Source organism: Pseudomonas antarctica, assembly GCF_900624995.1.
Taxonomy (GTDB): Bacteria; Pseudomonadota; Gammaproteobacteria; order Pseudomonadales; family Pseudomonadaceae; genus Aquipseudomonas; species Aquipseudomonas antarctica.
The window spans coordinates 1-115,343 of record NZ_UYXQ01000002.1; the positions used below are offsets into that span (position 1 = coordinate 1).

92 protein-coding genes, 2 tRNA genes, 3 pseudogenes and 1 riboswitch (1 of these 98 running past the window's edge) are annotated in these 115,343 nt (G+C 60.3%); of the genes and pseudogenes, 27 read left to right on the top strand and 70 right to left on the bottom strand.

What is annotated here, in order from left to right:
* Positions 1-179: 179 nt before the first annotated feature.
* Positions 180-626 carry an azurin gene (gene azu, locus E0F99_RS01745; protein WP_083355531.1) on the bottom strand — a complete coding sequence of 149 codons (447 nt, stop codon included), beginning with the start codon at positions 624-626 and terminating at the stop codon, positions 180-182.
* 333 nt (positions 627-959) lie between these two features.
* Between azu and E0F99_RS01755 the strand changes: the two genes are divergently transcribed.
* Positions 960-1,142, top strand: a complete 183-nt coding sequence (locus tag E0F99_RS01755; protein WP_064450422.1) for a hypothetical protein — start codon at positions 960-962, stop codon at positions 1,140-1,142.
* Positions 1,143-1,189: 47 nt separating this feature from the next.
* On the opposite strand, the gene E0F99_RS01760 is transcribed toward E0F99_RS01755, so the two are convergent.
* The 18 genes and pseudogenes from E0F99_RS01760 to rnr all read right to left on the bottom strand — a co-directional run bounded on the left by E0F99_RS01760 (position 1,190) and on the right by rnr (position 22,902).
* Complete coding sequence (locus E0F99_RS01760; RefSeq protein WP_083355532.1) at positions 1,190-2,080, bottom strand: transglutaminase family protein; 891 nt, start codon at positions 2,078-2,080, stop codon at positions 1,190-1,192.
* A complete protein-coding gene (locus E0F99_RS01765; RefSeq protein WP_083355533.1) occupies positions 2,080-4,566 on the bottom strand; it encodes a circularly permuted type 2 ATP-grasp protein in 2,487 nt (828 codons plus the stop codon). Before E0F99_RS01765 ends, E0F99_RS01760 begins: the two co-directional genes overlap by 1 nt.
* A 108-nt stretch (positions 4,567-4,674) precedes the next feature.
* On the bottom strand, positions 4,675-7,965 hold the full coding sequence (locus tag E0F99_RS01770; RefSeq protein WP_083355534.1) for a transglutaminase family protein: 3,291 nt from the start codon (positions 7,963-7,965) through the stop codon (positions 4,675-4,677).
* A 187-nt stretch (positions 7,966-8,152) separates the two neighbouring features.
* Positions 8,153-8,602 (bottom strand): hypothetical protein, encoded by a 450-nt coding sequence (locus tag E0F99_RS01775; protein ID WP_083355535.1) that lies wholly within the window; start codon positions 8,600-8,602, stop codon positions 8,153-8,155.
* A complete protein-coding gene (locus E0F99_RS01780; protein WP_083355536.1) occupies positions 8,595-9,518 on the bottom strand; it encodes an Ssp4 family T6SS effector in 924 nt (307 codons plus the stop codon). The genes E0F99_RS01775 and E0F99_RS01780 overlap by 8 nt, the downstream gene beginning before the upstream one ends.
* 220 nt (positions 9,519-9,738) lie before the next feature.
* Positions 9,739-9,936: pseudogene (locus E0F99_RS30995) on the bottom strand (hypothetical protein); the annotation flags it as partial.
* Positions 9,937-10,022: 86 nt separating this feature from the next.
* Entirely contained in the window at positions 10,023-10,466 is a 444-nt protein-coding gene (locus tag E0F99_RS01790; protein ID WP_083355537.1) for a hypothetical protein, read from the bottom strand.
* Positions 10,466-11,383: an Ssp4 family T6SS effector gene (locus tag E0F99_RS01795; RefSeq protein ID WP_083355538.1), complete on the bottom strand. Its 918-nt coding sequence runs from the start codon at positions 11,381-11,383 to the stop codon at positions 10,466-10,468. The genes E0F99_RS01790 and E0F99_RS01795 overlap by 1 nt, the downstream gene beginning before the upstream one ends.
* Positions 11,384-11,682: 299 nt before the next feature.
* A complete protein-coding gene (locus tag E0F99_RS01800) occupies positions 11,683-12,132 on the bottom strand; it encodes a hypothetical protein (RefSeq protein WP_083355539.1) in 450 nt (149 codons plus the stop codon).
* Positions 12,129-13,061 (bottom strand): Ssp4 family T6SS effector, encoded by a 933-nt coding sequence (locus E0F99_RS01805; protein ID WP_083355540.1) that lies wholly within the window; start codon positions 13,059-13,061, stop codon positions 12,129-12,131. Before E0F99_RS01805 ends, E0F99_RS01800 begins: the two co-directional genes overlap by 4 nt.
* Before the next feature lie 158 nt (positions 13,062-13,219).
* Complete coding sequence (locus E0F99_RS01810; protein WP_083355541.1) at positions 13,220-15,523, bottom strand: YgiQ family radical SAM protein; 2,304 nt, start codon at positions 15,521-15,523, stop codon at positions 13,220-13,222.
* 100 nt (positions 15,524-15,623) lie between these two features.
* The gene (gene dnaB, locus E0F99_RS01815) at positions 15,624-17,018 is read right to left on the bottom strand and encodes a replicative DNA helicase (RefSeq protein WP_064450415.1); all 1,395 of its coding nucleotides are present in this window, start codon (positions 17,016-17,018) and stop codon (positions 15,624-15,626) included.
* Between the two features lie 110 nt (positions 17,019-17,128).
* Complete coding sequence (gene rplI, locus E0F99_RS01820) at positions 17,129-17,575, bottom strand: 50S ribosomal protein L9 (RefSeq protein ID WP_003171376.1); 447 nt, start codon at positions 17,573-17,575, stop codon at positions 17,129-17,131.
* An 18-nt stretch (positions 17,576-17,593) separates the two neighbouring features.
* On the bottom strand, positions 17,594-18,487 hold the full coding sequence (locus tag E0F99_RS01825; RefSeq protein ID WP_083355542.1) for a hypothetical protein: 894 nt from the start codon (positions 18,485-18,487) through the stop codon (positions 17,594-17,596).
* Positions 18,488-18,523: 36 nt separating this feature from the next.
* The gene (rpsR, locus tag E0F99_RS01830; protein WP_002551829.1) at positions 18,524-18,754 is read right to left on the bottom strand and encodes a 30S ribosomal protein S18; all 231 of its coding nucleotides are present in this window, start codon (positions 18,752-18,754) and stop codon (positions 18,524-18,526) included.
* A gap of 28 nt (positions 18,755-18,782) precedes the next feature.
* Entirely contained in the window at positions 18,783-19,205 is a 423-nt protein-coding gene (gene rpsF, locus E0F99_RS01835; protein ID WP_003217491.1) for a 30S ribosomal protein S6, read from the bottom strand.
* A gap of 311 nt (positions 19,206-19,516) precedes the next feature.
* Positions 19,517-20,272: a 23S rRNA (guanosine(2251)-2'-O)-methyltransferase RlmB gene (gene rlmB / locus E0F99_RS01840; RefSeq protein WP_083355543.1), complete on the bottom strand. Its 756-nt coding sequence runs from the start codon at positions 20,270-20,272 to the stop codon at positions 19,517-19,519.
* Positions 20,269-22,902: a ribonuclease R gene (gene rnr, locus E0F99_RS01845; protein WP_083355544.1), complete on the bottom strand. Its 2,634-nt coding sequence runs from the start codon at positions 22,900-22,902 to the stop codon at positions 20,269-20,271. Before rnr ends, rlmB begins: the two co-directional genes overlap by 4 nt.
* Before the next feature lie 224 nt (positions 22,903-23,126).
* Between rnr and E0F99_RS01850 the strand changes: the two genes are divergently transcribed.
* The 4 genes from E0F99_RS01850 to E0F99_RS01865 all read left to right on the top strand — a co-directional run bounded on the left by E0F99_RS01850 (position 23,127) and on the right by E0F99_RS01865 (position 26,212).
* A tRNA-Leu gene (locus E0F99_RS01850) sits at positions 23,127-23,213 on the top strand.
* Positions 23,214-23,389: 176 nt separating this feature from the next.
* Positions 23,390-23,476, top strand: a tRNA-Leu gene (locus tag E0F99_RS01855).
* Between the two features lie 145 nt (positions 23,477-23,621).
* On the top strand, positions 23,622-24,647 hold the full coding sequence (locus E0F99_RS01860) for an iron ABC transporter substrate-binding protein (RefSeq protein WP_130908687.1): 1,026 nt from the start codon (positions 23,622-23,624) through the stop codon (positions 24,645-24,647).
* Complete coding sequence (locus E0F99_RS01865; RefSeq protein WP_083355546.1) at positions 24,647-26,212, top strand: ABC transporter permease; 1,566 nt, start codon at positions 24,647-24,649, stop codon at positions 26,210-26,212. The genes E0F99_RS01860 and E0F99_RS01865 overlap by 1 nt, the downstream gene beginning before the upstream one ends.
* 102 nt (positions 26,213-26,314) lie before the next feature.
* Here the strand turns inward: E0F99_RS01865 and E0F99_RS31000 are convergent.
* The 13 genes and pseudogenes from E0F99_RS31000 to E0F99_RS01925 form a co-directional block, all read right to left on the bottom strand.
* Positions 26,315-26,809: pseudogene (locus E0F99_RS31000) on the bottom strand (methyl-accepting chemotaxis protein); the annotation flags it as partial.
* Positions 26,810-27,220: 411 nt separating this feature from the next.
* A pseudogene (locus E0F99_RS31005) lies at positions 27,221-28,276 on the bottom strand (methyl-accepting chemotaxis protein); the annotation flags it as partial.
* Between the two features lie 112 nt (positions 28,277-28,388).
* Positions 28,389-29,678, bottom strand: a complete 1,290-nt coding sequence (locus E0F99_RS01875) for an adenylosuccinate synthase (RefSeq protein ID WP_083355548.1) — start codon at positions 29,676-29,678, stop codon at positions 28,389-28,391.
* A 54-nt stretch (positions 29,679-29,732) separates the two neighbouring features.
* Positions 29,733-30,920 carry an ATP phosphoribosyltransferase regulatory subunit gene (locus E0F99_RS01880; protein WP_083355549.1) on the bottom strand — a complete coding sequence of 396 codons (1,188 nt, stop codon included), beginning with the start codon at positions 30,918-30,920 and terminating at the stop codon, positions 29,733-29,735.
* A gap of 305 nt (positions 30,921-31,225) precedes the next feature.
* A complete protein-coding gene (hflC, locus tag E0F99_RS01885) occupies positions 31,226-32,092 on the bottom strand; it encodes a protease modulator HflC (RefSeq protein WP_083355550.1) in 867 nt (288 codons plus the stop codon).
* Positions 32,092-33,267, bottom strand: a complete 1,176-nt coding sequence (gene hflK, locus E0F99_RS01890) for an FtsH protease activity modulator HflK (protein ID WP_083355551.1) — start codon at positions 33,265-33,267, stop codon at positions 32,092-32,094. Before hflK ends, hflC begins: the two co-directional genes overlap by 1 nt.
* Before the next feature lie 96 nt (positions 33,268-33,363).
* A complete protein-coding gene (gene hflX / locus E0F99_RS01895) occupies positions 33,364-34,665 on the bottom strand; it encodes a ribosome rescue GTPase HflX (protein ID WP_083355552.1) in 1,302 nt (433 codons plus the stop codon).
* A 12-nt stretch (positions 34,666-34,677) separates the two neighbouring features.
* Positions 34,678-34,938 (bottom strand): RNA chaperone Hfq, encoded by a 261-nt coding sequence (gene hfq, locus E0F99_RS01900; protein WP_083355553.1) that lies wholly within the window; start codon positions 34,936-34,938, stop codon positions 34,678-34,680.
* Between the two features lie 93 nt (positions 34,939-35,031).
* Entirely contained in the window at positions 35,032-36,003 is a 972-nt protein-coding gene (gene miaA / locus E0F99_RS01905; RefSeq protein ID WP_083355554.1) for a tRNA (adenosine(37)-N6)-dimethylallyltransferase MiaA, read from the bottom strand.
* Positions 36,003-37,916, bottom strand: a complete 1,914-nt coding sequence (mutL, locus tag E0F99_RS01910) for a DNA mismatch repair endonuclease MutL (RefSeq protein ID WP_083355555.1) — start codon at positions 37,914-37,916, stop codon at positions 36,003-36,005. The genes miaA and mutL overlap by 1 nt, the downstream gene beginning before the upstream one ends.
* Positions 37,916-39,337: an N-acetylmuramoyl-L-alanine amidase gene (locus E0F99_RS01915; protein ID WP_083355556.1), complete on the bottom strand. Its 1,422-nt coding sequence runs from the start codon at positions 39,335-39,337 to the stop codon at positions 37,916-37,918. Before E0F99_RS01915 ends, mutL begins: the two co-directional genes overlap by 1 nt.
* 17 nt (positions 39,338-39,354) lie before the next feature.
* Positions 39,355-39,825 carry a tRNA (adenosine(37)-N6)-threonylcarbamoyltransferase complex ATPase subunit type 1 TsaE gene (gene tsaE / locus E0F99_RS01920; RefSeq protein WP_083355557.1) on the bottom strand — a complete coding sequence of 157 codons (471 nt, stop codon included), beginning with the start codon at positions 39,823-39,825 and terminating at the stop codon, positions 39,355-39,357.
* Positions 39,813-40,673 carry an NAD(P)H-hydrate dehydratase gene (locus E0F99_RS01925; RefSeq protein ID WP_083355558.1) on the bottom strand — a complete coding sequence of 287 codons (861 nt, stop codon included), beginning with the start codon at positions 40,671-40,673 and terminating at the stop codon, positions 39,813-39,815. Before E0F99_RS01925 ends, tsaE begins: the two co-directional genes overlap by 13 nt.
* Before the next feature lie 63 nt (positions 40,674-40,736).
* Between E0F99_RS01925 and queG the strand changes: the two genes are divergently transcribed.
* Complete coding sequence (gene queG, locus E0F99_RS01930) at positions 40,737-41,801, top strand: tRNA epoxyqueuosine(34) reductase QueG (protein ID WP_083355559.1); 1,065 nt, start codon at positions 40,737-40,739, stop codon at positions 41,799-41,801.
* Here the strand turns inward: queG and E0F99_RS01935 are convergent.
* A complete protein-coding gene (locus E0F99_RS01935; RefSeq protein WP_169875734.1) occupies positions 41,798-42,415 on the bottom strand; it encodes a trimeric intracellular cation channel family protein in 618 nt (205 codons plus the stop codon). The genes queG and E0F99_RS01935 overlap by 4 nt on opposite strands.
* Before the next feature lie 191 nt (positions 42,416-42,606).
* Positions 42,607-43,149 (bottom strand): oligoribonuclease, encoded by a 543-nt coding sequence (gene orn, locus E0F99_RS01945; RefSeq protein WP_003171343.1) that lies wholly within the window; start codon positions 43,147-43,149, stop codon positions 42,607-42,609.
* Positions 43,150-43,257: 108 nt separating this feature from the next.
* On the opposite strand from orn, the gene rsgA reads away from it, so the two are divergent.
* From rsgA to E0F99_RS01965, 4 genes are all read left to right on the top strand, one after another.
* Positions 43,258-44,289: a small ribosomal subunit biogenesis GTPase RsgA gene (rsgA, locus tag E0F99_RS01950; RefSeq protein WP_003171340.1), complete on the top strand. Its 1,032-nt coding sequence runs from the start codon at positions 43,258-43,260 to the stop codon at positions 44,287-44,289.
* Between the two features lie 239 nt (positions 44,290-44,528).
* The gene (locus E0F99_RS01955; RefSeq protein WP_083355560.1) at positions 44,529-44,936 is read left to right on the top strand and encodes a TIR domain-containing protein; all 408 of its coding nucleotides are present in this window, start codon (positions 44,529-44,531) and stop codon (positions 44,934-44,936) included.
* Positions 44,937-44,939: 3 nt separating this feature from the next.
* The gene (locus tag E0F99_RS01960; RefSeq protein WP_083355561.1) at positions 44,940-45,899 is read left to right on the top strand and encodes a caspase family protein; all 960 of its coding nucleotides are present in this window, start codon (positions 44,940-44,942) and stop codon (positions 45,897-45,899) included.
* Positions 45,899-46,384 carry a toll/interleukin-1 receptor domain-containing protein gene (locus tag E0F99_RS01965; RefSeq protein ID WP_083355562.1) on the top strand — a complete coding sequence of 162 codons (486 nt, stop codon included), beginning with the start codon at positions 45,899-45,901 and terminating at the stop codon, positions 46,382-46,384. Before E0F99_RS01960 ends, E0F99_RS01965 begins: the two co-directional genes overlap by 1 nt.
* 49 nt (positions 46,385-46,433) lie before the next feature.
* Here E0F99_RS01965 and motB read toward each other — a convergent pair whose 3' ends face one another.
* Positions 46,434-47,456, bottom strand: a complete 1,023-nt coding sequence (gene motB / locus E0F99_RS01970) for a flagellar motor protein MotB (protein ID WP_083355563.1) — start codon at positions 47,454-47,456, stop codon at positions 46,434-46,436.
* A 3-nt stretch (positions 47,457-47,459) separates the two neighbouring features.
* The gene (gene motA / locus E0F99_RS01975) at positions 47,460-48,311 is read right to left on the bottom strand and encodes a flagellar motor stator protein MotA (RefSeq protein WP_083355564.1); all 852 of its coding nucleotides are present in this window, start codon (positions 48,309-48,311) and stop codon (positions 47,460-47,462) included.
* A 166-nt stretch (positions 48,312-48,477) separates the two neighbouring features.
* Here motA and E0F99_RS01980 point away from each other — a divergent pair, with 166 nt between their 5' ends.
* The 3 genes from E0F99_RS01980 to asd are packed head-to-tail and all read left to right on the top strand — an operon-like array spanning position 48,478 to position 51,763.
* On the top strand, positions 48,478-50,013 hold the full coding sequence (locus E0F99_RS01980) for an HDOD domain-containing protein (protein WP_083360316.1): 1,536 nt from the start codon (positions 48,478-48,480) through the stop codon (positions 50,011-50,013).
* Positions 50,014-50,070: 57 nt separating this feature from the next.
* On the top strand, positions 50,071-50,886 hold the full coding sequence (gene rhdA, locus E0F99_RS01985) for a thiosulfate sulfurtransferase (protein ID WP_083355565.1): 816 nt from the start codon (positions 50,071-50,073) through the stop codon (positions 50,884-50,886).
* Between the two features lie 16 nt (positions 50,887-50,902).
* Positions 50,903-51,763 (top strand): archaetidylserine decarboxylase, encoded by an 861-nt coding sequence (gene asd / locus E0F99_RS01990; RefSeq protein WP_083355566.1) that lies wholly within the window; start codon positions 50,903-50,905, stop codon positions 51,761-51,763.
* 85 nt (positions 51,764-51,848) lie between these two features.
* Here asd and serB read toward each other — a convergent pair whose 3' ends face one another.
* Positions 51,849-53,063, bottom strand: a complete 1,215-nt coding sequence (gene serB, locus E0F99_RS01995) for a phosphoserine phosphatase SerB (RefSeq protein WP_083355567.1) — start codon at positions 53,061-53,063, stop codon at positions 51,849-51,851.
* A gap of 134 nt (positions 53,064-53,197) precedes the next feature.
* Between serB and E0F99_RS02000 the strand changes: the two genes are divergently transcribed.
* A complete protein-coding gene (locus E0F99_RS02000; protein ID WP_083355568.1) occupies positions 53,198-54,730 on the top strand; it encodes an AhpA/YtjB family protein in 1,533 nt (510 codons plus the stop codon).
* A 189-nt stretch (positions 54,731-54,919) separates the two neighbouring features.
* On the opposite strand, the gene E0F99_RS02005 is transcribed toward E0F99_RS02000, so the two are convergent.
* From E0F99_RS02005 to E0F99_RS02045, 9 genes are all read right to left on the bottom strand, one after another.
* The gene (locus tag E0F99_RS02005; RefSeq protein WP_083355569.1) at positions 54,920-55,630 is read right to left on the bottom strand and encodes a PqiC family protein; all 711 of its coding nucleotides are present in this window, start codon (positions 55,628-55,630) and stop codon (positions 54,920-54,922) included.
* Positions 55,631-55,797: 167 nt separating this feature from the next.
* Positions 55,798-58,068, bottom strand: coding sequence for a DNA topoisomerase IV subunit A (gene parC / locus E0F99_RS02010; protein WP_083355570.1), 2,271 nt, complete (start codon positions 58,066-58,068; stop codon positions 55,798-55,800).
* 10 nt (positions 58,069-58,078) lie between these two features.
* Positions 58,079-58,600: a retropepsin-like aspartic protease family protein gene (locus tag E0F99_RS02015; RefSeq protein WP_083355571.1), complete on the bottom strand. Its 522-nt coding sequence runs from the start codon at positions 58,598-58,600 to the stop codon at positions 58,079-58,081.
* Positions 58,597-59,592 (bottom strand): esterase-like activity of phytase family protein, encoded by a 996-nt coding sequence (locus tag E0F99_RS02020; protein WP_083355572.1) that lies wholly within the window; start codon positions 59,590-59,592, stop codon positions 58,597-58,599. Before E0F99_RS02020 ends, E0F99_RS02015 begins: the two co-directional genes overlap by 4 nt.
* The gene (gene parE / locus E0F99_RS02025; protein WP_083355573.1) at positions 59,592-61,496 is read right to left on the bottom strand and encodes a DNA topoisomerase IV subunit B; all 1,905 of its coding nucleotides are present in this window, start codon (positions 61,494-61,496) and stop codon (positions 59,592-59,594) included. Before parE ends, E0F99_RS02020 begins: the two co-directional genes overlap by 1 nt.
* Before the next feature lie 45 nt (positions 61,497-61,541).
* Entirely contained in the window at positions 61,542-62,150 is a 609-nt protein-coding gene (locus E0F99_RS02030; protein ID WP_083355574.1) for a YqiA/YcfP family alpha/beta fold hydrolase, read from the bottom strand.
* A 122-nt stretch (positions 62,151-62,272) separates the two neighbouring features.
* Positions 62,273-63,088, bottom strand: coding sequence for a 3',5'-cyclic-AMP phosphodiesterase (cpdA, locus tag E0F99_RS02035; protein ID WP_083355575.1), 816 nt, complete (start codon positions 63,086-63,088; stop codon positions 62,273-62,275).
* 98 nt (positions 63,089-63,186) lie between these two features.
* Entirely contained in the window at positions 63,187-63,636 is a 450-nt protein-coding gene (locus E0F99_RS02040) for a DUF1249 domain-containing protein (protein ID WP_083355576.1), read from the bottom strand.
* A complete protein-coding gene (locus tag E0F99_RS02045) occupies positions 63,627-64,244 on the bottom strand; it encodes an NUDIX domain-containing protein (RefSeq protein ID WP_083355577.1) in 618 nt (205 codons plus the stop codon). Before E0F99_RS02045 ends, E0F99_RS02040 begins: the two co-directional genes overlap by 10 nt.
* Before the next feature lie 194 nt (positions 64,245-64,438).
* Between E0F99_RS02045 and E0F99_RS02050 the strand changes: the two genes are divergently transcribed.
* Positions 64,439-65,185: an RsiV family protein gene (locus E0F99_RS02050; RefSeq protein ID WP_083355578.1), complete on the top strand. Its 747-nt coding sequence runs from the start codon at positions 64,439-64,441 to the stop codon at positions 65,183-65,185.
* On the opposite strand, the gene cytX is transcribed toward E0F99_RS02050, so the two are convergent.
* Positions 65,154-66,443 carry a putative hydroxymethylpyrimidine transporter CytX gene (gene cytX / locus E0F99_RS02055; RefSeq protein ID WP_083355579.1) on the bottom strand — a complete coding sequence of 430 codons (1,290 nt, stop codon included), beginning with the start codon at positions 66,441-66,443 and terminating at the stop codon, positions 65,154-65,156. The two genes, E0F99_RS02050 and cytX, sit on opposite strands and share 32 nt — an antisense overlap.
* Before the next feature lie 136 nt (positions 66,444-66,579).
* Positions 66,580-68,484: a phosphomethylpyrimidine synthase ThiC gene (gene thiC, locus E0F99_RS02060; RefSeq protein WP_130908689.1), complete on the bottom strand. Its 1,905-nt coding sequence runs from the start codon at positions 68,482-68,484 to the stop codon at positions 66,580-66,582.
* Positions 68,485-68,633: 149 nt separating this feature from the next.
* Positions 68,634-68,739, bottom strand: a riboswitch (TPP riboswitch).
* Positions 68,740-68,935: 196 nt separating this feature from the next.
* Here thiC and E0F99_RS02065 point away from each other — a divergent pair.
* Positions 68,936-70,375: a TolC family outer membrane protein gene (locus tag E0F99_RS02065; protein WP_083355582.1), complete on the top strand. Its 1,440-nt coding sequence runs from the start codon at positions 68,936-68,938 to the stop codon at positions 70,373-70,375.
* A 120-nt stretch (positions 70,376-70,495) separates the two neighbouring features.
* On the opposite strand, the gene waaA is transcribed toward E0F99_RS02065, so the two are convergent.
* Positions 70,496-71,773, bottom strand: a complete 1,278-nt coding sequence (gene waaA / locus E0F99_RS02075) for a lipid IV(A) 3-deoxy-D-manno-octulosonic acid transferase (protein ID WP_083355583.1) — start codon at positions 71,771-71,773, stop codon at positions 70,496-70,498.
* Between the two features lie 23 nt (positions 71,774-71,796).
* Positions 71,797-72,687: a LysR family transcriptional regulator gene (locus E0F99_RS02080; RefSeq protein ID WP_083355584.1), complete on the bottom strand. Its 891-nt coding sequence runs from the start codon at positions 72,685-72,687 to the stop codon at positions 71,797-71,799.
* A gap of 103 nt (positions 72,688-72,790) precedes the next feature.
* Here E0F99_RS02080 and E0F99_RS02085 point away from each other — a divergent pair, with 103 nt between their 5' ends.
* The 4 genes from E0F99_RS02085 to E0F99_RS02100 are packed head-to-tail and all read left to right on the top strand — an operon-like array spanning position 72,791 to position 76,173.
* A complete protein-coding gene (locus E0F99_RS02085) occupies positions 72,791-73,126 on the top strand; it encodes a DMT family transporter (RefSeq protein ID WP_083355585.1) in 336 nt (111 codons plus the stop codon).
* Between the two features lie 55 nt (positions 73,127-73,181).
* Complete coding sequence (locus E0F99_RS02090) at positions 73,182-74,357, top strand: NAD(P)/FAD-dependent oxidoreductase (protein WP_083355586.1); 1,176 nt, start codon at positions 73,182-73,184, stop codon at positions 74,355-74,357.
* Positions 74,354-75,166 (top strand): aldo/keto reductase, encoded by an 813-nt coding sequence (locus E0F99_RS02095; protein ID WP_083355587.1) that lies wholly within the window; start codon positions 74,354-74,356, stop codon positions 75,164-75,166. Before E0F99_RS02090 ends, E0F99_RS02095 begins: the two co-directional genes overlap by 4 nt.
* A 41-nt stretch (positions 75,167-75,207) precedes the next feature.
* Positions 75,208-76,173: a metal ABC transporter ATPase gene (locus E0F99_RS02100; protein WP_083355588.1), complete on the top strand. Its 966-nt coding sequence runs from the start codon at positions 75,208-75,210 to the stop codon at positions 76,171-76,173.
* A 46-nt stretch (positions 76,174-76,219) separates the two neighbouring features.
* On the opposite strand, the gene E0F99_RS02105 is transcribed toward E0F99_RS02100, so the two are convergent.
* The 3 genes from E0F99_RS02105 to msbA form a co-directional block, all read right to left on the bottom strand.
* A complete protein-coding gene (locus tag E0F99_RS02105; protein ID WP_083355589.1) occupies positions 76,220-77,155 on the bottom strand; it encodes an NAD-dependent epimerase/dehydratase family protein in 936 nt (311 codons plus the stop codon).
* Complete coding sequence (gene hldE / locus E0F99_RS02110) at positions 77,148-78,572, bottom strand: bifunctional D-glycero-beta-D-manno-heptose-7-phosphate kinase/D-glycero-beta-D-manno-heptose 1-phosphate adenylyltransferase HldE (protein WP_083355590.1); 1,425 nt, start codon at positions 78,570-78,572, stop codon at positions 77,148-77,150. Before hldE ends, E0F99_RS02105 begins: the two co-directional genes overlap by 8 nt.
* A 260-nt stretch (positions 78,573-78,832) precedes the next feature.
* Positions 78,833-80,638, bottom strand: coding sequence for a lipid A export permease/ATP-binding protein MsbA (msbA, locus tag E0F99_RS02120; protein WP_083360317.1), 1,806 nt, complete (start codon positions 80,636-80,638; stop codon positions 78,833-78,835).
* A 160-nt stretch (positions 80,639-80,798) separates the two neighbouring features.
* On the opposite strand from msbA, the gene E0F99_RS02125 reads away from it, so the two are divergent.
* The gene (locus E0F99_RS02125) at positions 80,799-82,655 is read left to right on the top strand and encodes a bifunctional O-antigen ligase/aminoglycoside phosphotransferase family protein (RefSeq protein WP_083355591.1); all 1,857 of its coding nucleotides are present in this window, start codon (positions 80,799-80,801) and stop codon (positions 82,653-82,655) included.
* A 43-nt stretch (positions 82,656-82,698) separates the two neighbouring features.
* Here the strand turns inward: E0F99_RS02125 and E0F99_RS02130 are convergent, their stop codons facing one another.
* The 8 genes from E0F99_RS02130 to E0F99_RS02165 all read right to left on the bottom strand — a co-directional run bounded on the left by E0F99_RS02130 (position 82,699) and on the right by E0F99_RS02165 (position 91,353).
* A complete protein-coding gene (locus E0F99_RS02130; protein WP_083355592.1) occupies positions 82,699-83,583 on the bottom strand; it encodes a glycosyltransferase in 885 nt (294 codons plus the stop codon).
* Positions 83,580-84,734 (bottom strand): glycosyltransferase family 4 protein, encoded by a 1,155-nt coding sequence (locus E0F99_RS02135; protein ID WP_083355593.1) that lies wholly within the window; start codon positions 84,732-84,734, stop codon positions 83,580-83,582. The genes E0F99_RS02130 and E0F99_RS02135 overlap by 4 nt, the downstream gene beginning before the upstream one ends.
* Positions 84,731-85,615: a DUF6625 family protein gene (locus E0F99_RS02140; RefSeq protein WP_083355594.1), complete on the bottom strand. Its 885-nt coding sequence runs from the start codon at positions 85,613-85,615 to the stop codon at positions 84,731-84,733. The genes E0F99_RS02135 and E0F99_RS02140 overlap by 4 nt, the downstream gene beginning before the upstream one ends.
* 57 nt (positions 85,616-85,672) lie before the next feature.
* On the bottom strand, positions 85,673-87,088 hold the full coding sequence (locus E0F99_RS02145; RefSeq protein WP_083355595.1) for a PIG-L deacetylase family protein: 1,416 nt from the start codon (positions 87,086-87,088) through the stop codon (positions 85,673-85,675).
* Entirely contained in the window at positions 87,085-87,981 is an 897-nt protein-coding gene (locus E0F99_RS02150) for an antimicrobial resistance protein Mig-14 (protein ID WP_083355596.1), read from the bottom strand. Before E0F99_RS02150 ends, E0F99_RS02145 begins: the two co-directional genes overlap by 4 nt.
* Positions 87,981-89,111, bottom strand: a complete 1,131-nt coding sequence (locus E0F99_RS02155; RefSeq protein ID WP_083355597.1) for a glycosyltransferase — start codon at positions 89,109-89,111, stop codon at positions 87,981-87,983. The genes E0F99_RS02150 and E0F99_RS02155 overlap by 1 nt, the downstream gene beginning before the upstream one ends.
* A complete protein-coding gene (locus E0F99_RS02160) occupies positions 89,095-90,852 on the bottom strand; it encodes a carbamoyltransferase family protein (RefSeq protein WP_017138507.1) in 1,758 nt (585 codons plus the stop codon). Before E0F99_RS02160 ends, E0F99_RS02155 begins: the two co-directional genes overlap by 17 nt.
* Positions 90,853-91,017: 165 nt before the next feature.
* Positions 91,018-91,353 carry a YceK/YidQ family lipoprotein gene (locus tag E0F99_RS02165; RefSeq protein ID WP_083355598.1) on the bottom strand — a complete coding sequence of 112 codons (336 nt, stop codon included), beginning with the start codon at positions 91,351-91,353 and terminating at the stop codon, positions 91,018-91,020.
* A gap of 194 nt (positions 91,354-91,547) precedes the next feature.
* On the opposite strand from E0F99_RS02165, the gene E0F99_RS02170 reads away from it, so the two are divergent.
* A complete protein-coding gene (locus tag E0F99_RS02170) occupies positions 91,548-93,629 on the top strand; it encodes a TonB-dependent receptor family protein (RefSeq protein ID WP_083355599.1) in 2,082 nt (693 codons plus the stop codon).
* Positions 93,630-94,529: 900 nt separating this feature from the next.
* Here E0F99_RS02170 and E0F99_RS02175 read toward each other — a convergent pair.
* The 8 genes from E0F99_RS02175 to glnE all read right to left on the bottom strand — a co-directional run bounded on the left by E0F99_RS02175 (position 94,530) and on the right by glnE (position 104,626).
* Complete coding sequence (locus E0F99_RS02175) at positions 94,530-95,981, bottom strand: lipopolysaccharide kinase InaA family protein (protein WP_083355600.1); 1,452 nt, start codon at positions 95,979-95,981, stop codon at positions 94,530-94,532.
* Positions 95,981-96,733 carry a lipopolysaccharide kinase InaA family protein gene (locus E0F99_RS02180; RefSeq protein ID WP_083355601.1) on the bottom strand — a complete coding sequence of 251 codons (753 nt, stop codon included), beginning with the start codon at positions 96,731-96,733 and terminating at the stop codon, positions 95,981-95,983. The genes E0F99_RS02175 and E0F99_RS02180 overlap by 1 nt, the downstream gene beginning before the upstream one ends.
* A complete protein-coding gene (locus E0F99_RS02185; RefSeq protein WP_083355602.1) occupies positions 96,730-97,464 on the bottom strand; it encodes a lipopolysaccharide kinase InaA family protein in 735 nt (244 codons plus the stop codon). Before E0F99_RS02185 ends, E0F99_RS02180 begins: the two co-directional genes overlap by 4 nt.
* On the bottom strand, positions 97,464-98,270 hold the full coding sequence (gene rfaP / locus E0F99_RS02190; protein ID WP_083355603.1) for a lipopolysaccharide core heptose(I) kinase RfaP: 807 nt from the start codon (positions 98,268-98,270) through the stop codon (positions 97,464-97,466). The genes E0F99_RS02185 and rfaP overlap by 1 nt, the downstream gene beginning before the upstream one ends.
* Entirely contained in the window at positions 98,267-99,391 is a 1,125-nt protein-coding gene (locus E0F99_RS02195) for a glycosyltransferase family 4 protein (protein WP_083355604.1), read from the bottom strand. Before E0F99_RS02195 ends, rfaP begins: the two co-directional genes overlap by 4 nt.
* The gene (gene waaC, locus E0F99_RS02200) at positions 99,391-100,452 is read right to left on the bottom strand and encodes a lipopolysaccharide heptosyltransferase I (protein WP_083355605.1); all 1,062 of its coding nucleotides are present in this window, start codon (positions 100,450-100,452) and stop codon (positions 99,391-99,393) included. The genes E0F99_RS02195 and waaC overlap by 1 nt, the downstream gene beginning before the upstream one ends.
* Position 100,453: 1 nt before the next feature.
* On the bottom strand, positions 100,454-101,488 hold the full coding sequence (waaF, locus tag E0F99_RS02205; protein WP_083355606.1) for a lipopolysaccharide heptosyltransferase II: 1,035 nt from the start codon (positions 101,486-101,488) through the stop codon (positions 100,454-100,456).
* Between the two features lie 198 nt (positions 101,489-101,686).
* Positions 101,687-104,626, bottom strand: a complete 2,940-nt coding sequence (gene glnE / locus E0F99_RS02210) for a bifunctional [glutamate--ammonia ligase]-adenylyl-L-tyrosine phosphorylase/[glutamate--ammonia-ligase] adenylyltransferase (protein WP_083355607.1) — start codon at positions 104,624-104,626, stop codon at positions 101,687-101,689.
* Between the two features lie 383 nt (positions 104,627-105,009).
* Here glnE and aceE point away from each other — a divergent pair, with 383 nt between their 5' ends.
* From aceE to msrA, 4 genes are all read left to right on the top strand, one after another.
* Positions 105,010-107,655 carry a pyruvate dehydrogenase (acetyl-transferring), homodimeric type gene (gene aceE / locus E0F99_RS02215; RefSeq protein WP_083355608.1) on the top strand — a complete coding sequence of 882 codons (2,646 nt, stop codon included), beginning with the start codon at positions 105,010-105,012 and terminating at the stop codon, positions 107,653-107,655.
* Positions 107,656-107,666: 11 nt separating this feature from the next.
* Positions 107,667-109,316, top strand: coding sequence for a dihydrolipoyllysine-residue acetyltransferase (gene aceF / locus E0F99_RS02220; RefSeq protein ID WP_083355609.1), 1,650 nt, complete (start codon positions 107,667-107,669; stop codon positions 109,314-109,316).
* 318 nt (positions 109,317-109,634) lie between these two features.
* Positions 109,635-112,328 carry a putative bifunctional diguanylate cyclase/phosphodiesterase gene (locus tag E0F99_RS02225; RefSeq protein WP_083355610.1) on the top strand — a complete coding sequence of 898 codons (2,694 nt, stop codon included), beginning with the start codon at positions 109,635-109,637 and terminating at the stop codon, positions 112,326-112,328.
* Between the two features lie 71 nt (positions 112,329-112,399).
* Positions 112,400-113,047, top strand: a complete 648-nt coding sequence (gene msrA, locus E0F99_RS02230) for a peptide-methionine (S)-S-oxide reductase MsrA (protein WP_083355611.1) — start codon at positions 112,400-112,402, stop codon at positions 113,045-113,047.
* A 61-nt stretch (positions 113,048-113,108) separates the two neighbouring features.
* Here the strand turns inward: msrA and E0F99_RS02235 are convergent, their stop codons facing one another.
* Positions 113,109-113,945: a 23S rRNA (adenine(2030)-N(6))-methyltransferase RlmJ gene (locus tag E0F99_RS02235; protein WP_083355612.1), complete on the bottom strand. Its 837-nt coding sequence runs from the start codon at positions 113,943-113,945 to the stop codon at positions 113,109-113,111.
* 250 nt (positions 113,946-114,195) lie between these two features.
* Between E0F99_RS02235 and E0F99_RS02240 the strand changes: the two genes are divergently transcribed.
* On the top strand, positions 114,196-115,343 hold the 5' portion of the coding sequence (locus tag E0F99_RS02240; protein WP_083355613.1) for an O-acetylhomoserine aminocarboxypropyltransferase/cysteine synthase family protein. 130 nt of this gene lie beyond the right edge of the window; only the first 1,148 of its 1,278 coding nucleotides appear in the window; it begins with the start codon at positions 114,196-114,198; its stop codon lies off the right edge, out of view.

Sequence of the window (115,343 nt, forward strand, 5' to 3'; positions counted from 1 at the left end):
TCTACTTGGTCGACAACCGACAATTTAAAAGTCAGCGTGTAATCGCGCTGACTACGTTTTGCGCCCGTATCCATTGCACCCTCCTGATAAGAAGCCAGAAGGTGTAAACCTTATTCAGGACGAGACACAGCCACAAAAAAAGCGCCTGAAAAGGCGCTTTTTTTTCGACCGCCGTCGGCTTACTTGACGGTCACAGTGCCTTTCATCATCGAGATGTGGCCTGGGAACGAGCAGAAGAACGCGTAGTCGGTACCGGCAGCCAGCTTCGATACATCGAAGGTCACCGAATCTTTCTCACCAGCACCGATGATCTTGGTGTGGGCGATGATGCGGGTGTCGCCGTCTTTCAGGTAGTTTTTGTCGATACCGGCGGCCATACCGTCGCTGGCGATGCCAGGCATGTCGGCGGCGGAGCTCAGCACCCAGTTATGGCCCATGACGTTTTTCGGCAAGCTGCCGGAGTGAGTCAGCTCAACGGTGAACGTCTTGCAGCTCTTGTCGATTTCAATGGCCTTGGTGTTGAAGGACATTTGGTCGGTGGAGTCGACGGTGACCTTGCACTCTGCAGCAAGCAACTGGCCGCTCGCCAGAGTCAGCAGGGAAACAGCAACGAGTTTGGCAAACATGTGAATCTCCAAGGCAGGGTTTAATAAACGCGTATTGCGACAAGGGTGCCTCAAGCAGGCTTGAATTCTTATGATCTGAATCAACAGATTGTATACAACTTTAGGCTATCAGACTGATCAACACAATCTACCAGCCAACGGTCGGCCACCTGTTTATGATCGGTTCATTCCCCTTGGAGCCTGCGCCATGCACCTCAACCAACTGTTCAACGGCCTGCTGGCCGCGTACGCCTGCGGTAAGTGAAGGCCAAGCGAGGTGCTAAGCTGCTACCATAGCGACCCAAGGCAGCTGCGCGCCGCCCCACCCTCACCTTCGACCCTAGAGGATCGCCCATGGCCAAACCTAATTACTCCTTCGCCAAACGTCAGAGAGACTTGGCCAAGGAGCAGAAGAAAGAGGAAAAGCTGCAACGCAAGAAAGCCACTGCAGATGAAGAAGCAGGCGCACTGAACCCGGATGCTGAAGGTGAAGTGGCGACGGATGAAACCGAGACACCGAAAGACCCGGCGGAATAAATTCTGTTGAGGTGAGCAGGTCCTCCCTGCTCACCCCAACCCACCACTTATTCCAGCGGCATCACCGTCACCCGCACCTCCGGGTCATGGCTCCCACCTCCCAGAATCACCCCCCGCAACGGCGACACATCCGAGAAATCGCGGCCCCAGGCCAGGGTGATGTGCTCCAGGGCCGGCTGCACATTGTTGGTCGGATCAAAATCTACCCAGCCCAACACCGGGCAATACACCGAGACCCACGCATGGGACGCATCGGCGCCGATCAGCCGTGGCTGGCCGGGCGGTGGCTGTGTGAGCAGGTAGCCGCTGATGTACCGCGCCGCCAGGCCTCGCGAGCGCAGGCAGGCGAGCATCAGGTGGGCGAAGTCCTGGCACACGCCACGACGGCGCTCCAGTACTTCCACCAGCGGCGTGGCGACCTGGGTAGCTTCGGCATCGAAGGTAAATTCGCTGAAAATTTTCTCCATCAATGCCTGAACGCCGAGCAGTAAAGGCTCGCCGGATGGAAAACAGCTTTCGGAAAACTCGACGAAGGCTTTTTTCAGGTGCACGTAGGGCGATTCGAAGCGATAGCGGCAGGCTTCGATCAACTGCGCCGAGAGGGGCTGGCTGCTGTAGGTCAGGCTGTCGCGGGTTTGGTCCCAGGCTGGCGACTGTTGGAAATCCAGCATAGGCCGCGCCAGCACTTCGACGGTCAGCCCGGCATTCACCAGCAGCTCATCGTGGGGTCGTTCGAACGCCAGGCGCGTGATCGGGTTGCCGAACACGTCCAGTTCATCACGCCGCGCAGTCGGCTCCGGGCTGATCTCCAGCTGTTGCGAAGTGCAACGCTGCCACTCGCACGGCCGTGGCCACAGGTGCGCCAGCTGTTGGGCCAGGGACACCGGGCTGTCGTAGTGGTAGTGGGTATCGTGAAAAATCTGGTAGCGCGCACTCATCACACCGACACCGTTTGCTGGCTGACATCATCCACATGGGCAAAATGGCGCAAGGCCAGGCGATCCGACACTTGCCCACTCTCATCGGCCACCGCTTGCAGCAGGTCAGCCAGGCCACCCAGCGCGGCACGCACGCTGGACTCGCCGAACAACGGGTTCTCCAGGCACCCCAGGTCGAAACGCGCCAGGCGTTCCACCAACGGCGCCAGCCCAGCTTCCCGTGGTACACCAAAGTCATCGTTGAGGCGACGCAAGGTGCGGCTGACCAGTTTCAACTGGAACAGCACGGCATGCGGGTTCTGTTCATCGAGCAGCAATAAATCGAGCACCGGGATCAACTGCGGCACCGCCAGATAGCGCGAGCGATAGGTGATGCTGCTGTTGCCCAATTCCAGCAACCACTCCAGCCCCGCCTGATCAAACACCGCCACGCCACGCAGGAACGCTGCAAGGCTGCTGCTGAGGAACTGCAACCGCTCGATGCGCCGCCCCATCATCAAGAACCGCCAGCCTTCGTCACGGGTCATGTCATCTAGGGCAAACCCGGACAGCGCCGCCAGCGACATCACCAGGCGGTTGAGGAAGTCCAGCAGCTCGCCGAAGTCCGGGGTTTCGCTTTCCAGTTCCATGGCTTCGCGTTGCAGCTCGACCAAGGCTTGCCAATTCTCCCGGGACAACTTGCCACGCACCTGGGACGCCGCCCACTGCAGGCGTTGCAGGTTGGCGCGCAGGCTCGACGGCCAATCATCGCCGAGCAAGGCGGCGAGCAGGCGCTCGGGCAATTCACCCTCTTCCGGCAGCAAGCGCAGGGTCTCACCTAGCTCGACCGCCGCCTGCAACGCCAGTGGGTCGTCGCCGTCGACATAACGCGCCAGCACGACGCGCAGCCAGCGCGCGTTGTCATCACATCGCTCGCAGTACCGACCAAACCAGAACAGGTTCTCCACCACACGTGACGGCAAATAAGGGTCGCGGCGCACCAGGTCATGGGCCCCCATCGCACGCTGCGCGCGCCAATGCTCGCCACCGGCAGCGCGCTCGCCGAGCACCCAAGTGTCTTTACTCGCGCCGCCGCGTTGCATCGACACCACTTCGGCATCGGCCTCGGCGGCCACGCGGGTCAGGCCGCCGGGCAGCACACGGTAGCCTTCATCGCTGGCCACCGCGTACACACGCATGCCGATGGCGCGGTGTTGCAGATGCTCTTCAACGGTGTGCCACACCGGCGCCTGGGAGAGTTGCGCCAGCTCCTGAGCGACATACGCGTAAGGCCGCGCACGCATGCGTTCGGCCAGGGCCTGGCGTTGTTCGTCGTTCAAGTCGCGACCAAATATCGGGCTGAAGCTTTGCGACGGAAACGCCGGTTTGATCAGCAGCTCGGGCAGTTTCTCCAACGCTTCGGCCAGCACCGGCGCTTCACCGCACCACCAGGTGGCGATGGACGGCAGGATCAATTCTTCGCCAAACAGGAACTGGTTAATCTTCGGCAGAAAGCCGAGCAAGCCTGGGGACTCCAACACACCACTGCCCAGGGCATTGGCCACCAGCACATTGCCTTGACGAACGGCATCGAGCAGGCCGGGCACGCCCAGGGCCGAGTCGGTGCGCAGCTCCAGCGGGTCGCAGAAGTCATCGTCCAGGCGCCGCATGATCGCGTGCACTCGGCGTAGGCCGCTGAGGGTTTTCAGGAACACCGTGCTGTCGCGCACAGTGAGGTCGCCGCCTTCTACCAACGGGTAACCGAGCTGGCGTGCGAGGTAGAGGTGTTCGAAATAGCTTTCGTTGAAACGCCCCGGCGTGAGCAGCACGATCAGCGGTGACTGGTCATCACTCGGCGCCTGGCGGGCCAGGGTTTCCTGCAGCGTGCGAAAGAACCCCGTGAGGTGCTGTACCTGCAGGTCGCGATATAAATCCGGGAAAGCACGGGACACGATGGTGCGGTTTTCCAACGCATAACCCGCACCCGACGGCGCCTGGGTGCGGTCGGCGGTGACCCACCAGCGGCCATCCGGCGTGCGCGCCAGGTCCACGGCATACAGGTGCAGAAATGCACCGTCGGGCGGCTGGATACCCTGGCACGGCCACAGGAAATTGTTATGCCCAAAGACCAGTTCAGCCGGCAGCAAGCCTTCTTTAATCAAGCGCTGCGGGCCGTACAGATCGGCCAACACGGCATTGAGCAGGCGCGCACGCTGGGCGATGCCGGCTGACAGGTGCTGCCACTCATCGGCAGCCAGCACATGCGGGAGCAAATCCAGTTCCCACGGGCGATCGGCGCCCTTGGGGTCGGCGTAGACGTTGTAGGTCACGCCGTTTTCCTGGATCTGCCGGGTCAGCAGCGCCTGGCGCTGAGCCAATTGCGCAGGTGTGCTGCGTTGCAGGTGATCAAGCAAGCGCTGCCAATGCGCGCGCACCGCGCCACTGTCGTCCAGCAGTTCGTGATAAGTGCCCGCGGTCAGCGGGTAACGGTCGAGCAAGTCGGGCATGGAACGCTCGGCAGGGGCAAGGGAGTTCAGATTAACCTAACAAACACTGCAAATCCCCTGTGGGAGCCGCCTTCGCGAGCAAGCCCGCTCCCACATTTTGGATCGCGTTCAGTCATTTTTATTGGGGAAACGCCGCAGATCCAGAGTCATGGGCAATTCGTCGTTGATCACTACGGTCGGCACCGCCAGCTTACCCGGGCTATGCCCCAAGCGGAAAAACCGCGCCATGCGCCGGCTCTCCGCCTCATTGGCATTAACCGGCAAGCTGTCGTAGTTGCGCCCGCCCGGGTGGGCGACGTGGTATTGGCAGCCGCCCAGCGAGCGGTGCATCCAGGTGTCGAGCAGGTCGAACACCAAGGGCGCGTGCACCGCGATAGTCGGTTGCAGGCAGTTGGCCGGTTGCCAGGCGCGGTAACGCACGCCGGCGACAAACTCACCCACACGCCCGGTCGGCTGCAGTGGCACCGGAATGCCATTGCACGTCAGTAAATAGCGTTGTGGTGGCAGCCCACTCAGCTTCACCTGCAAGCGCTCAAGCGACGAATCCACATAACGTACCGTGCCGCCCACCGCGCCCTCCTCGCCCAGCACATGCCAGGGTTCCAGGGCCTGGCGCAGTTCCAGTTCGATACCGCTGACGGCGTAATCGCCGACCTTGGGGAAACGAAACGCCAGGTGCGCGGCAAACCACTCGGCCCGCAGTGGGTAACCGGCGGCATTCAGTTCGACGATCACGTCGGCGAAATCCTGCTCAATGAAGTGCGGCAACACGAAGCGGTCATGCAGCTCAGTGCCCCAGCGCGCCAGTTTCGGCGGCGCGTACGGCTCACGCCAGAACCGTGCGACCAACGCGCGCAGCAGCAATTGCTGGGTGAGGCTCATGCGCGCATGGGGCGGCATTTCAAAGGCGCGCAACTCCAACAGGCCCAGGCGGCCGGTGGCGCCGTCTGGTGAGTAGAGTTTGTCGATGCAGAACTCGGCGCGGTGGGTGTTGCCGGTCACGTCGATCAACAGGTTGCGCAGCAGGCGGTCGACCAACCACGGCGGGCACTCTTCGCCGGGCTCGGGCATTTGCGCGAAGGCGATTTCCAGCTCATACAGCGCGTCGTTACGCGCCTCATCTACCCGTGGCGCTTGGGAGGTCGGGCCGATAAACAACCCGGAAAACAGGTACGACAGCGAGGGGTGGTTATGCCAGTAACTGATCAAACTGCGCAGCAAATCCGGGCGACGCAAGAACGGTGAGTCCTTGGGCGTGGCGCCGCCGAGCACAAAATGGTTACCGCCACCGGTGCCGGTGTGGCGGCCGTCGATCATGAATTTTTCCGTGGTCAGGCGGGTTTGCCGGGCCTCTTCGTAGAGGAATTCGGTGCGCTCGACCAACTCCTCCCAGGTGGAGGACGGCTGCACGTTGACCTCAATCACACCCGGGTCCGGCGTGACCCGGAAGTTACTCAAGCGGGTGTCGAACGGTGGCTCGTAGCCTTCCAGCAATACCGGGCAGTGCAGTTCCTCGGCCGTGGCTTCGATCGCGGCCACCAGTTCGAGGTAATCCTCAACACGCTCCAACGGTGGCATGAACAGATAAAGCCGCCCTTCCCGCGCCTCGGCGCACAAGGCGGTGCGGGTCAGCCAGTCAGCGGACTCATCGATTTTTGGCACGCGCTCATCACTCGGCGCGGGCTCGCCGTGGCTTTGCAACTGCCCGGTGGAGGGCAACTGCGGCTGATCCTGGTTCGGGTCAGTCGGATGCACAAACGGATACTGCGCCGCCGTCACCCAAGGCTGCGAAGCCAACGGTAGGCGATAACCCAGCGGTGAATCCCCCGGCACCAGGCGGCAGTGGTTGTCGCGCAGGTACCAACGCCCGCTCTGCCAGCGATCATTGGCCGCCGTACGCGCCAGCGGCAGCACGTGGCCGATGACTTTATCCAGGCCCTGGTTGAACACTTTGCGCAGGCGTTCGCGCTCCAGGTCGTCGCTCAGGCGCGGGTCTTGGGCGGTGACGTTTTGCGGCAGCGCACCTTCGCGCCACAGGTAGTAAAAATTGTCTTCGAAGGCCGGAAACACAAAGCGCGCCGGCAGTTTCAGGCGCTCGGCGACGCTGGCCAGGAAGCGCCCGGCCATGACACCGTCGGCGCCGTAATCCTCTTGCTCATCGGCGATCAGCGCGCTGTTGTGCCAGATCGGCACGCCGTCGCGGCGCCAGTAGCAGTTGAGCGACCAACGCGGTAGTTGCTCGCCGGGGTACCACTTGCCCTGGCCGAAATGCACCAGGCCTTTGGGGGCGTAGTGTTTGCGCATGCGCTGGAACAGCTCGGCGGACAGGCGACGCTTGTCCGGCCCCAGCGCAGCGGTGTTCCACTCGGCGCCGTCAGGGTCGTCGATGGAGACGAAGGTCGGCTCGCCGCCCATGGTCAGACGTACATCATCCTTGAGCAGGTCGGCATCGATCTGCCGGCCGAGTGCCTGGATCGCCAACCATTGCTCCTCGGTGTAGGGCTTGGTAACCCGAGGCGCTTCCCAGATGCGCTCCACCGACATTTCATGAGTAAATTCGCACTCGCAGGGCTCCACCAGCCCACTGATCGGCGCGGCGGAAGATGGTTCGGGACTACAGGCCAACGGAATATGACCTTCACCGGCGAACAACCCGGAAGTGGCATCCAGGCCGATCCAGCCGGCGCCGGGCAAGTACACCTCGCACCAGGCGTGCAGGTCGGTGAAGTCCACCTCCGTGCCAGACGGGCCGTCGAGGGCTTTGACGTCGGCGGTCAGCTGGATCAGGTAGCCCGATACAAAACGCGCCGCCAACCCCAGGTTGCGCAGCAGTTGCACCAGCAGCCAGGCCGAGTCGCGGCAGGAGCCGGACGCGTTTTCCAGGGTGAATTCCGGGGTTTGCACACCCGGTTCCATACGGATCAGGTAGCCGATATCGGCGGCCAAGCGCTGGTTGAGCCCGACCAGGAAATCCACAGCAGGTAAGGGCGTGCGGTCGATACCGGCCAGGTAGGCGGCAAACTTCGGCGTCAGCGGCAGGGTTTCCAAGTACGGCGCCAGCTCGCGCTGCTCATCGGCGGCGTAGCTGAAGGGGATTTTTTCGGCATAAGGTTCGAGGAAAAAATCGAACGGGTTGAACACCGCCATCTCGGCGACCAGGTCGACTTCGATGCGCAGTTCAGCGGTCTTTTCCGGGAACACCAGGCGTGCCAGGTAATTACCCTGCGGGTCCTGCTGCCAATTGATGAAGTGCTGCTCGGGCAGCACGTTGAGTGCGTAGGACAAAATCCGCGTGCGGCTATGGGCCGCCGGGCGCAAACGCACGATCTGTGGGCCGAGTTCGACAGCGCGGTCGTAGCGGTAATGCGTAACGTGGTGCAACGCGACATGAATCGACACGGCGGCCTCCTGCGAGCCAGGGCATGAACACAAAGCGCGCAAGACTTATGCCAGAGCGGCCGTCATTGCGCTTTATCGTAAGACCCGGTGCAGTACAGCACCAAAACGGCGCCAACGTGGGGGCCGTGGTGCAAGGGTTGCACATATTTGTGGCGTGCGTGCGAGGCTGGGTGGTGAATCTACCCAGCTAGCGGGCTTTGTACGTTGCGATGATGGCTTGGCGCAGCCGTCTCACTTCAACGAGTTTCTGGCGCATTTCGCGGTGACGCTTGCTGTTGAGCAGCAGCAACCCCAGCAGCGGAAACAGCAGGCTCAAGCCATAGGACAGCGGATGCGGACCGAAGGCGATGGTGGGCAGCACTGCCAGAACACAGAACGCAAGCAGCACCACCAGCGGCCATACCCACTGCGGCCGCCCGCGCGCGATCATGAAGTTGCACTGCACGATGCCCCACGTCAGCGCGAGGCCACCGAGGAAGGAATACTTGAGGTTGTCGCCCATCGACAAGCGTGGGAAATAACTGTCGAAAATCAGCGGCACCGCAAACACCAGGGTGAACACCGCCGCGAAAATCGCGCCCATGAAGACAGGAAAATACTGCGCCAGAAAACTGCGAATGCCGGGTAGCTCATTCATTGCTCATTTCCTCATACAGCCCCACGGCAATGATGCGCACATTGCCCGAGATCGCACTGCCGGTAAAACCGATTGCAGCGCCCATTGCATCCTGTATCTGGGTAACCGTTGCATGCTTGACTTGGGCGGGGGTGAAACGCTTCGTCGCCTCGCCGGACAGTTGCTTCAGCTTGAGCATTTTGGCGCTCACGCGCGGGTCCTGGATGCTGAGCAGCTCCTTCGTGAGCTTGGCGCGCTCTTGCCGGGTTAACCCTCGCAATACATCCCGCACGCTTTTGCCGGTGGTGGCCTGATTCATCCGCACCAGCTTTACCGTGGTCAACGTCGATGCACCGATCCCGATCAACGACGCCGCATCCAGCGCGATCATCGTGTACTGATACCACTCCGAGCTGTCGAGCTTGTCATTTTTGGAGGGGTCACTGATCTCATTGCTGACGCGATAGCCACTGGCAAAACACTGGAGCGTGCTGGCCGTAGCAGCGGTATAACCGATGGCCGTAATCACGCTGCTGGCGCCCGCCGTGAACGGCACGGCGACCGTGCCGCTGAGCACCACGATCCAACCGATGATCGCGCCTGCGCAAGACAGTGAGGTGTTGATCGCCTCCCCCACCAGGCGCGATTCGCGAGGATTGTCTTGCACTTGCTGGGCAAATTGCGCCGGTGCGATGTACTTCTGCGCCTCACGCAAAATCAAACGCTTAGGAGCGATGCTACAGATGGGCTTGAATTCGCGCAGGGTCACGACATTGAAGTCGGCGTCGATATACACCACGCCTGCACCGACGATGTTGGGGTCGGCGTCGATGGCGGCAAATATCCGCGGCAGGTTAAGTTCGCTTTCAATGCGCTGGCGCGCCATGAATTGCGAGCGGTTAGAGTCCATGCCGATGTTGAGCAGGGGGTTGCTCATAAGTGTTCTTCCTTGAAAGTGACGGTGGCCGGGCCGGCCCCATCGCAGGCAAGCCAGCTCCCACAGTTGACCGGGTTTCAACGTTGCAATGCGGTCCACTGTGAGAGCTGGCTTGCCTGCGCTAGCAATCTAATGCGCGCCACCTTAACAAACAGCCTACCCACCCGCTAGAAAGCAAAACGCCAGCACAAGGCTGGCGTTTTGCATGTTCAGGCGGCGATCAACTCGGCACGACCGGCTTGCCGTCCTTGCCGTTGGCCGCCTGCTTGTTGCGCGCCATGGCCGCAGCCTTGGCTTGCTCGCGCTTGTCCCACGGGTTGCTGCCGTCGCTGCCACGCGGTGGTAGGCCGGTGTGCTGAGTGAGGATCTTGGTGGTGGTTTCCTTGGCGACCTCGTGGCTGCCGGCTGGCGTCGAGTTCTAAACGGCGCCCTCGTCAGTGCACTGGTGCATGCGCTGCACCTATTTGTGGCGTGCGTGCGAGGCTGGGGGGTGAATCTACCCAATCAGCGGGCTTTGTGCTTGGCGATCATGGCTTCGCGCAGGTGGCGGATTTCCAGTAGCTGACGGCGCATTTCCCGATGGCGTTTACTGTTCAGCAACAACAGTCCAAGCATTGGAAACAGCAACCCTATGACATAGGCGGCCATATGCGGCCGATAGCCATAAGTTGGTAATACGATCAAAAAGCACACCACGTAGAAGGCGACGATGGCCCAAACGCCCCAGGTTCTCCCCCTGATCATGACGAAGTGGCTGAATGCCAAGAGCAGCCCCAAGACAACCGCCGCCACAAAGGAATAACGCGCTCGCTCTGGTTCACCGCGAAAAAAGGTACTCGATGCCAATGAAATAGCAGCGGATAGGGAAAAACAGGCAAGGAAAAATGCGCAAATAAACGCAGGGAAGTACTCAGCCAAAAAAGATTTTAACGAGACTTGGCGCACCATCACTCAAGCTCCTCGTATAACCCTACTGCAATAGTTCGAATGTTGCCGGACAAGGCACTCCCGGTGAAACCAATGGCGGCACCGAGGGAATCCCTGATCTGCGTAACGGTAGCATGATTGATCTCGGTCGCCGAATAGCGCTTCACCAACTCACGGGAGCGCTGGCGCAACTTCAACAGCTTATTGCTCAGGCTTGGGTCTTTCAGGCTTAGCAACTCTTTGGTGAGCGCCTTACGTTGCTGGCGAGTCAAGCCTTTAGACAACTCGTACCAGCTTCTACCCGTCGTTGCTTTTCGAGCCTGCAACAGTCGAACAGTCGTCAGGGTAGAGGCGCCTGCGCCCAACAGCGAAGCCGCGTCCAATACCGGCATTGCATAGCGATACCATTCCTCGTTGTCCATATCGTCGTTGGCGGTCGGGTCGTTGAGTTCGTTGAACGTTCTCATGCCTCCAACCACACACTGCGCGGTACTGGCCGCCGCAGCGGTGGCGCCGAGGCCCGCCACCACCAAGCTCGCGCCCCCCGTGAACGGTACGGCGACAGTACCGCTGAACACCACAATCCAGCCCAGAATCGCACCGGCACAAGACAAGGTCGTATTGACGGCCTCCCCCACGAGTCGAGACTCACGCGGATTGTTGGTCACCTGATCGGCAAACTGTGCGGGGGCTATGTACTTCTGCGCTTCACGAAGAATGATGCGCTTGGGCTTGATGCTGCAGATGGGCTTGAATTCGCGCAGGGTCACGACATTGAAGTCGGCGTCGATATACACGACACCTGCGCCGACGATGCCGGGGTCGGCATCGATGGCCGCAAACAGCCGTGGCAGGTTGATCTGGCTTTCAATGCGCTGGCGCGCCATGAATTGGGAGCGGTTGGAGTCCATGCCGATGCTGAGCAGGGGGTTGCTCATAAGTGTTCTTCCTTGAAAGTGACGGTGGCCGGGCCGGCCCGATCGCAGGCAAGCCAGCCCACAGTTCACCGGGTTTCAACGTTGCAATGCGGTCCACTGTGAGAGCTGGCTTGCCTGCGCTAGCAATCTAATGCGCGCCACCTTAACAAACAGCCTACCCACCCGCTAGAAAGCAAAACGCCAGCACAAGGCTGGCGTTTTGCATGTTCAGGCGGCGATCAACGCGGCACGACCGGCTTGCCGCCCTTGCCCTTAGCCGCGTAGGCGCGCGTGCGAGGCTGGGTGGGGAATCTACCCAGTCAGCGGGCTTTGTGCTTGGCGATCATGGCTTCGCGCAGGTGGCGAACTTCGAGCAGCTTTTGGCGCATTTCGCGGTGGCGTTTGCTGTTGAGCAGGAGCAATCCCAATAACGGGAAGAGCACAGCTGAGCCATAGACCAACATATGAGGGGGGTATTGAATCATCGGCAGTACGAACAACAGGCAACATCCCAGGTAACCTGCCACCAGCCCTGTGGCCCATGAGCGTCCGCGCGCAATCATTACGTTGCCAAACACCAGCACCGCCACCAGCACCAGAATCGCCAGACCGGAGTAGTCGGCTTTGAGCGCCGGATCCACGCCACGCAAATACGTCACGCCCGCAAGCGATACAGCGGACGCCCCGGAAAAGATCGCCATGAAGATCGTGCCCATAAACACCGGAAAATAGCGGGCGAGGAAGCGGCTCATGTCGGGGAAGCCGTTCATTGCGTCAGGTCCTCATACAAGCCGATTGCAATAGTACTGGCGCTGCCCACACTGCCGCTTCGGTAGCTACCCCAGATGCCCAATAGTCCGCCTAGCGCGTCTTTGAGTTGAGTCAACGTCGCATGCCGGATTTCGGTGGCACTGTAGCTCTTGGTCAGTTTTCCGGCACGTTGCTGCAACTTGAGCAACTTGGGCGTGAGGCTCGGATCCCGCAGGCTCAGGAGTTCCTTGGTCAATTTTTTGCGTTCCTGCCGACTCAGGCCCTTGAGCAGTTCATACCAGCTTTTGCCCAGCGCAGCGGCTTTGTTGGCTTTCAAAAGTTTTACCGTGGTCAAGGCGCCGGTTCCAATCCCCACCAAAGACGCTGCATCAAGGATGGGTGAGACAGCGCCATACCATTCGGCGTCATCCATGCGGTCATTTGCATCAGGGTCAAGGATCTCGTTGTAGGTACGTGCCACGCCAAAGCCGCACTGCGCGCTACTGGCTAATGCCGCCGTCACGCCAATGCCCACCACAAACGCACTTGCACCCGCCGTAAAGGGCACGGCCACGCTGCCACTGAACACAACAATCCAACCAATAATAGCGGCGGTACAAGACAACCCCATATCAAACGCCTCTTTCCTGAGGCGACCTTCCCGAGGGTCGGTCTTCACTTGTTCCACAAACTGTGCAGGCGAAATGTACTTCTGCGCCTCACGCACAATGATGCGCTTGGGCTTGATGCTGCAGATGGGCTTGAATTCACGCAGGGTCACGACATTGAAGTCGGCGTCGATATACACGACACCTGCGCCGACGATGCCGGGGTCAGCGTCGATGGCCGAAAACAGCCGTGACAGGTTGATCTGGCTTTCAATGCGCTGGCGCGCCATGAATTGGGAGCGGTTGGAGTCCATGCCGATGCTGAGCAGGGGGTTGCTCATAAGTGTTCTTCCTTGAAAGTGACGGTGGCCGGGCCGGCCCCATCGCAGGCAAGCCTGCGATAGCAATCTAATGGGCGCCACCTTAACAAACAGCCTACCCTCCCGCTAGAAAGCAAAACGCCAGCACGAGGCTGGCGTTTTGCATGTTCAGGCGGCGATTAACGCGGCACAACCGGCTTGCGCGCAGGCTTGCCGCCTTTGCCCTTGGCTGCGTCGGCGCGCTCCTTGGCCGCCTGCTTGTTGCGCGCCATGGCCGCAGCCTTGGCTTGTTCGCGCTTGTCCCACGGGTTGCTGCCATCACTGCCACGCGGCGGCAAACCGGTGTGCTGGGTGAGGATCTTGGTGGTGGTTTCCTTGGCAACCTTATGGCTACCGGCCGGCGTCGAGTTCTTGCGACGGGCACTCTGGTAGCTGTCGGTGGCCGGCTGGTGCAGCGGGATCAACTGGTCTTTGCCCGGCCCGATCAGGTCGGCGCGGCCCATGCGGGTCAATGCCTCACGCAGCATCGGCCAGCCTTTCGGGTCGTGGTAGCGCAGGAAGGCCTTGTGCAAACGGCGCTGCTCTTCGCTCTTGACGATGGTCACCGCGTCGCTCTTGTAGGTGACCTTGCGCAGCGGGTTCTTGCCCGAGTGGTACATCGCGGTGGCGGTGGCCATCGGCGACGGGTAAAACGCCTGCACTTGGTCGGCACGGAAGCCGTTGCCCTTGAGCCATAGGGCCAAGTTCATCATGTCTTCATCGGTGGTGCCCGGGTGGGCGGCGATGAAGTAAGGAATCAGGTACTGCTCTTTGCCCGCTTCCTTGGTGTACTTCTCGAACATGCGCTTGAACTTGTCATAGCTGCCGATGCCCGGCTTCATCATCTGGTTGAGCGGACCTTCCTCGGTGTGTTCCGGGGCGATCTTGAGGTAACCACCAACGTGGTGGGTGACCAGCTCTTTGACGTATTCCGGCGACTCGACCGCGAGGTCGTAGCGCAGGCCGGAGGCAATCAGAATCTTCTTCACACCCGGCAACGCACGGGCGCTGCGGTACAGCTGGATCAACGACGAGTGGTCAGTGTTCAGGTTCGGGCAGATGCCTGGGAATACGCAGGACGGCTTGCGGCATGCGGATTCAATTTCCGGGCTCTTGCAGGCGATGCGGTACATGTTCGCGGTCGGGCCGCCGAGGTCGGAGATCACGCCGGTAAAGCCCGGCACTTTGTCGCGGATCTCTTCGATTTCGCGAATGATCGACTCTTCGGAACGGTTCTGGATGATCCGGCCTTCGTGCTCGGTGATCGAGCAGAAGGTACAGCCGCCGAAGCAGCCACGCATGATGTTCACCGAGAAGCGAATCATGTCGTAGGCCGGGATCTTTTCCTTGCCGTAAACCGGGTGAGGAACACGTGCGTAAGGCATGCCGAACACGTAGTCCATTTCTTCGGTGGTCATCGGAATGGGCGGCGGGTTGAACCACACGTCCACTTCACCGTGCTTTTGCACCAGGGCGCGGGCGTTGCCTGGGTTGGTTTCCAGGTGCAACACACGGTTGGCGTGAGCGTAAAGCACCGCGTCGCCACGGACTTTTTCCACCGATGGCAGACGAATCACGGTCTTGTCACGGGTCATGCGCGGGCTGGCCAGGATCTGTACGACCTTGGCTTCCTCAGGGTCATCCACCGGGCCTTTCTCTTGCTCGATGGCGCAGGCCTGGGTGTCCTGGGTGTTCACGTACGGGTTGATGATCTTGTCGACCTTGCCCGGGCGGTCGATGCGCGTGGAGTCCACTTCGTACCAGCCCGCCGGGGTGTCACGGCGAATGAACGCGGTGCCGCGCACATCGGTGATGTCTTCGATCTTGTGGCCCCACGACAGGCGCTGGGCGACTTCGACGATAGCCCGCTCGGCGTTGCCGTACAGCAGGATATCGGCGGTGGCGTCGATCAGGATCGAGTTGCGCACGCGGTCCTGCCAGTAGTCGTAGTGCGCGATGCGGCGCAGGGAGGCTTCGATGCCACCGAGTACGATCGGCACGTTTTTGTAGGCTTCCTTGCAACGCTGGCTGTACACCAGGCTCGCGCGGTCCGGCCGTTTGCCGGCCATACCACCTGGGGTGTAGGCGTCGTCGGAACGGATTTTCTTGTCGGCGGTGTAGCGGTTGATCATCGAGTCCATGTTGCCGGCCGCGACGCCAAAGAACAGGTTAGGCTCGCCGAGCTTCATGAAGTCGTCTTTGGACTGCCAGTTCGGCTGCGCAATGATCCCGACGCGAAAGCCCTGGGACTCCAGCAGCCGGCCGATGATTGCCATGCCGAAAGACGGGTGATCCACGTACGCATCACCGGTGACGATGATGATGTCGCAGGAATCCCAGCCAAGCTGATCCATCTCCTCCCTGCTCATCGGCAGGAATGGCGCAGGACCGAAACATTCGGCCCAGTACTTGGGATAGTCAAATAACGGCTTGGCTGTTTGCATGACGGTGACCGGTGTTGAGATGAAAAATCGCGGGCGCGGAATATAGCACAAATTTTGACCAATTCCGACCTTTGCAGTAGGAATTGGCAAGACGATTTTTTTACTCGTCGTCGAAGTTATAACTGCCCGGCGCCAGGTTTTCGAAACGGGTGTATTTGCCGATAAAGGCCAGGCGCGTGGTGCCGATCGGGCCGTTACGCTGTTTACCAATGATGATTTCAGCGATGCCTTTATGTTCGGTTTCCGGGTGATATACCTCGTCCCGGTACACGAACATGATCACGTCAGCATCCTGCTCGATCGCTCCGGATTCCCGCAAGTCGGAGTTGATCGGGCGTTTGTTCGGCCTTTGCTCCAGAGATCGGTTGAGCTGCGACAGGGCAACCACCGGGCAGTTGAATTCCTTGGCCAGGGCTTTCAACGAGCGAGAAATCTCAGAAATCTCGTTGGTCCGGCTGTCACCACTGGAACCCGGGATCTGCATCAGTTGCAGGTAGTCGATCATGATCAGGGCGATATCGCCATGCTCACGCACCAAGCGTCGAGTACGCGCGCGCATTTCCGAGGGGCTGATACCCGCGGTGTCATCGATGAATAGCTTGCGGTCATTGAGCAGGTTGACCGCCGACGTCAAGCGCGGCCAGTCGTCGTCTTCCAGGCGACCGGCACGTACTTTGGTTTGGTCGATACGACCCAGGGACGAAAGCATACGCATGATCAACGATTCGCCTGGCATCTCCAGCGAGTAGACCAGTACGGCCTTATCGCTGCGCAACACGGCGTTCTCCACCAGGTTCATCGCAAACGTGGTTTTACCCATGGACGGACGGCCGGCGACGATGATCAGGTCAGACGGCTGCAGGCCGCTGGTCATGCCATCGAGGTCGGTGTAGCCAGTGGACAGGCCGGTGATGGCGTTGTCGGTGTTGAACAAGGTATCGATCCGGTCGATGGCCTTGGTCAACAGGTCGTTGACACTCACTGGGCCGCCGGTTTTCGGGCGGGCCTCGGCGATCTGAAAGATCTGCCGTTCGGCCTCGTCGAGAATCTCTTCAGCGGTGCGGCCCTCGGGGTTGAAGGCGCTGTCGGCAATCTCGGTGGCGATGCCGATCAACTGGCGCAACGTGGCCCGCGCACGCACGATCTGCGCATAGGCTTTGATGTTGGCGACTGATGGGGTGTTTTTCGCCAGCTCACCCAGGTAGCCCAGGCCGCCCACTTGAGACGTCTGGCCCTCCTTGTCCAATTGCTCGGCCAGGGTCACCACGTCGATCGGTGAGTTCTGGTCGGCCAGCTTGGCAATGGCACGGAAGATCAGGCGGTGGTCATGGCGATAGAAATCACCGTCCGAGACTTGATCCAGCACGCGTTCCCAGGCGTTGTTGTCCAGCATCAAGCCACCGAGCACAGCCTGTTCGGCCTCGATGGAATGCGGCGGCACCTTCAGGGCAGCGGTTTGCAGATCGTATTGCTCAGGAGCTGAAATATCGTTCATGGCCACTTGGAATTAGGGGTTTGTAGAAAAACAAAAGGCACGACCTGTAAACAGGATCGTGCCCGATGTTAACTGGCTGACACGCTAGGTGCCAATCAGTTAGGTACTGCTTAAGCTGCTACCACGACAACGCGTACGGTGGCTTCAACTTCGGCGTGCAGGTGCACGGCTACGTCGAATTCGCCTACGTTGCGGATGGTGCCGTTCGGCAGACGAACTTCGCTCTTCTGCACTTCAACGCCGGAGGCGGTCAGTGCATCAGCGATGTCGTGAGTGCCGATCGAACCGAACAGCTTGCCTTCGTCACCGGCGGTGGCAGTGATAGTCACTTCCAGCTCAGCCAGTTGGGCAGCGCGAGTTTCGGCCGAAGCTTTTTTGTCTGCTGCTGCTTTTTCCAGCTCAGCACGACGCTCTTCAAACGCAGCCAGGTTGGCAGCGGTTGCAGCGGTAGCTTTGCCGTATGGCAGCAGGTAGTTACGACCGTAGCCGGCCTTAACGTTCACTTTGTCGCCCAGGTTGCCCAGGTTGGCGACTTTTTCCAGAAGGATCAGTTGCATGTGAAAATCCTCTAACTTTTAACCTTCACCGTTCGCGTTATCGGCGTCTTTCGACGCCAGACGACCGCGAAAATCAATCAGGCCGTCGACAATGGCCAAAACCACGAGTAACGGATAGATCAGCTGCATGAATACCAACAGCACTACGTACAACCCCACCAGCCAGAACTTGGCCAGACGCTTTCGCGCCACCAGCCCATGAATCAGGGCCAGCCCGGCAAACACCAGCGGTACACTGCAAATCGGCGCCAGCAAGGCCATCTGTGGGCCGAAGTTCGGCCCGACAACCATGCACGCCAGCAGCAACATCGCCGGCCCCGCGGGAATTCTGACACTGCGAAATTCGCGTCCAAAACCACCCGGGTTGTACAACAACGCCTGCCAATAACGCCCAAGTATCAGGCTCAGCACGCTGATGATCTGCAACAATGCCGCAATCAGGCCGGTCAGGACCGGGGCAATCAGTGACGCAAACCGCGCTCGCTCATCTACCGACAATTGCTGGTAGAGATCCCCGAGGGCCATTGGCAGGATCTTGACGATTTCCTGCGACAGCGCCTCGATTTGCGGGCGGAAAGCCGCGCCAAGCATCACTGAGTACACCAACCCCAATGCCACGCTGACCAGCAGCGTACGGACCCAGGATTCACTTGCGCGTAAAACCAACGCAAGGCTCGATGACCCCAGCAGTACCAGAAGTACCCGTGGATCACCCATTTGCAGCCACCAGATCAAGGCCGGCAACAAACCCAGGGCAAGAACGCCAAGGGCGTCCTTCAAACCGCGCCGCAGCAGCACAAGGCAACCCGCGGCAGCACCCAACCAATAAAGCAGCGGCAATGCCGCACATCCAGCCACTACCAGAGTGGCCTGCACGCGACCGCGCATGATGAACTCAGCTAAGGCGCGCATGCATTCAATCCCTTACTACTTGTCGACTGCCCGGTCTCAGCGGCCGTGGCTGTCGGTGTAGGCCAGCAGGGCCAGGAAGCGGGCGCGCTTGATAGCGGTGGCCAGCTGACGCTGATAACGTGCTTTGGTACCGGTGATACGGCTTGGAACGATTTTGCCGGTCTCGGATACGTAGGCTTTCAGAGTGTTGAGATCTTTGTAATCGATCTCTTTCACGTCTTCAGCGGTGAAGCGGCAGAATTTACGACGACGGAAGAAACGTGCCATTTGATAGGCTCCTTAAAAGGTCCGTGGATTACTCGTCAGCGTTATCGCTGTTGTCGCTGTCATCACTATCAGCGCTTTCAGCGCCTTCGTGCTCAGGACGGTCGCGACGCTCACGGCGCTCACTGCGGTTTTCTTCAGCCTTGAGCATCTCGGATTGGCCGGTAACGGCTTCTTCGCGACGGATGACCAGGTTACGGATCACTGCATCGTTGTAGCGGAAGTTGTCTTCCAGCTCGGCCAGGGCCTTGCCAGTGCATTCAACGTTCAGCATCACGTAGTGAGCCTTGTGAACATTGTTGATTGCGTAGGCCAGTTGACGACGGCCCCAATCTTCCAGACGGTGGATTTTGCCGCCGTCTTCTTCGATCAGCTTGGTGTAACGCTCAACCATGCCGCCGACTTGCTCGCTTTGATCCGGGTGGACCAAAAAGATGATTTCGTAATGACGCATGAATGCTCCTTACGGGTTGTAGCCTGCCGCTCAAAAACGGTCAGACAAGGAGTGAATGACACTTATGGATCTTGCCGCAGGGAGGCACGTAGGTGCCTGCCAGGAAGGCAAGGGGCGCAATTGTAGAGAAGGGGGAGAAACCGCGCAAGGTGATTGGCGATTATTTGAACAATCTTCCAAACACTGCAAAACGAAGGGTGGGAGGGGGCTTGCTCCCGATGGCAGTGGCACATCCAACACCTTCTATTGACTGACCCCGCGCTATCGGGAGCAAGCCCCCTCCCACATTTTGAATCTATGCCAGGCTCAAATTACTTTTTAGTCTTCGACTTCACGCCACGCTGACGCCGGGCTTCGAACAGACAGACGCCCGTTGCGACTGAAACGTTGAGACTGCTGACGCTACCGGCCATCGGCAGGTGCACCAGGTAATCGCAATGCTCACGGGTCAGGCGACGCATGCCTTTGCCTTCTGCGCCCATGATCAGGATGGTCGGGCCGGTGAGGTCCTGATCATAAATGCTGACCTCAGCCTCGCCTGCCGTACCCACGACCCAAAGGCCGCGCTGCTGGAGTTTCTCCAGGGTGCGCGCCAGGTTGGTCACGGCCACCAGCGGAATCACTTCCGCCGCACCGCAGGCCACTTTGCGCACAACCGGCGTCAATGTCGCCGACTTGTCTTTAGGCACGATTACCGCCAGTGCGCCAGCAGCATCCGCCGAACGCAGGCAGGCCCCGAGATTGTGCGGGTCGGTCACGCCGTCCAGCACCAGCAACAGCGGCGCGCCTTCGGTGCGATCGAGCAGCTCGTCGAGCATGGCCTCGCCCCAGACCTGGCTTGGGCTGACGTCCGCTACCACGCCCTGGTGAACGCCTTCTACCCAGACGTCCATTTCGCGTCGCTCGGCCTGGCCGATGGCGACTTTATTTTGGGTGGCAAGCTCGACCAGCGCTTGTACGCGCGGCTCGCTGCGACCTTCGGCCAACCACACCTGCTTGACGCGCTTGGGGTGGTGACGCAGCAGTGCTTCTACGGCGTGCACGCCGTAGATCTTTTCCAGACTCATGACTTGGCCTTAGGTTTGCGCGACCCGCCGCTTTTCGCGGGGGCCGAGCCCGCTTTGGGCGGGCCTTTACGGTGTTTACTCGGCTTGCTCGACGGCTTTTCCGCCTCGCGGGACTTTCCCCCAGACGCCGCTTTACCACCGCTCTTGGCTTCGCTGAGCAACTGCTGCTTCAACTCGCGGCTCTTGCGCAGCTCAGCGTTTTTCGCCGCAGCGTCGCTTGGGCGGTAGGCTTCGGGGGCCTTGTCCTTGGCTGACGAACGACGACCCGCCTTGGCTGGCGCAGGCTCGGCGGCCACTGCTTTCGCAGGAGCACCTTTACCTTTGCTTGCTGGCGCAGTCGTCTCGGCGCCACGTTTTTTACGGCCAGCCGGTTCGGCGGGCTTGTCAGGCATGCCGAAGTCGATCTTGCGCTCATCAAGGTCGACGCGCATGACCTGCACTTCCACGGTATCGCCCAAGCGGAAGCTGCGACCGCTGCGCTCGCCCGCCAGGCGGTGATGCACAGGGTCAAAGTGGTAGTAGTCACCCGGCAAGGCGGTGACGTGCACCAGGCCCTCGACATAGATGTCAGTCAGCTCAACGAACAGACCAAAGCCGGTGACGGCCGTGATGACGCCAGGGAACGACTCGCCCACGCGGTCTTTCATGAACTCGCACTTGAGCCAGTTCACTACGTCACGAGTGGCTTCGTCGGCACGGCGCTCGCTCATGGAGCACTGCTCGCCCAACTGTTCCAGCGCCGCTTCGTCGTACGGATAAATCCGTGCTTTCGGAATGGTCATGGCACCGGCACGCTTGACGTGCGGGGTGTTCTGCTTGGAATGGATCACGCTGCGGATCGCGCGGTGCGTGAGCAGGTCCGGGTAACGGCGAATCGGCGAAGTAAAGTGGGTGTACGCTTCGTAATTCAGGCCAAAGTGGCCCTGGTTATCCGCGCTGTACACCGCTTGGCTCAGGGAGCGCAGCATTACTGTCTGGATCACGTGGTAATCCGGACGGTCCTTGATGCTCGCAAGCAGCGCCTGGTAGTCCTTCGGCGTCGGGCCATCCTTGCCTTTGTGCAGGGACAGGCCAAGCTCGCCGAGGAACGCGCGCAGCTTCTCCAGACGCTCCGGCGGCGGGCCGTCATGCACCCGGTACAACGCAGGAATCTCGTGCTTTTTCAGGAACTCAGCAGTGGCCACGTTGGCCGCCAGCATGCATTCCTCGATCAACTTGTGCGCATCATTACGCGTGGTCGGAGTGATTGCGGCGATCTTGCGCTCGGAGCCGAAGACAATTCGGGTTTCCTGAGTTTCAAAATCGATCGCGCCACGCACATGACGTGCACCCAGCAACACTTTGTACAGCGAGTACAACTGCTTGAGGTGCGGCACGACATGGCCATACTCACCGCGCAGCGCTTTGGCTTCGCTGGTTTTCGGCTGCTCCAGGATGGTGCTGACCTTGTTGTAGGTCAGGCGCGCCTGGGAATGGATCACCGCCTCGTAGAACTGGTAGTCGGTCATTTCGCCGGTTTTCGAGATGGTCATCTCGCACACCATGGCCAAACGGTCGACTTTCGGGTTCAGAGAGCATAGGCCGTTGGACAGCTGCTCAGGCAGCATCGGGATCACGCGCTCAGGGAAGTACACGGAGTTACCGCGCACCTGGGCTTCGTTGTCCAGGGCCGAACCGATCTTCACGTAGCTGGACACGTCGGCAATCGCGACGAACAACTTCCAGCCGCCAGAGAACAGGCGCAGCTTGCCAGGCTTGGCTTCGCAGTAGACCGCATCGTCGAAGTCGCGGGCATCTTCGCCGTCAATGGTGACGAACGGCAGATGACGCAGGTCGATGCGTTTCTCTTTGTCTTTCTCTTCCACTTCCGGCTTGAGCTTGGCGGCTTCTTTGAGCACAGCCTCAGGCCAGACGTGAGGGATATCGTAGGTGCGCAGCGCAACGTCGATTTCCATGCCCGGCGCCATGTAGTTGCCGACCACTTCAACGATATCGCCCTGCGGTTGGAAGCGCGCAGTTGGCCAGTGGGTGATTTTCACCTCGACGAACTGGCCGACCTTGGCGGCGCCATTGCGGCCCGGGGTAATCAGCACTTCCTGCTGGACCTTCGGGTTATCCGGCACAACAAAGCCAATACCACCTTCTTCGAAGTAACGGCCGACGATGGACTCGTGGGCACGCGACACCACTTCGACGATCACACCTTCACGGCGACCACGACGGTCCAGACCGGAAACGCGCGCCAGGGCACGATCACCATCGAACACCAGACGCATTTGCGCCGGGCTCATGAACAGGTCGTCACTGCCGTCGTCCGGGATCAGGAAGCCAAAGCCGTCACGGTGGCCGGCGATGCGACCCAGGATCAGGTCGAGCTTATCCACGGGCGCGTAAGTGCCACGGCGGGTGTAGATCAGTTGAGCATCGCGCTCCATGGCACGCAAACGGCGGCGCAGGGCTTCGAGCTGGTCTTCGGTGGTCAGACCGAATTCCTCAACCAGTTGCTCACGGCTAGCAGGCGAACCACGATCGGCGAGGTGCGCCAGGATCAGTTCGCGGCTAGGAATAGGGTTTTCATATTTTTCCGCTTCACGAGCGGCCTCGGGATCGAGGGACTGCCAATCGGCCATTAGAGAGTTTTCACCTTGTCTATATGCGGGTTAGTTTGGCATACGCGTATTGAAACGGGAAATTTCAGGCATCAACAAGCGTTTAAAAGCCCTTTGTCGCCCTCGGAATGCACCTTGCACGACCATTGGCGAAATTTTCCAGACTTTTTTCATAGCAGGGCTTTACAGCTTAAAATCGCCTCCGTATAGTGCGCGCCATCGACGACGGCAACGTTGTTGATGCTGCCCAGGTGGTGAAATTGGTAGACACGCCAGCTTCAGGTGCTGGTGATCGCAAGGTCGTGGAAGTTCGAGTCTTCTCCTGGGCACCAATTTCAAACTCAAGGTTCTGTCTTGAGTCTCAAAAAACCCGCGAAAGCGGGTTTTTGCGTTTCAGGCCTTTGATTTTTAACAAGAATCTTGATTTATATTTTTGAATCAGGGGTTTACAGATCAAAAAGCCCTCCGTATAGTTCGCTCCATCAACGGCGTAAGCGTTGTTGATAATGCCCAGGTGGTGAAATTGGTAGACACGCCAGCTTCAGGTGCTGGTGATCGCAAGGTCGTGGAAGTTCGAGTCTTCTCCTGGGCACCAAATTCAGATCAAACCCGCGAAAGCGGGTTTTTTCGTTTCCGGCGTTTGAAAACCTGCTCGTCGATTTCCTCCCTTGTCCGTACTTGAGAAGTTTTATCGTTTATCCTTGCAATGATTTGTTGCATACAAGCGAGGAACAACCCGGATGATGATCAACGATATCCGTCTCAAAGCATCCCTTCTGCGCGGCCTTTCCATCACTTTGCTCGGCCTGACCCTGCTCTCGCCTGCCGCCTACTGCGCCGATAAGGTGTCACTGACCCTGTACAACGGCCAACACAAAGAAGTCGGCGACGAACTCGCCAAAGCCTTCGAGGCCAAGACCGGCATTCACGTCAATGTGCGCAAAGGCAGCAGCAACCAGTTGGCCAGCCAGGTCGTCGAAGAAGGCGACCGCTCCCCCGCCGACGTGATCTACACCGAAGAATCGCCGCCGCTGAACAAGCTCGGCGAACAAGGCCTGCTGGCCAAGATCGATGCCAGCACCCTCGACGTTTTGCCCAAGGATTATGTCGGCAGCAACGGCGATTGGATGGGCGTCACCGCACGCACCCGCGTCGTGGCGTTCAACCCCAAACTGATCGCCGAAAAAGACCTGCCCAAATCGGTACTCGATTTCGCCGGCCCCGAGTGGCAAGGCAAAGTCGGCTTCGTACCCACCAGCGGTGCCTTCCAGGAACAAGCCGTGGCGATCATCAAGCTGCACGGGCGTGAAGCCGCTGAAGAATGGCTGACCGGCCTGCGCGCCTTCGGCAAGGTCTACAGCAATAACATGGTCGCCCTTAAGGCCGTGGAAAACGGTGAAGTGGCCACCGTGCTGGTGAACAACTACTACTGGTTCGCGCTCAAGAAAGAAAAAACCAACCTGGATTCGCAGCTGCATTACTTCACCAATGGCGATGCCGGCGGCCTGATCACCGTGTCTTCGGCTGCCGCGCTGAAATCCAGCAAGCACCCGAAAGAGGCCCAGCAATTACTCGCCTTCATGACCAGCGAAGAAGGCCAGCGTGTGATCACCAACACCTCGGCCGAATACCCGCTGCGCAAGGGCATGGAATCGAACCGCGGCCTCAAGCCTTTCAGCGAGCTGCAACCGCCGAAAGTCACCCCTGCCGACCTCGGCAACGCCGAGGAAGCCCTGGACCTGGAACGTGAGGTTGGCTTGAACTGATGAACCCATCGCTACCCACCCCCGCCTTGCGCGGGGGGTTCAGCCCGCGGCGCAAGCGCCCGTCGATCTGGCTGCTGATTCCCGTTCTGGTGCTGGTTGGTCTGAGCCTGCTGCCACTGGTCTATGTCGCGACCAAGGCCTGGCAGGCGGGCTGGGCGGAGGCGGTGCACTTATTATGGCGGCCCTATGTATTCGGGCTGCTGCGCAACACTCTGGCGTTGATGATTGGCGTGACGGTGGCCTGCGGCGTGATCGGCCTGTCCCTGGCCTGGCTGCTGGAGCGCAGCAATCTGCCGGGCCGGCGCATCTGGGGCGTGATCCTGTGCCTGCCGTTTGCGGTGCCGGCGTTTGTCAGCAGCTTTACTTGGGTGTCGCTGAGCGCCAACTTTGAAGGATTGGCCGGGGCAATCCTGGTGATGACCCTGTCCAAATACCCGCTGGTGTTTCTGCCGGTGGCGGCAACCCTGCGCAATCTTGACCCGTCCCTGGAAGAATCAGCCCGCACCTTGGGGCTGAATCGCTGGGGCGTATTTTTTCGCATCACACTGCCCTTGCTGTGGCCTTCGCTACTGGCCGGGGCACTGCTGATTGCCTTGCATATGCTGGTGGAGTTCGGTGCACTGTCGATCATCGGCCTGCAGACCTTTACCACCGCGATCTACCAACAGTTCGAACTGGAATTCAGCAATGCCAATGCCGCGATGCTCTCGGCGGTGTTGCTGGTGATGTGCCTGACGCTGCTGTGGCTGGAGCTGCGCGTACGCGGCAAGGGCCGGCATGTGCGCATCGGCCAGGGCGCGGCGCGGCACGCTGAACAGGTTCAATTGGGCAAATGGGCGCCGCTCGGTCAACTCTATTGCCTGGCGCTGGCGGTCATTGGCAGCGGCATTCCTTTGGGGATGCTCGGGTATTGGCTGGCGGTGGGTTCGTCGGCGGCATTTCCCGTAGCCGAGATTGCTGAGGCGCTGCTGTCTTCGCTGGCACTGTCCTTAGGTGGCGCGGCACTGTGCCTGGTGTTGGCCGTGCCGGTTGGGTTGCTGGTGGTGCGCTACAAAGGCCAGTTGGCGATCTGGGCCGAGCGCCTGCCGTATCTGCTGCATGCCCTGCCCGGCTTGGTGATTGCACTGACACTGGTGTACTTCGCGCTGCACTATGTGCCGGCGCTCTATCAGACGTCGGCATTGTTGCTGATCGCTTATGCACTGCTGTTCCTGCCGCTGGCCCAGGCGCCGATTCGAACCGCCTTGAACAAGGCCGCGCCGCAGCTGGAAGAGGCTGCACGCACACTGGGCGCATCGTCGCTCAGCGCGTTTTGCCGGGTGACCTTGCCGATTATCTTCCCGGCACTGGGCGCGGCATTTGCGCTGGTGTTTCTGGATGCGATGAAAGAATTGACTGCGACGCTGCTGCTCAGTCCTACGGGGTTGAATACCCTCGCGACAGCCGTGTGGGCGCACACCTCGAATGTGGAGTTTGCGGCGGCAGCGCCTTATGCGGCGCTGTTGATTTTGGTGTCGGGGCTGCCGGTGTATCTGCTTACGACTCGGATGTATCTGAGCCGCTGAGACCGCAATCGCAGGCAAGCCCACAGTTGGCAGAGTTCCAACGCTGGAATGCAGTTGAATGTGGGCGCTGGCTTGCCTGCGATTGCGCCGGTACAGACGACGCTAAGCCCGAAACTGCCCCAAGCTCGCCTTCAACTGCGCCGCCAACCCGTCCAGCACCTTGCCACTGGCCGTGGTTTCCACCACCGCCTGGGCAGCACGCTCGGCCTGCGCATGAATCACTTCCACCCGCCCACGCACCGCATGCGCACCTTGCGCCTGATGCTCAGCCGCGCGCGTCGCCAAGCCAATCGCCGCATGCACTTGCTCCACCGAAGCCTGCACCGTCTGCTGCAGGCGCACGCTGTCGCGCAGCACCAGCAAGCCTTCGCTCGCCTGACGCCCCGCCTTGCCGATAGTTTCCACCGCCTCACGTGCGCCCTGTTGCAACGCCACGATATGCGCCTGAATATCACCCGTGGAACTCTGGGTTTTGCTGGCCAGGGCACGCACCTCGTCGGCCACTACCGCGAAGCCACGCCCGGTCTCACCGGCACGCGCGGCTTCGATCGCTGCGTTAAGTGCCAGCAAATTGGTCTGCTCGGCAATGCCGTGAATCACCGTCAGCACCACTTCAATTTGTTCGCTTTGCTGCGCCAGGCGCTCAATAACCTGAGAACCCGCCTGCACCTGCCCCGCCAACGCTTCGATCAAGCTGCCGACCTGCGCTGAAGTGCGCGAGTTTTCATCCGTTGCCTGGCGGATTTCCACCACCTGTTGCAACGCCGCTTGCATCGCATGACTTTCGGCCTGAGCCTCGTCCGCCATTTGCGACAGCGCGCGCAAGCTCTCGGCCACCTCATCACGCTGCAAACCGGCGGCCTTGTCAGCCCCGGCATTGCGTAAGGTCATCGCGCCGATCTCCACACCGGTACGCTGAGCGACATCGCCCGCCTCACGCACAATCGGCTGCAACTTATCCACAAAGCGATTCACCGCCGAAGCCATATCGCCGATTTCATCCTTGCTGCTGATCTGCACACGCTTGGTGAGGTCGCCTTCGCCCGCCGCCAGGTCATCCATGGCTGCAATCAACAACTTCAGGCGATTGACCACACGGCGCCCCAGCACGATAGCAATCAGCAGCAATACGCCGAAGCCTACCGCCGCAAGCCCCATGCCAATGCGCCAACGCAACGTGCCTGCTGCCTCTTGCACGGCGCTGGAAGTGTTAGCGGTCATCTGCGTGGCGGTGGCTTGCGCAGACTGCAGGCGCGCGCCCATGGCCGCCGCGCTATCTGCCGCAGCCCCCTTGAGGCTGTCGCCCACCAGTTGATCACTGCTGGCGATCAGTGCGGCAAAACGTTTATCCAGCGCAGCCAGGTCGATCTCTACCGACGCGGTCGAAACCCCCATGCGGACCTTGCCGATCTCGACGCCGTTGGGGCTGATAGACGCTTCGACATAGAACACGGAAGGATCATTTTTTGCCGCGTCCAAGACTTTATCCAAGGCACGGTCTCCCTGCCCCTTCGCGAGCAACGCCTGGTTGATCAGGTTGTCACGGTTCAGATAACGCGTCAGATGCTCCCCGGCCGCGTCGTCATACACCACGAACAATACGTTGGGATTGCGTTGGGCACGCCGGGCAAACTCCGACAGCGTCGGCACATCACTGTCCCACATGGCACGTGGCGCCACCGAGGCCAACAGTTGTGCCATGTCGTTGGCAGAATCTTGCAGGTCTTTTTCCAGGGTCGCACGCAACTGCTTCTGCTCGCCTTGCAGCCGCGCGGAAAGCCCGGCGGTCAGACGCTGGCGTGTATTGGAAGACAAGCTGTCGAGGCTGGATGTTACTTCCTTGCCAGCTTGCGCCAGCTCGCCAGACAGTTTCTGGCTGTCGATACCCAGGCGATTGCCCAAATCAGCTTCCAACGCCGTGACCGTGCTTCGCGTCAGGGCGACGGCCACCAGCACTTGCACCAAAAGAGCGATACCTAGGGTAACGAACACCGGCCGCAACAGTCGGCTTTGTAACAATGAGAGAACGGCAGACACTGGGAATCCCTCCATCACGGGTGCCATTAATTTGATAGCACCGCGAAAGAAAGAACCATAGCAAGGGTCGTGCCGTTTACCAGGCGGGCACGAAAAAGGGCTCCCGAAGGAGCCCTTTGCTTTTTACATCAACAGCTTATTAAGCGAACGGGTGACGCAGTACGATGGTCTCGTTGCGGTCCGGGCCCGTCGAAATAATGTCGATTGGCGCGCCGATCAGCTCTTCAACGCGCTTGATATAAGCACGAGCGTTAGCTGGCAGCTCTTCCAGGGTTTTGGCACCCACGGTCGATTCGGTCCAGCCCGGCACTTCTTCGTACACAGGCTGCAGGCCTACGTAGCTGTCAGCGTCGGTCGGAGCAACGTCCTTACCCTCTGCATCTTTGTAGCCAACACAGATGTTGATGGTTTCCAGGCCGTCGAGTACGTCCAGCTTGGTCAGGCAGATGCCCGAGATGCTGTTCACATCAATAGCGCGACGCAGGATAACAGCGTCAAACCAGCCGCAACGACGCGCACGGCCGGTGGTAGCACCGAATTCGTGACCTTGTTTGGCCAGGTGCGCACCGACTTCGTCGAACAGCTCAGTCGGGAATGGACCCGAACCTACGCGGGTGGTGTAAGCCTTGGTGATGCCCAGGATGTAGTCCAGGAACATCGGGCCAACACCCGAACCAGTGGCTACGCCACCCGCGGTGGTGTTAGAGCTGGTCACGTACGGGTAGGTGCCATGGTCGATGTCGAGCAACGAACCTTGGGCGCCTTCGAACATGATGTCTTTGCCAGCGCGACGCAGGTCGTGCAGCTCGGCAGTCACATCCAGCATCAGCGGCTTGAGCAGCTCAGCGTATTCTTTGCACTCAGCCAGGGTCTTTTCAAACTCGATGGCCGGCTCTTTGTAGTAACCCACCAGCATGAAGTTATGGTAATCCACCAACTCACGCAGCTTGTCTGCAAAGCGCGGCATGTTGAGCAGGTCGCCCACACGCAGGCCACGGCGTGCAACCTTGTCTTCGTAGGCCGGGCCAATGCCGCGACCGGTAGTACCGATCTTCAGCTCGCCACGGGCCTTTTCACGGGCCTGGTCCAGCGCAACGTGGAAGGACAGGATCAGCGGGCAGGACGGGCTGATACGCAGGCGCTCGCGCACCGGTACGCCTTTCTCTTCCAGCTTGGTGATCTCACGCAGCAGAGCGTCAGGTGCAACCACCACACCGTTGCCGATCAAGCACTGCACGCCTTCGCGCAGCACGCCCGACGGAATAAGGTGCAAAACGGTTTTTTCGCCATCGATGACCAGGGTATGGCCAGCATTGTGGCCACCTTGGTAGCGCACTACGGCGGCAGCATGTTCGGTCAGCAGATCAACGATCTTGCCTTTGCCCTCATCACCCCATTGGGTGCCCAGGACTACGACATTCTTACCCATAACACTTGTCCTCATTCGCGCAAACTTGGTGCCGGCGATGGCCGGCAGGAAAACTCAAGAAGCCAGTGGCGATAATTGCCAAAGCCCGTTCTGCAGAATCAATTGCCGGTCGCAGTCCGCTTCACGGGCGGCGGCCAATGGTTGCCCAGGCAAAGCCTGGACGACACGCTGACCCTCACTGCGCAACTGGCAAACCTGCTGCCAGAGTGCTGCGTCCGTACTGTCGGGCATCCAGATGCCACCAGACGGCAGCTCGACCTCAGCACGCCCCAGGGTCACCAGGGTTTTCAAATCGGTGGAAAAGCCGGTCGCCGGACGGGCCCGACCGAAGTCGGCGCCGATATCGTCATAACGACCGCCTTGGGCGATGGCCTGGCCAACACCCGGCACAAACACCGCGAACACCACACCGGTGTGGTAGTGGTAGCCACGCAACTCACCCAGGTCGAAATACAGCGGCAACGCCGGGAAGCGCGCCGACAACCGCTCGGCAATCGCCAGCACGTCATCCAGCGCCGCCAGCACTGGCGCCGGTGCATTGGCCAGGCGCTCACGGGCAGCCACCAGCACTTCACGACCACCGCACAGGTTAACCAGCGCGCGCAGCATGTCGGCGAGGTCGGCAGGCATGCCTTCGGTCAGGGCGATGACTTCATCGATAGCCTTGCGTTGCAGGGCGTCGAACAACTGTTGTTCCACTTCACCGGACAAACCGGCCGCGCGGGCCAGGCCGCGGTAGATACCGACGTGGCCCAGGTCCATGTGCACATCCGGCACATCAGCCAGCTGCAGCATGGCCAGCATCAAGCTGATCACCTCAACGTCGCTGCTCGGGCTGGCATCACCGTACAACTCGGCGCCCAGCTGGATCGGGCTACGCGAAGACGACAAGGCGCGCGGCTGGGCATGCAGTACGCTGCCGGCGTAGCACAGACGGCTCGGGCCTTCGCGGCGTAGGGTGTGCGCATCAATACGCGCCACTTGCGGCGTGATGTCGGCCCGAAAGCCCATTTGCCGGCCCGATTGCGGGTCGATGACCTTGAAGGTGCGCAGATCCAGGTCCTGGCCCGCGCCGGTCAGCAGGGATTCCAGGTACTCGATATGCGGGGTCACGACAAACTCGTAACCCCAGCTCTGGAACAGATCCAACACCTGGCGACGCGCTACTTCAATGCGCGCAGCTTCTGGTGGCAGTACTTCTTCGATGCCATCTGGCAGCAGCCAGCGGTCTACCGTTGCCATTACGCCATTCCCCTATGATCCGGGCGGCCAGCCCTCGGCCGAGCCTTGAGTGAAGCAGAAAATACCCGGCTCCTGCATAAACAACGCGCAAGAACGACGTGACGAAATGGCCTGCTAGCGGCCTCGTCGGGCACTTTCCTCGAAAAACCTGTGGCGTCTGCGGCGCACAACAACAATCAAACATGCAGACGCAAAAAAGCCGGGAATTTCCCGGCTGCCGCATCATACACCCGTTTTCTGAAAGGATCACCCCGCCAGGCATTTTAGCCGCCAGACGGAGTGGACCCTACAGAATCAGCGGCTGGTTACTTGGACTTTTCCAGGTAGCGGAAGAAGTCGCTGCTTGGGTCCAGCACCATGACGTCGGTTTTGTTCGCGAAACTTTCGCGGTAAGCGCGCAGGCTACGGTAGAACGCGTAGAACTCTTGGTCCTGGCCGTAAGCCTTGGCGTAGATCGACGCCGCTTGAGCATCACCATCACCACGGGCCTCTTCAGACTCGCGATAAGCTTCTGCCAGCAGTACGCGGCGCTGACGGTCGGCATCCGCACGGATACCTTCCGCCAGCTCGTTACCCTTTGCGCGGTGCTCACGGGCTTCACGCTCACGCTCGGTGCTCATACGCTCGAACACGCTGCGGTTCACTTCCTTAGGCAGGTCGATCGCCTTGACCCGAACATCGACAACTTCGATGCCCAGCTCTTTCTCAGCCATGATGTTCAATGAACGCGTGATGTCAGCCATCAGCGCATCACGCTCACCGGATACCACCTCGTGCAGGGTGCGTTTACCAAACTGGTCACGCAGGCCCGATTCCAAACGGCGCGACAAACGCTCGTCGGCAATCTGCTTGAGGCCGGAAGTCGCGGTGTAGAAGCGCTCGGCATCCTTGACGCGCCACTTGGCGTAGGCGTCAACCATCACGGCTTTCTTTTCCAGGGTCAGGAAGCGCTGTGTCGGTGCATCCAGGGTCATCAGGCGGGCGTCGAACTTGCGCACCTGGTTCACGTAGGGGACTTTCACATGCAGGCCCGGCTGGACATCCGCCTGGACCACACGACCGAATTGCAGCAACACCGCGCGCTCGGTCTGAGACACGATGTAGAAGCAGTTCCAGGCAGCGATGACCACGACGACGCCCACAATCAGGGCGGTCAGCGATTTATTGCTCATCAACGACTCTCCCTGGTACGTGTTTGCTGTTGCAGCAAGTCAGCGGCCGCACGGGCGCTTGCTTCGTTGGCAGCACTGGACGAACCGGTGGACGGTGCGCTGGTGCTGCTACGACCACCTTCGATCATCTTGTCCAGCGGCAGGTACAGCAGGTTGTTCTGCCCACCTTTGCTGCCGGTCACGAGAACCTTGCTGGTGTTGCTGAAGACTTCCTGCATGGTATCCAGGTACAGACGCTCACGCGTGACTTCCGGCGCCTTGCGGTACTCGGCAACCAGCTTGGTAAAGCGATCAGCCTCACCCTTGGCGCGCGAGACCACTTCGTCGCGGTAACCGTTGGCATCTTCGAGGATGCGCTGGGCCTGACCACGGGCTTCCGGCACGACGCCGTTGGCGTAGGTTTCAGCCTGGTTGCGCGAACGCTGCTCGTCTTCACGGGCACGGATCACGTCATCAAAGGCTTCCTGCACTTCGCGCGGTGCGGCTGCGCTCTGTATGTTGACCTGAGTAACGGTGATACCGGTGCGATAGGTGTCGAGGAACCGTTGCAGACGTTCCTTGATCTCGCTGGCCATCAACTCACGACCTTCGGTCAGCACCTGGTCCATGGCAGTGGAACCCACGACATGGCGCAGGGCGCTTTCAGTCGCCTGCTGCAGACTGATTTCAGGTTGATCGACGTTCAGCACGAAATCCTGAAGATTGCTGATCTTGTACTGCACGGTCAGCGGCACTTCGACGATGTTCTCGTCTTCGGTCAGCATCTGGCCCTGCTTGGTGTAGGCACGCTCACGCGTGACGTTCTCCATGTACTTCTTGTCGATCGGGGGGAAGTAGATGTTCAGGCCCGGGCCGACAGTCTCGTAGTACTTGCCGAAGCGCAGCACTACGGCTTGCTCCTGCTCGTCAACTACATAAACCGCGCTGTACAGCCACACGGCTGCGAGCACGACAAGACCCAGGCCCAGCAGGCCATAGCCACCGCCCTTGCTTGTGCGACCGCCGTCGTCACCACCACGTTTTTTCCCACCACCGAACAACCCATTCAGGCTTTCCTGCAGCTTTCGGAAGGCCTCGTCGAGATCTGGTGGCCCCTTGCGGTCGCCATTATTGCGGCGTTTACCACCCCAAGGATCCTGATTATTCGAGTTGCCACCCGGCTCATTCCAAGCCATAGCGCTCTCCATCTGATAAAGCAAAGACGCACCCACGGCGCGCCGACCAATGCTACAGAATGCCTGCTGCCGCGGCACAACCGCTTTAGGAGGCTTTTATTGCAAAGTGTGTTGTTCGATGAACTCCGTCGGCACCACACCTTCACGACTGACCAGCCGATTCAGCTCCGAGCGCGGCAATCGAACGGCCAGCAAGCTGACGCCTTCTTCGTCGTACTCTTCTTTCTGTACTGCGCCGAGCTCGAAAAACTGTGCACGCAGTCGAGCAAAACGCTGAGGCAAGCGCAAGGTGCCCACAAACAAATCACTGCCCAGCAACTCGGCAATGGCTTGTTCAAGCAATTCCAAACCACTGCCGTCACGCGCCGACAGCCAGACCCGCTGAGGCTTACCATCTTCGTCGCGCTGGATTTGTGGCTCAACGCCTTCAAGCAAATCGAGTTTGTTATAGACCTCGAGGATCGGCAAGTCCTGCGCACCAATCTCGCCCAGTACCACCATCACCTGTTCAATCTGCAACATGCGATCCGGTTCAGCCGCATCGATCACGTGCAACAGCAGGTCGGAGTTGCTCGACTCTTCGAGCGTAGACCGAAACGCCTCGACCAGCTTGTGAGGCAGGTGACGAATGAAGCCCACGGTGTCGGCCAGGACAATCGGCCCCAGGTCGTCTAGTTCCAGACGGCGCAGGGTCGGGTCGAGGGTGGCGAACAGTTGGTCGGCCGCGTACACGTCCGACTTCGTCACATTATTGAACAGTGTGGATTTGCCGGCGTTGGTATAGCCCACCAGGGAAACGGTAGGAATGTCCGCACGCATACGGCCACGACGCGATTGCTCGCGCTGACTGCGCACCTTTTCCAGGCGGCCCTTGATCTGACGCAGGCGAACCCGCAGCAAACGTCGGTCGGTTTCCAGCTGGGTTTCACCCGGGCCGCGCATGCCGATACCGCCACCTTGACGCTCAAGGTGAGTCCAGCCACGAACCAGCCGGGTGCTCATGTGGTCAAGCTGAGCCAGTTCTACCTGGAGCTTGCCTTCATGGGTACGGGCACGCTGGGCGAAGATATCGAGAATCAGACCGGTACGGTCGATCACGCGACACTCGAAAACACGTTCGAGGTTACGTTCCTGACTGGGCGTGAGGGTGTGATTGAAGATCACCAGATCGGCTTCTTCAGCATGAACCAGGTCGCGCAATTCCTCGACCTTGCCGCTGCCGATCAAGTATTTGGCGGTTGGCCGATGACGCGGCACGTTAAAAAACGCAACGGTCTCGGCGCCGGCCGAATTTGCCAGCTCCTGAAACTCCTGCGGATCTTCGCGCGCCTCAGGGTCCTGTCCATCCAAGTGAACGAGGATCACTCGTTCACCACCACCGTGGCGCTCAAAGAACAAAGGAGACTCCTATCAGGCGTTACCTGGCTCAGCGTCACCCTGTTCGGTATCAGTTGCGCTAGGCAGACGGATAGGACGAACTGGAACGACTGTCGAGATAGCGTGCTTATAAACCATCTGGCTGACGGTGTTTTTCAGCAGGATCACGAACTGGTCGAACGACTCGATCGTGCCTTGCAGCTTGATCCCGTTGACCAAGTAGATGGAAACCCCCACTTTCTCTTTACGTAAAGTATTCAAGTAAGGGTCTTGTAGCGAATGCCCTTTTGACATGTGCCGCACTCCTTTAAGGATCAATAATAAAATTCGGAAAATAGATAGCTTATGGCCGCCACACCCCCAAGGATAGACGGCAATTGCAAGGACTCAGCTCAATATGGAGACCGTTCCCAGGTATTTCAAGGCGCGTGACAGATTGTCGCTGTCCAGGCTGTCCAGCCAGTGCAAATCGCTCCAGCTGCGCAACCAGGTGAACTGGCGCTTCGCCAATTGGCGCGTGGCAATGATGCCGCGCTCCTGCATTTCGGCTGACGTCAGCTTGCCATCCAGGTGATCCCAGACTTGGCGGTAGCCAACAGCACGTATCGACGGCAACCCAGCATGCAGGTCACCTCGGGAACGCAGTGCTACGACCTCCTCCACAAACCCCTGTTCCAACATAATTGTGAATCTTTGTGCAATTCGTTCATGTAGCACCTGGCGATTTGACGGAGCAATGGCCAGATTCGCCACAGTATAGGGCAATACTGACTGTCCAGATGCGTCTGCATCAGCACTTTGCGCAGTTTGTTTCAGCCGATGTTCAGTCATGGTCTGGCCGCTGACCCGCCAGACTTCCAGGGCGCGAGTGAGGCGCTGCGGGTCATTGGGGTGAATACGCGCCGCCGACACCGGGTCTACCGCCGCCAACTGGTCATGCAGGGCTTGCCAGCCAAAGCGTGCTGCCTCGTCCTCAAGGTCGACGCGCACTTGGGCGTCAGCCGGCGGCATATCAGCCAACCCTTCCTGCAAAGCCTTGTAATAGAGCATTGTGCCGCCCACCAGCAGCGGGATATTGCCCCGCGCGGTGATTTCAGCCATCGCGGCCAAGGCACCGGCGCGAAAATCTGCAGCCGAATAACTTTCTGACGGGTCGATGATGTCGATCAGTTTATGCGGGTACTCGGCCAACAATGCTTTGGAAGGCTTGGCCGTGCCGATGTCCATGTCCCGGTAAACCAGGGCAGAGTCAACACTGATCAGCTCGCACGGCAACACCTTGGTCAGCTCGATGGCCAGGTCGGTCTTGCCAGCGGCCGTGGGGCCCATCAAGAAGATCGCGGGGGGCAAGGCGCTCATCAACGACCGCGCAAGAACAGTTTGTCCAGATCGTCGAGGCCCATTTGGGTCCAGGTCGGTCGGCCATGGTTGCATTGTCCGCTGCGCTCGGTGTTTTCCATGTCACGCAGCAACCCGTTCATTTCCGGCAAGGCCAGGCGGCGGTTGGCGCGAATGGCGCCGTGGCAGGCCATGGTGCCGAGCAATTCGTTAATGTGTGCCTGGATACGGTCACTGGTGCCGTATTCCATCAGGTCCGCCAGCACGTCGGCGACCAATCGGTTGGCTTCGGCTTGCTTGAGCAGCGCCGGAATCTGGCGGATTGCCAGGGTTTCCGGGCCCAGGCGCTGCAGTTCAAAGCCGAGCTTCTGGAACACGCTGTGGTGCTCCTCTGCGCAATCGGCTTCACGCTGGCTGACGGCCAGGGATTCCGGTACCAACAGCGGCTGGCCGCTGAGGCCTTCGCTGGCCATGGCGATCTTCAGGCGCTCGTACATGATCCGCTCGTGCGCGGCATGCATGTCCACCAGCACCAGGCCATGGGCGTTTTCCGCCAGTATGTAGATGCCCTTGAGCTGGGCCAGCGCGTAACCCAGCGGCGGGATATCCCCACCGCCCTCCGGCAACGCGACAGTGCCCGGCTCGGCACCCGGCAACGGCGCAAAAAACTCGCGATAAGCCGCCTGGGCTTCGGCCACCGGCACTGCCGATTGCGGGCGCGGCGTGTATTGATACTGATAACCCGCCCCCGACCCGGAACCCGGCGCGGTGTAAGCAGGTTGTGGCTGTGACGACTGCAGCAGGTTGGCCGCCAGGCTCATTTCGCCCTGAGGGCCGAACTCGCCAGCTTGCGGACCACTCGGGCGCACAACGGCCGTCACGATTGGCGCAGACAACTGATCATCCGGGCGCACATCGCCCAAGGCGCGGTGCAAGGTGCCATAAAGGAAGTCATGCACCATGCGCCCGTCACGGAAGCGCACTTCATGCTTGGTCGGGTGCACGTTGACGTCGACCACTGACGGGTCGACCTCAAAAAACAGTACAAACGTCGGATGCCGCCCGTTGAACAATACGTCGCGATAGGCTTGGCGCACCGCGTGAGCCACCAGTTTGTCGCGCACCGCGCGGCCATTCACAAAGAAGTACTGCAAATCCGCCTGGCTACGGGAGAAAGTCGGCAACCCGACCCAACCCCACAGCCGCAGGCCATTGCGCTCGATTTCAATCGGCAGCGCCTGCTCCAGGAACCCCGCGCCGCAGATTGCCGAGACACGCCGAGCACGCGCGGCGTCGTCATGGGCTTCGTGCAGGCTGAGGATGGTCTTGCCGTTGTGGCGCAAGTGGAACGCCACGTCGAAACGCGCCAAGGCCAGACGCTTGATAACTTCTTGCAGGTGATCGAATTCGGTTTTTTCGGCTTTGAGGAATTTACGCCGCGCCGGGGTGTTGAAGAATAGGTCGCGCACCTCCACCGAGGTGCCCACTGGGTGTGCAGCCGGCTGGACCCTGGGCGCCATGTCGCGGCCTTCGGTTTCCACTTGCCAGGCCTGCTCGGCGCTACGGGTGCGCGAGGTCAGGGTCAGGCGCGCCACGGAACTGATAGACGCCAGGGCCTCACCGCGAAAACCCAGGCTCATCACCCGCTCAAGGTCTTCCAGGTCACGGATTTTGCTGGTGGCGTGACGCGCCAGGGCCAGCGGCAGGTCATCGGAAGAGATGCCACTGCCGTCATCGCGCACGCGCAGCAGCTTGACGCCGCCCTGTTCGACATCGACATCAATGCGCTTGGCGCCGGAGTCGATGCTGTTTTCCAGCAGCTCCTTGATCACCGATGCCGGGCGCTCAACCACCTCGCCCGCCGCAATCTGGTTGGCCAGACGCGGGCTGAGCAGTTCGATGCGCGAGCCGCTATTGAGGACTGATTCGCTCATTATTGCGCTGCCAATTCGGTGCCAGGGATGGTCAATACCTGGCCTACTTTCAACTCATCGGTTTTCAGGTTATTGGCGCGGCGCAAAGTAGCGGCCGAGACCTGGAAACGCACGGCCAGCATGGCCAGGGTGTCGCCGGGCTGCACGCGATGGTCACGTGGGCCCTGGGCGATTTTCCCAGAGTCACGCAGCCAGGCGATGTAGCTACCCGGCGGTGGGTTCTGCTGGAAGAACTGGCGAATACCGGCACTGATCGAACGCGCCAACGCCTGCTGGTGGCTGGCGCTGGCCAGCTTCGAGGCTTCGTTGGAGTTGGAGATGAACCCGGTTTCCACCAGGATCGATGGAATGTCCGGCGACTTCAACACCATGAACCCGGCCTGCTCCACACGTTGTTTGTGCAAGGAAGTGACGCGGCCGATATTGCTCAAGACCTTCTGGCCCACGTTCAGGCTGGAGGTCAACGACGCCGTCATCGACAGATCGAGCAGCACACCGGCGAGCATTTTGTCTTTGTCGTCGAGGGACACGTTGCCGGCCCCGCCGATCAAGTCGGAACGGTTTTCGCTGTCGGCCAGCCAACGCGCGGTCTCGGACGTGGCGCCACGATCGGACAGGGCAAACACCGAGGCGCCGAAAGCGGCGGTAGACGGTGCGGCATCGGCGTGGATCGACACGAACAGATCGGCGCCTTTCTTACGCGCGATTTCGGTACGGCCGCGCAACGGAATGAAGTAGTCACCGGTACGGGTCAGCTCGGCGCGATAGCCTTTCATGCCATTGACCTGACGCTGCAGCTCACGAGCAATGGCTAATACCACGTCTTTTTCATGCTGGCCGCGCGCGCCGGAGGCTCCCGGGTCTTCACCGCCGTGGCCGGCGTCGATCACCACAATAATGTCACGCTTACCCGCAGGCGCAGGTGGCGGCGGTGGCAACTTGACCTGAGGCTGTGCCGGGCTGACCGGCACGGCCGGCACGGTCGCAACGCTCGGAGTTGGCGCAGGCGGCGGTGCAGCATCAGCGGCATTGTCAAACAGGTCGACCACTAACCGGTTGCCGTATTGCGCGTTCGGGGGCAGCACAAAACTTTTCGGGGTTACGACCTTTTTCAGGTCGATCACCACACGCAGGTCGGTCGGCGTGCGCTGGGCCGAACGCATCGCGGTAATCGGCGTGTTGGCGGTGGCGACTTTCAACGGCGCAGCCAGGGTCGCACCGTTGATGTCGATCACCAGGCGATCAGGCGCCGTCAGGGTAAAGACGCTGTGCTGGACCGGGCCAGACAGGTCAAACACCAGTCGCGTGTTATCCGGCGCTCGCCACAGGCGAACACTTTTCACCTGCTCAGCAGCCAGAGCATTGAAAGTCATTGCCGCAAGCAACACCCCTACGACAGCAACCATCGCGCGAAAGCGCATACCTAACCCCACCAATTTTATTTGAATTCCAGTGCCAGAGCGGCACACCACGACTGGCCTCGCGCGCTCTGGGGCAACAACTTCAGCTGACGTCCATGATCATGGGGCGTAATGGTAATGGTCAGGTCCGGCTTTGGCAAAAAGCCTGTGCCTTTATCTGGCCACTCGATCAGACACAGTGCGTCTTCATCGAAGTAATCACGGATGCCCATGTATTCCAGTTCTTCGGGGTCTACCAGGCGATAGAGGTCGAAGTGAAAGGCACGAATCGCACCGATCTCGTAGGGTTCAACCAAGGTGAACGTCGGGCTTTTTACCGCACCGGTGTGGCCCAGCCCGCGAATAATGCCGCGCGACAGCGTAGTTTTGCCCGCCCCCAAGTCACCCTCGAGGAAGATCAACCCGGCGCCCGCCGTAACCTGGGCGATGCGCTGACCGAATGCGACCATGGCGTCTTCATCCGCCAGAAAAAGGGTTACGTCAGGCACGGCGACTGCTCCTCCAGCAATTGACGAATGGCAGGTATAAGGTCGCTGGCAGCCAGGCCACGGCCAAAGGTGCCTTGGCGATCCCCTGCCGTGGCGTGCAGCCACACGGCCAGGCAGCTGGCTTCATAAGCGGGCATGCCTTGGGCCAGCAACGCGCCGACCAGACCGCTCAGGACATCCCCCAAACCGGCCGCAGCCATTGCCGGGTGGCCTTGATCACAACGGGAAACCCGCCCGTCCGGGCTAGCAATCAAACTGCCAGCACCCTTTAGGATAGCCACTGCATTGAATTTCTGGCTCAACGCGCGCGCCACCATCAGGCGATCGGCCTGAACGTCGGCTGTCGAGATGCCCATCAACCGCGCCGCCTCGCCCGGATGTGGCGTGATCACCGAGTTGGCCGGCAGGCTCACGCTGCCCGTAGACACCTGATTCAAGGCGTCCGCATCCCAGACTTGCGACTGTTTGGCGTTAGCGGCGACGGATAACAGGCTTTTGCCCCAGGAAGCCTCGCCCAAGCCTGGGCCGATGACGATCACCGAGATCTTTTCCAGCAGCCCCATCAACTGGTTGGCCGAACTCACGCCAACGGTCATGACTTCCGGCAAGCGTGCCAGCGCGGCTGGTACATGCTCCGCTCGGGTCGCCAGCGATACCATGCCCGCGCCACTGCGCAAGGCGCTTTCTGCGCTCAATAGGGCAGCGCCACCAAAGCCACGGTCGCCGCCGATGACCAACAGGTGGCCGAACTGGCCTTTATGGGCGTCCGGGGAACGGGCAGCCAGTTGCGGCAAATGGCCGTGCAACAGCGGCTGTACGTCGGTTATTGCGTGTTTTGTCTGCGGCATGCGTCTTCAAGCTCCGATGTCTGGCAGAATTATACCTATCTAACCTGCGGTTTCCCTTGTCTCATGCCTGCCATCACCACCGATCTGCCCGCCCTCGCCCAATCGATCAAAGACTGGGGCCGCGAGCTGGGCTTTCAACAAGTCGGCATCAGCGGCCTGGACCTGGCCGAGCATGAACAGCACCTGCAACGCTGGCTCGACGCGGGCTACCACGGCGAGATGGACTACATGGCCGCCCATGGCAGCAAACGCTCGCATCCCGATGAGCTGGTGCCGGGTACGCTGCGCGTGGTGTCGCTGCGCATGGATTATCTGCCAGGCGACACCCAAATGGCGCAACTGCTGGCCAAGCCAGAAAAAGCCTACATCTCCCGGTACGCCCTGGGCCGCGATTACCACAAGCTGATCCGCAAACGCGTACAGCAACTGGCTGACCGCATCCAGGCACAGATCGGCCCGTTCGGCTTTCGCGCGTTTGTCGACAGCGCGCCGGTGCTGGAAAAAGCCATCGCCGAACAAGCCGGCCTCGGCTGGATCGGCAAAAACACCCTGGTGCTCAATCGCAAGGCCGGCAGCTATTTCTTCTTGAGTGAGCTGTTTGTCGATTTGCCCTTGCCGGTTGACGCCCCACACAGCACCGAGCACTGCGGCCGCTGCACCGCATGTTTGGATATCTGCCCCACCAATGCCTTCGTCGGCCCATACGTGCTGGACGCGCGACGCTGCATTTCCTACCTCACCATCGAACTCAAGACTGCAATCCCTGAAGACTTGCGCCCACTGATTGGCAATCGCGTGTTCGGTTGCGATGACTGTCAGATCGTTTGCCCGTGGAATCGTTTCGCCCGCACAACCCATGAGGGCGATTTCAAGCCACGGCACAATCTGGATAACGCCGAGCTGGCCGAACTGTTTATGTGGGACGAGGATAAATTCCTCAGCAGCACCGAAGGCTCACCACTGCGCCGCGCCGGCTATGAGCGCTGGCTGCGCAACCTGGCCGTGGGCCTGGGCAATGCGCCGTCGAGTATTCCCGTGCTGGAAGCCTTGAAGGCGCGCCGGGATTACCCCTCGGAGCTGGTGCGCGAACACGTGGAGTGGGCGCTCAACCAGCACGCTGCGCGCTAGTGCACATCATCGTTATAGACGAACTTGGGCATTTCCCAATGAAAACGGATTGCCAGCAGGCGCAATAGAAAGCCGCTGAACAAGGTGAGCAGAATCGCCTGCTCGCTGGGCAGCTCCAGATAAAGGCAGAGCATGTAGAACCACGCGGCCAGGAACGACACGCTGGCGTACAGCTCACGGCGGAAGATCAGTGGAATGTCGTTGCAGAAGATATCCCGCAGGATCCCGCCGAACACCCCGGTGATTACGCCGCTGACTGACGCCACTAACATGCCGTGGCCCATTTCCAGGGCGGTCATGCAGCCGATCAGGGTGAACGCCACCAGGCCCACGGCATCCAGCGCCAGGAACAGCGAGCGCAGGTGGCGCATCAGCGGCGCGATAAAAATTGTCACCAGCGCGGCAATGGAGGTCAGCACCAGGTATTCCGGGTGTTTTACCCACGTCAGCGGGTAATGCCCCAACAGCACATCGCGCACCGAACCGCCGCCCAGGGCGGTGACGCACGCGATCAGCACCACACCAAACCAATCCATGCCGCGCCGCCCGGCGGACAGCGCGCCGGTCATGGCTTCGGCGGTGATGGCGATGAGGTAGAGCATCAACAGCATGATGGCGATCCTTGCAAAGAGGCGCGCAGTCTAATCATTTGGTGATGGCACCAAAAGGGGGCGCTTGGCGAAAGACCGAGGCGCGCCCTTCGCGAGCAAGCCCGCTCCCACATTTGACCGAGTTCCACCTTTGGAATGCAGTCGAATGTGGGAGCGGGCTTGCTCGCGAAGGCGCCAGGCCTGGCACTACATCTTCAGGCCTTGATGAAGTGCTTACGGTAATGCTGCAGCTCAGCAATCGACTCGCGGATATCATCCAACGCCAAATGCGTGCTGCCTTTATGGAAGCTATCTTTAACTTCTGGCGCCCAGCGCGCGGCCAGCTCTTTCAAGGTGGACACATCCAGGTTGCGATAATGGAAGTAGCTTTCCAGCCCTTTCATATGCGTATAAAGGAAGCGGCGGTCTTGGCAGATGCTGTTGCCACAGATCGGCGACTTGCCCTTGGGCACCCACTTCTCCAGAAAAGCGATGGTTTCAGCCTCAGCTTCAGCCATGCTGATACGGCTGTCGCGCACGCGCTGGGTCAGCCCGGAGTTGCCGTGGGTGCGGGTGTTCCACTCGTCCATGGTGGCGAGTACGGCGTCGCTGTGGTGGATGGCGATCACCGGACCTTCCGCCAAGGTGTTGAGGTTGCTGTCGGTGACAATCGTCGCCATCTCGATGATGACATCGGTGTCGGGGTTCAGACCGGTCATTTCCAGATCGATCCAAATCAGGTTCTGTGGGTTTTGCATGGCTTGATTCTCTTGGCACCTTGGCGTAGCCGCACAGTTTAGCAGGCAGGGGCGTGCTAGACTCGCGACCGTTTTACCTAACCTCTGCATTATCGACACGGAACACCAATGGCCAAACGCCAGCTCAATCGTCGCCAAAACTGGCGCATCGAAAAGATTCAAGGTGAACGCGCCGCTCGCGCCGCCAAACGTGAATCCTCCGCCGTGGAAGCGCTCGAGGGCGGCGACCTTGGCCCCGAACAGACGGGCCTGGTGATCGCGCACTTTGGTGTGCAGGTCGAAGTCGAGGCGCTTGAAGGCGAACTCGCAGGCTCTGTTTCCCGTTGCCACTTGCGCGCTAACCTGCCTGCGCTGGTAACCGGCGATAAGGTGGTGTGGCGTGCCGGCAACCAGGGCATCGGCGTGATCGTCGCCCAGTTGCCGCGCACCACCGAACTGCGTCGTCCCGACAGCCGTGGCCAGCTCAAGCCGGTGGCCGCCAACGTCGACATGATCGTGATCGTGTTTGCGCCGCTGCCCGAGCCACACGCCAACCTGATCGACCGTTACCTGGTCGCGGCCGAGCATGCCGGCATTCGCCCGTTGTTGCTGCTGAACAAATTCGACCTGATCGACGAGCAGAACGCCCCGGCGCTCAACGCGTTGCTGGCGGTCTACCGCACGCTGGGTTACCCGGTGCTGGAAGTCTCGGCGCATCACGGCAATGGCATGGAACAGCTGCAACAGCAGTTGGACGGGCGCATCAGTGTGTTTGTCGGCCAGTCGGGCGTGGGCAAGTCATCGCTGGTCAACAGCCTGCTGCCGGAAGTCGACACCCGTGTCGGCCCGCTCTCGGAGCTGTCCGGCCAGGGCACCCACACCACCACCACCGCGCGGTTGTTCCACTTCCCCGGCGGCGGTGAGCTGATCGACTCCCCAGGCATCCGCGAATTCGGCCTCGGCCACGTCAGCCGCAGCGATGTGGAAGCGGGCTTCATCGAGTTCAACGACCTGATCGGCACCTGCCGTTTCCGCGATTGCAAACACGACCGCGAGCCGGGCTGTGCGTTGCTCAAGGCCCTGGAAGACGGCCGCGTGCAGCAGCAACGGATGAACAGCTATCGGTCGATTATTGCGAGCTTGCCCGAGAGCAGTTACTAAACATTCCGATATCCGCCCCGGCTCTTATGCCGGGGAACTCGGGATGGCCCCTCGTCCTACATCGCGCGCCCCTATCCCACAGAGAACTTTACGTAGGACAAATAACTCGACCAACGAAGGAAACTTCTCTTTGTTTGAGTCGCCGTTTTATTACGCACTTTTTCCCTTACATTTCGCACTTGGCGCCATCAACGACGCCCCATATTTTCTGCGCGAAATGCCATGACAAAGGGAACGCCATGCAAACATATCACCTGTTTATCAGCCACTCCTGGAACTACTCAGACGCACACGACAAACTGGTAAACTTGCTGACTGCCCACCCCACATTTAACTTCAAAAATTTTTCAGTACCGCCGCACAATCCGATCGTAGGTGCGCAGACAGACAAAGAGCTTGAAGCGGCTATCGAGAACAAGATTCGGCCATGTTCGGCGGTACTGATTATGGCGGGAATGTATTCCACTTACAGTCAGTGGATCAACAAGGAAATCAAAATCGCCCAGCGCATGGGCAAGATAATTATCGCGATTAAACCGTTTGGAGCCGAGCGCATTTCCACAGTCGTTCGCGAAGCAGCCACTGCAGAGTGCGCATGGAATACTAACAGTATCGTCGACGCTATTCGCCTGCACACGGAAGCCTAAACTATGCGCAAGGGACTGTTTATAGGCATCAATAACTACCAGTACGTTTCACCCCTTTCAGGCTGTCATAACGACGCTATCGCGACGGCCTCACTATTGGAGCGTCACGCGAACGGCAGACCGAACTTCAGCAACAAAGTTCTGACCTCTGCGCAAGACAACCTCACACTTGCCACGCTGAAGCAACACATTAAGAGTTTATTTTCCGACGATTGCGACGTTGCACTTCTTTATTTTGCCGGGCATGGCCAGTTCGATACAAACATCGACGAAGGCTTATTGATTCCTCAAGATTTTGAACCGGGTGGCGAAGGCATTCGTATCAGCGATATTTTGAACTGGGCAACTGACGCCTCCCGGATAAAAAACAAAATCATCATTCTCGACTGCTGCCAGGCAGGTGCCGCCGGCGCGATGAGAGGCCTGCGTGCAGGCACTAGCGTGCTTGGCGAGGGCGTGACCATTCTCACTGCCTGCAAGCAACACCAGTCAGCACTGGAAACTGGCGGCCACGGGGTCTTCACCGGCCTTTTACTCCAAGCATTGCACGGCGGAGCAGCAAACGTTCTAGGTAAGGTCACACCGGGCAGCGTTTATTCTTTCGTAGATAACGCACTCGGTGCCTGGGAGCAGCGACCCGTTTTCAAAACTAATGTCTCGCAATTTGTTCCGCTACGAGACGTCGCGCCTCTGATAGCGGAGGAAACACTACGCAAATTGAAGGACTGGTTCACAGACGCCAGTTACGTATTCCCCCTTGATCCCAGTTTCGAACCCACCGCAGATACATTTGATCCCGACAACGGGGAGATTTTTTCTCAACTACAGAAGTGTAATCGCCACAGCCTGATCGAGCCTGTCGATGCCGAGCATATGTATTACGCAGCAATTAATTCAACCGGCTGCCGCCTCACAGCCTTAGGCGCCTACTACCGCGAACTCGCCATCAAAGGACACTTCTGATGCCCGTATTCATCAGCTACCGCCACACCGACCGTGCGCAAGCCATCGCCATTAATGCACGATTAACACAAGCAAATATCAAGACGTACATTGATGTCCTGGATGCTGAATCACAGTCCACCGACGACATTACCGGCGTCATCACTCGACGCATCACCGAGTGCACTCATCTTCTGGCGGTCGTTTCCGAACAAACCGCCCGATCTTGGTGGGTACCCTTTGAAATCGGTGAAGCCACGATCAGCAATCGACGAATCTGTTCTTTCAAGACAGGCTCGAGTGAGCTACCTCTTTACTTAGATAAATGGCCAAAGCTAACGAGTGACAACGATGTTAGTTTTTTTATTGAGGCCTACCGCGAAGAAGCAACTACCAAACGCTCAGTGATACTTGACTCAGTCAACGAATCCATGCGCGGTGTCTATCAGCAGAACGCCGAACTCTTTCACAATCAACTCAAAACCCGAGTTCGTCGCGGATATTAATAACGCATACAAAAAGGCCGCGATGATCGCGGCCTTTTGTATATAGAACTCAGGGCGCCGGTGCAGGCACCGTAGGGTCTTTCACCCCGCCATCATCAAACAGGTTCAACTTCTGGCGCAGCTCATGCGCCGGCAACGGCTCCTGCCTCGGCGGAATGGCGTTCGGATCAGCCGGCACTTCGCCTGGCGCGCCTTCGCCTTGGGTCGGTGCCGCTGGCGCTGCGCCTTGATCGCCTTCGATCGCACGCTGGGCCTTTTTGGTCAGCACGACGATATCGATCCGACGGTTAATCGGGTTGAACGGATCTTTAGGATCAAACAGCTGCGACGACGCGAAACCCACCACGCGTGCCACTTGCGGGTCCGGATAGCTGCCCGCTACCAGCGCACGGCGAGCGGCGTTGGCGCGGTTGGCCGAGAGTTCCCAGTTGCCGAAGTCGCCCTGGCCCGCATACGGCTTGGCGTCGGTGTGGCCGCTGATGCTGATCTTGTTCGGCACCGCTTTGATGGTGTCAGCCATGGCCAGCAGGATATCTTCAAAGTACGGCTTCAAGCGCGCGCTACCGGAATCGAACATCGGCCGGTTGGCGTCGTCGGTGATCTGGATGCGCAGGCCTTCAGGGGTGATTTCGAAGGAAATCTGGTCCTTGAATTTCAGCAGCTGCGGGTTCTCTTCAACCTTGTTCTGCAACTCCTGGAGTAACAGTTCCAGGCGCTCTTGCTCGACCTGCTCGGCCATGGCCTCGACAGTGTCGCGCTCAATCGGGATTTTTTCCTGCGGCGCTTCGGTCTTGACCTCGGGGTTGATGGTGCGCTCAGGCGCCAACTGCGGCGAACCGCCCAGGTCGATCACAAACGGCGTACCACTTTCCGAGAAGCCAATCGGGTCTTTGAAATAACCGGCGATGGCGATCTTCTGTTCGGGCGTGGCGGTCGACATCAGCCACAGCACCAGGAAGAACGCCATCATCGCCGTCGCAAAGTCGGCGAAGGCGATTTTCCAGGCACCGCCATGGTGCCCCGCAGCGAAGCGCTTGACGCGCTTGATGATTATCGGCTGGTTGTTTTCCATGGTTTAGCGACCGCGAACCGCTTGTTCCAGCTCGGAAAAACTTGGGCGATGTTTTGGGTACAGCACCTTGCGCCCGAACTCCACCGCCAGCGATGGCGGCATACCGGACGCCGAAGCCACCAAACACGCCTTGATCGCTTCGTAGAGGTTGACCTCTTCCTTGGCATCGTGAGCCAGGCAGGTGGCGAGTGGGCCGAAGAAGCCATAAGCCGCAAGAATACCGAAGAAGGTACCCACGAGGGCCGCGCCTACGTGCATACCAATGGCCTTCTGGTCGCCTTCGCCCAAGGACGCCATGGTCACCACAATACCGAGTACCGCCGCGACGATACCAAACCCGGGCATGGCGTCGGCAACGCCGGTCACGGCATGCGAAGGGTGCTCCAACTCTTCTTTGAGGCTGAACAGCTCCATGTCGAACAAGCCTTCCAGCTCGTGAGGCGCCATGTTGCCGGAGGACATGATGCGCAGGTAATCGCAGATATAGGCGGTCATGCGCTCATCTTTGAGCACGGCCGGGTACTTGGCGAAAATCGGGCTGGCGGCGGCATCTTCGATATCGCCTTCGATAGCCATCATGCCTTCGCGGCGGCTCTTGTTGAGGATCTCGAAGACCAGCCCCAGCACTTCTAGGTAGAAGGTGTGGGAGAAACGCGAACTGAACATGCCCAACGACTTCTTGATCACGTGCATGGTCATGTAGCCGGGGTTCGCCTGCAGGAAAGCACCCAGTGCCGCACCACCAATAATCATCACCTCGAAAGGCTGAATCAGCGCGGCAATTTTACCGTGAGACAGGACGTACCCGCCGAGCACGCTTGCGAAGACGACGATGATGCCGATAATTTTAGCCATAGGGGATTGGTACTTGCGCCGTCGGGTTCATGGACATATTGGGTGCAGCCGAAAACTCTTGTTCTACTTATCGGCAAAACTGCGCCAGACTATAGCCCGTTAAGGCGAAAAGCCAATTCGGCCCGTTATGGGCGTGTTGAATGCAAGTGATGATCGCGCCCCAATCATGGCAATTGAAACGACAGTCCCAAGTACCAAACCCACCACCCTCGCCGCTTGGATCAAGCACCTGGACGACGTGCTGCTGCCCGTTCCCCAGACCAGTCACGAGCGTGTGTGCAAAGCCATTCGCGATAGCCGCAGTTCGTTGCGAGATATTGCCGAGCTAATGCAACACAGCCCCGCGCTGGTGCTCAGCGTGATGCGCGAAGCCAATAGCCAGGCCCACGGCAGCCTGTCGGGGCCGGCGGAAAACCTCGAAGTAGCGCTCAACCGCCTGGGCCTTAAACGTGCCGAGGAGTTGTTGGCACGCCTGCCCTCCGTGCCGGAAAAAGACATTCCCGTGGCCTTGCGCCAATTGCTGCTGGTGAGCCAACACGCCTCCCAGCAAGCCAACGGTTTGTTCGCCAGCCGCCTCGCGCGGCTGTGGCAAGACATTCACTGGGGCAGCCTACTGTTTCTGTCGCCGCTGTGGCCGATGGCCGTTGCCTACCCCAAGCTTCTGGAAGAATGGGAACTGCGCGTTATCCACAAAGGCCAATCGGCACGCAAGGTCGAGCAGGAACTGTTCGGTGTGCGGCTGTTGGCGTTGTGCCTCGGCTTGACCGAAGCCTGGCACCTGCCGATCTGGGTCTCCCAGGGCTACAACCTGCTGCTGAGCGAACAGCGCCTGCTGGTCAAGGCGTTGCGTATCGCCCGTGAAGACGACGCGCTGCGCCACCAGCAATTGCTCGATGCCGAACCTAACCTGCGCCGCTGGTTAAACCAGCCGGCGAACACCGTGCTGCTGGCTCATGGCCTGGCGATGTCGGCCCAGGAGTCTTGGACCTGCCCGCACACCGAGCGCTGGCAATACCTGACCGCGCTGTACCTGCAAGACCCCTTGAGCGATGTGCAGCAACAGGTTCACCAGCAAGCGGTGACCAGCGCGCGCACGACGTTGATGCCTGACCTCTGGCACCCCGCGTTGTCGCTGATCTGGCCGTGGCACGTACAGAAAATCCATCGCGGCCTGTTGCCAGCAGCACCGCCCACTGCCGAAGCACTGGCTGTGTGGCGCAAACGCTGCACCGAGTTGCTGGTAGAGCCAAGCCGTTTTGCCAACGCCATGCACCTGACCACCTGCGCCAGGGAAGCCTTGGTCGCCAGCGGCATGCAACGGGTGTTGTTGTTTATGGCGGACCGCGCCTTGAGCACCCTGCGCGTGCATCAAGCCGACGGCTTGCCCAAAGACGCCGCCAACCTGAGCCTGGATGTGGTCAACAGCACGCTGCTGCAGCGCCTGCTGGAAAAGTCTGCCCAAGTACGCCTCACGCCGGACAATCACGCGCAGTTCTCGGCATTGCTGCCGCCGACCCTGCGCCGCCTGTTCAACGGCGAACACCTGTTGTTGCGCTCCCTGAGCTGCAACGGCAAGGTGGTGATGCTGATGGTCGCCGACCAGGGCGGCGGGCCGTTCTCGGAAACCACCGTGCAGGCCTTCGGCAAAACCGCTCAATGCATCGAGAAAGCGCTGTACAGCTTTACCAACCGCAGCGCTTGATGCTTGCGCTACAATCGCCCTCTTTTATCGCCAACATTTGTGCCCAGGAGACCTCACATGCCTGACTTCTCTGGCTTGCCGCTGGTGATCGAACCCAGCGACCTGCTCGGTCAACTGGATGCCGAACACCTGATTCTGGTGGACCTCACCAGTGCCGCCCGCTACGCCGAAGGGCATATCCCCGGCGCGCATTTCGTTGACCCCAAGCGTACCCAACTGGGCCAGGCGCCCGCGCCCGGCTTACTGCCCCACAAGGCCGACCTGGAAAAACTCTTCGGCGAACTCGGGCACACCCCGGACGCGACCTACGTGGTCTACGACGACGAAGGCGGCGGCTGGGCCGGGCGTTTCATCTGGCTGCTCGACGTGATCGGCCATCAGAAATACCACTACCTGGACGGCGGCCTGCTGGCCTGGCTGGACGGTAAACACCCGCTGTCCACCGAGGTGCCCGCGCCCGTCGGCGGCCCGGTCAGCCTGACTTTGCACGACGGCCCCACCGCCACACGCGAGTATTTGCAAAGCCGACTCGGCGCCGCCGACCTGGGTATCTGGGACGCACGCGGCCCGCTGGAATATTCCGGCGAGAAGGTTCTTGCGGCCAAGGGTGGTCACATCCCTGGCGCCGTGAATTTCGAATGGACCGCCGGCATGGACAAGGCGCGCAGCCTGCGTATCCGCCGCGACATGCCGCAGATCCTCGAAGACCTGGGGCTGAGCAAAGATAAAGAAATCATCACCCATTGCCAGACTCACCACCGCTCTGGCTTCACCTACCTGGTGGCCAAGGCGCTCGGTTATCCGCGAGTCAAAGGTTATGCCGGTTCCTGGGGCGAATGGGGCAACCACCCCGACACCCCCGTTGAGATTTAAGGTTTAAGGACAGTTAATGAAAAAGCAGTTGTTTATCCTCAGCCAGTACTTGCTGCCGCACCACTTGCTCTCGCGTCTGGCCGGCTGCATTGCCGAGTGCCGCGTTCGCTGGTTCAAGAATGCCTTCACGGCCTGGTTCGCCAAGCGCTACCAAGTGGACATGTCCCAAGCCCTGGTTGAAGACCTGAGCGCCTACGAGCATTTCAACGCGTTCTTCACCCGCGCCTTGAAAGACGGCGCACGCCCGCTGGATCAAACCCCAGGCGCGGTGTTGAGCCCAGCCGACGGCGCCGTCAGCCAGCTCGGCCCAATCGAACACGGCCGCGTATTCCAGGCCAAGGGCCACAGCTTCAGCGTGCTGGAATTGTTGGGCGGCGATGCGGCGCTGGCTGCACCGTTCATGGGCGGTGATTTCGCCACCATCTACCTGTCACCGAAGGACTACCACCGCGTGCACATGCCTTTGGCCGGCACGCTGCGTGAAATGGTCTACGTGCCGGGTCGGATTTTCTCGGTGAACCAGACCACCGCCGAAAACGTGCCTGAGCTGTTTGCCCGTAACGAGCGCGTTGTCTGCCTGTTCGACACCGAGCGCGGCCCGATGGCGGTGGTGTTGGTGGGTGCGATGATCGTCGCGTCGATTGAAACCGTGTGGGCTGGGTTGGTAACGCCGCCCAAGCGCGAGCTGAAAACCTTCCGCTACGATGAAGCGGCACGTGCGCCGATTCACTTGGAGAAAGGCGCTGAACTGGGCCGTTTCAAGCTGGGTTCGACGGCGATTGTGCTGTTTGGGCCGGGTCAAGTGAAATGGGCCGAAGAGCTGGCGGCGGGCACGCCCGTGCAGATGGGCCAGGGTATCGCGCTGCCGAAGGCCTGACTCAACCTGAAGTGAAGATTCAATGTGGGAGAGGGCTTGCGCCCTCGCCCATTTTTTTTGCCTGTATGCCTACAGTAAGATCGGCTTAAAGCCGACCATCGCGATCGCGAAAGCCCAGCAGATACAACACGCCATCCAGCCCCAGGGTAGAAATAGCCTGCTTGGCTGACTGCTTGACCAGCGGCTTGGCGCGGAACGCCACACCCAACCCGGCAATCGCCAGCATCGGCAAGTCATTCGCGCCGTCGCCGACCGCAATGGTCTGCTCTAGACGCAACCCTTCCTTATGGGCAAGTTCCTTCAGCAAGTCCGCCTTGCGCTGCGCGTCGACAATCGGCTCCACCGCCACGCCGGTCACTTTGCCATCCACCACTTCCAGTTCGTTGGCGAACACATAATCGATGCCCAGCTTGGCCTGCAACTGCTTGGCGAAATAGGTGAAGCCACCCGACAGAATTGCGGTTTTGTAGCCAAGGCGCTTGAGTTCGGCGAACAGGGTTTCGGCGCCTTCGGTCAGGCGCAGCGAGGCACCGATCGAGTCCAGCACGCTGACATCCAAGCCTTTGAGCAAGGCCAGGCGCTCCTTGAAACTGGCACGAAAATCCAGCTCACCGGCCATGGCGCGCTCGGTGATTTCAGACACCTGCTCGCCTACACCGGCGGCCTTGGCCAATTCGTCGATGACCTCGGCTTCGATCAGCGTGGAGTCCATGTCGAACACCGCCAGACGGCGGTTACGGCGGAACAGCGAATCCTCCTGAAAGGCGATATCGACATTCAGCTCCTGGGCCACGCTCAGGAATTCGGCGCGCAGGGCTTGTGGATCCGCCGGCTCGCCACGCACGGAGAACTCGATGCAGCCCTTGCCTTTATCGGCGGGCGTGTCCAGCGGCATGCGACCCGACAGACGGTCGATATGGTCGATATTCAACCCGTACTGCGCCGTAATCGAGCTGACACGCTGCAATTGTTCGGCGGTTACCTTACGCGTCAGCAATGTCACGATGTGGCGCTTTTTGCCCTGCCCCTCGACCCAGTGCTGGTAATCGGCTTCGGATACCGGCGTGAAACGCACCTGTTGATCCAGCTTATACGCCGTAAACAGGATGTCCTTGAGCACAGACGAGGCCTGTTCGGTGCTGGGGATTTCCACGAGGATGCCGAACGACAGAGTGTCGTGGATCACCGCCTGGCCGATGTCGAGAATGTTCACACCACCCTGGGCCAGAACACCGGTAATGGCTGCGGTGAGACCCGGGCGGTCAACACCAGTGATGTTTATCAGGACAATTTCGCGCAAAGCGCACCCCCAGGCTGGAAAAAAACCGCATTCTACCCACTTTCAGTGACCATCGGGCACAGCCAGCGCTTTGCCGGTCCTAGGCCTGTCGCTATACTGCGCGTCAACTTCACGGACTAAAGAGCCGAGCTCAAGTGAACCGGCCCACGCCAGTAAAAACCGATAACTTCTTCCTGCTGATCTTCCGGGCACTGCGCCACCGCCGTGTACCGATCGCATTACGCATCGCCAGCCATAACGTGATCCTGGTCGCTCTGGCCCTGGTGATCTACGCCTGCGTGATGGGTTTGCAGTTCAAGCAGGCCATGCACGAGCAAGCCGACGCCCTGGGCGAGAGCTTGACCACTCAGACCGCCACATCGGCGACTGAGCTGCTGGTGTCCAACGACATCCTCAGCCTCAACGTGCTGCTCAACAACCTGACCAAGAACCCGCTGGTGGCCCACGCGGCTATCTATAGCGTGGACAACCGGATCATGGCCGAAGCCGGGCAGCGCCCGAAAAACGGCCTGTTGGGTGAGGCCGAAGGCCTGTATCAAAGCAACATCACGTTTCAGGATGTGAAGGCCGGCCAACTGCGCATCAGCCTCGACATGCAGCAATTCCAGCAGCCGATGACCATCAGCCTGCAAAGCATGGGCATCCTCAGCGCGATCTTGCTGGCCCTCGCCTTGGCCTTGAGCTTGCGCCTGGGTCGGCATATCTCCACGCCGCTGATGCAATTGCGCATCTGGCTGCGTGATATCGACGAACGCACCCCGGCGACTGACCGCCAGGATGAAATCGGCGACCTCGCCCGCCAGCTCCACGCCAGCTTCGCCCCGGAGCCGGTGGTGCCCGAGGTTGAACCCGAGCCTGAGTACGACGACACCGATTACGACGATGAACCCGAGTTTGAAGTACGCGACCTGCGTGATCCAGGTTTTGACGAAAGCACGCCGGTGGCGGGCCTTAAGCCCGCGACACGCCAGGCGATCAGGGCCGAGGAAGATGAACTGGATGATGAAGATCCATTTTCCGACCTGCGCGACACGTCGGCCGCCGCCCCGGCGGTGGCTGCCAAGCCGGTGCCGGTGAAGAACGCCGAGCCTCAGCACAGTGCCGTACTCGCCGTACAACTGGGTGCCCAGGACCAACTGCGCCGCCTGCCACGCGCCCGTTTAACCGAATTGCTGGAACGCTACCGCGACTGTCTGGACCAGGCTGCCTCGCTCTATCAAAGCGAGCTGCACACCTTGAACGATGGCAGCACGCTGATGCTGTTCCACAGCGAAGACAGCGGCGAAGATTACCTGACCAACGCCATTTGCTGCGGCGAACTGCTGCGCGCGCTGGGCCATGCCCTGCAGATTGAAGTGGCTGACAGCGGCATTACCTTGCAACTTCAGCTTGGTTTGACAGTGGGTGATGATCTGTTTGGCATGAGCCAGATCGATTTGCTGCTCACCGAGATTGCCCAGGATGCGTTGGCCTTGTCGCAACACAGTCGCAACCTGTTGCTGGTGGAGCGCAAAATCAGTGAAGACGCCTTGATCCGCCAACGCGCACGTATCCGCCCGATTGCCAGCCCCGAGGGGGCGAGCTGTGTGGAGCGCTTGATGGAGCCGTATCCGTCGATGCTCGAGCGGCAGCTGGCACGGATGCATGAGACCCGCACCAAGCCTTAACCGACACCGATGGATCAGTCTGGGAGGGGCTTGCTCCCGATAGCGCAGTGTCAGTCAGCACATACAGTGGCTGACCCGCCGCTATCGGGAGCAAGCCCCTCCCACATTTGATCTATGCCAAGCGTCAAATCGCAGACAAACAAAAAGGCCCGCTGAGTAAGCGGGCCTTTTTTATGGGTCGGTTTCAGATCAGAACCTGAACACTTCCATATCCGTACGAATCGGCGTAGCCATCGGCATCTTGGGCCTTTCCGGCACTGCCGGTTTGGCTTGTGCTGGAGCCTGCTTGCGCGGCGCCTCGGCGACTGGCGGTTGGTTGGCCAATGGCTTGAGCGCCACCGACAACTGCTGCGCCAGATGCTGCAACAACACACCCTGGGCCTGGACCTGGGACGCGGTGGTGCCAGCGTGCTCTTCCTGCAGGTGCACAATGCGGTTATCGCGCACTTGGCCACGACGGTCGATCAAGCGCCACTGCGCATCCAGGATCGCCGGCTGCGAAGCACCCGAGTCGAGCCGGGTAATCGTCAGCAATACCTGCACATCCGGGGTAAAGCCGCTTGGCGCAGGTGCGAGTACCACACGCTGGCTGTCCAACTGACCCGCCACCTGACGCAACATCAACTGGCTGATATCGGACGACAAACTGCCCGCCCAACGACCATCGGTGGAGCCTTGCAGGCTGCCGTCGTTCTGACGTTGCAGCAGGGTTTCACGTTGCAGGTAGTCAGCGACGACTACCGGACCCAACAACACAGCCATGCCAGCAGTTTGGGCTGGCTGAGCCGGACTTCCGCTGTCCAGCTGGTACAGCGACACCGGCTGGTGCGTGCTGCAACCCGCCAACCCCAAAAGGCCAGCGAGCATCAAAAATAGAGGAAGGCGTGGAGCAGTCATCATCCCATCCAGGTGGCTGCCACAAGGCGAACCACAATGTAATACTAAAAATAACTTAAACACGCTCGGCCACGCCGGCGCTGGAAAGGCCATATCATCCGTGAATATGCGCCATGACTCCAGCGCGAAAGCGTCGATCTACGCGTTAAATCGTAGATCGAGGGCTCTAATCAGCCTGAAACAGGCGTTTCCACCAACAAAGCATCCACTCGTTGGAAACCGCGCGGCAATTTATTACCTCGTCGACCGCGCTCGCCCTTGTAATGTTCAAGGTCGTCAGGACGCAGCGACAGCGTGCGCTTGCCTGCCTGGAGCACCAAGGTCGAGCCTTCCGGGATCACGGCGATGTCAGTCACGTACTCTTCGCGACTGGCCACGCGCTCCCCTGGAATCCCAATAATTTTGTTGCCCTTGCCTTTACCCAATTGCGGCAGGTCGCTGATCTTGAACACCAGCAAACGCCCTTCAGTGGTCACAGACGCTAGCCAATTGCTCTCACGGTCTTGCACCGTACGCGGCAAGATCACCTTGGCGTTGTTCGGCAAGTTCAACAACGCCTTGCCCGCCTTGTTCTTGGCCTGCAGGTCGTCACCCTTGACCACAAAGCCGTAACCCGCGTCGGAGGCGATCACATACAGTGAATCGTCGTCCGGCAGCAGCACGCACTCGAAATTCGCCCCCGGTGGCGGCGTCAGACGCCCAGTCAGCGGTTCGCCCTGGCCACGTGCCGATGGCAAGGTGTGCGCCGGCACCGAGTAACTGCGCCCGGTGGAATCGATAAACACTGCAAACTGGTTGGAACGCCCAGCGGCAGCTGTCTTGAAGCCATCACCGGCTTTATACGAGAGGCCGGTGGCGTCAATATCATGCCCCTTGGCGGAACGAACCCAACCCTTTTCCGACAGAACGACGGTAATTTTCTCGTTCGGCAGCAGCTCGGTTTCTGTCAGAGCCTTCGCTTCAGCACGCTCGACGATTGGCGACCGACGGTCATCACCATAGGTTTCGGCATCTTTGATCAGTTCGCTGCGCACCAGCTTCTTGAGCTTGGCTTCGCTGCCCAACAGGGCTTGCAGCTTGGCTTGTTCCTTGAGCAGTGCATCCTGCTCGTCACGCAGCTTCATCTCTTCCAGGCGTGCCAACTGACGCAAACGGGTGTCGAGGATGTAGTCGGCCTGGATCTCGCTCAGTTCGAAACGCGCGATCAGCTCGGCTTTCGGGTGCTCGGCGGTACGAATGATATGGATCACTTCGTCCAGGTTGAGGTAGGCAATCAGCAAGCCGTCCAACAGGTGCAGGCGACGCTCGACCTTGTCGAGGCGGAATTGCAGGCGGCGGCGCACGGTTTGTACGCGGAACTCCAGCCATTCCACCAGCAAGTTGCGCAGGTTTTTCAGCTGCGGCTTGCCGTCCAGGCCGATGATGTTGACGTTGACCCGGTAGCTCGACTCAAGGTCGGTGCTGGCAAACAGATGCTGCATCAGCACTTCGTGATCGACCCGGCTGTTGGTCGGAATGATCACGATACGGCATGGGTTTTCGTGGTCGGACTCGTCACGCAGGTCGGCGACTTGCGGCAGTTTCGATGGCTTGGCCTGCATCAGCGCGGCGATCTGTTCCAGCACCTTGGCACCAGACACTTGGTGCGGCAGCGCGGTGACAATAATGTCGCCGTCTTCAATGTGGTAAACGGCGCGCATGCGCACCGAGCCCTTGCCGGTTTCGTACATCTTCAGCAGGTCGGCGCGCGGCGTGATGATTTCCGCCTCGGTCGGGTAATCCGGGCCCTGGATATGCTCGCAGAGCTGCTCGACCGTGGCCTTTGGCTCATCCAGCAAGCGCACGCAAGCGGTCGCGACTTCGCGCAGGTTATGCGGCGGCACGTCGGTGGCCATGCCGACCGCGATACCGGTGGTGCCATTGAGCAGGATATTCGGCAAACGTGCAGGCAACACCAGGGGTTCGTCCAAGGTGCCGTCGAAGTTCGGGCCCCAGTTCGCGGTGCCTTGGCCCAACTCGCTGAGCAATACCTCCGAATACCGCGACAGGCGCGCTTCGGTGTAACGCATGGCGGCGAAGGACTTGGGATCATCCGGCGCCCCCCAGTTACCCTGGCCATCCACCAGCGTGTAGCGGTAGCTGAACGGCTGGGCCATCAGCACCATGGCTTCGTAGCACGCCGAGTCGCCGTGCGGGTGAAACTTGCCGAGCACGTCACCGACGGTACGCGCCGACTTCTTGTGCTTGGAGTCAGCGTCCAGGCCCAACTCACTCATGGCGTAGATGATGCGCCGTTGTACCGGCTTCAGGCCGTCGCCGATATGCGGCAAGGCACGGTCCATGATCACGTACATGGAGTAGTTGAGGTAGGCATTTTCGGTGAAGTCAGCCAGCGATCGGCGTTCTACGCCATCTAAGCTGTCTGCGAGGATGTCACTCATGCGGGCCTCATCATTGTTTGGTCTGGCGCAGCAGCAATGTGCCGCTGCGCTGGGTAAATTCAAGTTGTTTCAATGCACTCATGCCCAGCAACACCTGTTCGCCGTCCAAGCCCGGCGCCACTATCGCGCGGACGTCCTGAAGGACAATATCGCCCAGTTTCAGGCGCTCAAGGTGGGTGCGATAGCCCTGAACACGGCCGTTGGCGGTACTCAAGGTCACCGGCAGGCCACGTTTAAGTCCGAGACGGTCGGCCACTTCGGTCGGAACCGCCACATCGGTCGCTCCGGTGTCGAGCATAAATTCCACCGGTTGACCGTTGATCTGGCCGCTGGCAACAAAATGCCCTTGGCCGTTGCCCAGCAATTTCACTTCGATGTAACCCTCGTGTTGCGCCGAGGTCACCACAGCATTGGGATTTTCCTGACGCGCTTCCCACTGCCCAAAAAATCGTGTGGCCAAAAACAACCCGGCCCCCCATGCCACGAACATTAATACACGTCCGGCGCGTTTGCCCGGCGGCTGCCCGCTCATGGCTGCGCGTTCCAGCCACCGGCGGGGGCGGCGAAACGATAGACCACAGGGCGTTTTTCACCATCGGCTCTGGGGCCAAAGTTGTTGTCGATACCGAGCCAGGCGCCGTCGGCATCCACCACCAAGGCTTCTGCCAGGCCGTAGGGCTGGGCATAGCGCCGGTTAGGTGTCAGGGTTTCGTCGGCGAACGACCAGCACAGCTCGACGTTGGCCGTGACCGCATCGCGCCGGCAAATCTGGAACGCATTGCGCTCCAAGGTAAACAGTTTGCCGTTGTACAGCGCCAGGTCGGCAAAGTCCTTGGACACTGCCTTGGCGTTGGTGAACTGCGCCGGCTGCACTTCCTGGCCAGCTTCGCTCAACAACACACATGGCCCATCGCAATCCCATACGCTCTGGCCACGCTTGATCGAGATCAAGCCACGTCGCTCACGCTCGGCCGCCAGCCAAATCTGGTTGCCTTCGGGGTTAATCGCCACGCCTTCAAACAACGCATTGAAATACAGCAACATGCCGCTGGCTCGGGCTTCGCGCACCATGCCTGGGGCAATCTTCAACCATTGAGGCGCGCCACTCACCGGCACCTGCAGCACAGCCGCGTGGGCTTCGCTGACAATGTAACGGTTGCCGGCGGCATCACAGGTGATGCCTTCAAAATCCAGGTCGCCACCGCGAATGAACGACGCGGCCTTGGTGCGTGAACGCAAACCCCAAGGCAAACCGGACTCGGGCACCGGCGGCACGTCGATCTTCACCGTTTCGGCCTGCCAGGTCGGCGCACTGATATCGAGGCGGTAGATCTGGTCGTCATCGCGGTCGGAAACCGTCCACAACGCCTTGCCACATAGGGCCAGGCCCGACAGGTTACCGCCGCGCATGCCGTCCACCGGGTGTTCAGACAGCAGTTTGAGCTCTGCCACGGGCGCGGCAGCCACTTGGGTGGCCGCCAACCCGCTCACTATCAGGATCGCCAGGGCGAAACCTGTGCGCATCAGCCTAGAACCTCGGCCAAGTTGCCTTTGGATTCGAGCCAGGCCTTGCGGTCCGGTGCACGCTTTTTAGCCAGCAACATGTCCATCATTTCCGAGGTGCCGGCGAAGTCTTCCAGGGTCAACTGCACCAGGCGCCGCGTGTTCGGGTCCATAGTGGTTTCGCGCAGCTGCGGCGGGTTCATCTCGCCCAAGCCTTTGAATCGCGTGACCTGTGGCTTGCCGCGTTTTTTCTCGGCGATCAGGCGGTCGAGGATGCCATCGCGCTCGGCATCGTCCAGGGCGTAGAAAATCTCTTTGCCCAGGTCGATACGGTACAGCGGCGGCATGGCGACGTAGACGTGACCGGCATCCACCAATGGGCGGAAGTGCTGGACGAACAGCGCACACAGCAAGGTGGCGATGTGCAAACCGTCGGAGTCGGCGTCGGCGAGAATGCAGATCTTGCCGTAGCGCAGTTGGGCAATATCAGCCGAGCCTGGATCGACACCGATGGCCACTGCGATATTGTGCACTTCCTGGCTGGCCAGAACTTCGCTGCCATCGACTTCCCAGGTGTTGAGGATCTTGCCGCGCAACGGCAGGATCGCCTGGAACTCCTTGTCCCGCGCTTGCTTGGCGGAACCGCCAGCGGAGTCACCTTCCACCAGGAACAGCTCGGAGCGCATCGGGTCTTGCCCGGCGCAATCGGCCAATTTGCCTGGCAGTGCCGGGCCTTGAGTGATGCGCTTGCGCTCGACCTTTTTACTGGCCTTCAAACGGCGACCGGCGTTGTTGATCGCCAGTTCTGCGAGGGCCAAGCCCAGCTCCGGGTGCTCGTTAAGCCACAGGCTGAAGGCGTCCTTGACCACGCCCGACACAAACGCCGCCGCCTCACGGGACGACAAGCGCTCTTTGGTCTGACCGGAGAATTGCGGCTCCTGCATCTTCATCGACAGCACGAACGCGATGCGCTCCCACACGTCTTCCGGCGCCAATTTCACCCCGCGTGGTAACAGGCTGCGGTATTCGCAGAATTCGCGCATGGCATCCAGCAAGCCCTGGCGCAAACCATTGACGTGGGTGCCGCCCTGAGCGGTGGGGATCAGGTTGACGTAGCTCTCCTGCACGCTGTCGCCACCTTCGGGCAACCACAGCAGCGCCCAGTCGACGGCTTCTTTATTACCGGCCAAGCTGCCGCAGAACGGCTCGTTGGGCAGGCGCTCGAAGTCGCTGACGGAGTCTTCCAGGTAGGAGCGCAGGCCGTCTTCGTAATGCCACTCGACCTTCTCGCCGGTGCCTTTGTCTTCAAAGCTGACCAGCAAGCCCGGGCACAACACCGCCTTGGCCTTGAGCACGTGCTTGAGGCGGCTGATGGAGAATTTGGGGGAATCGAAGTATTTCGGGTCCGGCGCGAAGTACACGCTGGTGCCGGTGTTGCGCTTGCCAACGGTGCCGATCACTTCCAGGTCGGTGGCTTTGTAGCCATCGGCGAAGGTCATCTGGTACTCGTTGCCGTCGCGCTTGACCTTGACCCGCACATGGTTCGACAGGGCGTTGACCACGGAAATACCCACACCGTGCAAGCCACCGGAGAACTGGTAGTTCTTGTTGGAGAACTTGCCGCCGGCGTGCAGCTTGGTGAGGATCAGCTCGACGCCCGACACACCCTCTTCGGGGTGGATGTCCACCGGCATGCCGCGACCATCGTCGGACACTTCCAGGGAATGGTCGGCGTGCAGGATGACTTGTACCGACTTGGCGTGCCCGGCCAAGGCTTCGTCGACACTGTTGTCGATGACTTCCTGGGCAAGGTGGTTCGGCCGGCTGGTGTCGGTGTACATGCCGGGGCGTTTGCGCACCGGGTCGAGGCCCGAGAGGACTTCGATGGCGTCGGCGTTATAAGAGCTAGCGCTGGGAGTGGCCATGGGGTCTCGTCGTGAGTCGTTCGATTAAAAAAGTAACCTGCGGCTTCAAAGTGCTGCGAAGTCGAAGGATTGATACTGATCTGCGCCAATGCCGGCAAAACTCAACATCGCCGGCAATTGCTGGGCGAACCCTTGATAACCATGATCGCCGCCGGCCTGGATACGCAAGGCACAGGCCCGGTAATACTGCTGGGCGAGACGATAATCCAGGGTCTCATCCCCGGTCTGCAACCACACCTGATAACGCGCGGCGTCCTGCGGAGCCGGCACTTCCAGTTCGGCCAGGGCCGTGACGTGGTCGCGGGTCAACTCCCAGGTTTCATCGGTGTAGAGGTTCTTCTGGGTGCCCAGGTAACCGTCAAACATCCGATGGGGGCTGACCGCGGGGTTGACCAGCAGCGCCTTGAGGCCATGGCGTTCGGCAAGATGGGTTGCATAGTAGCCGCCGAGTGAGCTGCCGACCAGCAGCGGCCGACCCAGTTGCTCAATGGCCGCCTCCAATTGAGGAATGGCCTGACGTGGATGGTGATGCAGGGCCGGCACGCGCAATTGGTCGGCCAGGCCGAGGCTGTCCATCACGGCGATCAACTGGCTGGCCTTGTTGGAAGCCGGCGCACTGTTGAAACCGTGGATATACAAGATCGAAGCAGACATGCCGGGCTCTCCGTGCATCAGCCAAAGAGGCGCAGTTTACAGGGATCGGCGCGGTGTGTGAGTCCCCTATCGTGCAGCCAGTACAGAGCCCCTCCCACACTTTTGATCAGCGTTTACAGCCTTTAATAGCCGTTGCTGCCGTAATTGATGGTAAACGCGAAGCCTTTGACCCGTTCTACACCGGTTTCCAGCCGTCCGTCGGCATGCAGGCGCAGCCAGCGGTAGCCCGGCGCTTGCTCGCTGACCTTGAACTCCTCGCTGCCGGGCGCGAACTGAATGCAGGTCGATGGAGATGCCAGCAGCCGCACGCCGTTACGCTCGCGGTCGATTTCCTGGTGCACATGCCCCCAGAGCACTGCCTTGACCTGCGGGAAGCGGTCGAGCACGGCAAACAAGGCCTCGGGGTTGCGCAGGCCGATGGGCTCCATCCACGCGCAGCCAATCGACACCGGGTGATGGTGAAAGCACACCAGATGGTGCTGGCTCGGCGCTTCACTCAAGGCCTGGGCAAGTAATTGCAGTTGCTGGTCTTGCAGATAACCGGGTACCGAGCCGGGCACGGCAGAGTCCAGCAGGATGACGCGCCAGTTACCGATGTCGACTACCGGCTCCAGCAGATCGCTGTGCACCGCGGCATGGGCCATAACCTGCGGCTCGTCGTGGTTGCCGGGAATCCAACGTGCCGGAGCGGCGACCTGCTGACTCAGGTCGCGAAACTGTTGATAGGACTCAAGCGTGCCGTCCTGGGACAAATCCCCTGTGGCCAGCACCAAGTCGATCTGCGGCTGTTGCTCGCGCACCAGATCGATCACCCGTTGCAGGCTTTCGCGGGTGTTCATGCCCAGCAGCGTAGCGTCGGCCTCGGCAAACAAGTGGCTGTCGGACAGCTGCACCAGCAGCGCCGGCGCATCGGGGTTCACGGTGGATACGCGGGACAAGGCGCTCTCCCAAGGCAATCACAGGAAATGGACGTTTGGCGCGATTATGCTGGGGCAGGACACAAAGAGGAAACCCAAGAAGCAGACGCCGTTCACATCTACCGCACGACTTCAAACTCGTGGCCCAGGGCCAGGCAGTGGCTCAACCATTCACCGAGGAACACATTGAGCTGTGCTTTCTCATCGGGCTGGTGCATGAACGCATTCGGGTAAGGATAGATGCTGCGAAAGCGTCGTGCATGCTCGGCGCTGATCACTTCGGCCATGCGCGCGTCGTGATACACCTGCACTTCCAACTGCGGCACCGGCAGCCACGGCAGGCTGTGCTCCTGACGTACACGCAAGGTGGTGGTGTACGGGCAGTTGACGATGACCTCAAGGGTCAGCACGCCGAGCATCTGGTCGCCGTGGGTCACGGCAATGCGCCGCGCCTCGGGGGTGTGGCGCATGTCGGGAAGCAAGCGCATCAACCGCGCATAGTTGGCCTCGCAGGCGGCTTGCAGCCCGATCAGGTCAACTCGATAACGTTCCCGTGCCTTTACTGCCATAACCCCCTCACTTCCGCGCGATTAAGCGCAAGCCATTGCAGGGCGATAATGCTGGCTGCGTTGGAAATTTTGCCGTCACGCACCGCTTGCAGGGCATCTTCGAAAGCCCAGGTGGTGACGCGGATATCTTCTGCCTCTTCCTCCAGTCCATGGACGCCACCCGCCCCGGCGCTGTCGCAGCGGCCCAGGTACAGATGGACGAATTCAGTACTGCCGCCGGGCGAAGGGAAATATTGGGTGATCGGCCACAGCGCAGAGAACGTAAGACCAGCTTCCTCCTCGGCTTCGCGGTGCGCAACCTCCTCCGGTTGTTCATCCTTGTCGATCAGGCCGGCGACCATTTCAATCAACCATGGGTTGTCGGTACGGCCCATGGCGCCGACGCGAAATTGCTCGATCAGCACCACTTCATCGCGCTGCGGGTCATAGGGCAGCACACACACGGCGTCATGACGAACGAAAACTTCGCGATTGATCACTCGGCTCATGCCGCCATCGAATTTCTCGTGGCGCAGTTGCACGCGATCGAGCTTGTAGAAGCCCTGGTAGGCATTGTCGCGCTGAACAATCTCGATGGCGTTCGGCGTCGATTTGGCAATGTCCGTCATAGTGTTCCTCGTTAAACCGGTGCAATTCGCGCCATCCTAACGCGCTCCTGCCCATTGGTGCAGCCCCTTTACAGTTGCCGGGATAGGCGGCGACGGTCAAACTCACTCTAATCAGCTTAGTGGCGAACTGACGGCTTTGTTCGCAGTCGAAGCGCTACTCTTTTTCGCTTTCCATCGATTTCCGAAGGACGCACATGTCGCTTTTAAGAATCGCCTCCATGGCCTGCATTGCCTTGACTCTGGGTGCTTGCCAGAGCCTGTTCCAACCCAGCTATCTCAAACCGCTGGACACCCAACAAGACGCCTCGGAGCAGATCAAGCCCGGCTGCAGCAGCCCGGATTGCCCGCTGGTGAACATTGATACCGTGCACTTCCCCACCGAGCCGCAGCTCGACAGCCTGGTCGAACAACGCCTGCTGCAGATGACCCGCACCACGCCTGGGGCCAGTGTGCCGTCGACCCTGAATGCCTACCGGGACACGTTTTTGCGCGAGTCCGCCGACCGCCACAGCATGTACTTGCAGGCCAAGCTACGTGAGCAGCATGACGGACTGGTGATCGTTGAAGTGTCCAGCTACTTGGACACAGGGGTCGCCCAGGGCGAGCCCGGCCGTGGTTTCATCAACTATTCGCGCCTGCTGCACAAAGAACTAAGCCTGGCCGACATGCTGTTGCCAGGCCAGGAGCAGGCGTTCTGGAACATTGCCAAAGTTGCCCACAACACCTGGCTGATCAACTCGCAGATGGACCGCGACCCGCAGTTCGTGAAGAACTGGCCGTTCCAGAAAACCCCGAACATCGCCTTGACCAGCGGCGGCGTGGTACTCAAGTACAACGTGTCCACCATTGCCCCTTACGCATTGGGGCTGATCGAAATGAACATCCCCTATGCGCGTCTGAGCGGTGTGCTCAAGCCTGAGCTGGTGCCCGCTCACCACTGAAGGCCCGGCCCAGGATCAGTTGTAACAGCCCTGCCAGCACCAGTGCCGGCAGGGTTGCGCCGATATCCGGATACAGATTCGCCAGCAGGTGATACGTAGCGATGCCGCCCAACCAGGCCAGCAGCGCAGGCCAATGCAAATTGGCGATCGCGCCCTGGCCTCGGCGGCGCAGGATAAAGTGGTCGACCAGCACCACGCCGAACAACGGCGCAAACACTGAGCCGATCAGCAGCAGGAAATTCTGATACTGCGCCAGCGGTGCAAAGCAGGCGATCAAGGTGCAAATCACACCAATGGCCAACGCCAGGTGCTCGACCTTCCAACGCAGCAAAATCCCGCTGGACACCGCCGCTGAGTGAATATCGGCGAAGGCGTTTTCCGACTCGTCCAACAGGATCAGCAACAGCGCAATGCCCAGGCCCGCGCCGGCCAACGCCAGCAACAACGCATTCACTTCGCCACTTGGCGCAAACGCCAAGGTGTAAGCCACACCCAGGCTCATCAGCCAGAAATTACCAATAAAGAAGCCAACGGCAGTGCCGCCGAAGACGCTTTGGGCGCGCTTGCCGAAGCGTGAGTAATCGGCAATCAACGGCAGCCACGACAGCGGCATGGCGATGGCGATATCAAAACCCACCGCAAACGGCATCGAGCCGTCACCGGCCTTGGCCCATAGCGCACCTAGATCGGCCTTGGCAAACAGGTTCCAGGTCAGCCATAGGCAGGCGGTGAGCAGCAGCCAAATGCCCCATTTGCGCAGGATTTGCCGCACAAACGTCAGTGGGCCGCTGACGGCCAGCAAGGTTGCCAAACCACCGAAAAACAGTGTCCACAGCAAGGGGCTGGCCAACAGGCTGCCTTCGCTGAACGCGCGCGTGCCCAATAAGCTGGCAGCATCACGCATCACGATGATTTCGAACGAGCCCCAGCCGATCAGCTGCAGCACGTTCAGCAACGCTGGCAGGCTGGCACCCTTGGCGCCAAGGCTGAGCTTGAGCGCGGCCATGGCCGACAGGCCGGTGTCGCTGCCGATCACGCCGACGGCGGCCAGCAACAGTACGCCGATCAGGGTGCCGAGGAAAATCGCCAGCAATGAGCCGGACAGGCCCAGGCCCGGCGCGAGCAAGGCGCCGGTTTGCAGGACCATCAGGCCGATGCCGAGGGAGAACCACAGGGAAAACAGGTCGCGGGCACCGAACACGCGTTTGTCGCTCGGCACCGCTATATCAGGGGAGTAAGTACTCGGTTGAATGCTCAAGGGTGTTATCTCTGAGGGCTATGATCGTTCCCACGCTCTGCGTGGGAATGCCGCTATGGTCGCTCTGCGTCCGCCTTTGTGACGCGGAGCGTCACGGGATGCATTCCTACGCAGAGCGTGGGAACGATCGAGGGTGTCAGACCTTCTTGTACAACTGACTCCCTTCCTGCTTGAACCGCTGCGCCTGCTCGGCCAAGCCCTTGGCCACGTCCACATCCACCGCTTCAATGCGCTGGTTGGCCGCATACTCACGCACTGCCTGGGTAATCTTCATCGAACAGAATTTCGGCCCGCACATCGAGCAGAAGTGCGCAACCTTGGCCGAGTCTTTGGGCAGGGTTTCGTCGTGATACGAACGCGCCGTGTCCGGGTCCAGACCGAGGTTGAACTGGTCCTCCCATCGGAATTCAAAGCGCGCCTTGCTCAAGGCGTTATCGCGAATCTGCGCACCCGGATGCCCCTTGGCCAAGTCAGCCGCATGTGCGGCGATCTTGTAGGTGATGATCCCGGTCTTCACGTCATCCTTGTTCGGCAAGCCCAGGTGTTCCTTGGGCGTGACATAGCAGAGCATGGCGCAACCGAACCAGCCGATCATCGCCGCACCGATGCCCGAAGTGATGTGGTCGTAGCCCGGCGCAATGTCGGTGGTCAGTGGGCCGAGGGTGTAGAACGGCGCCTCGTCGCAGCACTCCAGCTGCTTGTCCATGTTCTCTTTGATCAGTTGCATCGGCACGTGGCCGGGGCCTTCGATCATGGTCTGCACGTCGTGCTTCCAGGCGATCTTGGTCAGCTCACCGAGGGTTTCCAACTCGCCGAACTGCGCGGCATCGTTGGCGTCGGCAATCGAGCCGGGGCGCAGGCCGTCGCCGAGGGAGAAGCTGACGTCATAGGCCTTCATGATTTCGCAGATTTCGTCGAAATGCGTGTAGGTAAAGTTCTCTTTGTGGTGCGCCAGGCACCACTTGGCCATGATCGAACCTCCACGGGACACGATGCCGGTGACGCGCTTGGCGGTCAGCGGCACGTAGCGCAGCAACACGCCGGCGTGGATGGTGAAGTAGTCAACGCCCTGCTCGGCCTGTTCGATCAGGGTGTCGCGGAACAACTCCCAGGTCAGGTCTTCGGCGGCGCCGCCGACTTTCTCCAGGGCTTGATAGATCGGAACGGTGCCAATCGGCACCGGCGAGTTGCGGATGATCCACTCGCGGGTTTCGTGGATGTGCTTGCCAGTGGACAGGTCCATCACCGTGTCCGAACCCCAGCGAATGCCCCAGGTCAGTTTCGCCACTTCTTCTTCAATGGACGAACCCAACGCACTGTTGCCGATATTGCCGTTGATCTTCACCAGGAAGTTACGGCCGATGATCATTGGCTCCAGTTCGGTGTGGTTGATGTTGGCCGGGATAATCGCGCGGCCACGGGCGATTTCTTCGCGCACAAACTCAGGCGTGATGATTTTCGGCACGCTGGCGCCGAAGCTGTGACCGGCGTGCTGCTGGTCGAGCAGGCCACTGGCACGGGCTTCTTCAAGCTTCATGTTTTCGCGGATGGCGACGTATTCCATCTCGGCGGTAATGATGCCTTTGCGCGCGTAGTGCATCTGCGTGACGTTGGCACCTGCCTTGGCGCGGCGTGGGTTCTTCACGTGGGCAAAGCGCAGTGCGGTGAGCTCAGCATCGCTGAGGCGCTGTTGGCCAAAGTGCGAACTCAGGCCGGACAGGCGCTCGGTGTCGCCACGCACTTCGATCCACGGCGAACGCACATCACCCAGGCCTTTGCGCACGTCAATGATGACGTTGGGGTCGGTGTACGGGCCGGAAGTGTCGTACACCACCACCGGTGCGTTGATTTCACCGCCGAAATCAGTGGGCGTCACGTCCAGGCTGATTTCACGCATAGGCACACGAATGTCCGGGCGAGTGCCTTGCACGTAGATTTTTTGCGAGCGGGTAAACGGCTGCACGGAGCCGGAATCGACCTTGGCCGATTCACTCAAGTGCACGGTATTTTTCAGTTTTGTACTTTTTATTTCTGTGCTCATCACGGGCTCTCCAACTTATCCAGGCGGTGGATTTTTGTCGGAGCGAACCTGTGACGGATGGACGCACTGAAACCAGTGCTGTGCTTGGCGCACAAGAGCTGTTCGATTGTCGAACAACATCCCGGACGAAGCACAAGAGGACTCGCCGGGTGACGAGAAATCTTGTTCCCTACGCAGGCGCTAACCTGATCAGGTTCAACGGGATCCGGTATTTACCGATCTCAGCCTTCCAACAAGGCACCCCGACAAGAACGCGGCCAGTCTAGACCATGGCGTGGGCAAATTGCCAATGGCGGTGCATTCAGCGTGATGAATGGCGTGATTGCGGGATTGTTGCGCCGGGTCAGCAACACTACACTCGGTTGCCGCCACAATGCTTGACGCCAGGAATGGCCAGCCTTAGCCTTGGGCGCTAAATTATCGCCGTAATATTCAAACTAGGGATCGCCTCATGCTGCGCAAACTCTCACTGGCTCTTGCCGTGTCTTGTGCGACCAATGGAATGGTCTGGGCAGCTGAAGCGCCCTTGTCCGCCAACACCGATTTGGTCAGTGTCTACCAGGAAGCGGTGAACAATAACGCCGACCTGGCCGCCGCCCGTGCCCAATATGGCGCGCAAAAAGAAGTGGTGCCCCAAGCCCGTGCCGGCTTGCTGCCGAACCTGTCGGCCGGCGCCGACAGCAATAACGTGCGCACCCAGATCGACCAACCGGCGGCTACCGTCAATCGTGATGCCCACTCCTGGCGGGCAACCCTCAGCCAGCCGCTGTTCCGCGCTGATCGCTGGTTTCAGCTGCAAGCCGCCGAAGCCGTCAACGAGCAAGCCTCGCTGCAACTCTCGGCCACCGAGCAGAACCTGATCCTGCAAAGCGCCGAGAGCTACTTCGCCGTGCTGCGCGCCCAGGACAACCTGGCCTCGACCAAGGCCGAAGAAAACGCCTTCAAGCGCCAGCTCGATCAGTCCAACGAACGCTTTGATGTAGGCCTGTCGGACAAGACCGACGTGCTGCAATCCCAGGCCAGCTACGACACCGCCCGCGCCAACCGCATCGTCGCCCAACGCCAGGTGGACGACGCCTTCGAAGCGCTGATTACCCTGACCAACCGCCAGTACAACGCAATCCAGGGCATCGTGCACACGCTGCCGGTGCTACCACCGGCGCCGAATAATGCCAAGGCCTGGGTCGAAACCGCCGGCCGTCAGAACCTCAACTTGCTCGCCAGCAACTACGCGGTCACCGCAGCCGAAGAAACCCTGCGCCAACGCAAGGCCGGCCACTTGCCGACCCTCGACGCCGTGGCGCAATACGAAAAAGGTGACAACGACGCGCTGGGCTTCAGCAACCCTAACCAACTGCCCATCCCTTACGGCGGTGATGTGTCGCAACGCACCATCGGCCTGCGCCTGAACATCCCGCTCTACAGTGGCGGCCTGACCAGCTCTCAAGTACGCGAATCCTATTCGCGCCTCGACCAGACCGAACAGCAACGCGAAGGCCTGCGCCGTCAAGTGGTGGAAAACACCCGCAACCTGCACCGCGCGGTCAACACCGATGTGGAGCAGGTACAGGCACGCCGCCAGTCAATCATCTCGAACCAGAGCGCGGTGCAAGCCACGGAAATTGGCTATCAGGTGGGCACGCGCAACATCGTCGATGTGCTGGAGTCGCAGCGCCAGCTTTACTCGTCGGTGCGCAACTACAACAACAGCCGCTACGACTACATCCTCGACAATCTGCGTTTAAAGCAGGCTGCAGGCACCTTGAACCCAGGGGATTTGCAAGACCTGTCACGTTACCTCAAGGCTGATTACAACCCGGACAAGGACTTCCTGCCGCCGGACCTGGCCAAAGCTGCAGCCGAGCAGCTAAAGGCCCGCCCCGGCTACTAAGCACAGCGCAAAACCAATGTGGGAGCGGGCTTGCCTGCGATGCAGACACCGCGGTGTATCAATTACACCTGGGTGATGCTATCGCAGGCAAGCCAGCTCCCACATTTGGATCAGGTTGGGTCAGTGATTGATCAGCCTGTCCAAGCCATCCAGCAAACGCTTGAGCGCGCCCTGGTTGGCCTGCATCACCGCAAGCCCTGCCTGCGCCATCTTGCGCGCATCCTGCGGCAGCTCGAACAGTTGCCGCACAGCCTCGGCCAATCCTTGTGCGTCATCCACTTCTCGCAACGCCCCCGCGTCACGCATCATCGTGCTGATTTCGAGGAAGTTGAACAGGTGCGGCCCCATGATCACAGGTTTGGCCAGCGCCGCTGGCTCCAGCGGGTTGTGCCCGCCAGTCGCTACCAGGCTGCCGCCGACGAAGGCGCTGTCGGCCAATGCATAGAGAAACAGCAGCTCGCCCATGGTGTCGCCGAGTAACACCGAGGTGTGTGCGCTCACGGGCTCACCACTGGAGCGACGCACCGTGGCAAAGCCTTGTTGCTCGCATAATTCAAACATCGGGCCGAAGCGCTCTTGATGACGCGGCACCAGAATCAACAGTGCGTTGGGGTAGCTGTCGAGCAATTGGCGATGCGCAGTCAGTACCACCTCGTCTTCGCCTTCATGGGTGCTGGCGGCGATCCACACCGGGCGCTCGCTGGCGCCCCACTGCTCTCGCAAGGCGCCAGCACGTGCCGGGATTTCTGGGTCGACGCTCAGGTCGAACTTGATCGAGCCGGTGACTTCGACGCTTTCCGGGCGGGCGCCCAGGCTCAGGAACCGCTGGGCTTCGGTGTGTGTCTGCACCGCAAACAGGCTCATTTCTGCCAGCATCGGCGCGGTGAGTTTGGCGAAGCGTGCGTAGCCTTTGGCTGAACGCGCCGACAGCCGCGCATTGGCCAGCGCCACCGGAATACCGCGTTGAGCACAGGCATGGATATGGTTCGGCCACAATTCGGTTTCCATGATCACCGCCAGCTTGGGTTGCACGCGATCAAGAAAACGCTTGGCGGCGCAGGGCAAGTCATAGGGCAAATAGCAGTTTTGAATGCGCGGTTCATTGGCGAACAGCGCCTGGATACGCTCGGAGCCAGTCGGCGTCATGCAGGTGACGGTGATCGGTAACGTCGGATGGCGCGCCAGCAACTCGCGAATCATCGGCGCGGCAGCGATGCTTTCGCCCACCGACACGGCGTGCACCCAGATCCCACCGGGTTGCATCATCGGCAGACCGTAGGAAAAACGCTCGCCAATGCGCTTGGCATAGGCCGGCGCCTTGCGTGCGCGCAGCCACAAACGTAAAGCCACCAACGGCAGCGCCAGGTAAAACAGACAGCTGTAGAGAGTTCTATTCATGGCGGCGGAGTTTATCGGCTTTTTCAGTCGATCGCCTGCAAGCACTCGGCAAATCGCTCGGCCAGGAAACGCGCAGCCGGGCCGAGGTGCTCATCGCGGCGCCAGACCAGCTCCACCACCAAGGCGGGCGGCGTCCATTCGCTGTCCAGTTCAACCATTTGTTGTTGATAGGTGGGGTACTGCACGATGTGCCGGGGCAGCCAGGCCCAGCCCAAGCCACTCATCAGCCATTCGGCCAACACGTAGAAACTGTCGGCGCGCCACACCAAGGGGCTGGCGGCTTCGCTGCCGGGGTAGACACTGGTCTGGGTCGACATCAACAGTTGGCGAAACTGCGCCAAATGCTGACACGTTACGTACTTTTGCTTGGCCAGCGGATGATTCACGCCGCACACGGTAACCATTTCCACACTGCCCACCACACGCCGCTCGAGGGCTTCGGGGATTTGGTCGTGATAGAACAACAGGCCCAAGTCGGCCTTGCGCTCGACCAACTTGCGCGCGACGTCGCCTTGGGCGGCACTGGACAGTTGCACTTCCATGAGCGGGTATTGCCCGGCCAGCGCTTCAAGGCTGTCGAGCACCGGTTGGAACAACATGGCTTCGTCCTGGGCCAGACGCAGGCAGGCTTCCTCGCCACGCGTCAGCGACAGCGCTCGGCCATTGAGCCGCTCACACTGGCGCAACACCTCACGCGCTTCCTCCAGCAACACGCTGCCGGCTTCGGTCAGGTGCGGCTGGCGGCCGCTGCTGCGGTCGAACAGGCTCAGCCCAAGGTCGGCTTCGAGCAGGGCAATGCCATTGCTCACCGCCGATTGCGCCTTGCGCTGATCGCGCGCCACCGCCGAAAACGAACGCTGTTCAGCGACGCTGACAAACAGGCGCATCTGTTCCAGACTCCACTGCACACTCATGGCTCAACCCATCTTAAAATCGGATAGGCAATGACTTTACCCCATCTTTCCAAGCGTTAGAATGCCGACCTTATCAAGTACGCATCACACCGAGGATTACCCCATGAATGTCGCTTACCTCTATTTGGCCATTGCCATTTGCTCGGAAGTGGTCGCGACCGTTTCCATGAAAGCCGTCAAGGGCTTGAACACGCCAATCCCCTTGCTGTTGATGATCGTGGGGTATGCCGTAGCCTTCTGGATGCTCATCCTGGTGGTGCGCACGGTGCCGGTGGGCATCGCCTACGCGGTCTGGGCAGGGCTTGGGATTGTGATGGTCAGTGTCGCCGCGCTGTTTATCTACGACCAGAAGCTGGACGTCCCAGCGATGCTGGGCATGGGCCTGATTGTGCTGGGCGTGGTGGTCATTCAGTTGTTCTCGAAAACCGCCGGGCACTGATCCCCGCTCAACAGCCTGTATACTGCGCCTCTTGTCTTGAACACTGAGGTCGCCCATGCCATCCGTTATTTCCACCGACGTTCTGATTGTCGGCGCCGGGGTTGCCGGCCTCTGGCTCAATGCGCGCCTGCGCAGCCAGGGGTTTTCCACGGTGGTGGTGGAAAACGCCACCTTGGGTGGCGGGCAAAGCGTGAAGTCCCAGGGGATTATTCACGGCGGTGCGAAATACGCCCTGCACGGCGCCCTCACCGGCGCGTCAGAAGCCATTGCGGATATGCCGCGCCGCTGGCGCGAAGCCCTCGCGGGCAACGGCGAGCTGGACCTCTGCGGTGTGCGCCTGCTGTCCGAGGCTCATTACCTGTGGTCACCCGGCACCCTCGCCGGCAACCTCACCAGCTTCTTCGCCAGCAAGGCCGTGCGCGGCCGCGTCGATCAGGTCAAAGGCGATGAGTTGCCACCGGCCCTGCAAGATCGACGCTTCAAGGGTAAGGTCTATCGCCTGGCGGAGCTGGTAGTTGATGTGCCCAGCCTGATCGAACGTCTTGCGCAACTGGCCGGTGACGGCTTGCTCGCCGGGCAGCACATCGAACCGCTGCGCGAAGGCGACAGGCTGGTGGGTTTGAAGGTCGACGGTCGCGAGATTCGCGCCCAGCGCATCGTGTTGAGCGCCGGTGGCGGCACAGCTGATTTGCTCAGCGCCTTGGGCCTCAGCCAGCCGGCCATGCAAAAACGCCCGCTGCATATGATCATCGCCAAAGGCCCAGGCTTGAAGCCACTGTACGCACACTGCCTGGGCGGCGGCACCAAGCCACGCATTACCGTCACCACCCACCCGGCCGCCGATGGCAACTGGGTATGGTACATGGGCGGCGACATTGCCGAAGCGGATGGCGTGGCACGCACACCGCAGGAACAGATCGTCACTGCGCAAAAAGAGCTGGCGCAACTGCTGCCGTGGATCGACATGAGCCAGACTCAGTGGGCAACCCTGCGTGTCGACCGTGCCGAGCCGCTGCAGTCGGGCCTGAGCCGTCCCGACAACGCCTTCCTCGCCGAACAAGGCCGCCTGTTGGTGGGTTGGCCGACGAAGCTGGCCTTGGCGCCTGACTTCGCTGATCGCGTGCTCAGCGCCTTGGAACGTGACGGCATCCGCCCGAGCGCCACCCAAGCCCTGCCCGAGCTGCCAAAACCCGCCATCGGCCAACCTGCCTGGGAGCAACTGTTGCCATGAGCCTGCCCACCCTGCACGACCTGCATCGCCCACTTGGCAGCACCGGCCTGCTGGTGTCGCCACTGGGCCTGGGCACCGTGAAGCTTGGGCGCGACCAAGGGGTGAAATACCCCAGCGGCTTCCAGATTCCGGATGACGAAGAAGCACGCATGTTGTTGCGCCAAGCCCGCCAGTTGGGCATTAACTTGATCGACACCGCACCGGCTTATGGCCGCAGCGAAGAACGCCTCGGGCCGCTGCTGCGCGGCCAGCGCAAGGACTGGGTGATCGTCAGCAAGGTCGGCGAAGAGTTTGCCAATGGCGTGTCCCATCACGATTTCAGTGCCGCCCACACCCGGATGTCGATCGAGCGCAGCTTGAAACGACTTGAGACTGATTTTATCGACCTGGTGCTGGTGCACTCCGACGGCAACGACTTGCACATCCTCAACGACTGCGAGGTGTACCAGGCCCTGGCCGAACTGAAGAAAGAGGGCAAGATTCGCGGTTTTGGCCTCTCCGGCAAAACCGTCGACGGTGGCGTGAAGGCTTTGGAGCAAGGTGATTGCGCTATGGTCACCTACAATTTGAACGAACAAACCGAGAAAGCCGTCATTGATTATGCGGCCGCCCATGGCAAGGGCATTCTGGTGAAAAAGGCCCTGGCCAGCGGCCACGTGTGCCTGGAGCCTGGAATGGATCCAATTCACGCCAGTTTCATGTTGTTGTTTGCGCAAACGGGTGTCGCCAGTGCTATTGTCGGGACCATTAATCCGCTGCACCTGGCCCATAACGTGGCGACCGCTGCCCAAGTCATTCGTCAACTCTGATGCCGCCCACGCGGCCGACCTCGTCGCAAGAAGGAGCCGACATGGCGCGCACGCTCATTAGAAAAAACCCCAGCAACTTTAAAACACTGCCGCTGCACGTCGAAGCCACCCCCGAAGGCCTGAGCTACCAAAGCGTGGGCATGCCGCTCAACTTTGCCCAGACCCTGCAACGACGCAAGCCGGTGGAAGTGGCAGACCCCGAGCGTTTCGCCCTGGAACTGGCGAACCTCGGCGTTTCGGTGCGCCTGACCCTGCATTGGCAAAACAAGGATTATTGGGTATTGGTGCGCCAACGCCGCCAGGACCGTGGCGATGTGGTGCTCAAGCTGATTTCCGGCTACGTCCCCGCCCATGAACTGAACCTGCCGCTGCACACCGCCATCCAGGAGATTGCCGAAGAGTGCCTGCTGGAAACACCAGAAGGTTGGCTGGGCGGGCGCTTCAATGACACGTGGCTGCCGGCGCCCTACTCTGCCGCCCTGCATTATCGTGAAGCCCTGCCATTTCGATTGAGCCCGTTATCCGGCGCTGCACGTCCGGTGCGTTGCGCGACCACGCAATTGATCGAGCGCCCGCGGGCTTATGTGCACCTGCCGACGGCATCGCTGCAACTGATTTATGACTTGCGCCTTGAGGTACCGAAGGAAGCCAAATCACTTAGCCTGTTTCATGTGGATGAGCGGCTTGAAGGCGACCAACTGGTGGCGCGCCTGGACCGCCAGCGGCCGGACCTGTATCTGATGCCGTTGAAAGACGGGCAACCGCTGGCCGAGCTGTACACAGTGAAGAAAGACCAGCTGTATCCGGCCAGTACTCGCGGGTTATATCTGGCCGAAAGTTTTGCTCAGCAGGAAGGCTGGTTGGTGCGCGATGAGCGGATTCGGTGGAAGGATTGGCTGAGGCAGCAAGGGCTGGCGCAGCCTGAGAAAGAGTCGAAGCTCAAGCGGCTGACTGGCAAGGCGCGGCAGATGTTGCGCAAGATTGTGCCGAAGAAGGCTAGCCGGTGAGTGCACATCGAGCATTCCCACGCCGAGCGTGGGAACGGTCTTGCGGTCAGCCGTTAAGCAACCGCTCAAGCCCAACCTTCAACGGTGTAGGCTCAGGCAGCTTGAAACTCGCCAACAACCGCTGATTATTCGCCCGCGAATGCCGAATATCTCCCGAGCGTGCCGGCCCGTATGTGATCGTGGGCAACTTACCCACCACCTCTTCCAACGCCTGCAACACTTGCTTCAGCGTCGTCGTACGGTTCCAGCCAACGTTAATCGCACCCAGCGGCGCATCAGGCGCTTCAATGGCCTGCACCAACACATCCACCAAATCTTCCACATACATGAAATCGCGGGTTTGCTCACCATCACCGAACACGCTGATCGGGACACCCTGCTCCACACGCTCGCTGAAGATACTGATCACCCCGGAATACGGCGATGACGGATCCTGACGGGGCCCGAAGATGTTGAAGAAGCGAAAAATCACCGGTTCCAGGCCATGCTGGCGACGGTAGAAGTCGAAGTAGTGTTCACCGGCCAATTTGTCGGAAGCGTAGGGTGTCAGCGGCGCCTTTGTGGTTGCTTCGTCAATCGAATCGCCCTCGCCGTTGTTGCCATACACCGCCGCGCTGGAGGCATACACCACCCGTTTGACCCCAGCCTTGCGCATGGCTTCGCAGACATTCAGGGTGCCGACGAAATTGCTCTGGTGCGTACTCACCGGGTCGTCCACTGATGCCTGCACCGAAGCCACTGCCGCCAAGTGCACCACCGCGCTTGCGCCAACGGCGGCTTGCGCCACCAGCTCGGCATTGGCCACATCGCCTTCGATCAGTTGGACACGCGGGTTGCCCAGCGGCAAATTGCTGCGCTTGCCCGTAGACAAGTCATCCAGCACCCGCACGGAGTAGCCGCCAGCGAGCAACGCATCGGCCAGGTGCGAACCGATAAACCCGGCACCGCCGGTGATCAGGACCCACTTATCAGCGTTACTCATTGTTGCGGATCTTCTCGACAATGGCCGTGGTCGAGCTGTTTTCAACCAGCCCCAGCACTTTGACCGTACCCCCGTAGGCGCTGACGATATCGGCACCCACGACCTGGTCGACAGAGTAGTCGCCGCCCTTGACCAGCACGTCCGGCTTGACTTGGGCCAGCAGGTTTTCCGGGGTGCCTTCAGAGAAGCTGATCACCCAGTCCACCGCGCCCAACCCGGCCAATACGGCCATACGCCGGTCGACACTGTTGATCGGGCGGCCAGGGCCTTTCAAGCGGCTGACCGAGGCATCGTCATTGACCGCAACGATCAGGCGATCGCCTTGGGCACGCGCCTGTTCCAGGTACGTCACATGACCGGCATGCAGGATGTCGAAACAGCCATTGGTGAACACAATGCTTTCGTTGTGGGCGCGCGCATCGTCAATCGCCAGCAGCAACTGCTCGATCGTCAACACACCGCGCTCGGAGCCTTCGGAGCGCTGGATAGCGCGGCGCAGCTCAGGCGCGCTAATGGCCGCGGTACCCAGTTTGCCAACCACGATGCCCGCTGCCAGATTGGCCAGGGCCACGGCGTGAGGCAATTCTTCACCGGCGGCGATCGAGGCGGCGAGGGTGGAAATCACGGTGTCACCGGCGCCGGTGACGTCGAATACTTCACGGGCACGCGCCGGCAGGTGCATGGCCGGGTGGCCTGGGCGCAACAGGGTCATGCCGTGCTCGCCACGGGTCACCAGCAAGGCGCCCAGATCAAGGTCGGCCATCAACGTGGCGCCCTTGGTCACCAGTTCGTGCTCATCGGCGCAACCGCCGACGATGGCTTCGAACTCGCTGAGGTTTGGCGTGATCAGGCTGGCCCCCCGATAAACCGAGAAGTCCTTGCCCTTGGGGTCGGCCAGTACCGGAATGTTGCGGGCCTTGGCGGCCTGGATCAGCATCTGGTGATTCTTCAGGGCGCCTTTGCCGTAGTCGGACAAGACCAGCACCTTGATGCCTTCGAGCAAACTGTCGACCTGCTCGCTAAGGGCCAGGGCGTCGGTGGCGAAGGGCTCTTCAAAATCGATACGCAGCAATTGCTGGTGACGGCTCATGACCCGCAGCTTGACGATGGTCGGCTGATGGGCGATGCGCTGGAACAGCGCGCGCACGCCGGCACCGCGCAGGCTGTTGGCCAGGCTGTCGGCGGCTTCGTCGTCGCCGGTCACACCGACCAGGGAGGCCGGGGCGCCGAGAGCGGCAATGTTAAGAGCAACGTTGGCAGCGCCACCTGGCCGGTCTTCGATTTGCTCGACCTTAACTACCGGTACCGGTGCCTCAGGGGAAATCCGTGAGGTACCGCCATGCCAGTAACGGTCGAGCATGACATCGCCGACCACCAAGACAGGGGCTTGATTGAATCGCGGCATGGACAACTTCATGGAGCAACCCACATACAAAATGAACAGGGGCGCGATATTAGCACAGGGTTACAAGCGGCTTGTGGAGGGCGTGCGCAGAAGATTCCAAGACACCGACGCAGCGTCTTTGTGGCGAGGGAGCTTGCTCGCGCTGGAGTACGAAGCACTCTTGAAGACAGGACTGGGTTCTAACTGATGACCTCAGTGCCGTTTCGGGGCGGCTGCGCCGCACAGCGGGATCAAGCTCCCTCGCCGCAAAAGCCCGCCCCACACACAAGGTTTTAGGTGATATCGGCCGCTACGGGGGCATCCAGGCCCATGGCATGCAGGCGGGCGTAATAGCCGTTCTGTAACAGCAGCTCGCCGTGAGTGCCACGCTCGACAATCCGGCCATCGTCCATCACCAGGATCAAGTCAGCCTTCTCGATGGTGGACAAGCGGTGCGCGATCACCAGCGTCGTGCGACCCTGCATGACTTTGTCCAGGGCTGCCTGAATGTGCCGCTCGGATTCGGTGTCGAGGGCCGAGGTGGCCTCGTCGAGAATCAGCAGTGGCGCGTTCTTGAGCAATGCCCGGGCGATTGCCAGGCGCTGGCGTTGGCCACCGGAAAGCAACACGCCGTTTTCACCGACCTGCGTGTCGAAGCCTTTTGGCAACTGGTCGATGAAGTCCTTGGCGTAGGCATCCGCCGCCGCCGCTTCAACGTCCGCCCGTGGCGCGCCGGCGAGGTCGCCGTAGGCGATGTTGTTGGTCACGGTGTCGCTGAATAAGGTCACGTGCTGCGTCACCTGGGCAATGTGCCTGCGCAGGTTGAGCAACTTGTAGTCCTCAACCTCTACACCGTCGAGCAGGATTTCGCCGCTTTCATGGTGGTAGAAACGCGGGATCAGGCTGGCCAGGGTCGACTTGCCGCTGCCGGAACGCCCCACCAGCGCGATCATCTGCCCAGGCTCGGCGGTAAAGCTGATGTCCTTGAGCACATGGCGTTCGGTGCCGGGGTAGGTGAAGTTCAGGTTGCGAACTTCCAGGCGGCCGCTGACCTTGTCGCGCTCGATGGTGCCGCCGTCGACTTCCTGCTCTTCATCCAGTTGCTCGAAGATGCTTTCAGCGCCGGCCACACCTTTCTGGATGGTCGAACTGACTTCCGACAGTTGGCGAATCGGCTTAGGCAGCAAGCCGGCCAACGTAATGTAGGCCACCATGTCACCGGCCGACGCATCGCCGCGAAGGTAAAGCACCAGGAACATCAGCACCGCCATGGCGGTGTAGATCACCAGTTGCAGCAACGGGGTGTAGATCGCCCCGGTGCGGGTCATGCGCAGTTGCTTGTTGGTGTTGCCCTGGCTGGCCTTGAAGAAGCGCTTCTCCTCGTAGACCTCACCACCGAAACTGCGCACTACGCGGTAACCCTGGATGGTTTCGGAGGCAACGTGAGTCACGTCGCCCATGGCCACCTGGATCTTCTTGCTTTGCTTGCGGAATTTTTTACTGGCGGTGCTGACCATCACCGCAATCAACGGCAGGATGGCAATCATAACCAGCGTCAGGCGCCAGTTCATGAACAGCAGGGAGGCGAACAGGAAGATCACCGTCATGCCTTCGCGGATCACCACCTTAATCGCATCGGTCGCCGCCCCCGTGACCATGGTCACGTTGAAGGTGATGCGCGAAATCAGATGCCCGGAGTTGTGGTTATCGAAGTAGCGGTTGGGCAGCGTCAGCAGGTTGTTGAACAACTGCACCCGCAGGTCGTGGACCAGGCCCAGGGAGACCTTGGCCAACAAGTAGTTGCCCAGGAACGAACCCAGGCCCTGCCAGGCTGCGATCAAAATGATCAACAACGGCACGGCTTGCAGCAATTGCAGATCACGCAGAAACGGTACGCTTGGGAACAGCACCGCTTCAGGGTTGGACAGACCGTCGACGAAGTACTTGAGGATGTACCCCAGCATGGGCTGGGTCGACGCGAAAATCAGAAATCCGACAATACTCAACGCGAACAAGCCAGCGTAGGGCTTAACGTACATGAGCAGGCGGAAGTATATTTTCAAGCTCGAAGGGCTTGCGCTCGGACTGGAGTCGGTCATATCACGCGGCGTTTTGAAAAAGGAGGCTGACTTTAGCACAGCTTCTCTGTTGTACTTGCACCCCGCATGACCCGTGGCTCGGTTGGATCCAACCGGCGACATTAAATAGCCACTACTTTAAGATAGTCGGCTTTCTCTATTCTGGAATGGCTTCTACCGTATGCACTCCAAGCGCCTAACTTATGGCTCAAATCGCGTTTTCGACTTCCTGGTCCTATGGATTTTGCCCATTGGCTTGTTGTTGCTACTGAGTTCGCTGTTCTACGTCACTAATCGCAATGTCATGCACCGGTTCTACTACGGCTTTTTCAGCGTGCCGACCTTGCTGTTGCTGTGCTTGCGCCCACGGGAGATCAAAGAGTTACTGCGTGAGCCTTTGGTGGTCGCCTTCCTGGCATTTTGCGCCTGGGCAATGACCAGCGTGCTGTGGAGCCCGGAACCTATCTACGATTCCAACCTGTTCAAGGTGCCGCTGCACACCTTCATGTTGTTTGCCGGCTGTGGGTTGCTGCTGCATTACCGTAACGATCTGCTCAAGCCGATATTTTTCAGCGCTGCGCTCATTGCGCTGGTGGTAAGCCTGTGCAATCTGGTGGCATTCGTCAAAGGCTTCGAGCCGGGCATGCGCATGATCGGTGGCCTTGGCGCCCTCGATAATCCGTTGCTCAGCTCCCACGTCTTCGGTTTCTTCTGCATTTACTGGCTGTATGTCTGCATCACGACTCAACGCCTGCGGGTGTTGTGGTTCAGCGCACCGGCGCTGGCGATCATGACAGCCACGATCCTGGCCACCGGCTCACGAACGCCACTGGTTGCGCTGACGCTGGCCGCGCTCTGGATCGCCTTTGTCAGCCGTAATCGTCGTTCCGCGCTGATGATCGTCACGCTGGTGCTGGGCGCTGCGGCGCTGCTTCTGTTTTACCCCGAATCCATCACTGAACGTGGCAGTTCATTCCGTTTTGAATTGTGGACCCTTACGTTACAGCGTATCGCCGAGCACCCCTTGATCGGCCACAGTTTCAACGCCGATTTGAGCCTGGTTCTGGCCAACGGCTTCCAACTGGTCGAGCCCCACAGCTTCGCCCTCGGCGTGCTCTATTACGTCGGCATCATCGGCTTTATCCCGTGGGTATTCATGCTTGGCTGGGGCCTCTACAAAGGCCTCAAGGAGAGGGCACAGCCACTGTTTATCCTCGGCTCCGCCCTGCTGGCCTATGGCATCGGTGCCGGCTTGACCGAGGGCGGCGGCATCCTCTCGCGCCCCAAGGAGCACTGGTTTTTGCTGTGGATCCCATTAGCACTGCTGGCCGGCCTGAGCATCGCACAGCGTCGTCGCAGCCTGCTGCGTATGCCGGTCAAAACACCGGCGCCACAGGACTTCGGAGCGCTGCAAAACGGCGCTCACGTCATCGAGGAAGATGGCCTTGGACCGAAAGTCCTGCGCTTGGAAGACGGCAGTTTCCTCAAGCTGTTCAGGGCGCGTCGCTGGTACACCACCGGTGGGTTCAGCCCTTATTCGCAGCGATTCGCCAGCAACAGCGAACAGCTGGCGCGGCTTGGCATTGCTTCCCCCCCCATCCTTGATCTGTATTGCCTGCAAGATGGCAGCAGTGCCGTGCGTTATCAGCCGCTACCGGGCCTGACCTTGCGCCAGGCGCTGCAGAGCCTGGACAACAGCCTGCGAGAGTCGCTGATCGAACGCTTTGGTCGGTTCATGGCACAGCTGCACGAACGCGGTGTGTACTTCCGCTCGCTGCACTTGGGCAATGTCCTGCTTTTGGAAGATGGTGAGTTCGGGCTAATCGACGTGGCCGATATGCGCATTTATCCGTCGGCACTGCGTAACACCCTGCGCCAGCGCAACGTGAAGCACATGCAGCGTTATCCGCAGGATCGCAGCTGGTTGTTCGAAACCCATTTTGAACAGTTGGCCAAGGGCTATGCGTCAGTAGCCTCGCCGCAAGCCACAGTAAAGCTGCGTGAGCAAGTGCTGACACTCGCGCGCCCCGGCGCCTAACAGCAAGCCTGTGCGCCCCAGGGCTGGGGCGCACAATGCGCTATCAGTCTTTCTCCAGCGGGGAAAAATACAACCGGCTCAAGCCGCGCCAGGTTTTCTTATTCCAGGCCCGGAACGGAATCTGTGCCAGCAGCTCGCGCGCCAACTGACGATCACGGTTGGCGGTCTTGAGGAACATGGAGCTGAGGAACTTGTAGCGCACCTCGTCATACTGCGGGTGGTCACTGAACAACGCGTACGAGCGCAGGATGTTGTCGATCATGAATCGATGATTCTTGTACGAGTTGGTGGCGTGCTTGCGATAGCGGGCCATCACCACGCTCAAGCCGTCGATAAAGTACCCGGCGCGGGTAATTTTCAACTCGATCAACAAGTCTTCCAGGCGGATCTTCGGATCAAACCCACCGACCTTCTCCAGCGCCTCGCGCCGGATCATCAGCGTGGGTGCGGGCGGGTACGGTTTGCGCTCCAGGAACATATCGTCGAAGTCCAGGCGCCGAAACGGCACGTCGCGACGCTGGCGCTTCTCAGGAAACAGCTCGCCTTGGGCGTCGATCAGTTCGATGTTACCCGCACAGATCCCCACCTCCGGCTTGCCATCCATATAGGCCACTTGGGTCGCAATCCGCTCTGGCAACATGATGTCGTCGGAACCGAACGGCACAACCAACGGGCCTTGGGAGCGTGCAATCGCGCCATTGAGCGTGTTGGTCAGGCCTTGGTTCTGCTGGACGCGAAAGTCGAAGGTGTGGTGTTCCTGCAACCGACGAATACGCTCGACACTGTCGTCGGTCGACCCATCGTCAATCACCAACAGTTCAATGTTGGGATACGTCTGGTTCAAGACGCTGAGGATGCTTTGCTCGATGTAGGGAGCATGGTTGTAAGACGCAATGATCACTGTGACCAAGGGCTGACTCTGGTTCATACGTTGTTCCTGCGTGCTTGAGCCAATCCTGAATCAATCAGATCCAGGTATTCCTGACGGAATACCTCAATATCGTGCTGCGCCTGAAGGTACTGGTAGGCCTGCTCGCCTTTTTGCGCGAGTGCCTCATCAGGCAGTGCCAAGTAAGTGTCCAGCGCCTGGGTCAGTTCGGGAACGTTAGCTGGCTCTACCGCCAAGCCGCCCGCCCCTTTAATCAGTGGCAACATGGCCGGTACGTTTGAGGCGATCACCGGCAGGCGACCACTCATGCCCTCCAACAGTGCCAGGCCAAGGCCCTCTGCCAGCGAGGGCATCGCCCAAATGTCGAAGGCGCGAACGTACTGTAGGGCATTTTCCTTGAAGCCCAACAACTGCACACGCCCATCGAGTCCCAGGCTCTGGATTTGCGCGGCCAGGTTGGAGGCCTCGCGCCCCGCGCCGATGATGGCGAGCTGCGCCGTAGGGTACTTGTCTTTAAGTGCCGCGAACGCCTGCAACAAATAGGTGTGGCCTTTGACAGGCACCAAGCGCCCCAGGGCGCCGATCAACCGCACCGACGGGTCGATGCCCAGCAGCTCGCGTGCGCGTTCACGCGAATGCTGCAAGGCTTCGGCCTGCTCGATATCGATGGCATTGGTGATGGCGTAGGTATTGCTATCGGTAAACCCGCAGTTGCAGTCCAGCAGGTACTGCTTGACCGCCGGCGACACACCGACAAAACGCCAGTGCTCGTCGACCCAGCGCTGCGCCTGCTTGCGGCGGTACAGACGGTCATACTCGCCGAAGCCGTGGGAGATACCGATACACAGCGGAATCTTCAACCAACGGTTCAACTGCAACATCATGTTGACCGGCTTGAAGCGGTTGCACACCACGACGTCAAACTTTTCCCTGCGGCAGAACTTATACAACTGCCACATGGCGCGCAGCCTCAAGCCCTTGAGTGACGCGTCGGAAAACTCGAAGTAGACGGAGGTCGCCGCGCGACTGACCGGCCCTCCAGGCGCTGGCCGGCCACGCAGGAACGCGGCGGTGACTTCATAGCGGTCCGCAGGCAATGCCTTGACGATCTGTTCGGCCAAGTCGGCAAAATCATGGGATTTAACATTGTAGTCAGGCTGCAATTGCAGGACCTTGAAAGGCCGACTCATAACTCTCCTCGATGGAAACCTGTGGCATCAACAACCCAGGATGTCTCAGCAGCCAGCGTCTGGGTGTACTCGACGCTCGGCGGCGGCACCAACGGCCACTGATTACGTTTCCAGCAGACAAAATGGAAATACGGAAATTCCCGGTCACCATCCCTGTCGTTGGTCAAGCGACCGTTGTTCCAGAACCATTGGTGTGGGAAACGATCACTGCCGTCATGCCACTTGATCACACCACCCGGCGTACTGAACGCCTCAGTGAACTCACTGCGACGGCGCCACGGGTTCAGTTTGCCAACCAACTGGAACAATGGCTTCGGAAAATTCTTGCGCCACAGGAAAATCCTGCTGAACGCGCCTTCATCCAGCGCATGATGCTCCTGATCGGCAAAGCGTGCTTTCCAATCCTTGATCTGCATGAAGACTTGGCGCTTTCTGGCGGTATTACGCATCAGGCACAAATGGCCGGCGACGCGTCGTTCATGGGTCGAGAACAAGTCATAACCGGCCAAGCGGTCAGCGGTGAAATACCGGCGCAAATTGCCATAGATCAGGTCCAGGTCGCCAAACGCCCAAAAATCGTAGCCTTCGAGGCGATCAGCGTGGATATGCCCCAGCGCAGGCTTGATGTCACACAATTTATAAGCCGCCTGAGGCGCAAAATTGATGTTCAAGCGGTTTGAAACCAACGTGCAGTAATCGCCAAAGCTGATGTTTTCAATTCTGACATTGTCTGGAACGTTGTCCGGTATCGGGCAATCACTGAACAACAGCCAATCAATATCCGCATTGTGTCGGCAGCTTTCGAGAAAAAACGGCATCCAGAAAGGCCATTGGCCAAAGTAAGGAATGAGGAACAGGATGCGGGGGCACGGATTGATCACTGGGGACTCACTGTCATTTTTACGGGAGCGCTCAGCACTCCACCACGTTGTTTAACGTTAATTGTGCTTGATGAACCAAAAAAGTTCGTGTCGCCGAATGGCTTTGCGGAAAAACTCATTCTCACCCCAAGGCGAGATGGCCCTTCCAGCCAGCAGGCGTTGTATGACCCGCCGCACGCGCCGCTTGAACGGCATCCGCGGTTGCAAGTCATGCATCATGCCAAGCGACATGGCTTTGTCACACTGGCGTTCTTCGGACACCGGCAGGCAATAAGGCCGCAGAGTGTACGTCGAATCAAAGCATGGTGGCAAAGCGATACCATTGCCCGAATCTCCCATCGGCCAGCGGTCATTGTCATGCAGATGATTGGCGTAACCGAGCAACACAGTCGGCTGCCATTCCAGCCCCTGCAGGGCTTCCAATACGGCTTGCTGCGCGCAGATATGGTCAGGGTGTGGGTCGAGCACAGGATGGGGCAGCACGACGACCTCGGGGCGAGCCATCAGCAGCACGGCGCGCAGGTCAGCCAACAGGTTGTTCCAGGTCGGCTGGCCGTCGGCATCCGCCGGCAAGGGGAACGGGTTGAATTGGCGAAACACACGGATATCGCTCAATTCAGCCTCTCGAGAGGTCACGGCACGATCAGGCTCAGCCTTCATCGCGGCCAACTGTAGGCAGAAATACCCCAGCTGAACGCACTGCTCCTGCGCCACCCCAGCCCAACGCGGCACTGCGATACTGTCCCAGGCACGCAAGCGGCCCTTCAGACGTGCAGCATCAGGCTTGCCCAGGCCCATCTGCTGATAGTGCTCGGCTTCGATCTCTCCGGCCGTCAAGGTCACGATCCAAGGTTGAGTCGCCTGGCTGTAAAGGCCAAAGGCGGCCAGCTCCGCATCATCGGCATGCGGCGCAATGACCATCACCCGTTGCTGACGCACATCGGCTTGACGGAATACCGACAGCACCGGCGCACCCTGCACACGGCAGAATCGAGCCTTCAGCAGCAGTTGCCCATCGAGCAAGGCCTGCACCTGGCCGGTGAGGTTCAGATAGCGCAAACCATTGACGCCACGCTCGAACACCTGGCGATCAGCCCCTGGCAATCCAATAAACGGATCGATAAAGCGACCCAACACACCGCTTTTGAGACGCAACGCAAGGATCAGGGTCTCATCGCCCACCAGTTCCAGCGCCTCGTCAAGCACCAATCGGCCGTTGGTCAGAGTGACCTTGGGCTGCTCGGTATCCGCTGCAAATTGATACTGGTAGTCGTCCTTGGGCGAGTAAAACAGATGGTCGGCAAACCAGGCTTCATGGGCCACCCAGGCCACGACCGCCAGCACCAGTGGCAGCCACCAGGCCACCAAAACACCCACGCCAATCAACAGCAGCAAACCTGCCAGCAGGCTCATGCGTTTATTGCGGCGGTGACGCTTGAGCAGCGCCTGCTTACGGCTCGTCGACTCACTCATACGTTAAATACCGGTACGGGGTTGCACCAACGGTCTTTGTATTCGCGGTCAGCCCGGCCGAATGAAAACCGCAGCGGCTTGCCGACTTCACGGGCCTGCTCCCAGGCACTTTGCGTATTGAGGAAGCTCAGCACGCTACCCGGGCTGAACGCACGGGTTTGAGGGTCTACGCCGCCATTGATGTACTCGACGCTGACCCACTCCGGCGCTTCAACGCGGTAGACCAACTGAATGGCGATCGGCGCATCGTTGAGGAAAATCACCGAACCGATCAGCCACTCACGCAGCAACTCGATCACGTGTGCCATGCGCTCGGCACCGGTGGCGACAAAGCCCCAGCGGCGCTGGAACAAATCGCAATAAATCGTCGCCAGCTCGGCACTGGAGAAATCTTGCACTGGCCGTACCACGCCGCCCGCCTCTTCCAGCAAACGCAACTCGCGGCGCTGGTTATAGCGAAACTTCTTCGACAATTCTTCCGGGGTACGCGCCATGGCCAATTGCTCGGCCTGGGGCTTGAGGCCGGCAAAACGGCCTTCATTGAGCGCTGACAGGTAGCGCGCGCGATGGCGCAAAGGCGCCTGGGCGTGCGCGGCGGCGGGCAGGATCAACTCGGCATTGCCCAAGTCGAACAGGCCCTTCTTGCCATGCCGTTTGAGTACGTCCTTGGACAAGGCCAAGTCGCGCCCCCAGGTCGCAATGCACGCCTTGAGCTCGCCGCCTTGTTCCCACGCCAAGTAGCGCACGGGAATGTCGGCCAGGCCAGCCAGGCGTTCAACCACCTGCGGATGCGTGGCAACACTGCCACCGTAACGCTGCCAGGCGCCACTGTAGGTAGACGCGTCAACGACGGACCAGCCACGTTCGCGCCAGCCTTGGAATCGATTGAGCATCAAGCCCTCGCGGTCAGTTCAGTAACGTGCGGCAGTTGCCAGAAGGTATCGCGAACCGCCTGATCCGAGAACCGCTGTTGCAGGCGTTCGAGCATCATTTCGGCACACTGCTGGTGTTGTTGACGGTCCATCGCCGACAGGTGCCGAAGCCCCTGACTCAGGTGTTCGGCATCCCCGTAGGGAAACAGAATACCCACGCCTTCGACCACTTCCCGGGCGCCACCACACGCGGTTGCCAGCAGCGGTACGCCGGCGGCCATGGCCTCCAGCAGTACCATGCCGAAAGGTTCGTGGTCGGAGCTCAGGGCAAAGGCGTCGAACGCACGGAAATACCGGCGTGCATCCGGCACCTGGCCGAGGAACAGCACCTGCTCGGCAATCCCCAGTTCGCGGGCCAACGCCTTGAGGTTTTTCTCCAACCGCCCGGTGCCGAGGATCGCCAGGCGACTCTGCGCCGGCAAATGCGGCAATGCCAAGGCAAAGCCTTTGAGCAAGGTCGCCTGGTCCTTGTCCGGATGCAGGCGGCCGACGTTGCCGACCACCCACGCGTCCGGCGACAGCCCCAAGGCATCCCGCGCAACTTCGGCCGGAACCTGCAGCGCCTGCATGGCCTCAACATCGATGCGGTTATATAAGGTCTGGATACGCGCCGCAGGCCAAGCCGGCAGGCAGCGGCGCATATCATCACGCACCGCATCGGACACACCGAGCAGGCTCAGGCGCTTGCGGAAAATCGACGCAAACAGCTTGCGGCTGCGACGCTGATAATCACCAAACGCGTGATGCACGCCAATCACCGGCAGGCGCGTGCCGAGCAAGGCGATGTAGATCGGCTTGAACCGGTGGGCGATGCAGAAACTGAAATTGCGCGATGCGGCGATCTTGCGCAGCTCACGGATCGCGCCCAGCTTCAGGCCACGAATGGCCTTGGAGCTGAACTCCATGAACAACACTTCATCAGAGGCGCAACCGGCAGCCACTGCGGGGTCAGCGACCCCGGTGAGAAACACCGTGGTCACTTTGTAGCCGGCGCCTGCGAACAGGCTGGCGTATTGCCGCGCGCAATCCAGAAACGGCCCGTCATAGCCGTGGCAGAACTGCAGGACGTGGCGATCAGCCGACCGAGTCATAAGGGTCCACGCCGTCTTTGACGACCAGGATGTCTTCCATGATCAAGTACTGCAGGTCGGAGCCGAAGAACATGTTCAGCGCATCGGTCGGCGAGCAAATCATCGCTTCGCCACGACGGTTGAGCGACGTGTTCAGCGACACGCCGTTACCGGTGAGCACTTCCAGCTCCTTCATCATGTCGTAGTAGCGCGGGTTGTATTCGCGCTTGAGCACCTGGGCACGGGAAGTGCCGTCTTCATGAACCACTTCCGGCACACGGGTCTTCCACTCTTCCGACACTTCGAAGGTAAAGGTCATGAACGGTGCCGGGTGATCGACCTTGATCATCTGTGGGGCCACAGTGTCGAGCATCGACGGGCAGAAAGGCCTCCAGCGCTCGCGGAACTTGATCTGGTGATTGATGCGGTCAGCCACGCCGGTAGCGCTTGGGCAACCGATGATCGAACGACCGCCCAGGGCGCGCGGACCAAACTCCATGCGGCCCTGGAACCAGGCCACCGGGTTGCCATCGACCATGATCTTGGCGATGCGCTTAGGCATGTTTTCGATCTTGCGCCACACCGGCTTGCTTTCGTGTTTGGCGCACGCGGCGATCACGTCTTCGTTGCTGTAGGACGGGCCGAGATAGACGTGCTCCATCTTCTCCACCGGCACACCACGGGCGTGAGACACATAGGCGGCCGCGCCGACGGCGGTGCCGGCATCGCCGGACGCCGGCTGCACGAACAGCTCTTTGACGTCATCGCGAGCGATGATCTTCTGGTTCAGCTTGACGTTCAGCGCGCAGCCACCGGCGAACGCCAGCTTGCCGGTGTCCTTGAGGATGTCGCCCAAATAGTGGTCGATCATCTGCAGGGCCAGCTTCTCGAACAGCGCTTGCATGCTGGCCGCGTAGTGGATGTAAGGTTCGTCGGCGATGTCGCCTTCGCGCTTGGGGCCCAGCCACTCGATCAGCTTTGGCGAGAAGTAGAAACCCTTGCCCTTCTCTTTGTAGCGGCGCAGGCCGATGACGTTGGCATAATCGGTGTTGATCACCAACTCGCCGTTTTCAAACGAGGCCAGGCGCGAGAAATCGTACTTGCTGGCGTCGCCATACGGCGCCATGCCCATGACCTTGAACTCACCGTCGAGCATCTCGAAACCGAGGAACTCGGTGATCGCGCCGTACAGGCCGCCGAGGGAGTCCGGATCGTAGAATTCTTTGATCTTGTGGATCTTGCCGTTTTCGCCGTAGCCGAAGAACGTGGTGGCGTACTCACCCTTGCCGTCGATGCCCAGGATCGCGGTTTTCTCCTGGAAGCCGGAGCAGTGGTAAGCGCTGGAAGCGTGGGCCAGGTGGTGTTCAACCGGTTCGATCTTGATTTTCTTCGGATCGAAGCCCAGTTGCTCCAGGCACCAGACGATCTTGTTGCGATAGCGCTTGTAGCGACGGTTACCCATCAGGATCGCGTCAAGGGCGCGGTCCGGGGCGTACCAGTAACGCTTGGCATAGTGCCAGCGCGCCTCGCCGAACAAGCTGATCGGGGCGAATGGAATCGCTACCACGTCAACGTCGGAAGGCTTGATGCCGGCTTGCTCCAGGCAGAACTTCGCCGACTCGTAGGGCATGCGGTTCTTTGCATGTTTGTCGCGTACGAAGCGCTCTTCTTCGGCGGCCGCGATCAGCTTGCCGTCGATATACAAGGCTGCGGAAGGATCATGGCTAAGGGCGCCGGACAGGCCAAGAATCGTCAATGCCACAGGGGTCTAGCCTCTTTTAGTCTGCATGCAGGCGGGTTACGCCTGAAAAAAGTGTGCCTCTCGCCGGGGCGAGAAACAGCTAAAGGGCGAGATTATAGCGTAAACGTGACGGGAATATCCCTGTGGTAATTAGCCCCGTGTTGAGGGCAATGCCTACGCCCGGCCTTAGCGGATAATGATACTGCCGTCGGTGCTTTGCCTATAAATCGTATACGGCAGCAGGGCAGTATCCAGCACCCCCGAAATCAAAGAGTCTACAAAGATAAACGGTATAAAGTTCACCTGGCCGTCAAACGCAGCGTGAGGATTTGGGTCTCCGTTGAGCCGGCAAAAGTTGTAGCCAACACCGCTGTAAACCCAGGGAATCGACTGACAGTAGGTTTTCTGGCTCTTGAGTTCGCGGGCAGCGACACCCTCTTCACGCATGACGGTATTGATCGTTCCACAACCGGCCAGCGCCAGACACACAGTTATCCACAAGACCTTCGACGCACTCCTCATGAACCACTCCTTCTGGCCCATTGGCCATTGTTATTAGCAGAATCGATTACGGTAACACCGAAGAATTTGACTGCATCATAAGGTTTGAGCCAATACAGCGTAGGAAGAATCTCAAATGATTAATATCGCCTGAACCACTAAACTCGCGCCCTTTTGCGTGCTTATCTCGTATGCGCCACAGACCTTGGCTGACCATGAAAACGTTCACCCGCCTCACCTTGTTGCTGCCCGGCCTGCTCGCCTTGAGCGACACCACGCTGGCCGATGACGCACCACTGATCCTCGATCCCAGTGTCGTCACCGGTTCACGTAGCGCCAGCCCGACCTTCGACCTGCCGTACTCGGTGGACAGCATCAGCCACGAGCAAATCAGCGACGGCCAACTCGGCATCAGCGCCTGCGAAGCCCTGTCGCGCGTGCCCGGCCTGGTGGTGCAGAACCGCCAGAACTACGCGCAGGACCTGCAGATTTCCTCGCGCGGCTTCGGTGCCCGTTCGGCGTTTGGCGTGCGCGGCATCAAGCTGATGGCTGATGGCATTCCCGCTAGCACCCCGGACGGCCAGGGCCAGGCCGCCACCTTCAACCTCGACACCGCCGAGCGCATCGAAGTCCTGCGCGGCCCGGCGGCCACTTTGTACGGCAGCAACGCCGGCGGGGTGATCCAGATGTTTTCCCGCAACGGCGAAGGGCCGCCGCGTATCGGCGCTGAAACCCTGGTGGGCAGCGACGGCCTGAGCAAGCACCACCTGACGGCCGAAGGCGCAGCCAACGGCGCGGGTTTCGTGCTCGACGCCTCGCGCATGGACACCGACGGCTACCGCGACCACAGCAGCGCCCGTCGCGACCAGACCTTTGCCAAGCTGAACTTCGAGCCGGATGACGACAGCAAACTGGCGCTGATTTACAGCAGCCTGGAGCAGAACGGTACGCAGGACCCGCTGGGGCAGAAATGGGCAGCCTATAAAGCAGATCCGCGCTCTGTGGATCCCGCCGCGCTGCAGTACAACACGCGAAAAAGCATCGATCATCAGCAATTGGGCATGAATTACGAGCGCTACATCGGCGATGCGACGTTGCAGGTGAACGCGTATACAGGGCGGCGGAGTGTGATTCAGTATTTGTCGATTCCGGGCGGCACTCCCGCAGACAAGCGCGGTGGCGTCGTGGACTTCGATAGAAAATTCTACGGCGGCTCCATCCACTGGCTGCAACCGATCACCAGCGCCCCCGGCGACCTGACCCTGATCACCGGCCTCGACTACGACCGCAGCCAGGATGATCGCCAAGGCTATTCCAACACCGTCAATGGCGTGCACGGCGTCAAAGGCGCCTTGGGCCGCGACGAAATCGACACCGCCACCAGCCTCGACCCGTTCGTGCAAGTCAACTGGCTGCTGGGCGACTGGACCCTGCAAGCCGGCCTGCGCCACAGCACCCTGAAGATGGACGTGGACGACCACTTTCTCAGCGACGGCAACGACAGCGGCAGCAAGACCTACCAGAAGAACACGCCGTCAGTGAGCGTGATGTACGCCTTCACGCCAGACCTGCATGGTTACGTGAGCGCGGGCAAAGGCTTCGAAACGCCGACCCAGGCGGAGTCCGCCTATTCGCGCACCTCAAACGGCTTCAACTTTGCGCTCAAGCCGTCGGTCAGCAAGCAGTATGAAGTCGGTTTGAAAGCGCGGATCGGCCAAGACACGCGCCTTAACGCCGCCCTTTTTCAGATCACCACCGAAGACGAGTTGGTTGTGGCGCAATCCAAGGACGGGCGCACCACTTATCAAAATGCCGGCCGCACCCTGCGCCGTGGCTTCGAACTGGGCCTTGAAAGCCAGCTCAGCGACCACTGGAGCACAAGCCTCGCCTACACCCGCCTGCAAGCCACCTACGACAGTGACTTCATCGGCAACGGGAAAGCCATCGACAAAGGCAACTACCTCCCCGGCGTGCCCCAAACCACCCTCTTCGCCGAGCTGAACTGGAAGCCCCGCGACTGGGTCAGCACCGCCATCGAAGGCATGTACCGCAGCAAGGTCTACGTCGAAGACACCAACCAGCAAAGCGCCGCGCCGGGCTACAGCGTATTCAACTGGCGTGCGCGCTTTGAGCAGAAGGTCGAGCACTGGACCTTTCACCAGACCTTGCGTTTGGATAACTTGCTGGATCGCCAGTACGTGGGTTCGGTGATTGTCGGGGACGGCAACTTGCGCTATTACGAAGCGGCACCGGGAAGGTCATGGTATGCGGGAGCTGGGGCTGAATATCAGTTCTGATCAGACCACGCGGCACCTAGGCGGCCCTATCGCGGCACGGGTATCTACGCAACTTTTTGTGTTGCACTAAGCTTTTGGCGGGGTTTTTAGGTAGATATGAGTACCTATCCGTTGCTGCGGTAACGGCTGCTTAAGGTTCCGTTCCTACAGCGGCTCACTTTTGGAAAGACCCAAAAGTAAGCAAAAGGTCTTCGCCCACCATTCGGTGCGTAGCCTAGGCTCGGCATGCCAGAACGAAGGCAGAGCAGAAGCAGAAGCAGAGCATCACCCTATCTAGCTGATGTAATGAGATCCCAATGTGGGAGCGGGCTTGCTCGCGAATGCGGTGGGTCAGCCAGCTCATGTGTAACTGACCCACCGCATTCGCGAGCAAGTCGAGTCGTCGCACCGCCGCTCCCACAATTTTGACCGAGTTCGACTGCCAGCACCGCAGTGCTCTGCTTTTCTGTGGGAGCTGGCTTGTCGGATCGCCGCACCGCTGCGATGCAGACACCTCGGTCCATCAAGTGCACCGAGTTGATGCCATCGCAGGCAAGCCCCCCACATTAGATTGAGTTCAGTTTCAGATATCAGGTCGGCTACTAGGCCGCCGTGCTTTTGCTTTTGATCTTGATCTGAGGCGCCCCGTTAAACCACGCTGGCCCCCGCTCCAAAGCCTGCGTGAGGGCACACCGAGCTTAGGCGAGGTGCCGAGTGGTGGGGCAAGAGCCCTTTTGGTTACTTTTGGCTGGGCCGGCATTCCGGGCTCTTTTCCAAAAGCGACCCGCTGTAAGAGCGGAACCCATATCAGCCGTTACCGCAGCAACGGATATGTACCCAGCGCCCCCCGCGACAACCAAAGAACTCAACCCATAAAAAGTTGCGTAGATACCTATGCCGCGATAGGGCCGAAGGTCCGCTTTAACCGGCGACGCCGATCTCTTTGGGCAAACGCTGATCGATCAGTTGGTACAACGCACTGCTCTGCGGCCAGTTGCGCATAAACCGCGCGCGATCCTTGGCAAATGCTGGCGCGAAGCTGGCGACTGAGCTGTGTTGGCACATGGCGTCCAAGTCAATCAACGCCCAGCGGTCGGCGTGCCAGAACAGGTTGTGGCCTTTGAAATCACCATGGCTGATGCGCTCACGAATCAGCTCGGCAAACAGGTGATCCAGCGCCAACAGTTCATTTTCGGGCGCATCGCCGTGCTCAACATAAGGCGCGAAACGCTCGATGATGTCCGGCCCCGGCAAGAACTCCGTCACCAGATACGCACGGCTGCGCAGCCAGAAGAACCGCGTCTCCAATACCGCCAGCGGCTTGGGCGTGGCAATCCCCAGAAACGCCAGGCGGTTGCCTTCGCGCCAGGAATGCCAGGCACGGCTCGGGCGCCAGAAGCGCTTGAGCCAATGGGCAAAGCCCTTGATGTTGTAGCGCTTGATCACCAGCGGCCGACCGGCCACCTCGACCTTGCCCACGCTGGCCGCACCACCGGTTTTGTACAGGTGGCCTTGATCGAGCAATGCATCAGCCTGCTCCAACACCGGCAGCATCGCGGCCTCTTCCTCGCGACGAATCGCGCGCAAGGCAAAGGCGCCACGCACCACGCTGAACAGCGTGCACTCGCGGCCAACCTTGTTTAAAAAGTCCTTCAAGCGCCAGGCGCTGACGTTGCGCACCTGTTTTTCCAGGGCCTCCAGCGGCACGGCATGTTCGCCATTGCTCAGCAGGTAGTACACCAGCAGCTCTTCGGTGAACGGCGCAAGGTTTTTCGGCAACTGCGCAAAAAACACCCCGAGGTTTTCCAGTACGCGGTTACGCGACAGCGGTTTTCCCGCCTCTTCGACACGAATCCCGGCACCGTCAATCAGGTAGAGCTTGCCGTTCTGGCGCAGCAGGTTGTCCAGGTGCAGGTCTTCCTGCCAAAGGCCTTTGGCGTGCATCTGTGCAATCGCCGCCAACGCTTCAGCGAGCACGGCGGTTTGCTCATCGGCCAACGGCGGCAACGCCTCGACCGCCTGCCAGGCATCGGCAAGGCTTTCGGCGCCTTCGATAAATTCGAACAGCAGCCAACCGCCCTCGCCTTCCTGCAAGCCATCGGCGAGCAACCGCGGCGTGGTGAGGCCTTGCTCGGCAAGCAGACGCACGCCGCTGAGTTCGCGCTGAAAGTGGCGCGCGGCCTTGCTGCCCACCAGTAACTTGGCCAGCACCGTGCGCCCGCGCCAGACGCCGGCGCCCACATAGCGCTCGCCCGGCATCACGCGCAACAGGCTGAGCAATTGCAACTGCCCGGTGCCCGCGGCGTCCGCCAGCTCGATGGTCAGCGGCAGGCTCGGCGCGCGGCCGGCTTTTTTCAGCTCGGACAAACGCATCAGCGGTTCTCCTTATGGCTGCGGCGCGCCGTCAGACGCTGGAACCAGGCGGCCACCGGCGCGCTGTCTTCAGGCTGTTGCAGATAGGCGGCCAGCAGTTGGCGCACCTGCGCATCCGACCATTGCGGCGCGCGGCGCAGCAGCGGTTCCAGGTCCTTGACCCGATCACGCCGGCCGAACAACAGCGGGCGAGTTTTCTCCAGGTCAATCAACTGCGCGGCATAAGCGTCACCGGCGGCCTGCAGGAAAATATGCTTGGGGTAAAAGCAGCCATGCACCTGGCCGACGCTGTGCAGATGCCGAGCCAGTTGGCCGCAGGCCAGCAGGATCGCACGGTGCTGGGCGTCCGTCAGTTGCGACCACTGTTCCAGCAACGAATCCAGGTCATTCCAGCCGTCGAGGGCGCGGGTCAGCAACATCGCATGACGCTCGCCATTGACCTTGCGCTCACCGAAAAATGCGGCTTGCAGAGCCGGGATACCAAGCGTCTGATAACGGCTGATATTGCGAAACTCGCGGGCGAAGGTTGGCTCGCCAAACGGCTTGTGCAGCGTGCGCGTCAGGTAGTTGCTCTGGCGCTTGAGGTAATAACCCTGACCTTCGAGCTCCAGGCGAAACACGCTGCTCCAGCCACCATCGCTGGTGTTGGGTTCATCCACTGCGTCCAGTTGCCTGGCCCACAGGGCATCGAAGGTAGCGAGGCCGTTGCGCTCAAGTAAGGCGCGGTCTTCGGCCGCCAGGAAATCACTCATTCGCGTCCCTCGAAAAACTTCACCACATGGCGAATTCGCTGTTTGTCCGACGTCGTCAGGTGCGTGCGTTGGCGGTATTGCATGTAAAAGCGCAGGCGCTGAGTGGCCGACAAGTGATACTTGGCGACCTTGTCGAGGCAGGCCAAGTCCTTGGTAATGCGGTACTTGAGCCAGAAGCCGCGCCAGAAGTCACCGTTGGGGCAATCGATCAGGTACAGGGTTTGCTGGTCATCGACCAGCAGGTTGCGCCACTTCAAATCGTTATGCGTGAAACGGTGCTCGTGCATGGTGCGGGTATATTCGGCGAGCTGGCGACTGACCGCGCTGACCCACTTTGGGTCTTTCAAACACGGATCGTTGCGATCAGCCAGCACCGACAGGTCTTCGGTTTTCGGCAACTCGCGGGTGATCATCGCACCACGCGCGTAGGCCAAGCCCGTGCGCTCCAGGCCCCAGGCCACCACGTCAGCAGTGGGAATGCCCCACTTGGCGAAGCGCTTGAGGTTCTGCCACTCGGACTTCACCCGTGGCTTGCCCAAGTAGCGGCGCAAGCCTTTGCCGGCACCGACGTAGCGCTTGACGTAGTAATTAACCCCGCCACGCTCCACCCGGATCACTTCCGACAGCGGATCGCGGGTCAGGCGCTCGCCTTGCAGGGCAAACACCGCCTCAAGGCTGCCAAAATCATCCGCCAGGGCGGCGTAAGCGGGCTCCAGGTTCCAACCCGCCATCAGAGCGCATCCCCGTAGCGTTGTTTGCGCGCATACAGCTTGTCGGCCTTGGTTTGCAGCCACTGCAACAAGGCGTTTTCTTCGGCAAGGATCTGGCGTAGCGGTTGCTGGAAGTAGCCCTTGAGGAAGCGCAACTTGTCACGGCGCGTCAGGCCGATATCCAGCGCCGAGAAGTACAGCGCAGCCAGGTCTTTGTCGCGCCAGCGATGGCTGATCCTGTCGCGGGTCTGGGCGCGGTGCAGGTCGATCACCGACAGCTTGAAGTCATCGAAGGTCACTGGCTTATCGGTGTGCAGCAGGAAGTGGCAAATGTAGCAGTCGCGATGGTTGACTCCGCCGCGATGCATCATGCCGGTCATGCGGGCCACTTCAGCGATCAGCGCGCGCTTGAGGCGCGGCTCGGGCGGCTGCTTGACCCAGTTGATGCTGAAATCTTCCAGGCTGACGGTGGGCGCCAATTCTTCAGTGATGATGAATGAGTGTTGGTCGGCCGGGTTACTGCCGCGCTCCCCGTAGGCCACGGCGGTCATGGTTGGCACACCGAGTTCCTGCAGGCGTTGGATGGCCTGCCATTCCTGGCCCGCGCCGAGCACCGGCAGCTTGGCGGTGACCAGGTTCTTGACGATCTCGCCCCAGCCGATGCCACGGTGGATCTTCACAAAATAGCCACGCCCATCCACCTCGGTACGCAAGGTGCGGCGGGCTTCGAGCTCACGGTACACCTCGCCTTCCAGCCGCTCGACCTCGGCGAAGGCATCACGCCCATCCCAGAGGGTCTTGAACGGTTCGGCAAGCATCAACTTCATCGTTTTGGCTCCGCCAGAATCACATCGGCCGCGTGCTGCGGCATGCTGTAGAGGTCGGCCGTCTCGGCGAAGGCCAACCCGTTGCGGCTCCAGGCCGCGCGCTGTGCAGTGTCGGTGAGCATTTGGGTCAGGTAGTGGTTGAGCTGCGTTTGTTCAAACGGCTCATCCAGCACCCGACCACTGTCGGCCTCGCTGATGTAGTGAGCATAACCACACACGGCCGAGACCAGCACCGGCAACCCGGCCACTAGGGCTTCGAGCAACACAGTACCGGTGTTTTCGTTGTACGCCGGGTGGATCAACAGGTCGGCGCCCAGCAGGAAACGCGGAATATCGCTGCGCCCTTTGAGAAACTGCACGTTATCGCCCAGCCCCAATGTGGCGCTCTGCAACTGGAATACTTTGGGGTCGTCCTGGCCAATTACAAACAGTCGGGTGCGTTTTTTCAGTTCCGACGGCAACGCGGCCACGGCCTTGAGGCTGCGATCGACACCTTTGGTCTTGAAACCGGAACCGATTTGCACCAGCAGCAGGTCACCGTCGGCGAGGTTGAATTCCTTGCGGAAACCTTCGCGGATTTCGGCGGCATTCGGCGGCGCGCGGCGGTCCTGGGCGATGCCCGGTGGCAGCAGGTGGAAGCGCTCCAGCGGTGTGTCGTAGTGCTTGATAAACAGCGGCTGCTGCACTTCGGAAATCATCAGGACTTCAGTTTTGGCCTCCTTGGCGAACACCGCGCGCTCGTACTCGGCAAAGTGCTTATAGCGGCCAAAACTTTTGTACAGCGAGTGGCGCAGGTTTTGCGCCTTGTCTTCAAAGCAGCCGTCGGCGGCGTAGTACACGTCCAGGCCGGGCATTTTGTTGAACCCGATCAGGCGATCCACCGGACGCTTGGCCAAATCGGCTTCCATCCACGCGCTGAGCTTTTCATTGCGACGGTGATTGAAGAACGCCTTGACCGGCGCCACCAACACTTCGAAGCCGGGCGGAATGTCGCCCTCCCAGATCAGCGTGTAGACACGAATCTGATGGCCGCGCTGCTGGCACTCCAGGGCGATACGCATGAAGTCGCGCTGCAGGCCACCGAAGGGAAAATATTTGTACAGAACAAAAGCCAGTTGCATCAGTGCAGCTCCTCAGCCAGTAACAACGTGCTCAGTCGGCTTGCCACACGCTCAGGGTTCAAGCGCGTGAAGCACAGGGGCGACTCGCGTTTGATGTCGAACCGACGCAGGTCGTCGGCCGTGGGTTGATAGGTACAGTGCTTTTGCAGGCACGGCGCGCACGGGAAGTCGCTGGCCAGGTGAATCTGGCCCTTGCCGTAGGCGCCGGTGAGGCCGGGGTTCGTGGGGCCGAACAGGGAAATGGTCGGCACGTCCAACGCAGCGGCCAAGTGGCCGAGACCGGTGTCGACCGCCACGCAGGCGCGGGCGCTGGCCAACACACGGGCCACGCCGGCCAGGTTCAGCTTGGGCAGCACTTCGGCGTTTGGCAGGCCTTGGGCCAAGCGTTCGGCGCGGGCTTTTTCGTCGGCATTGCCCCACGGCAACTTCACGTCTACACCCAGGCGGCCCATGCGCTCAGCCAGCTCGCGCCAATAGGCTTCGGGCCAGTGCTTGGTGTCCCAGGTGGTGCCGTGCAGCAGCAGTACAAAAGGTTTTTTCGGCGGCAGGCCGAGCAGTTTTTCAGTGCTCAGGCCGTAGTCGCCCAACCCTTTTGGCAGGTCATAGCCCAGCGCCACGGCGAACAGCTGGCGTAAACGCTCCACCGCATGCTGCCCACGGGCAACGGCCAAGCGCCGCGAATAGAAGCGTGCGGCCATTGGCTCGCGGGCCGAGTGCTTGTCGAAACCGGCCACTGGGGCACGCACGTAGCGTGTCAGCCAGGCACTTTTGAGCAGGCCTTGAGCGTCGATCACCAAGTCGTATTTAGTCGACTGCACGCGCTGTTTGAAACGTCGCCATTCGCCACTCTTGAGGGTTTGCCAGATGTTTTTGCGCCAGCGACGAATCGCCACCGGGATGACCTTGTCCACCGCTGGGTGCCAGGTGGGGATTTCGGCGAAGCCTTCTTCCACCACCCAGTCAAAGCGAATGCCGGGGATTGCCCGCGCTGCATCGGTCAGTGCCGGCAAGGCGTGGATCACATCGCCCAGGGATGAGGTCTTGATTACCAGTACTCGCAAACTAACGAACCTCGACCACAGAGCCCTGCAACCGCTGCAAGGCATCGCTGACCGGTTGCGGCAGCAACTGGCGCAGGCAATTGTAGTGGCCGAAACGGCAAGTACGGTCGAAGCACGGGCTGCACTCCAGGCCCAGGCGCACCACTTCGACGTTGTCAGCCAACGGTGGGGTAAAGCCTGGTGACGTCGAGCCGTACACCGCCACCAGTGGGCGGTTCAACGCAGCGGCCACGTGCATCAAGCCGGAGTCGTTGGACACCACTGCATCGGCGCAGGACAACAGGTCGATGGCCTCGGCCAAGGACGTGTCGCCGCTGAGGTTCACCGCTTCTTCGCGCAGGCCGGGAATCAGGCGCTGACGGATGTCTTCGCCCACTGCGTGATCATTTTTCGAACCGAACAGCCACACCTGCCAACCTTCACGAATCTTCATCTCGGCGACGTTGGCGTAATGCTCCGACGGCCAGCGTTTGGACTCGCCGAACTCGGCGCCTGGGCACAGCGCCAGCACTGGGCGGTCGAGCATCAGGCCGAACTTGGCTAGGGCTGCGTCACGGGTCACCGGGTCGATCTGCAGGCTCGGGCGCGGGTACGGCGTCGGCAATGCGGCGCCGGGCTCATAGGCCAGGGCCATGAAGCGTTCGATCATCAGCGGATAGCGCGCTTTGTCGAGGGTGCGCACGTCGTTGAGCAACACGTAGCGAAACTCGCCGCGCCAGCCGGTGCGTTTCGGGATGCCGGCAAAATACGGCACCAGCGCCGACTTCAGCGAATTGGGCAGCAGGATCGCCTGGTCGTACTGGCCGGCCAGGGATTTGCCGATACGACGGCGCGTTGCCAGCTCGAGGGCACCGTGGCCGAGCGGGAAGCTCAAGGCCTTGCGCACCTCGGGCATGCGCTCGAGGATCGGCCGGCTCCACTCGGGGGCGAGCACGTCGATTTGGCAGTCAGGATGACGCTGTTTCAGGCACTGGAACAGTGTCTGTGCCATCACCATGTCACCGACCCAACTGGGCCCAACGATCAGAATATTCATGTAGTTTCCACAAACGATGCGGGGAGGCTTATGCCTCCCCGCATCGACAATGATTGTAGATCGCACTTTTTGTGGGAGCTGGCTTGCCTGCGCTGGCATCGCTTCGGTATGACTGAAGTACCAAGGCGCCTGCATCGCGGGCAAGCCCGGCTCTCACATAAGGCCGATTTCCACATTAAATTGGTGCCACTCAATTAATCAGCTTAACCCCAGCGCCTGCCAGATTCGCATCACCTGGCGCCGTTCGTCGGCGAACTGATCCCCGGCTACCGTGCTGGCCTCATTTTGCAAGGCCTGGCGGTGCGCGGCGGAACGGTAGGCCTTGTACACCTCGCGCAGCAGATGGGCATCGGCGGCGGGCATCAGCCCGACCTGCTCCAGGCCCTCCAGAATGCGGATATTGTCGGTGTAGCGCAGCAACGATGGATGTTGCGCAGACCACGCCAAAGCCGCGTATTGCACCATAAATTCAATATCGACGATACCTCCGGCGTCCTGCTTGAGGTCGAACACCGCCGTGGGCTCAAAGGCAGTGGCGCCGGTGCCGGCCGTCGTAGACTTGGTGCCCAGGTTGTCGCGCATCTTGGCGCGCATCTCGCTGACCTCCTGGCGCAGCGTCGACAAGTCCCGCTCACGACCCACTACTTGGGCGCGTACGTGCTCGAACGCATGGCCTACATCCTGGCTGCCCACCAACACCCGCGCGCGGATCAGCGCCTGATGCTCCCAGGTCCAGGCTTCATTTTCTTGATAGCGCTCAAACGCCCCGAGCGAACTCACCAGCAAACCGGATGCGCCCGAAGGCCGCAGGCGCATGTCCACTTCATACAGCTGGCCCGAATTGGTCTGGGTGGTCAGCAGGTGAATGATGCGCTGGCCCAGGCGCGTAAAGAACTGCGCGCCGTCGATCGGCTTGGCACCGTCGGTTTCCGCCTGCGGGTCACCGTCGTGGATAAACACCAGGTCCAAATCAGAACCATGCCCCAATTCGATCCCACCGACTTTGCCATAACCGACAATGATGAACCCAGGGTCGCACAAGGTGCCGTCCACCCGCTGCGGCGAGCCGTGGCGCGCCACGGTCTGGCGCCAGGCCAGGGCCAGCACTTGCTCAAGGATGGCTTCGGCAAGCCAGGTCAGGTAGTCGCTGACTTTCATCAACGGCAAGCTGCCAGCGATTTCCGAAGCGGCCACGCGCAGGCGGTGGGCCAGCTTGAAGTGGCGCAAGGCTTCCATCTGCTGCTCAAGGTCATCCTCGGGGATACGCGTGAGGCGCTCGCGCAGCTCGCCAGCCAATTCCGGCGCCAACGGCGGCTTGAACAGACGGCCTTCATTGAGCAATTCGTCGAGCAACAGCGGGAACCGCGTGATCTGTTCGGCGATCCACGGGCTGGCGGCGCACAAGGTCAACAAGCGGCGCAGAGCGTCGGGGTTTTCCGTGAGCAACACCAGATAAGCGGAGCGGCGGGCGACAGCTTCCACCAGCGGCAACACACGCTCAAGGACCAGATCCGGGTTGGCGTGCTCGACGGCCTGGGCCAGCAGGCGCGGAATAAAGGCATCGAGACGTTCGCGGCCCAGGCGCTGCATGGCACGTAACTGCGGGCTGCCACGCAGGCCTGCCAAGGCTTTCAGGGCTTTGGGTGCGTCGGTAAAGCCACCTTCCTGCAATTGGCGACAAGCGGCCTCTTCGTCCTGGGACTCTTCCCACAGCGGCAACCACTCACCGCCCACGACCAACTCGCCTTCTTCGCCTTCTTCTTCGTCAGGGTCAGCAATGACTTGGCGGAAGTGCCAGTCCACCCGGCCACGCCAATACATCAGCCGCTCGTGGAACGCAGCCCAGTCGGCAAAACCGAGCATATAGGCAATGCGCGCCTGGTCTTGCGGGCTGTCCGGGAGCATTTGTGTCTGGCGGTCGGCAATCGCCTGGATCGCGTGTTCGGTGTAACGCAAGAATTCGTAACCGTTGCGCAGCTCAGCGATCACTGCCGGTGGCAAATAGCCTTGCCCTTCCAAGGTGCCGAGCACCTTGAGCAACGGCCGCTGTTGCAGGCTCAGGTCGCGACCACCATGGATCAGTTGGAACGCCTGGGCGATAAACTCCACTTCACGAATGCCGCCCGAGCCCAGCTTGATGTTGTCGGCCATGCCCTTGCGCCGCACTTCCTGCTGGATCAGCTGCTTCATGGTGCGCAGCGCTTCGATGGCGGAAAAATCCAGGTAACGTCGATAGACGAACGGGCGCAGCATATCCAGCAGTTGCGCACCGGCCACCTGCTCACCGGCAACCACGCGCGCCTTGATCATGGCGTAGCGTTCCCAGTCGCGGCCCTGGTCCTGGTAATACTGTTCCAGCGCGTTGAAGCTGAGCACCAGGGCACCGGCCGAACCGTAGGGGCGCAGGCGCATGTCGACGCGGAACACAAACCCGTCGACAGTCATCGGGTCGAGGGCCTTGATCAATTTTTGACCAAGACGAATGAAAAATTCCTGGTTATCCAGGGCGCGCTTCACGCCCACCGTCTCGCCGCCTTCGGGGTAGGCGAAAATCAGGTCGATATCGGAAGACAAATTCAGCTCCACGGCGCCGAGCTTGCCCATGCCGAGGATGACCATGTGCTGCGCCTCACCGCTGCGCCGGCCGGTGGGCGTGCCGAATTGCACGCAATGGCGCTGGTACAGCCACTGGTAAGCCTGGTCGATGCTGGCGTCGGCCATGTCGGAAAGGTCGCGACAGGTTTGCACCAGGTCGGCCTGCCGCGTCAGGTCGCGCCAGATGATGCGCACTTGTTGGCGCGTACGCTGGCGACGCAGCACGCGGCCCAGCTCATCTTCTGTTTCGGCCTGTTGCACGGCGCCGGCGATCTGGCCACACAGCTCGCCGGGCGCAAAGCCGCGGTCCAGCTCGCCCCAGGCCACCAGTTCGAGCAACATCAAAGGGTCACGCAGGCTCTGTTCAATGACGAAATCACTGGCGGCGCACACGCGGGCAAAGTCGGCCCACCGTTGCGGCGTCCACGCAGAAAGGCCATGATCGTCGTCCAGCGCGGCCACTGCGTCACGAAATGACTGATCGGCGCGCTGTGCGTAAGGCAAGAGAATGGCAGGCAGTGGGGCCAGTGTTGGAAGGCTCATGGTCTATCCTTGATCGGCGTGTAATTGGCTTGTGGCTGTGAACGCAAGAACCACGCTCGGTGAGGAACTGTCGAACAAAGGTTATAAATAGCTGAAATTAAATTAATCGTGGCAGGCAACATCAAACTTTCACCTTTTCTTGTTCGCAAAAGATCAACAATAACGATTATGCTCACCAGCCAGACCGAGCCATACGCTCAGTCTTGTGTAGTTTTACTACTCGTATATACATTCGAAAGGCTGAAATGGCCGACGATTTGTAGTAAAACTACAGGACGCCGAAGCAACCTTCGGCCATCCAAGAATTTATGTCGTCTGCCCACAAGGCCAGTCGCAAACTTCAGGCAACCGATTCTGGTAGCCTTTCCGCCCTGGAGCAAGCCATGCAAGACCTCGATCCCGTCGAAACCCAGGAATGGCTGGACGCCCTGGAATCGGTTCTCGACAAAGAAGGCGAAGACCGTGCGCATTACCTGATGACCCGTATGGGCGAACTCGCGACCCGCAGCGGCTCGCAACTGCCTTACGCCATCACCACGCCATACCGCAACACCATCCCCGTTACCCACGAAGCACGCATGCCTGGCGACCTGTTCATGGAACGCCGCATTCGCTCGCTGGTACGTTGGAACGCCATGGCGATGGTTATGCGCACGAACTTGAAAGATTCTGACCTGGGCGGTCACATCTCCAGCTTCGCTTCCAGCGCCACCCTGTATGACATCGGCTTCAACTACTTCTTCCAGGCCCCGACCGACGAACATGGCGGCGACCTGATCTACTTCCAGGGCCACACTTCGCCAGGCGTCTACGCCCGTGCGTTCATGGAAGGTCGCATCACCGAAGACCAGATGAACAACTTCCGCCAAGAAGTAGACGGTGGCGGCCTGTCGTCGTACCCGCACCCTTGGCTGATGCCTGATTTCTGGCAGTTCCCGACCGTTTCCATGGGTCTGGGCCCGATCCAGGCGATCTACCAGGCACGTTTCATGAAGTACCTGGAAGCCCGTGGCTTCATCCCCGAAGGCAAGCAGAAAGTCTGGTGCTTCCTGGGCGACGGCGAGTGCGACGAGCCGGAATCCCTGGGCGCCATCTCCCTGGCTGGCCGCGAGAAGCTGGACAACCTGATCTTCGTCATCAACTGCAACCTGCAGCGCCTCGACGGCCCGGTTCGCGGCAACGGCAAGATCATCCAGGAACTCGAAGGCGTGTTCCGCGGTGCTCAATGGAACGTGACCAAAGTCATCTGGGGCCGCTTCTGGGACCCACTGCTGGCCAAGGACGTCGACGGTATCCTGCAACGTCGCATGGACGAAGTCATTGACGGCGAGTACCAGAACTACAAGGCCAAAGACGGCGCGTTCGTGCGTGAACACTTCTTCAACACGCCTGAACTCAAGGCGATGGTTGCAGACCTGTCCGACGACGAGATCTGGAAACTCAACCGTGGCGGCCACGACCCGTACAAGGTCTACGCGGCGTACCACGAAGCGGTCAACCACAAAGAACAACCGACCGTCATCCTGGCCAAGACCATCAAGGGTTATGGCACCGGTGCCGGCGAAGCGAAGAACACTGCGCACAACACCAAGAAGGTTGATGTTGAAAGCCTGAAGCTGTTCCGCGACCGCTTCGACATCCCGGTCAAGGACGAAGAGCTGGAAAACCTGCCGTTCTTCAAGCCGGAGCCGAACAGCGCCGAAGCCCGCTACCTCAGCGAGCGTCGCACTGCACTGGGCGGTTTCGTGCCACAGCGCCGCGCCAAGTCCTTCGACATTCCTACACCGCCACTCGATACCCTCAAGGCTATCCTGGACGGCTCGGGCGACCGTGAAATCTCCACCACCATGGCCTTCGTGCGGATCCTCGCGCAGTTGGTCAAGGACAAGGAAATCGGTTCGCGTATCGTCCCGATCATCCCGGACGAAGCCCGTACCTTCGGTATGGAAGGCATGTTCCGTCAGTTGGGCATCTACTCCTCCGTCGGCCAGCTCTACGAGCCCGTCGATAAAGACCAGGTGATGTTCTACAAGGAAGACAAGAAGGGCCAGATCCTCGAAGAAGGCATCAACGAAGCGGGCGCCATGAGCTCCTTCATCGCTGCCGGTACTTCGTACTCCAGCCACAACCAGCCGATGCTGCCGTTCTACATCTTCTACTCGATGTTCGGCTTCCAGCGTATTGGCGACCTGGCGTGGGCAGCAGGCGACAGCCGTACCCGTGGCTTCCTGATCGGCGGTACTGCCGGGCGGACCACGCTCAACGGCGAAGGCCTGCAACACGAAGACGGTCACAGCCACATTCTGGCTGCCACCATCCCGAACTGCCGCACCTTTGATCCAACCTACGGCTATGAGCTGGCGGTGATCATCCAGGACGGCATGAAGAAGATGACCGAAGAGCAGCAGGACGTTTTCTACTACATCACCGTGATGAACGAGTCCTACCAGCAACCTGCCATGCCGGCCGGTGTTGAAGAAGGCATCATCAAGGGTATGTACCTGCTCGAAGAAGACACCAAGGAAGCGGCACACCACGTGCAACTGATGGGCTCCGGCACCATCCTGCGTGAAGTGCGTGAAGCGGCGAAGATCCTGCGTGAAGAGTTCAACGTCGGCGCTGACGTATGGAGCGTTACCAGCTTCAACGAGCTGCGTCGCGACGGCCTGGCCGTAGAGCGCAGCAACCGCCTGCACCCAGGCCAGAAGCCTGCGAAGAGCTACGTCGAAGAGTGCCTGGCCGGCCGCAAAGGTCCGGTGATCGCCTCTACCGACTACATGAAGCTGTTTGCTGAACAGATTCGCCAGTGGGTCCCGTCCAAGGAATTCAAAGTCCTGGGCACCGACGGTTTCGGCCGCAGTGACAGCCGCAAGAAGCTGCGTCACTTCTTCGAAGTTGACCGTCACTTCGTAGTGTTGGCAGCCCTGGAAGCCTTGGCTGACCGTGGTGAGATCGAACCTAAGGTGGTGGCTGACGCTATCGTCAAGTTCGGGATCAACCCGGAAAAACGCAACCCACTGGACTGCTGAGGAGATTTTTTGTGAGCGAACTCATTCGCGTACCTGACATCGGCAGCGGTGAAGGTGAAGTAATCGAGCTGTTTGTGAAGGTCGGCGACACCGTCGAAGCCGACCAGAGCATCCTGACCCTGGAATCGGACAAGGCGAGCATGGAAATCCCTGCTCCCAAAGCCGGCGTGGTCAAGAGCCTGAAAGTGAAGCTGGGCGACCGCCTGAAAGAAGGCGACGAACTGCTGGAGCTGGAAATCGAAGGTGCCGCTGATGCGGCCCCTGCCCCAGCCCCTGCTGTCGCTGCTGCACCCGCCCCTGCTGCTGAAAAGCCTGCCGCCGCCGAGGCTCCAGCAGCCCCGGCCGCTGCACCTGCCGCTGCCACTGTTCAGGACATTCATGTTCCGGACATCGGTTCGTCGGGCAAGGCCAAGATCATTGAGCTGCTGGTCAAGGTCGGCGACACCGTCGAAGCCGACCAGTCGCTGATCACCCTGGAGTCCGACAAGGCCTCCATGGAAATCCCTTCGCCGGCTGCCGGCGTGGTGGAAAGCATTGCCGTGAAGCTGGAAGACGAAGTCGGCACCGGCGACTTCATCCTCAAGCTTAAAGTACAAGGCGCTGCACCTGCTGCGGCACCAGCGCCAGCCGCGGCGGCCCCGGCGGCCAAGGCTGAAGCGGCTCCGGCGGCTGCCGCCCCGGCACCTGCTGCAAAAGCTGAGGCCGCACCGGCCCCAGCGGCTGCCGCACCTGCGCCAAGCGGTGCCAAGGTTCACGCCGGCCCTGCTGTGCGTCAGCTGGCCCGTGAATTCGGCGTTGAGCTCAACGCTGTGTCGGCCACTGGCCCTCACGGTCGCGTGCTGAAAGAAGACGTGCAGGTTTACGTCAAAGCCATGATGCACAAAGCCAAGGAAGCTACGGCAGCCGGCGCTGCTACTGGTGGTTCGGGCATTCCGCCGATCCCGGTCGTGGACTTCAGCCGCTTCGGCGAAACCGAAGAAGTGCCGATGACCCGCCTGATGCAAATCGGCGCGTCGAGCCTGCACCGCAGCTGGCTGAACATTCCGCACGTGACCCAGTTCGACCAGGCCGACATCACCGACCTGGAAGCTTTCCGCATTGCGCAGAAAGCCGTGGCTGAAAAAGCCGGTGTGAAACTGACCGTGTTGCCGCTGCTGCTCAAGGCCTGCGCGCACCTGCTCAAGGAACTGCCGGACTTCAACAGTTCGCTGGCGCCAAGCGGTAAAGCGATCATTCGCAAGAAGTACGTGAACATCGGCTTCGCCGTCGACACCCCGGATGGCCTGCTGGTACCGGTCATCAAGAACGTCGACCAAAAGAGCCTGCTGCAACTCGCTGCCGAAGCGGCTGCGCTGGCTGCCAAGGCCCGCGACAAGAAGCTCACCGCAGACGATATGCAGGGCGCGTGCTTCACCATCTCCAGCCTCGGGCACATTGGCGGTACTGGCTTCACGCCAATCGTCAACGCGCCGGAAGTGGCGATCTTGGGTGTGTCCAAGGCCACTATCCAGCCGGTATGGGACGGTAAAGCGTTCCAGCCGAAGCTGATGTTGCCGCTGTCGTTGTCCTACGATCACCGAGTGATCAACGGCGCCGCCGCTGCACGCTTCACGCAGCGCCTGAGCCAACTGCTGAACGATATCCGCACCATTTTGCTGTAAGCCTCAAACGGGCCTCCCTTTCACCGGGGAGGCCTGGCTGCACCGATTTCCGAGCGCCACGCTCGTACCTCAACCCCGCCAATTGGCGGGGCTTTTTTTGGCCTGTTTTTTTGTACAGGCAAGGGGCGTCGCGCCTGCGCCAATGCGCCACCCATCACCTGGATTGTAGAAACCGCTCCCGCGGCCGATAACAGCCATATAGCACTTAGCCTTCATCCTCTCTTGTCAGTGCGTGCTGCATGATGCAACCTTGCCGCAGGCGACAGTTAAGAGGGCGTGAGCCCGGCGCCGTGCGCATTTTTCCAAGCGAGTTCCCCCATGAAAAGCCAACCCGATGTCGCCCGTATGGCGGCCGAGGTAGTGACGCAGTTACCGGTGCCTTCGCGCCTCGGTATGCTGCGTTTCGAGCGGCTTAATGAGGCAAGCTGGGCTTTGCTCTACCTCGACCCCAATTGTGAGCGCCAATTCGGTCTGCCGGCGGTTGAACTGTGTGCCTTGCTCGGCACACCCTACGCCAGCCTGATGGAACCTCAGGCGCGTTACCAACTGCACGACGCCATCCAGCAACAACTGACCCAGAGGCCGCATTACCTGGTGCGCTACACCCTGCACACCAACGACGGCCCCCTGAGCCTGCTGGAAATGGGCGAGGCCTACAAACAACACAATCGCCACCTGCTGCGCGGCTACTTGATGGTGGTCGACGGGCTGTTCAGCGAAATCCCCACCGCCGCCCCGACCGCAGACCTGGAAAACCAGAACAGCCGCCTGCAAATCGCCCTGGAGCTCAACCAGCGCGCCCAGCAGGAACAGTTGCAGCACCTCGAACGCGTGCGTGCCCAACAGGAGCTGATCCTGCTGCTGGCGCGCCAGCGCTACACCACGCCTAATTCGCTGCAGGAAGCCGCCGAGCTGATCACCCGCAGCGCGTGCGACATCTACCAGATCGATTGCGCGAGCATCTGGAACCTCGAAGGGCAGCGGCTGGTACCGATCTCGGCCTACCACCGCGCCGACCAACAACACCATTTGCCGGAAGAGATCGACGCCAGCGGCTTCCCGGACTACCTGGAAGCCCTGCACTCGAGCCGCGCCATCGACGCCACCCATGCGATGCGCGACCCGCGCACCCGGGAAATGGCCGAGAGCCTGCGCGCTAAGGATATCTATGCGATGCTCGACGCGAGCATCCGCGTCGATGGTCAGGTCATTGGCGTGTTGTGCCTGGAACAAAGCGGCAGCCCCCGCGCGTGGCAGACCGATGAAATCGCCTTCGCCGGCGAGCTGGCGGACCAATTCGCGCAGGTGATCAACAACCACAACCGGCGCACCGCCACCAGCGCGCTGCATTTGTTCCAGCGTGCCGTGGAGCAAAGCGCCAACGCGTTTCTGCTGGTCAACTGCGACGGCGTGGTGGAGTACGTCAACCCAAGCTTTACCGCGATCACCCAGTACAGCGCCGAAGAAGTCCACGGTCACCGCCTGGCGCAACTGCCGGCGCTGGAGAACCTCAGCGATTTGCTCTTCGACGCGCCGTCGAGCCTGGCCAAGAGCAACAGCTGGCAGGGTGAATTCAAGAGCCGACGCAAAAACCTCGAACCCTACTGGGGCCAGCTGTCGATTTCCAAGGTGTATGGCGACAACCGTGAGTTGACCCACTACATCGGCATCTACGAAGACATCACCCAGACCAAACTGGCCCAGCAGCGCATCGAGCGCCTGGCCTACACCGACAACCTGACCAACCTGGGCAACCGGCCGTCGTTCATCCGCAACCTCGACGAGCGCTTTGCCCGTGACAGCGATAGCCCGATCAGCCTGCTGCTGGTGGACATCGACAATTTCAAGCGAATTAACGACAGCCTCGGCCACCAGACCGGCGACAAGCTGCTGATCAGCCTGGCGCGCCGTTTGCGTAACAGCCTGAGTGCCAGCGGCAGCCTGGCGCGTTTTGCCAGTAACGAGTTTGCGGTATTGCTTGACGACACCGACCTGGAGAGCGGCCAGCAGGTCGCTAGCCAGTTGCTGGCGACCCTCGACAAACCGATGTTCGTCGACAACCAACTGATCAGCGTCACTGGCTCCGTGGGCCTGGCCTGTGCGCCGTTGCACGGCCGTGACCCGCAAACCCTGATGCGTAACGCCGGGCTGGCTCTGCACAAAGCCAAGGCCAACGGCAAACACCAAGTGCAGGTGTTCACCGAAGCCCTGAACGCCGAGGCCAGTTACAAGCTGTTCGTGGAAAACAACCTGCGCCGCGCCCTGACTCAGAACGAGCTGGATGTGTTCTACCAGCCCAAACTGTGCCTGCGCAGTGGCCGCTTGCTGGGCATGGAAGCGCTGCTGCGCTGGAACCACCCGGAAAAAGGCATGATCCGCCCCGATCAATTTATCAGCGTGGCGGAAGAAACCGGGCTGATCATTCCCATCGGTAAGTGGATCGCGCGCCAGGCCTGCCGCATGAGCCGGCAGTTGACCGCTGCGGGCATGGGCAACTTACAGGTGGCGATCAACCTGTCGCCCAAGCAGTTTTCCGACCCGGACCTGGTGGCCTCGATTGCCACGATCCTTAAGGAAGAACAGCTGCCAGCCAACCTGTTGGAGCTGGAGCTGACCGAAGGCTTGCTGCTGGAAGCCACCGAAGACACGCGCTTGCAGCTAGACCAGTTGAAGAGCTTTGGCCTGACCCTGGCCATGGACGACTTCGGCACCGGTTACTCGTCGCTGAGCTATTTGAAAAAATTCCCCATCGACATCATCAAGATCGACCGCAGTTTTATCCACGAAATCCCGGACAACCAGGACGACATGGAAATCACCTCGGCAGTGATCGCCATGGCCCACAACCTCAAGCTCAAGGTGGTGGCCGAGGGCATCGAGACCTCAGAGCAGTTAGCGTTCCTGCGTCGGCATCGTTGCGATGTGGGCCAGGGCTATTTGTTCGACCGACCGATCCCCGGTGCAGAGCTGCTCGAGAAGCTTAAACGCTACCCGCGCGGGCCAATCGCCTGACAGCGCGGTAACACTCGGGCACACTGAGTGTCTTCTTAATACCTAACTCAATCTGACTGAGAGGACTGATCATGGTCTTGCGCTCGGAAATTCTGGTGAACAAAAACGTGTTGCCTACTCAAGAACAAGCTTTGCCTGGCCGTGAAACTCCGATGGCGCTGCCAGAGACGCATTTCGTCAACGGTAACCCGCTGCTCGGCCCCTTTGTCGACAACGTAGAGTTCGCGATCTTCGGCCTGGGTTGTTTCTGGGGCGCGGAGCGCAAGTTTTGGCAGCGCGACGGCGTAGTCAGCACCGTGGTCGGTTATGCCGGTGGCTACACGCCGAACCCGACGTACGAAGAAGTCTGCTCGGGCCTGACCGGCCATAGCGAGGTGGTACTGGTCGTGTTTGACCAAGACAAAATCAGCTACGAAGAGCTGCTGAAAATGTTTTGGGAGTTGCACAACCCCACCCAGGGCATGCGCCAGGGCAATGACATCGGCAGCCAGTACCGTTCAGTGATCTACGCGGTGAAACCTGAGCATCTGGAGGCGGCCAAGGCCAGCGCCGAGGCGTATCAGAGTGAACTGACCAAGGCTGGGCTGGGCACTATCACCACGGAAATCGAAGAAGCGCCGACGGTGTACTTCGCCGAGGCGTATCACCAGCAGTACCTGGCGAAGAATCCGCAGGGCTACTGCGGGATCGGCGGCACGGGCGTGACCTGCCCGATCTAAAGTCGACGCAGATCAAAATGTGGGAGGGGCTTGCCCCTCCCACATTTTGTTTGAGATCTGATTACTCCGCGATCAGCCAATCCATCTGCCACCCACCCTGGGTCTGACCAAGCGTCTTGGACAGCCACGGCAACAGCTCGCGCAATTCCTCCTCCAAACCCCACGGCGGGTTGGCAATCGCCAGGCCCGAGCCGGTCAGGGTGTTGGGCGTGTCCAGCGGATGCACCAGCAACTCCACCCGCAACAACTTCGGCGCACCGGTGCCGGCCAGGTCCTGATAGAAGCGGCGCAACATGCGCTGGTCTTTCACCGGGTACCAAATCGCCGCGACTGTCTGGCGCATGCGGCTGACTGCTTCCTTGAGGGACGCTGCGCAGCGCTGCATCTCGTCCAGTTGCTCAAACGGCGGATCGATCAGCATCAACGCGCGTTTTTCCGGCACTGGTAGCAGGGCGCGCGGCACATGCCAGCCTTCGCCCAGGTGCACTTTGACCCGGCGATCACCCTTCATGTTGTCCTTGAGCAGCACGCCGTCTTCAGGGTGCTTTTCGTTGAGCAACACACGGTCCTGAGGCCGCGCGAGGCGGCGCGCCAGTTCCGGCGAGCCCGGGTAATAGCGCAACTGGCCATCCGGGTTCATTTCGTGCAGCACGCGCATGTAGTCGGCGGTCAACGGCGGCAAGTCGCTCGCGCCCCACAGGCGGGCGATGCCTTCCAGGTATTCACCGGTGCGGTTGGCCTGATCACCTTGCAGGTCGTACAGCCCGATCCCCGCGTGGGTGTCGAGGTAGGCGAACGGCTGTTCCTTGCGCGACATCAGGGCGATGAGGCGGGTCAAGGTCAGGTGTTTGAAGACATCGGCGTGGTTGCCGGCGTGAAAGGCGTGACGATAATTCATGGTTGCTCCTGCGCAGGGGGCGAAGTTTACCTTCTACCGGGGCAAAGGTGCAGGGCTGCGTGTCGGCCGGTGCTTATGTCATAACCGCAGGCACACCGCCGAAAACAGTCTAATCGCCCCTGTGGGAACGGGCTTGCCCGCGAGGCAGGCGACGCGGTATTACCCTTGCACCGCGGTGATGCTATCGCAGGCAAGCCAGCGCCCACCGTGTACGGGGCGCTCAAGGAATCCAAGGAGGTCAATAACAATCATGAAAGACGCCACCATTGCACTGCACCACGGCTTCAAATCCGACCCGACCACCAAGGCCGTCGCCGTGCCGATCTACCAGAACGTCGCCTTCGAATTCGACAACGCCCAGCACGGCGCCGACCTGTTCAACCTGGACGTGCCCGGTAATATCTACACACGCATCATGAACCCCACCAACGACGTGCTGGAGCAGCGCATTGCCGCCCTTGAAGGCGGTATCGCCGCCCTAGCCGTATCAGCTGGCAGCGCCGCGATCCATTACGCGATCCAGACGCTGACCCGCGCGGGTGACAATATCGTCACCACGCCGCAGCTCTACGGCGGCACCTACACCCTGTTCGCGCACCTGTTGCCAAGCTTTGGCGTCGATGTGCGCTTCGCCCGCGACGACTGCGCCGAGGCCATCGCCGAATTGATCGATGACAACACCAAGCTGGTCTACTGCGAAAGCATCGGTAATCCCGCAGGCAACATCATCGACATCGAAGCCCTGGCCGATGTCGCCCACGCACACGGCGTACCACTGATGGTAGACAACACCGTGGCAACGCCAATCCTGTGCAAACCTATCCAGTTCGGCGCCGACATTGTGGTGCACTCCGTGACCAAATACGTCGGCGGCCACGGCAACTCCCTGGGCGGCGTCATCGTCGACAGCGGCACCTTCCCCTGGACGAAGTACCCAGAGAAATTCCCCGGTCTCAACACCCCCGAGCCCGCCTATCACGGCGTGGTCTACACCGATAAATTCGGCCCCGCCGCCTTTATCGCCCGTGCCCGCACCGTGCCACTGCGCAACACCGGCGCAGCCCTCGCACCGATGAATGCCTTCCTATTGCTGCAAGGCCTGGAAACCCTGGCCCTGCGCATGGAGCGCCATACTGAAAACGCGCTGAAGGTTGCGCAGTTTCTGCAAGGCCACGTCGAGGTGGAATGGGTCAGCTATGCCGGGCTGCCGGATCACCCACACCACGCATTGGCACAGAAATACATGCAGGGCAAACCGTCAGCGATTCTGTCCTTTGGCCTCAAGGGTGGTTACGACGCCGGAGTACGCTTCTACGACGCCCTGCAAATCTTCAAACGCCTGGTGAACATTGGTGATGCCAAATCCCTGGCCTGCCATCCGGCGTCCACCACCCATCG

Bases quoted from the DNA above. Each gene is read 5' to 3' on its own strand.
- azu (WP_083355531.1), bottom strand. From the start codon at position 626: ATGTTTGCCAAACTCGTTGCTGTTTCCCTGCTGACTCTGGCGAGCGGC.
- E0F99_RS01755 (WP_064450422.1), top strand. From the start codon at position 960: ATGGCCAAACCTAATTACTCCTTCGCCAAACGTCAGAGAGACTTGGCC.
- E0F99_RS01760 (WP_083355532.1), bottom strand. From the start codon at position 2,080: ATGAGTGCGCGCTACCAGATTTTTCACGATACCCACTACCACTACGAC.
- E0F99_RS01765 (WP_083355533.1), bottom strand. From the start codon at position 4,566: ATGCCCGACTTGCTCGACCGTTACCCGCTGACCGCGGGCACTTATCAC.
- E0F99_RS01775 (WP_083355535.1), bottom strand. From the start codon at position 8,602: ATGAATGAGCTACCCGGCATTCGCAGTTTTCTGGCGCAGTATTTTCCT.
- E0F99_RS01780 (WP_083355536.1), bottom strand. From the start codon at position 9,518: ATGAGCAACCCCCTGCTCAACATCGGCATGGACTCTAACCGCTCGCAA.
- E0F99_RS01790 (WP_083355537.1), bottom strand. From the start codon at position 10,466: ATGGTGCGCCAAGTCTCGTTAAAATCTTTTTTGGCTGAGTACTTCCCT.
- E0F99_RS01795 (WP_083355538.1), bottom strand. From the start codon at position 11,383: ATGAGCAACCCCCTGCTCAGCATCGGCATGGACTCCAACCGCTCCCAA.
- E0F99_RS01800 (WP_083355539.1), bottom strand. From the start codon at position 12,132: ATGAACGGCTTCCCCGACATGAGCCGCTTCCTCGCCCGCTATTTTCCG.
- E0F99_RS01805 (WP_083355540.1), bottom strand. From the start codon at position 13,061: ATGAGCAACCCCCTGCTCAGCATCGGCATGGACTCCAACCGCTCCCAA.
- E0F99_RS01810 (WP_083355541.1), bottom strand. From the start codon at position 15,523: ATGCAAACAGCCAAGCCGTTATTTGACTATCCCAAGTACTGGGCCGAA.
- dnaB (WP_064450415.1), bottom strand. From the start codon at position 17,018: ATGAACGATATTTCAGCTCCTGAGCAATACGATCTGCAAACCGCTGCC.
- rplI (WP_003171376.1), bottom strand. From the start codon at position 17,575: ATGCAACTGATCCTTCTGGAAAAAGTCGCCAACCTGGGCAACCTGGGC.
- E0F99_RS01825 (WP_083355542.1), bottom strand. From the start codon at position 18,487: ATGCGCGCCTTAGCTGAGTTCATCATGCGCGGTCGCGTGCAGGCCACT.
- rpsR (WP_002551829.1), bottom strand. From the start codon at position 18,754: ATGGCACGTTTCTTCCGTCGTCGTAAATTCTGCCGCTTCACCGCTGAA.
- rpsF (WP_003217491.1), bottom strand. From the start codon at position 19,205: ATGCGTCATTACGAAATCATCTTTTTGGTCCACCCGGATCAAAGCGAG.
- rlmB (WP_083355543.1), bottom strand. From the start codon at position 20,272: ATGAGTCTGGAAAAGATCTACGGCGTGCACGCCGTAGAAGCACTGCTG.
- rnr (WP_083355544.1), bottom strand. From the start codon at position 22,902: ATGGCCGATTGGCAGTCCCTCGATCCCGAGGCCGCTCGTGAAGCGGAA.
- E0F99_RS01860 (WP_130908687.1), top strand. From the start codon at position 23,622: ATGATGATCAACGATATCCGTCTCAAAGCATCCCTTCTGCGCGGCCTT.
- E0F99_RS01865 (WP_083355546.1), top strand. From the start codon at position 24,647: ATGAACCCATCGCTACCCACCCCCGCCTTGCGCGGGGGGTTCAGCCCG.
- E0F99_RS01875 (WP_083355548.1), bottom strand. From the start codon at position 29,678: ATGGGTAAGAATGTCGTAGTCCTGGGCACCCAATGGGGTGATGAGGGC.
- E0F99_RS01880 (WP_083355549.1), bottom strand. From the start codon at position 30,920: ATGGCAACGGTAGACCGCTGGCTGCTGCCAGATGGCATCGAAGAAGTA.
- hflC (WP_083355550.1), bottom strand. From the start codon at position 32,092: ATGAGCAATAAATCGCTGACCGCCCTGATTGTGGGCGTCGTCGTGGTC.
- hflK (WP_083355551.1), bottom strand. From the start codon at position 33,267: ATGGCTTGGAATGAGCCGGGTGGCAACTCGAATAATCAGGATCCTTGG.
- hfq (WP_083355553.1), bottom strand. From the start codon at position 34,938: ATGTCAAAAGGGCATTCGCTACAAGACCCTTACTTGAATACTTTACGT.
- miaA (WP_083355554.1), bottom strand. From the start codon at position 36,003: ATGAGCGCCTTGCCCCCCGCGATCTTCTTGATGGGCCCCACGGCCGCT.
- mutL (WP_083355555.1), bottom strand. From the start codon at position 37,916: ATGAGCGAATCAGTCCTCAATAGCGGCTCGCGCATCGAACTGCTCAGC.
- E0F99_RS01915 (WP_083355556.1), bottom strand. From the start codon at position 39,337: ATGCGCTTTCGCGCGATGGTTGCTGTCGTAGGGGTGTTGCTTGCGGCA.
- E0F99_RS01925 (WP_083355558.1), bottom strand. From the start codon at position 40,673: ATGCCGCAGACAAAACACGCAATAACCGACGTACAGCCGCTGTTGCAC.
- queG (WP_083355559.1), top strand. From the start codon at position 40,737: ATGCCTGCCATCACCACCGATCTGCCCGCCCTCGCCCAATCGATCAAA.
- orn (WP_003171343.1), bottom strand. From the start codon at position 43,149: ATGCAAAACCCACAGAACCTGATTTGGATCGATCTGGAAATGACCGGT.
- rsgA (WP_003171340.1), top strand. From the start codon at position 43,258: ATGGCCAAACGCCAGCTCAATCGTCGCCAAAACTGGCGCATCGAAAAG.
- E0F99_RS01955 (WP_083355560.1), top strand. From the start codon at position 44,529: ATGCAAACATATCACCTGTTTATCAGCCACTCCTGGAACTACTCAGAC.
- E0F99_RS01960 (WP_083355561.1), top strand. From the start codon at position 44,940: ATGCGCAAGGGACTGTTTATAGGCATCAATAACTACCAGTACGTTTCA.
- E0F99_RS01965 (WP_083355562.1), top strand. From the start codon at position 45,899: ATGCCCGTATTCATCAGCTACCGCCACACCGACCGTGCGCAAGCCATC.
- motB (WP_083355563.1), bottom strand. From the start codon at position 47,456: ATGGAAAACAACCAGCCGATAATCATCAAGCGCGTCAAGCGCTTCGCT.
- motA (WP_083355564.1), bottom strand. From the start codon at position 48,311: ATGGCTAAAATTATCGGCATCATCGTCGTCTTCGCAAGCGTGCTCGGC.
- E0F99_RS01980 (WP_083360316.1), top strand. From the start codon at position 48,478: ATGGCAATTGAAACGACAGTCCCAAGTACCAAACCCACCACCCTCGCC.
- rhdA (WP_083355565.1), top strand. From the start codon at position 50,071: ATGCCTGACTTCTCTGGCTTGCCGCTGGTGATCGAACCCAGCGACCTG.
- asd (WP_083355566.1), top strand. From the start codon at position 50,903: ATGAAAAAGCAGTTGTTTATCCTCAGCCAGTACTTGCTGCCGCACCAC.
- E0F99_RS02005 (WP_083355569.1), bottom strand. From the start codon at position 55,630: ATGATGACTGCTCCACGCCTTCCTCTATTTTTGATGCTCGCTGGCCTT.
- parC (WP_083355570.1), bottom strand. From the start codon at position 58,068: ATGAGTGACATCCTCGCAGACAGCTTAGATGGCGTAGAACGCCGATCG.
- E0F99_RS02015 (WP_083355571.1), bottom strand. From the start codon at position 58,600: ATGAGCGGGCAGCCGCCGGGCAAACGCGCCGGACGTGTATTAATGTTC.
- E0F99_RS02020 (WP_083355572.1), bottom strand. From the start codon at position 59,592: ATGCGCACAGGTTTCGCCCTGGCGATCCTGATAGTGAGCGGGTTGGCG.
- parE (WP_083355573.1), bottom strand. From the start codon at position 61,496: ATGGCCACTCCCAGCGCTAGCTCTTATAACGCCGACGCCATCGAAGTC.
- E0F99_RS02030 (WP_083355574.1), bottom strand. From the start codon at position 62,150: ATGTCTGCTTCGATCTTGTATATCCACGGTTTCAACAGTGCGCCGGCT.
- E0F99_RS02040 (WP_083355576.1), bottom strand. From the start codon at position 63,636: ATGGCAGTAAAGGCACGGGAACGTTATCGAGTTGACCTGATCGGGCTG.
- E0F99_RS02045 (WP_083355577.1), bottom strand. From the start codon at position 64,244: ATGACGGACATTGCCAAATCGACGCCGAACGCCATCGAGATTGTTCAG.
- E0F99_RS02050 (WP_083355578.1), top strand. From the start codon at position 64,439: ATGTCGCTTTTAAGAATCGCCTCCATGGCCTGCATTGCCTTGACTCTG.
- thiC (WP_130908689.1), bottom strand. From the start codon at position 68,484: ATGAGCACAGAAATAAAAAGTACAAAACTGAAAAATACCGTGCACTTG.
- E0F99_RS02065 (WP_083355582.1), top strand. From the start codon at position 68,936: ATGCTGCGCAAACTCTCACTGGCTCTTGCCGTGTCTTGTGCGACCAAT.
- waaA (WP_083355583.1), bottom strand. From the start codon at position 71,773: ATGAATAGAACTCTCTACAGCTGTCTGTTTTACCTGGCGCTGCCGTTG.
- E0F99_RS02080 (WP_083355584.1), bottom strand. From the start codon at position 72,687: ATGAGTGTGCAGTGGAGTCTGGAACAGATGCGCCTGTTTGTCAGCGTC.
- E0F99_RS02085 (WP_083355585.1), top strand. From the start codon at position 72,791: ATGAATGTCGCTTACCTCTATTTGGCCATTGCCATTTGCTCGGAAGTG.
- E0F99_RS02090 (WP_083355586.1), top strand. From the start codon at position 73,182: ATGCCATCCGTTATTTCCACCGACGTTCTGATTGTCGGCGCCGGGGTT.
- E0F99_RS02095 (WP_083355587.1), top strand. From the start codon at position 74,354: ATGAGCCTGCCCACCCTGCACGACCTGCATCGCCCACTTGGCAGCACC.
- E0F99_RS02100 (WP_083355588.1), top strand. From the start codon at position 75,208: ATGGCGCGCACGCTCATTAGAAAAAACCCCAGCAACTTTAAAACACTG.
- E0F99_RS02105 (WP_083355589.1), bottom strand. From the start codon at position 77,155: ATGAGTAACGCTGATAAGTGGGTCCTGATCACCGGCGGTGCCGGGTTT.
- hldE (WP_083355590.1), bottom strand. From the start codon at position 78,572: ATGAAGTTGTCCATGCCGCGATTCAATCAAGCCCCTGTCTTGGTGGTC.
- msbA (WP_083360317.1), bottom strand. From the start codon at position 80,638: ATGACCGACTCCAGTCCGAGCGCAAGCCCTTCGAGCTTGAAAATATAC.
- E0F99_RS02125 (WP_083355591.1), top strand. From the start codon at position 80,799: ATGCACTCCAAGCGCCTAACTTATGGCTCAAATCGCGTTTTCGACTTC.
- E0F99_RS02130 (WP_083355592.1), bottom strand. From the start codon at position 83,583: ATGAACCAGAGTCAGCCCTTGGTCACAGTGATCATTGCGTCTTACAAC.
- E0F99_RS02135 (WP_083355593.1), bottom strand. From the start codon at position 84,734: ATGAGTCGGCCTTTCAAGGTCCTGCAATTGCAGCCTGACTACAATGTT.
- E0F99_RS02145 (WP_083355595.1), bottom strand. From the start codon at position 87,088: ATGAGTGAGTCGACGAGCCGTAAGCAGGCGCTGCTCAAGCGTCACCGC.
- E0F99_RS02150 (WP_083355596.1), bottom strand. From the start codon at position 87,981: ATGCTCAATCGATTCCAAGGCTGGCGCGAACGTGGCTGGTCCGTCGTT.
- E0F99_RS02155 (WP_083355597.1), bottom strand. From the start codon at position 89,111: ATGACTCGGTCGGCTGATCGCCACGTCCTGCAGTTCTGCCACGGCTAT.
- E0F99_RS02165 (WP_083355598.1), bottom strand. From the start codon at position 91,353: ATGAGGAGTGCGTCGAAGGTCTTGTGGATAACTGTGTGTCTGGCGCTG.
- E0F99_RS02170 (WP_083355599.1), top strand. From the start codon at position 91,548: ATGAAAACGTTCACCCGCCTCACCTTGTTGCTGCCCGGCCTGCTCGCC.
- E0F99_RS02175 (WP_083355600.1), bottom strand. From the start codon at position 95,981: ATGCGTTTGTCCGAGCTGAAAAAAGCCGGCCGCGCGCCGAGCCTGCCG.
- E0F99_RS02180 (WP_083355601.1), bottom strand. From the start codon at position 96,733: ATGAGTGATTTCCTGGCGGCCGAAGACCGCGCCTTACTTGAGCGCAAC.
- E0F99_RS02185 (WP_083355602.1), bottom strand. From the start codon at position 97,464: ATGGCGGGTTGGAACCTGGAGCCCGCTTACGCCGCCCTGGCGGATGAT.
- rfaP (WP_083355603.1), bottom strand. From the start codon at position 98,270: ATGAAGTTGATGCTTGCCGAACCGTTCAAGACCCTCTGGGATGGGCGT.
- E0F99_RS02195 (WP_083355604.1), bottom strand. From the start codon at position 99,391: ATGCAACTGGCTTTTGTTCTGTACAAATATTTTCCCTTCGGTGGCCTG.
- waaF (WP_083355606.1), bottom strand. From the start codon at position 101,488: ATGAATATTCTGATCGTTGGGCCCAGTTGGGTCGGTGACATGGTGATG.
- glnE (WP_083355607.1), bottom strand. From the start codon at position 104,626: ATGAGCCTTCCAACACTGGCCCCACTGCCTGCCATTCTCTTGCCTTAC.
- aceE (WP_083355608.1), top strand. From the start codon at position 105,010: ATGCAAGACCTCGATCCCGTCGAAACCCAGGAATGGCTGGACGCCCTG.
- E0F99_RS02225 (WP_083355610.1), top strand. From the start codon at position 109,635: ATGAAAAGCCAACCCGATGTCGCCCGTATGGCGGCCGAGGTAGTGACG.
- msrA (WP_083355611.1), top strand. From the start codon at position 112,400: ATGGTCTTGCGCTCGGAAATTCTGGTGAACAAAAACGTGTTGCCTACT.
- E0F99_RS02235 (WP_083355612.1), bottom strand. From the start codon at position 113,945: ATGAATTATCGTCACGCCTTTCACGCCGGCAACCACGCCGATGTCTTC.